Origin of the sequence: Paraglaciecola mesophila KMM 241 (genome assembly GCF_000315015.1) — a bacterium.
Lineage (GTDB): Bacteria > Pseudomonadota > Gammaproteobacteria > Enterobacterales > Alteromonadaceae > Paraglaciecola > Paraglaciecola mesophila.
In genome coordinates this window covers 1-115,343 of record NZ_BAEP01000007.1, presented here as the reverse complement: position 1 = coordinate 115,343, position 115,343 = coordinate 1, and the positions used below count along the sequence as shown (strand labels likewise).

At 44.7% G+C, this 115,343-nt stretch carries 97 protein-coding genes (1 of these 97 running past the window's edge); 32 read left to right on the top strand and 65 right to left on the bottom strand.

Annotated elements, in window-relative coordinates; all coding sequences use genetic code 11:
- The 6 genes from GMES_RS02875 to GMES_RS02850 form a co-directional block, all read right to left on the bottom strand.
- Positions 1-76: the 5' portion of an NAD(P)(+) transhydrogenase (Re/Si-specific) subunit beta gene (locus GMES_RS02875; protein WP_006991068.1), read on the bottom strand. Its footprint begins 1,310 nt before the window's first position; only the first 76 of its 1,386 coding nucleotides appear in the window; it begins with the start codon at positions 74-76; the stop codon falls past the left edge of the window.
- A 12-nt stretch (positions 77-88) separates the two neighbouring features.
- Positions 89-370, bottom strand: coding sequence for an NAD(P) transhydrogenase subunit alpha part 2 (locus GMES_RS02870; RefSeq protein ID WP_006991067.1), 282 nt, complete (start codon positions 368-370; stop codon positions 89-91).
- Positions 370-1,539 (bottom strand): NAD(P) transhydrogenase subunit alpha, encoded by a 1,170-nt coding sequence (locus GMES_RS02865; RefSeq protein WP_006991066.1) that lies wholly within the window; start codon positions 1,537-1,539, stop codon positions 370-372. Before GMES_RS02865 ends, GMES_RS02870 begins: the two co-directional genes overlap by 1 nt.
- 152 nt (positions 1,540-1,691) lie before the next feature.
- Positions 1,692-2,618 carry a sugar kinase gene (locus GMES_RS02860; RefSeq protein ID WP_006991065.1) on the bottom strand — a complete coding sequence of 309 codons (927 nt, stop codon included), beginning with the start codon at positions 2,616-2,618 and terminating at the stop codon, positions 1,692-1,694.
- Between the two features lie 65 nt (positions 2,619-2,683).
- Positions 2,684-3,982 carry an MFS transporter gene (locus GMES_RS02855; protein ID WP_039986378.1) on the bottom strand — a complete coding sequence of 433 codons (1,299 nt, stop codon included), beginning with the start codon at positions 3,980-3,982 and terminating at the stop codon, positions 2,684-2,686.
- 57 nt (positions 3,983-4,039) lie between these two features.
- Positions 4,040-6,304 (bottom strand): polysaccharide lyase 6 family protein, encoded by a 2,265-nt coding sequence (locus GMES_RS02850; protein ID WP_006991063.1) that lies wholly within the window; start codon positions 6,302-6,304, stop codon positions 4,040-4,042.
- A 522-nt stretch (positions 6,305-6,826) separates the two neighbouring features.
- Between GMES_RS02850 and GMES_RS02845 the strand changes: the two genes are divergently transcribed.
- A complete protein-coding gene (locus tag GMES_RS02845) occupies positions 6,827-7,564 on the top strand; it encodes a FadR/GntR family transcriptional regulator (protein ID WP_011576385.1) in 738 nt (245 codons plus the stop codon).
- Positions 7,565-7,664: 100 nt separating this feature from the next.
- On the opposite strand, the gene GMES_RS02840 is transcribed toward GMES_RS02845, so the two are convergent.
- The 5 genes from GMES_RS02840 to GMES_RS02820 all read right to left on the bottom strand — a co-directional run bounded on the left by GMES_RS02840 (position 7,665) and on the right by GMES_RS02820 (position 14,663).
- Positions 7,665-8,411 carry an SDR family NAD(P)-dependent oxidoreductase gene (locus GMES_RS02840; protein ID WP_006991060.1) on the bottom strand — a complete coding sequence of 249 codons (747 nt, stop codon included), beginning with the start codon at positions 8,409-8,411 and terminating at the stop codon, positions 7,665-7,667.
- Positions 8,412-8,783: 372 nt separating this feature from the next.
- Positions 8,784-9,971, bottom strand: a complete 1,188-nt coding sequence (locus GMES_RS02835; protein WP_006991059.1) for an FAD-dependent monooxygenase — start codon at positions 9,969-9,971, stop codon at positions 8,784-8,786.
- A gap of 197 nt (positions 9,972-10,168) precedes the next feature.
- A complete protein-coding gene (gene ovoA / locus GMES_RS02830) occupies positions 10,169-12,337 on the bottom strand; it encodes a 5-histidylcysteine sulfoxide synthase (RefSeq protein WP_006991058.1) in 2,169 nt (722 codons plus the stop codon).
- A 17-nt stretch (positions 12,338-12,354) separates the two neighbouring features.
- On the bottom strand, positions 12,355-13,482 hold the full coding sequence (locus tag GMES_RS02825) for a hypothetical protein (RefSeq protein ID WP_006991057.1): 1,128 nt from the start codon (positions 13,480-13,482) through the stop codon (positions 12,355-12,357).
- 191 nt (positions 13,483-13,673) lie between these two features.
- Positions 13,674-14,663, bottom strand: a complete 990-nt coding sequence (locus GMES_RS02820) for a zinc transporter ZntB (protein WP_006991055.1) — start codon at positions 14,661-14,663, stop codon at positions 13,674-13,676.
- A 253-nt stretch (positions 14,664-14,916) separates the two neighbouring features.
- On the opposite strand from GMES_RS02820, the gene rimK reads away from it, so the two are divergent.
- From rimK to GMES_RS02805, 3 genes are all read left to right on the top strand, one after another.
- Entirely contained in the window at positions 14,917-15,822 is a 906-nt protein-coding gene (gene rimK / locus GMES_RS02815; protein WP_006991054.1) for a 30S ribosomal protein S6--L-glutamate ligase, read from the top strand.
- Positions 15,823-15,893: 71 nt separating this feature from the next.
- On the top strand, positions 15,894-16,343 hold the full coding sequence (locus tag GMES_RS02810) for an ATP-dependent zinc protease family protein (protein ID WP_006991053.1): 450 nt from the start codon (positions 15,894-15,896) through the stop codon (positions 16,341-16,343).
- 258 nt (positions 16,344-16,601) lie between these two features.
- Positions 16,602-17,144, top strand: coding sequence for an acyloxyacyl hydrolase (locus tag GMES_RS02805; RefSeq protein ID WP_039986360.1), 543 nt, complete (start codon positions 16,602-16,604; stop codon positions 17,142-17,144).
- A 68-nt stretch (positions 17,145-17,212) separates the two neighbouring features.
- Here the strand turns inward: GMES_RS02805 and GMES_RS02800 are convergent, their stop codons facing one another.
- The gene (locus GMES_RS02800) at positions 17,213-18,115 is read right to left on the bottom strand and encodes a GGDEF domain-containing response regulator (RefSeq protein WP_006991050.1); all 903 of its coding nucleotides are present in this window, start codon (positions 18,113-18,115) and stop codon (positions 17,213-17,215) included.
- 620 nt (positions 18,116-18,735) lie between these two features.
- Here GMES_RS02800 and GMES_RS02795 point away from each other — a divergent pair.
- Positions 18,736-19,329 (top strand): TetR/AcrR family transcriptional regulator, encoded by a 594-nt coding sequence (locus tag GMES_RS02795; protein ID WP_006991048.1) that lies wholly within the window; start codon positions 18,736-18,738, stop codon positions 19,327-19,329.
- 303 nt (positions 19,330-19,632) lie between these two features.
- Positions 19,633-20,466 carry a mechanosensitive ion channel family protein gene (locus GMES_RS02790; protein WP_006991047.1) on the top strand — a complete coding sequence of 278 codons (834 nt, stop codon included), beginning with the start codon at positions 19,633-19,635 and terminating at the stop codon, positions 20,464-20,466.
- A gap of 202 nt (positions 20,467-20,668) precedes the next feature.
- Here GMES_RS02790 and GMES_RS02785 read toward each other — a convergent pair whose 3' ends face one another.
- Positions 20,669-21,814 carry an iron-containing alcohol dehydrogenase gene (locus GMES_RS02785; protein WP_006991046.1) on the bottom strand — a complete coding sequence of 382 codons (1,146 nt, stop codon included), beginning with the start codon at positions 21,812-21,814 and terminating at the stop codon, positions 20,669-20,671.
- Between the two features lie 189 nt (positions 21,815-22,003).
- Between GMES_RS02785 and GMES_RS02780 the strand changes: the two genes are divergently transcribed.
- On the top strand, positions 22,004-22,894 hold the full coding sequence (locus GMES_RS02780; protein ID WP_006991045.1) for an AraC family transcriptional regulator: 891 nt from the start codon (positions 22,004-22,006) through the stop codon (positions 22,892-22,894).
- Here the strand turns inward: GMES_RS02780 and GMES_RS02775 are convergent.
- From GMES_RS02775 to GMES_RS02715, 13 genes are all read right to left on the bottom strand, one after another.
- Positions 22,880-24,637: an ArnT family glycosyltransferase gene (locus GMES_RS02775; protein ID WP_006991044.1), complete on the bottom strand. Its 1,758-nt coding sequence runs from the start codon at positions 24,635-24,637 to the stop codon at positions 22,880-22,882. The genes GMES_RS02780 and GMES_RS02775 overlap by 15 nt on opposite strands.
- Before the next feature lie 24 nt (positions 24,638-24,661).
- A complete protein-coding gene (locus GMES_RS02770; RefSeq protein ID WP_006991043.1) occupies positions 24,662-25,381 on the bottom strand; it encodes a TVP38/TMEM64 family protein in 720 nt (239 codons plus the stop codon).
- A gap of 3 nt (positions 25,382-25,384) precedes the next feature.
- A complete protein-coding gene (locus GMES_RS02765; RefSeq protein WP_006991042.1) occupies positions 25,385-26,101 on the bottom strand; it encodes a glycosyltransferase family 2 protein in 717 nt (238 codons plus the stop codon).
- A 170-nt stretch (positions 26,102-26,271) separates the two neighbouring features.
- Positions 26,272-27,219 carry a response regulator gene (locus tag GMES_RS02760; RefSeq protein WP_039986358.1) on the bottom strand — a complete coding sequence of 316 codons (948 nt, stop codon included), beginning with the start codon at positions 27,217-27,219 and terminating at the stop codon, positions 26,272-26,274.
- Positions 27,220-27,456: 237 nt separating this feature from the next.
- Positions 27,457-29,745, bottom strand: coding sequence for a xanthine dehydrogenase family protein molybdopterin-binding subunit (locus GMES_RS02755; protein ID WP_006991040.1), 2,289 nt, complete (start codon positions 29,743-29,745; stop codon positions 27,457-27,459).
- 1 nt (position 29,746) lies between these two features.
- Positions 29,747-30,244 carry a (2Fe-2S)-binding protein gene (locus GMES_RS02750; RefSeq protein ID WP_006991039.1) on the bottom strand — a complete coding sequence of 166 codons (498 nt, stop codon included), beginning with the start codon at positions 30,242-30,244 and terminating at the stop codon, positions 29,747-29,749.
- Positions 30,245-30,446: 202 nt separating this feature from the next.
- A complete protein-coding gene (yghU, locus tag GMES_RS02745) occupies positions 30,447-31,295 on the bottom strand; it encodes a glutathione-dependent disulfide-bond oxidoreductase (protein WP_006991038.1) in 849 nt (282 codons plus the stop codon).
- Positions 31,296-31,482: 187 nt separating this feature from the next.
- On the bottom strand, positions 31,483-32,259 hold the full coding sequence (locus GMES_RS02740) for a SapC family protein (RefSeq protein WP_006991037.1): 777 nt from the start codon (positions 32,257-32,259) through the stop codon (positions 31,483-31,485).
- Positions 32,260-32,561: 302 nt separating this feature from the next.
- A complete protein-coding gene (locus GMES_RS02735) occupies positions 32,562-34,202 on the bottom strand; it encodes a glycerol-3-phosphate dehydrogenase/oxidase (RefSeq protein WP_006991036.1) in 1,641 nt (546 codons plus the stop codon).
- A gap of 32 nt (positions 34,203-34,234) precedes the next feature.
- Positions 34,235-35,695 (bottom strand): SLC5 family protein, encoded by a 1,461-nt coding sequence (locus GMES_RS02730; protein ID WP_039986356.1) that lies wholly within the window; start codon positions 35,693-35,695, stop codon positions 34,235-34,237.
- Positions 35,696-35,807: 112 nt separating this feature from the next.
- Positions 35,808-36,572, bottom strand: a complete 765-nt coding sequence (locus tag GMES_RS02725; protein WP_006991033.1) for a SapC family protein — start codon at positions 36,570-36,572, stop codon at positions 35,808-35,810.
- A gap of 2 nt (positions 36,573-36,574) precedes the next feature.
- Positions 36,575-38,101, bottom strand: coding sequence for a tryptophan halogenase family protein (locus tag GMES_RS02720; RefSeq protein WP_006991032.1), 1,527 nt, complete (start codon positions 38,099-38,101; stop codon positions 36,575-36,577).
- A gap of 273 nt (positions 38,102-38,374) precedes the next feature.
- Positions 38,375-41,134, bottom strand: coding sequence for a TonB-dependent receptor (locus GMES_RS02715; RefSeq protein WP_006991029.1), 2,760 nt, complete (start codon positions 41,132-41,134; stop codon positions 38,375-38,377).
- Positions 41,135-41,669: 535 nt separating this feature from the next.
- On the opposite strand from GMES_RS02715, the gene GMES_RS02710 reads away from it, so the two are divergent.
- Both GMES_RS02710 and GMES_RS02705 read left to right on the top strand, forming a co-directional pair.
- Positions 41,670-43,826, top strand: coding sequence for an alpha-galactosidase (locus tag GMES_RS02710; protein WP_006991028.1), 2,157 nt, complete (start codon positions 41,670-41,672; stop codon positions 43,824-43,826).
- Positions 43,827-44,070: 244 nt separating this feature from the next.
- A complete protein-coding gene (locus tag GMES_RS02705; RefSeq protein WP_006991027.1) occupies positions 44,071-45,270 on the top strand; it encodes a dipeptidase in 1,200 nt (399 codons plus the stop codon).
- Between the two features lie 102 nt (positions 45,271-45,372).
- Here the strand turns inward: GMES_RS02705 and GMES_RS02700 are convergent, their stop codons facing one another.
- The 4 genes from GMES_RS02700 to rsmI all read right to left on the bottom strand — a co-directional run bounded on the left by GMES_RS02700 (position 45,373) and on the right by rsmI (position 48,921).
- Entirely contained in the window at positions 45,373-46,623 is a 1,251-nt protein-coding gene (locus GMES_RS02700; protein ID WP_085949600.1) for an alpha/beta hydrolase family protein, read from the bottom strand.
- 157 nt (positions 46,624-46,780) lie between these two features.
- Positions 46,781-47,434, bottom strand: a complete 654-nt coding sequence (locus GMES_RS02695) for a 2OG-Fe(II) oxygenase (protein ID WP_006991025.1) — start codon at positions 47,432-47,434, stop codon at positions 46,781-46,783.
- Between the two features lie 76 nt (positions 47,435-47,510).
- Positions 47,511-48,008, bottom strand: coding sequence for a hypothetical protein (locus GMES_RS02690; protein ID WP_006991024.1), 498 nt, complete (start codon positions 48,006-48,008; stop codon positions 47,511-47,513).
- Between the two features lie 73 nt (positions 48,009-48,081).
- Complete coding sequence (rsmI, locus tag GMES_RS02685; RefSeq protein WP_006991023.1) at positions 48,082-48,921, bottom strand: 16S rRNA (cytidine(1402)-2'-O)-methyltransferase; 840 nt, start codon at positions 48,919-48,921, stop codon at positions 48,082-48,084.
- A gap of 152 nt (positions 48,922-49,073) precedes the next feature.
- On the opposite strand from rsmI, the gene GMES_RS02680 reads away from it, so the two are divergent.
- Genes GMES_RS02680 through dolP form a run of 4 tightly spaced genes read left to right on the top strand, consistent with a single transcriptional unit; the run spans position 49,074 to position 52,611 of the window.
- Positions 49,074-51,050, top strand: a complete 1,977-nt coding sequence (locus GMES_RS02680; protein WP_039986353.1) for a penicillin-binding protein activator — start codon at positions 49,074-49,076, stop codon at positions 51,048-51,050.
- Positions 51,037-51,411 carry a YraN family protein gene (locus tag GMES_RS02675; RefSeq protein ID WP_006991021.1) on the top strand — a complete coding sequence of 125 codons (375 nt, stop codon included), beginning with the start codon at positions 51,037-51,039 and terminating at the stop codon, positions 51,409-51,411. The genes GMES_RS02680 and GMES_RS02675 overlap by 14 nt, the downstream gene beginning before the upstream one ends.
- 23 nt (positions 51,412-51,434) lie before the next feature.
- Positions 51,435-52,028, top strand: coding sequence for a phosphoheptose isomerase (locus tag GMES_RS02670; RefSeq protein WP_006991020.1), 594 nt, complete (start codon positions 51,435-51,437; stop codon positions 52,026-52,028).
- Positions 52,029-52,032: 4 nt separating this feature from the next.
- The gene (gene dolP, locus GMES_RS02665) at positions 52,033-52,611 is read left to right on the top strand and encodes a division/outer membrane stress-associated lipid-binding lipoprotein (RefSeq protein WP_006991019.1); all 579 of its coding nucleotides are present in this window, start codon (positions 52,033-52,035) and stop codon (positions 52,609-52,611) included.
- A gap of 206 nt (positions 52,612-52,817) precedes the next feature.
- Here dolP and GMES_RS02660 read toward each other — a convergent pair whose 3' ends face one another.
- The 21 genes from GMES_RS02660 to GMES_RS02560 form a co-directional block, all read right to left on the bottom strand.
- Positions 52,818-53,243 (bottom strand): ClpXP protease specificity-enhancing factor, encoded by a 426-nt coding sequence (locus tag GMES_RS02660; RefSeq protein WP_006991018.1) that lies wholly within the window; start codon positions 53,241-53,243, stop codon positions 52,818-52,820.
- 14 nt (positions 53,244-53,257) lie between these two features.
- Positions 53,258-53,890: a stringent starvation protein SspA gene (gene sspA, locus GMES_RS02655; protein ID WP_006991017.1), complete on the bottom strand. Its 633-nt coding sequence runs from the start codon at positions 53,888-53,890 to the stop codon at positions 53,258-53,260.
- A 193-nt stretch (positions 53,891-54,083) separates the two neighbouring features.
- Positions 54,084-54,818, bottom strand: coding sequence for a cytochrome c1 (locus tag GMES_RS02650; RefSeq protein ID WP_006991016.1), 735 nt, complete (start codon positions 54,816-54,818; stop codon positions 54,084-54,086).
- Complete coding sequence (locus GMES_RS02645) at positions 54,815-56,083, bottom strand: cytochrome b (RefSeq protein ID WP_006991015.1); 1,269 nt, start codon at positions 56,081-56,083, stop codon at positions 54,815-54,817. Before GMES_RS02645 ends, GMES_RS02650 begins: the two co-directional genes overlap by 4 nt.
- Position 56,084: 1 nt before the next feature.
- A complete protein-coding gene (petA, locus tag GMES_RS02640; protein ID WP_006991014.1) occupies positions 56,085-56,717 on the bottom strand; it encodes a ubiquinol-cytochrome c reductase iron-sulfur subunit in 633 nt (210 codons plus the stop codon).
- A gap of 256 nt (positions 56,718-56,973) precedes the next feature.
- The gene (gene rpsI, locus GMES_RS02635; RefSeq protein WP_006991013.1) at positions 56,974-57,366 is read right to left on the bottom strand and encodes a 30S ribosomal protein S9; all 393 of its coding nucleotides are present in this window, start codon (positions 57,364-57,366) and stop codon (positions 56,974-56,976) included.
- A gap of 12 nt (positions 57,367-57,378) precedes the next feature.
- Positions 57,379-57,807, bottom strand: a complete 429-nt coding sequence (gene rplM, locus GMES_RS02630; protein ID WP_006991012.1) for a 50S ribosomal protein L13 — start codon at positions 57,805-57,807, stop codon at positions 57,379-57,381.
- A 375-nt stretch (positions 57,808-58,182) separates the two neighbouring features.
- Complete coding sequence (locus GMES_RS02625) at positions 58,183-58,770, bottom strand: CBS domain-containing protein (protein ID WP_006991011.1); 588 nt, start codon at positions 58,768-58,770, stop codon at positions 58,183-58,185.
- A 107-nt stretch (positions 58,771-58,877) separates the two neighbouring features.
- A complete protein-coding gene (locus GMES_RS02620; RefSeq protein ID WP_006991010.1) occupies positions 58,878-59,180 on the bottom strand; it encodes a hypothetical protein in 303 nt (100 codons plus the stop codon).
- Positions 59,181-59,347: 167 nt separating this feature from the next.
- Positions 59,348-60,202 (bottom strand): nucleoside triphosphate pyrophosphohydrolase, encoded by an 855-nt coding sequence (gene mazG, locus GMES_RS02615; RefSeq protein ID WP_006991009.1) that lies wholly within the window; start codon positions 60,200-60,202, stop codon positions 59,348-59,350.
- The gene (gene relA, locus GMES_RS02610) at positions 60,202-62,364 is read right to left on the bottom strand and encodes a GTP diphosphokinase (RefSeq protein ID WP_006991008.1); all 2,163 of its coding nucleotides are present in this window, start codon (positions 62,362-62,364) and stop codon (positions 60,202-60,204) included. The genes mazG and relA overlap by 1 nt, the downstream gene beginning before the upstream one ends.
- Before the next feature lie 275 nt (positions 62,365-62,639).
- Positions 62,640-63,020: a holo-ACP synthase gene (gene acpS, locus GMES_RS02605; RefSeq protein ID WP_006991007.1), complete on the bottom strand. Its 381-nt coding sequence runs from the start codon at positions 63,018-63,020 to the stop codon at positions 62,640-62,642.
- 14 nt (positions 63,021-63,034) lie between these two features.
- A complete protein-coding gene (gene pdxJ, locus GMES_RS02600) occupies positions 63,035-63,772 on the bottom strand; it encodes a pyridoxine 5'-phosphate synthase (protein WP_006991006.1) in 738 nt (245 codons plus the stop codon).
- Positions 63,769-64,491: a DNA repair protein RecO gene (gene recO / locus GMES_RS02595; protein WP_006991005.1), complete on the bottom strand. Its 723-nt coding sequence runs from the start codon at positions 64,489-64,491 to the stop codon at positions 63,769-63,771. The genes pdxJ and recO overlap by 4 nt, the downstream gene beginning before the upstream one ends.
- A gap of 57 nt (positions 64,492-64,548) precedes the next feature.
- The gene (locus tag GMES_RS02590) at positions 64,549-64,830 is read right to left on the bottom strand and encodes a hypothetical protein (RefSeq protein WP_006991004.1); all 282 of its coding nucleotides are present in this window, start codon (positions 64,828-64,830) and stop codon (positions 64,549-64,551) included.
- Positions 64,831-64,929: 99 nt separating this feature from the next.
- Entirely contained in the window at positions 64,930-66,648 is a 1,719-nt protein-coding gene (gene recJ / locus GMES_RS02585) for a single-stranded-DNA-specific exonuclease RecJ (RefSeq protein ID WP_006991003.1), read from the bottom strand.
- Positions 66,649-66,728: 80 nt separating this feature from the next.
- Positions 66,729-67,457: a bifunctional protein-disulfide isomerase/oxidoreductase DsbC gene (gene dsbC / locus GMES_RS02580; protein ID WP_006991002.1), complete on the bottom strand. Its 729-nt coding sequence runs from the start codon at positions 67,455-67,457 to the stop codon at positions 66,729-66,731.
- Positions 67,458-67,602: 145 nt separating this feature from the next.
- The gene (gene xerD, locus GMES_RS02575; RefSeq protein WP_006991001.1) at positions 67,603-68,508 is read right to left on the bottom strand and encodes a site-specific tyrosine recombinase XerD; all 906 of its coding nucleotides are present in this window, start codon (positions 68,506-68,508) and stop codon (positions 67,603-67,605) included.
- Positions 68,498-68,806, bottom strand: a complete 309-nt coding sequence (locus tag GMES_RS02570) for a putative signal transducing protein (protein ID WP_006991000.1) — start codon at positions 68,804-68,806, stop codon at positions 68,498-68,500. The genes xerD and GMES_RS02570 overlap by 11 nt, the downstream gene beginning before the upstream one ends.
- 35 nt (positions 68,807-68,841) lie before the next feature.
- On the bottom strand, positions 68,842-69,954 hold the full coding sequence (locus tag GMES_RS02565; protein WP_006990999.1) for a PilT/PilU family type 4a pilus ATPase: 1,113 nt from the start codon (positions 69,952-69,954) through the stop codon (positions 68,842-68,844).
- 32 nt (positions 69,955-69,986) lie between these two features.
- Positions 69,987-71,030, bottom strand: a complete 1,044-nt coding sequence (locus GMES_RS02560) for a type IV pilus twitching motility protein PilT (RefSeq protein ID WP_006990998.1) — start codon at positions 71,028-71,030, stop codon at positions 69,987-69,989.
- A gap of 28 nt (positions 71,031-71,058) precedes the next feature.
- Here GMES_RS02560 and GMES_RS02555 point away from each other — a divergent pair, with 28 nt between their 5' ends.
- The 6 genes from GMES_RS02555 to GMES_RS02530 all read left to right on the top strand — a co-directional run bounded on the left by GMES_RS02555 (position 71,059) and on the right by GMES_RS02530 (position 77,817).
- Positions 71,059-71,742: a YggS family pyridoxal phosphate-dependent enzyme gene (locus GMES_RS02555; RefSeq protein WP_006990997.1), complete on the top strand. Its 684-nt coding sequence runs from the start codon at positions 71,059-71,061 to the stop codon at positions 71,740-71,742.
- Positions 71,743-71,871: 129 nt separating this feature from the next.
- Positions 71,872-72,693, top strand: a complete 822-nt coding sequence (gene proC / locus GMES_RS02550; protein WP_006990996.1) for a pyrroline-5-carboxylate reductase — start codon at positions 71,872-71,874, stop codon at positions 72,691-72,693.
- A gap of 25 nt (positions 72,694-72,718) precedes the next feature.
- On the top strand, positions 72,719-73,261 hold the full coding sequence (locus tag GMES_RS02545) for a YggT family protein (protein WP_006990995.1): 543 nt from the start codon (positions 72,719-72,721) through the stop codon (positions 73,259-73,261).
- Positions 73,242-73,691: a DUF4426 domain-containing protein gene (locus GMES_RS02540; RefSeq protein WP_039986346.1), complete on the top strand. Its 450-nt coding sequence runs from the start codon at positions 73,242-73,244 to the stop codon at positions 73,689-73,691. Before GMES_RS02545 ends, GMES_RS02540 begins: the two co-directional genes overlap by 20 nt.
- An 86-nt stretch (positions 73,692-73,777) precedes the next feature.
- Positions 73,778-75,085, top strand: coding sequence for an ABC transporter substrate-binding protein (locus GMES_RS02535; protein ID WP_006990993.1), 1,308 nt, complete (start codon positions 73,778-73,780; stop codon positions 75,083-75,085).
- A gap of 20 nt (positions 75,086-75,105) precedes the next feature.
- Complete coding sequence (locus GMES_RS02530; RefSeq protein ID WP_033184759.1) at positions 75,106-77,817, top strand: ATP-binding protein; 2,712 nt, start codon at positions 75,106-75,108, stop codon at positions 77,815-77,817.
- A gap of 51 nt (positions 77,818-77,868) precedes the next feature.
- Here the strand turns inward: GMES_RS02530 and GMES_RS02525 are convergent, their stop codons facing one another.
- Positions 77,869-79,041: a XylR family transcriptional regulator gene (locus GMES_RS02525; RefSeq protein ID WP_006990991.1), complete on the bottom strand. Its 1,173-nt coding sequence runs from the start codon at positions 79,039-79,041 to the stop codon at positions 77,869-77,871.
- A 182-nt stretch (positions 79,042-79,223) separates the two neighbouring features.
- Here GMES_RS02525 and xylB point away from each other — a divergent pair, with 182 nt between their 5' ends.
- Both xylB and xylA read left to right on the top strand, forming a co-directional pair.
- Positions 79,224-80,702: a xylulokinase gene (xylB, locus tag GMES_RS02520; RefSeq protein ID WP_006990990.1), complete on the top strand. Its 1,479-nt coding sequence runs from the start codon at positions 79,224-79,226 to the stop codon at positions 80,700-80,702.
- Between the two features lie 153 nt (positions 80,703-80,855).
- Positions 80,856-82,175, top strand: coding sequence for a xylose isomerase (xylA, locus tag GMES_RS02515; RefSeq protein WP_006990989.1), 1,320 nt, complete (start codon positions 80,856-80,858; stop codon positions 82,173-82,175).
- A gap of 561 nt (positions 82,176-82,736) precedes the next feature.
- Here the strand turns inward: xylA and GMES_RS02510 are convergent.
- The 3 genes from GMES_RS02510 to GMES_RS02500 form a co-directional block, all read right to left on the bottom strand.
- Entirely contained in the window at positions 82,737-84,137 is a 1,401-nt protein-coding gene (locus GMES_RS02510) for a sugar porter family MFS transporter (RefSeq protein ID WP_006990987.1), read from the bottom strand.
- 127 nt (positions 84,138-84,264) lie between these two features.
- Positions 84,265-85,416, bottom strand: coding sequence for a glycoside hydrolase family 43 protein (locus GMES_RS02505; RefSeq protein WP_006990986.1), 1,152 nt, complete (start codon positions 85,414-85,416; stop codon positions 84,265-84,267).
- Between the two features lie 134 nt (positions 85,417-85,550).
- Entirely contained in the window at positions 85,551-86,255 is a 705-nt protein-coding gene (locus GMES_RS02500; protein ID WP_006990985.1) for an NUDIX hydrolase, read from the bottom strand.
- 273 nt (positions 86,256-86,528) lie between these two features.
- On the opposite strand from GMES_RS02500, the gene GMES_RS02495 reads away from it, so the two are divergent.
- Positions 86,529-88,946 (top strand): glycoside hydrolase family 3 N-terminal domain-containing protein, encoded by a 2,418-nt coding sequence (locus GMES_RS02495; RefSeq protein WP_006990984.1) that lies wholly within the window; start codon positions 86,529-86,531, stop codon positions 88,944-88,946.
- Between the two features lie 65 nt (positions 88,947-89,011).
- Here the strand turns inward: GMES_RS02495 and GMES_RS02490 are convergent, their stop codons facing one another.
- The 3 genes from GMES_RS02490 to GMES_RS02480 are packed head-to-tail and all read right to left on the bottom strand — an operon-like array spanning position 89,012 to position 92,740.
- Positions 89,012-90,010: a LacI family DNA-binding transcriptional regulator gene (locus GMES_RS02490; protein WP_006990983.1), complete on the bottom strand. Its 999-nt coding sequence runs from the start codon at positions 90,008-90,010 to the stop codon at positions 89,012-89,014.
- A gap of 41 nt (positions 90,011-90,051) precedes the next feature.
- Positions 90,052-91,377, bottom strand: coding sequence for a glycoside-pentoside-hexuronide (GPH):cation symporter (locus GMES_RS02485; protein ID WP_006990982.1), 1,326 nt, complete (start codon positions 91,375-91,377; stop codon positions 90,052-90,054).
- Positions 91,378-91,393: 16 nt separating this feature from the next.
- Positions 91,394-92,740, bottom strand: coding sequence for a GH1 family beta-glucosidase (locus GMES_RS02480; protein ID WP_039986341.1), 1,347 nt, complete (start codon positions 92,738-92,740; stop codon positions 91,394-91,396).
- Between the two features lie 204 nt (positions 92,741-92,944).
- Here GMES_RS02480 and GMES_RS02475 point away from each other — a divergent pair, with 204 nt between their 5' ends.
- The 7 genes from GMES_RS02475 to GMES_RS02445 all read left to right on the top strand — a co-directional run bounded on the left by GMES_RS02475 (position 92,945) and on the right by GMES_RS02445 (position 104,290).
- Positions 92,945-94,207 (top strand): sugar MFS transporter, encoded by a 1,263-nt coding sequence (locus tag GMES_RS02475; protein WP_006990980.1) that lies wholly within the window; start codon positions 92,945-92,947, stop codon positions 94,205-94,207.
- A gap of 21 nt (positions 94,208-94,228) precedes the next feature.
- Entirely contained in the window at positions 94,229-96,799 is a 2,571-nt protein-coding gene (locus GMES_RS02470) for a glycoside hydrolase family 3 protein (RefSeq protein WP_006990979.1), read from the top strand.
- Between the two features lie 354 nt (positions 96,800-97,153).
- Positions 97,154-100,138, top strand: a complete 2,985-nt coding sequence (locus tag GMES_RS02465; RefSeq protein ID WP_006990978.1) for a TonB-dependent receptor — start codon at positions 97,154-97,156, stop codon at positions 100,136-100,138.
- Positions 100,139-100,262: 124 nt separating this feature from the next.
- On the top strand, positions 100,263-100,994 hold the full coding sequence (locus GMES_RS02460) for a SapC family protein (protein ID WP_006990977.1): 732 nt from the start codon (positions 100,263-100,265) through the stop codon (positions 100,992-100,994).
- Between the two features lie 44 nt (positions 100,995-101,038).
- On the top strand, positions 101,039-102,052 hold the full coding sequence (locus GMES_RS02455; RefSeq protein ID WP_006990976.1) for a cupin-like domain-containing protein: 1,014 nt from the start codon (positions 101,039-101,041) through the stop codon (positions 102,050-102,052).
- Between the two features lie 34 nt (positions 102,053-102,086).
- Entirely contained in the window at positions 102,087-103,580 is a 1,494-nt protein-coding gene (locus GMES_RS02450) for a tryptophan halogenase family protein (protein WP_006990975.1), read from the top strand.
- A complete protein-coding gene (locus GMES_RS02445) occupies positions 103,580-104,290 on the top strand; it encodes a DUF6445 family protein (protein WP_006990974.1) in 711 nt (236 codons plus the stop codon). Before GMES_RS02450 ends, GMES_RS02445 begins: the two co-directional genes overlap by 1 nt.
- A gap of 13 nt (positions 104,291-104,303) precedes the next feature.
- Here GMES_RS02445 and GMES_RS02440 read toward each other — a convergent pair whose 3' ends face one another.
- Positions 104,304-105,026, bottom strand: coding sequence for an endonuclease/exonuclease/phosphatase family protein (locus GMES_RS02440; protein WP_006990973.1), 723 nt, complete (start codon positions 105,024-105,026; stop codon positions 104,304-104,306).
- Between the two features lie 5 nt (positions 105,027-105,031).
- The gene (locus tag GMES_RS02435; RefSeq protein ID WP_006990972.1) at positions 105,032-107,194 is read right to left on the bottom strand and encodes a VTT domain-containing protein; all 2,163 of its coding nucleotides are present in this window, start codon (positions 107,192-107,194) and stop codon (positions 105,032-105,034) included.
- Between the two features lie 382 nt (positions 107,195-107,576).
- Here GMES_RS02435 and GMES_RS02430 point away from each other — a divergent pair, with 382 nt between their 5' ends.
- Positions 107,577-107,783: a cold-shock protein gene (locus GMES_RS02430; RefSeq protein ID WP_006990971.1), complete on the top strand. Its 207-nt coding sequence runs from the start codon at positions 107,577-107,579 to the stop codon at positions 107,781-107,783.
- A gap of 94 nt (positions 107,784-107,877) precedes the next feature.
- On the opposite strand, the gene tpx is transcribed toward GMES_RS02430, so the two are convergent.
- The 5 genes from tpx to rplU all read right to left on the bottom strand — a co-directional run bounded on the left by tpx (position 107,878) and on the right by rplU (position 111,279).
- Positions 107,878-108,372, bottom strand: a complete 495-nt coding sequence (gene tpx / locus GMES_RS02425; protein ID WP_006990970.1) for a thiol peroxidase — start codon at positions 108,370-108,372, stop codon at positions 107,878-107,880.
- A gap of 330 nt (positions 108,373-108,702) precedes the next feature.
- Complete coding sequence (gene folA, locus GMES_RS02420; protein WP_006990968.1) at positions 108,703-109,218, bottom strand: type 3 dihydrofolate reductase; 516 nt, start codon at positions 109,216-109,218, stop codon at positions 108,703-108,705.
- Between the two features lie 133 nt (positions 109,219-109,351).
- Positions 109,352-110,521 (bottom strand): Obg family GTPase CgtA, encoded by a 1,170-nt coding sequence (gene cgtA / locus GMES_RS02415; RefSeq protein ID WP_006990967.1) that lies wholly within the window; start codon positions 110,519-110,521, stop codon positions 109,352-109,354.
- Between the two features lie 173 nt (positions 110,522-110,694).
- Entirely contained in the window at positions 110,695-110,952 is a 258-nt protein-coding gene (rpmA, locus tag GMES_RS02410) for a 50S ribosomal protein L27 (protein ID WP_006990966.1), read from the bottom strand.
- Between the two features lie 15 nt (positions 110,953-110,967).
- The gene (gene rplU, locus GMES_RS02405; RefSeq protein ID WP_006990965.1) at positions 110,968-111,279 is read right to left on the bottom strand and encodes a 50S ribosomal protein L21; all 312 of its coding nucleotides are present in this window, start codon (positions 111,277-111,279) and stop codon (positions 110,968-110,970) included.
- A 239-nt stretch (positions 111,280-111,518) separates the two neighbouring features.
- Here rplU and ispB point away from each other — a divergent pair, with 239 nt between their 5' ends.
- Positions 111,519-112,490, top strand: coding sequence for an octaprenyl diphosphate synthase (gene ispB / locus GMES_RS02400; protein WP_006990964.1), 972 nt, complete (start codon positions 111,519-111,521; stop codon positions 112,488-112,490).
- A 320-nt stretch (positions 112,491-112,810) separates the two neighbouring features.
- Positions 112,811-115,343: TonB-dependent receptor domain-containing protein (locus tag GMES_RS02395; RefSeq protein ID WP_039986337.1), on the top strand; the 2,533-nt coding region annotated here is incomplete at its 3' end.

Below are 115,343 nucleotides of genomic sequence, written 5' to 3'. Positions count from 1 at the left end.
GTTTTAAGCCGAATATGAATAAGGCTGCAGAAATTACATAAGTGAAATTTATCACTAAATCTATATTTGATGTCATATCTTGTTCCACCTACTGCTTTTTCTTGAACATGGCTAACATTCTATCGGTGACCAAGTAGCCACCCACAACGTTAATCGTCGCCAAAAATACGGCAAACGCACCCAAGTACATGGCATATTCACCCAAGGTTTCATCTCCAGCTAAGGCCAGAGCACCCACCACTGTGATCCCAGAAATCGCATTCGCCCCAGACATCAAGGGCGTATGCAAAGTAGCAGGCACTTTTTGAATTAGTTCGAAGCCGACGAAAATCGACAGCAATAAAATAAATAGCAAATAAATGGCTTCCATTACGCTACCCCGTCTTTTGTAGTTTGTTTTTGAGATGCATAAAAATCACTGATCATGGTGTTCACCACCTTGCCTTGATAGGTGATAATACAACCCGATTGCACTTCATCTTCGATATCCAAAGCGAAGCGGTTATCGTCTTTCGACCAAAACTCGCTGATCAAGTTATATAAGTTAGCGGCATACATCTGAGTTGCGTGTTTTGCTACGCCATTTGCCCATGCGCCTGTACCGATAACATTCACACCATGAATACTAACTGTTTCCCCTGATACGCTGCCTTGAACGTTGCCGCCAGTCTCAGCAGCCATATCAACAATCACACTGCCTGGGCGCATAGACGCTATTGTTTCATGGTTAATCAGCACTGGAGGCTTACGTCCGAACAGTTGTGCAGTGGTGATCACAATATCTGAATCAGAAATACATTTGGCTTGCTCACGTTGTTGAATTTGCATTTGCTCAGGTGTCAGTGCTTGGGCATAACCTTGTCCGGTTTCCCCTGTTTCGCCTAAATCAATGTCCAAAAACTTAGCGCCTAACGAACGTACTTGCTCTGCTACCACGGTACGCGTATCGAATGCAGTTACACTTGCCCCTAAGCGTTTCGCGGTCGCGATTGCTTGTAACCCAGCGACACCAGCGCCAATAATAAATACCTTAGCTGGCTTTAATGTACCCGCGGGCGTCATCATCATGGGCAGTACAGTAGGTAAAGTATTTACGGCTTGCATAACCATCACATAGCCCGCCAAACTGGCCTGGGAGCTTAGCGCATCCATCTTTTGACAACGGCTAATACGCGGGATCATTTCCATGCTGATACTGGTTACACCCTTTTGGCATAAGGTATCCACGAATGTGGGTTCATTGAAAGGGTCCAAGTAACTCACCACAAGTGCGTCTTGCTTTAACAACGAGACTTCGTCAGCACTGAGCTTGTGCAAACTCAGAACAATGTCGCCTTTGTTCAACAACTCACCGCGGTTGGCAGCAACACTCGCCCCCGCCTCTACATATTCATTATCAGTAACGTTAATATGCTGACCTAAGCCAGATTCGATCAGCACATCAGCACCCAGTAATTTGTATGCCTTTACGTTAACAGGTAAAAGCGCACAGCGTTTTTCACCTGCTTTCATTTCAGCCGGAAATGCAATAATAGGCATAGGCCCTCCAAGTTTTGTTACAATTTGACTCACAACAGTGCACAAACTATGCACTGCTCGAGTGCAAGTTAATAATTCAGTTTAGTTATATAGAATATGTAAAAATCGTTATAAAAACGTAGACTTACATTAATTGCAGTGATGAATGTCAACTATTGTTGATTAAGACGCTCAATAAATTCTGACTCAGGAGTGATGGCGCCAGGGTACTGAATAACGATTGCCGCTGCCTTAGATGCTAGGCTCACAGCATGCTCTATCTCTTTACCTGCCAATCTGGCTCCAAGATAAACACCGTTAAATGAGTCGCCCGCAGAGGTGGTGTCAACAACATGCTCTACTGGTGCGATGGGGAGGTGGATAAGATTACTACCTAACTGACAGTAAACGCTGTTAGCACCATTTTTTATGACTAATTCGTGAATGTCATAAGGCTGGCAAAACTCTAGAATTTCACTGAGTTGCGTTAAATCATACAACTGAGCGAAGTCATCAATCCCAGGTAAAAGGATATCTGTCAGTTGATAAGCGTAATGAAATTGCTGTTGCGCTTCTTCTGGCGAGGCCCACAGTCTTGGGCGGTAATTAGGATCAAAAGCTAATTTGACCCCATTCTCTTTTAATTTTTTAAGCATTGCCCAAAATGCAGGTCGATCATCCGGGTGTATCACTGCCAATGAAATGCCTGAGAAAAATACCAAATCACTGTCCAGCATGGAATCGACCATCTCACTGTCAACGTAGCGCATAAGTTGGCGAGCGGCTGAGTTTTCTCGCCAATAAAGGAATGAGCGCTCGCCGTGTTCGTCGGTTTGAACCATGTAAACTCCAGGGTTCTGTTCACTTTTGCGTGACAAGTACTGGGTGTTCAAAGATGCCTTTTCACAGTGCTGGAGTAATTTGTCACTGACCACATCTTGGCCAATTGCGCTCATGAAGCATACATTTTGCTTCGGAAAACCACGCTTCTGATACACCGCAGTATTATATGCATCCCCTGCAAATGACTGATGCATAACACCATCTTTACCTTCGCGCAGTTCCAACATGCACTCGCCTATCAACACAACTTTTTGCATAACACACCCTGGGTATAAGTGATTAAAGAAGCCCTACGAACTTCGATCAATATTGTTTAAATGAGCTATTTTTGGCTTTTTAAAGGCTCTACTTTCGGGATTAATACCCAAATCGCCAGCATCGCAATTACAGCCAGAGAAGCACCGATAACGAAGGCCGGAGTGTAGTTGCCGTCGGCCGTTAAAATCGGCACTAAAGCAGTTAACCCCAAAGCACCTAATTTTGCTGCCATACCTGAAAAGCCAGATAAGGTACCCACCGCTTTTTTACCATAAAGATCACTGGGTAGCGTTTGCACGTTACCTATCGCTGTTTGAAAACCAAACAAGATAACAGCCATGATGATAACCGCAGTCGTTGGGCCGCCGGGGTTAGCCATAGCTAATAAAGCGGGCAACATGATCAGGCAACCTAAGGTAATGGTGAGCTTGCGGGTTTTGTCCACATTCCAGCCCGCTTTAATTCGATTTTGCGCCAATAAACCACCAAACCACGCGCCAATCATAGCGCCTACATAAGGCACCCAGCCGTATATACCAATGGCTTTTACATCCATCTGGTACACTTCGTTCAAGTAAATAGGGATCCAAAAAACAAACAACCACCAGATGGGATCAATCGCAGCAGAGGCAATAATCACGCCCCAGCTTTGCTTGCGCGACAGCAACTCCTTTGTGGTTGGGTTGTACTCGTCTTCTTCGCTAGTGGTATCAGACTCAACTGTGCGCTGACCACTTAAAATGTATGCTCGCTCATCTTCTGTGATCCATGGATGTGATTTCGGCGGAGCCTTTACTAGAATAATCCACGGAACGAGCCACAATAAACCCACCAAACCGATCACAACAAACACCATCTGCCAATTGAAAAACACGGTCAAATAGGCAATAAGGGGGATCGCAATGATGCCGCCAATAGCGGCGCCTGAATTAAAAATCCCTTGGGCAAGCGCACGTTCTTTGCTTGGAAACCAATCAGCATTACTTTTAGCTGCACCTGGCCAGTTCCCTGCTTCTGCAACACCAAGAATGGCGCGAAATATACTGAAACTTAGTACGCCCTGAGCAAAGGCATGAGCGGCAGTTGCCAAAGACCACACGCCAATAGACAAAACGAAGCCTAATCGAGTACCCACCCAATCAAATATTTTACCAAATATCGCTTGGCCAAAGGCATAAGATAAAATGAATACAATCGAAATATTTGCGTATATCTGTTTACGTTCTAAATCTGATTTTTCTGGAAAGAGATCTTGTACGATATCAGGCCAAAGCACGCTTAATGCAGAACGATCTATGTAGTTAATCACGGTTGCTAGGGCAACCAGAGACACTACCCACCAACGTAAATTTTTCATTTTCATATTTTTATACTCTTGTTTGTCTAACGTCATTATTAGACCAAAAAACGCATTTAGTGATTAAAGGACTGTATTGCCGCTTATTGTTGTCGTTACACCGCTAAGTGGAAATAGGTCTTTGATGATGGGTTCTGACGTCCCTTCAAATACGTTATCGGTTATCCAAGTTTTCGGCTCTCCAACGGTAAGTTCAAAGATCACAGGAGCTGAATTAATAAACTTATTCGCCGTTACCTTATTCACCTGAGTACCGTGCAATATCAAACTCGCTTCACTCTTATTACGCTTGCCTTTGCCAATTTCACTGAATGTGTTGTTGTTTAGCACAACATGAGGGCCAAAGGTGCTTTCATCTGTTCCACCTCGATAGACCTTGGCTATCGCCCCTTCAAGGTTCATTACCGTGGAATCCTCAATAGTGAGATATTCAACATTGTAAATACCCAGATCATCCGTCTCTTTGTTCAAGCGAAATAAGTCACCGGTAATATGAGAAAAATGGCTATTAGTTACTTGAATGTAGTCTGCAAAACTGCGATTACCTACATCAAAAAAGTGATAGGAGTGGTTAATATTAAGGTTTTCGAAAGTACTATTTTTTATTACCACGCGGTAGTTGCGTTGCATAGGTAAACGGGTGGTGCGAATAAGCGTGTTCCCTGCCGCATCAGGGGCATTCTTAGCATCAACCTGCACGCCATCCAATGTTAAGTTACCCATATTATTGATTTCAATAAGCGTAGAGCGTTGAGGGTAAATCACAGCGGTGTCTTTATCTTCCGCTTGGATGGAAAGGGTTTTGTCTAACTTTAGTATTTTCGAAACCCAGTACTCACCAGCTTGCAGAACTAAAACGTCACCAGACTCGGCAGAAGCGACCGCCTCAAACAAGGTATTGTCCCCTGGCGTCACAGAAATAGTTTTTCCCGACCCGAAGGCGACGTCTGGCTCCACTTTAGGATACCAACTCACGCCGACGTCATTTTTGGTAACTGGTTTGATATCAATGCTCACACCAAACTTACGCTGTGCTTCATCCGCCGGATACAATAGTCCATTATCCGCGCGCTTCAGGGTAATCTCGGCCTGCTCGAATCCTTTATCAAGGGTCGCTTTTGCATCTTGATTAAGCAAATTACCTTTAAACTTAATGCCACTGATATCATCAAACACGGTTATTCCGTCAGTGCCCTGAACATTCATGATCAAGTTGTTTCTCACTAATGAGTTAACTGGCGTTGCAGAACGCTCTTTGTCACTGCCTGCAGCAAATTGAATATGCTCCACATCAACTAAAGTGTTGTTTTCGATCAGGGCATTGTCTACTTGATGGTAGCGATTAATTTTTGAATTCGGTACGCCATTCATCACTGTTAAGCCACTGCCAAAGCGATAACCAGTTAAGCCTTCAAGGTAGTTATTTCGAATAATTTGATCACGATTGATCACCCGTATGCCACCCGTATGATCAACCCCATTACCAAAGAACACGTTATTTTCAACAATATTACCGTTACCGTGGCGTAAGGTTAACGTGCCTCGAGATTCGAAAAATACGTTGTTGCGGATACTGTTTTTGCCCGACTTATTTGAGATGATTTCCACTTCGCCGTTACAGCGGTCAAAGTAATTATTTTCGATGGTAGTGAAAGAATTCGTTAATGAATGATGACTCGTACCAATACGCAATGTTTCACCGCCGTTAGAGCCCAAAATAGGGCGCGGTCCGAAGTAATTATGGTCAATACGATGATAATTTTGCTGGCTAGACTCGCTAGTCAAACGCACTGCCATCGTCACACCTTTATTGCGCTTACCCACTAAGTGATTATGGTCAAACCGATTATGCCTGCCATATACCATCACCCAGCTGTCTTGTTCGAATTTTTCAGGATTACTGAAATTATCAATAACGACTTGGGTTACGCGACTGTGGTTAGCTAGCTTGTCTTTATTCCGGCGAAATGCAATGACTTCCCCCGTGGGGGTATAACCATCTTTAAAGACTAGCCCACTAACAACGAGATGCTCACCAGCTAAACGCAAGTTTGACTGCCCAGTAAGAAATACTTTACCGGGCGTTTCACCACGTAGGGTTATGGGATGCTCTTTGTTGCCTTTGGCTTCGAGTAAAATTTCAAAGTTTTGCCATGTACCATTAGCCAAAATGATAGCGTCACCAGGTTGAGCGCTTTTTAGCGCGTCTTCATAGGCTTCAGGCGTTTTGACCAATGTGTCTGCTGCCAAGGCGTTTTGACACGCGATGAATACAAACGACAGCAGAGCTGGACGAGCCAAAGAAATAAAGTGAAAATTCGCGCGCATAAATGAGTGCCCAATCCTGTTATGAAAATTAACAAACAATCTGATGCTAACCATCTTGATTGCTACATGTCTGCCGCATTAGCACAAATAGTAAGTGCGCTTTACATGTGCGGATGCAAAGCGCACTTTAAAGATGACAGCAGGGTCGAAAAAAATCGCCAAAGTACACAATAAGTGTAGGGTACAGAGGGTTTGTGTAAGTTGGCGATCTAACCCGTTACTTGTTGCATACGCCTTTTTATTCTTTCGCTCGTGCATCACTTTAATATGCTCTTGCGATATTATCCGTATACCACACCTCCAATGTAACCAATAGTCGAATTAAATGTCAAACTAATATTAACCAATTTAACAAATATGTTATTACCAATAAATTTGATATTGGTAATAATGATAGTTAAGTATTTGCTACATAGTTGTTAAAATATGCTATACCTATTTCTAAAGCGCTTGCATAATCTGCAAATGTGGTAGAATGCCGGTAAGTAGTAGATAGATAAGAAACAGAGCGGGATGTCTAAAATGAAGAGTCGTCGATTATTCTGGAATATAGTCGAAAAAATAGAACAGCTTATTGAGTCCGGTTTATACCAGCCAGGAAGCCGCTTACCCCCAGAACGCGAGTTAGCAGAAACGTTTGACGTCAGCCGTCCTACCATTCGAGAAGCGATTATTGCTTTGGAAGTAAGGGAACGAGTTGAGGTAAAAACAGGCTCTGGTGTTTACGTGTTGGCCAGCAAACATGCTCCAAAACCGTTGAATAACATTAGTGCCTTTGAGCTCACTCAGGCCCGAGCGTTGGTTGAAGGCGAAGCTGCCGCGCTTGCGGCCACAACCATCACTGATGATGAATTACGTGATTTGAAAAGCACGCTCGACGCAATGGAAAAAGAAGAAAACCCAGAACATGCTGATCGCGATTTTCATATGATTATTTCTCGTGCAACGCGTAATAACGCGATATTGCTTGCCGTTGAGAACTTATGGCAAGTACGCGATACCAATGCCGAGGTCAAAGCAGCCTATAAAGGTGTTTGTAGCCAAAGTAGTTCAAAACGGTTACACGAGCATACTGTCATATATCAAGCCCTTAAGAAGCGTGACAACCAAGCCGCTCGCGCTGCTATGCACCAGCACTTTAACCGGTTGATAAACGCACTATTCGAAGCTAAAGAAGCGCAAGCGTTAGAAGAAGTACGCCGTCAAACGATTGAAACCAGAGGCTTATATTCACTGTCGCACGTCATTAAACAAGCATAGGCGTACGTTAGTTTTTAAGTACTCTCGTACCTCGATGAAGAATTCTAGCCAATAAAAAAGCCAACATATGTTGGCTTTTTTTACATAAACGATAACTCGATTATGAGAACAACATACCACCGTTGATATCAACGTTAGTACCCGTCATATACGATGCTTCGTCAGATGCCAAGAAGGCAACCAATTTAGCCACTTCTTCAGAGTTACCTTCACGTTGCAACGCTGTAGAGCCAGCCACTTTCTCACGCACTGCGTCAGGGGTGAAAGTATCGTGGAAGCCAGTGCTGATCATGCCTGGGCAAACGCCATTAACACGAATGTCTGGACCAAGCTCTTTCGCTAGACCACGTGTAAATGTCATTACTGCGCCTTTCGAAGTAGCATAAATCGCTGCACCACCGCCGCCGCCATCACGACCCGCTTGAGATGCTAATGTCACTATGCTGCTGCCTTTAGGCATATGAGGTATACATGCGTGAGTCATCATGAAAAGTGATGTTAGGTTTAAGTCCATCACTTTATGGAAGTGGCTAAGACTCATGTCTGCTACTTTAACACGCTCAACCAAACCACCTGAAACATGCACTAGGCAATCTACTTTGCCAAATTTATCAACTGTGCTTTGTACACACGCATCAACATCTTGTTGTTGTGTTAAGTCGGCTTTGATTGCAACCGCACGAACACCAAGTTTTTCAATTTCTTCAACTGCACTCTGTGCGGTAGCTTCGCTGGCAAGATAAGTGATCACCACATCTGCACCACGGCCGGCCAATTCTAATGCACAAGCGCGGCCAATATCACGCCCACCACCTGCCACTATGGCTACTTTGCCTTTCATTGTCATAATATTCTCCACTGGGTTTTCAAATTAGTATATACATAAACTTTCAATCAGTTCCCCAAGGAGCACCGCACAGCCCGCCTAAGTACATTACCAATCCAAGTCTACAAGGCTAAACTAACTAATTAACACACTCATTGTCAACCAATTAATTAACTTTGGCTTTACCAATTGTTGTTTTTTTAGTTTTTTTGTTAAAAAGTTTACTCGAAGCTATTTTCTCAGTACTAAGAAGTAGTGCTGCTAAATGCGGCCGTCCGAGAGTATAAATACGTTCTGCGGTCATAAGCGAGGCAAGAAAAAATCAGCGCATGATTAATGCACTCCCCCTTAAGCTTGCTTGACCAATTAACTTTATCGCTAATTCGATTGACGCTATTGGTTAAAGCGATAAATAAATGACATAGGGAATGAAGCAAGGTCTGCAGACATCATGTTTAAAAGCTTCAAAGCCTGTAGTTTCATTTTATTACTCAGGCCTTGCATGTGATATAAACCAGCGTTGTTGGCGGCCATTTTTTGTACTTTAGTCACTCGTGCGAGACGCTGAGATTGGTAATTCAAAAGAGCATGGTTCATCCGTGGTTCACTTAATAGCGCTTTAGCTAAACAAGCACCATCTTCAATCGCCATCGCTGCACCTTGTGCCACAAATGGTAACATGGGATGACAGGCATCGCCTAAAAGGGCTACCTGCCCGTCTACCCAAGTTTCTAATGGTGCGCTGCCGAATAAGCCCCATAAGAAACAGTCATCCATTTTACCCAGTAGTTGCTGCACATCAGGATGCCAGTCACAGAACAAGGCACGTAAGGCTGTTATGTCGCCATCAACGTTCCAGCGTTCATCGTCCCACTGTTCACGCTCTTGCACTGCGATTACGTTAATTTCGTCGCCACCTCGAACGTAGTAGCTCACTACGTGCGCCCCTGGGCCAACCCATAAGTTTGCCTCAGGGTTCACCAGTCCCTTGGGTACGTTCTGACTTTTTATAGTGCCGCGCCATGCCACCTGCCCAGTAAATTGGATTTCGGATTGGGGCAACATGCACTTTTTTATTGAAGAGCGAATACCATCAGCTCCAATTAATACATCGCAGTGCAATTCACCACCATCGGCCAATTCAGCTTTTACTTGCTGTGCATTACTTGTATTAACATGCTTGTAAGATTTTACGCGTGCATTTAAGGTTATTTTTACCCCGCGCTCTAAAGCGCTTTGGTAGAGAATTTTGTGTAGGTCAGCGCGATGAATATGTACATAAGGGGCACCATATTTTTGCTCAATCGCAGAACCTAATGGCATCTGTAAATACGTTTTTGCTGTTTGATAATGACGCATCGTGGCATTTTGCGGCAAAAAACCAAGTGCTATTATCTTATCCTGCACACCTAATGCCGTTAACGCGTGCATGGCATTTGGGCTTAGCTGTATACCCGCCCCTACTTCTTTTAAAGCGTCACTTTGCTCAAAAATATCTACGTCAAAACCTTGAAGGTTGAGCGCAAGTGCTGCGCTTAAACCACCAATACCGCCACCAGCGATAATCACTTTTTTAGGCATAAAGCATGTTCACCATTTTACCGCACTATTTATCGCATTATTTATCGCACGACTTATCGAACTACTTATCGAACTACTTATCGCATTATAATTTTACGGATAGCTTCGCGGCGCATAACCTGTGAGCGGAGTGTATCAGTATCAAAAGCAAAAAACGCCGTAGAATACAGCGTTTACCTTAGTGATTTACACTGCGCTTAGTGTTTTTTCCACAACGTTAAATGATTTCGCTGTCGCTGGCTGCTTCTACTATCTAACTGGACATCACTAATAACCTCAGACTCGGTAAGCAATTCACTGTGCACTGCTAATAAGTGCTTTAAATGTGTCTCGCTGGTTTGATTTTCACCGTTAGCTTTAAAGCCACCTAGCCATTTCTGCTTAGGGGTCAGCGCCTCTGACCATTGGTAGGCGCTACAGAGCAGTAAAATTCCACCTTGTTTCAGGCGGCCTAACATTTGATTAATAAATAATTGCGGATCGTAAAGTACATCAAGTACGCGATGAGCAACAATCAGATCGTAATCATCAAAATGCGCCTTCAAGTTATGCCCATCTCCTTGGGTGAAGTGCAGATTGTCATAGCACCCGTTCAGATTGACGTCTCGCAAACCTACTTCTATAAATTGCTGCAGTTCACCCTCATTAGGCAATGCATAACGCAGCTGACCACGGTTTTTTAGTTGTAAAGCCTGCTGAATATGACGCGCGGTAAAATCTATACCGTCCACCTGCTTGAATATATGGCTCAACTCGAAACTCAAGCGCCCGGTGCCACAGCCAATATCTAACGCTTTAGTATTGTTGCATGTTGCGCTGCTCAACATCGTTTGGCAGTGATATAACACCTGCTGAATATCGTGCCCTTTATTACCACTGTTAACGCCATATTGATGATGCAGCATTCGACTGATATCGACTTGGCTTTCGTAGGGATTCACCTCGGTAATGGGAATATCTTCCTTATTTGACTCAACATATCTAAACCCAGCGTGTTGAAAGAAGTGCCGTCTAAAGGCATAGCGCGAATCTCTTGTCGCCTCATTGCCGGTAGAAATCCAAGAGCCGCCCTTAATTAAGTTATGTTGGCCGTCAAATGTTGGTGTCGAAAAGTCATCATAAAGAGGGTGCACCGCAAAACCATCAAAACCGTCTATGGGGCTTTCGGTCCATTGCCATACATTCCCTATCACATCAAAAAAATCGCCTTGAGGGTACAAGTCCACAGGACATGAGGACGCGAAATGCTCAAGATTAATATTACCTGGCGCGGTGTCCCAATAGGGTAAATCGCTCTTTAAGGTGTCTCTTAGGACTTGCCACTCAGCTTCGGTTGGCAGGCGCACAAAGCCTTGTGATGATTTTGCTTTCCAATTACAAAACGCTTTGGCCTCAAGGTAATTCACTTCAACCGGCCAGCTAGCGGGTAACGGGATTTCTTGGATGAGATTACGCTGGTAATAAACACCAGCATTAAGCAACCAGAAACGCGGCATAGTCGCTTGGGTATATTTCAACCAAGCCTTGCCCTCATCTGTCCACAACTCGGGCGTTTGATAACCACCGGCATCAATAAATTGCAAAAATTCTTGATTAGATACTAAGGTTTGACTTGCCTTGAAAGCGCCCACTGAAACATCTGAAATTCCATATTCGTTATCCCAGCCATAGGTGTTATTACTGCTCGGTTTACCCAGTCGAATGTCTTGAGGGGAAACATTGACCAACAGATTTTGTTGGTTTTTCGGTTTAACAAATTCGACATCAGAGCAAGCCGGCCATTGACCATTATCAGACAGGTATTGTGTGTCGAGCATACGCATGATGACCGAAGAGGTTTCTATATGAATGCCTTCATGCTCACACCCCATCAGAATAATCCATGCTGGGGAATCTTGGGTGATAGGCAATGTCAGCGGCATGTCATCGATAAACCGGCTGACCATAGCTTTCACTTTATGACGGTAGTCACGTACAGCGCTGACTGTCGGCCACTGGTAATTATCAGGGGATAAATCGTCCCACGACATTTCATCCACACCCACCGCACAAGTAGACTCAATATGCTTATCGACTCGCTCGCCGATAAAATTCCCCAACATCAGCTTGTTAACGTAAAAAACGGCCGTATGACCAAAGTAAAATATGAGCGGATGGCGCAGAGGCTCCGGCCTTAAATAAAATGCTGAGTCGTCATTAATCAAGTCAAACAATGACTCATAAAGCGCCCAATTTTGTAGGAAATAACGTTTCAATTCACTGCGCTTGGCAGCAACATTGGTTCCGCTGAGCAAGGGAGGCTTGTTCAGCCTAGGCATCTGCTCTACTTCTGGTTCAGCGATTGTGTTTAGTTGTTGTGCATGCATATGATTAACTTCTTTAATTACGTGATCAATTCTGGCGTATAGCGCCGCAAAAACTGTGTTTGTAGCCAGGTGCCTACTGATTCAAATTGCCCCAAAAAGGCCTGTTGACAATAATAATCGATTTGCTGAGGGAACCAGTTCTGCTGAGAAAATAGCGCCAATGCTCCTGATTCCACCGACCCATCGTTCTTTTGACTATCATGCAAGGAAGGTGGAAATGCTCGACTAGTAAAGGCCGGGGGCAAGTCATCTTTACTGTGCCAACTCTGAATGGCTTGTAATACATTTAATAGGATAAAGATCATATTCAGATATGGATCATAAGCAGGGCTTGTGGCCCCGACTCGATGCTCTACTCGCGCCGTCTTTTGCCAATTATGGCTATAACTCAGTACCTGGTTATTGGCTCCATAGAATAACGGCTCTTGCCCCATAGGTTGGTTGTGCTTGCCCACTTCTTTATACAAGGCAATACTGCCCTGATGACCGCCAGATAACATAAACGGTGAACTCAATTCAGCATCAAGGCCGTAATCGCTGCGCAGGGAAAGACGCTTGAAGGCATCCTCTTCAGGTAGAAATAACAAACAGCAGTGAAAACTATTGGTCAGTAAATAGTGTTGTATCCACTCGCCTAAATTTGAGTGCGGTATAAGGTTTCGACCAGTATTATCCGCCACACTTACATTCATTTGAATCGCATTAGGTATATGAACAGAGCGAGTGTCAGTTGAAAATATTGCGCCGGAACCTAGCACATATCGCCCTTTGTCAGCTGCCCAAGCGACGGGCTTTAGCAAGACATTACTGGCGCCAAAGCGGCGCATAATAGTCGGTAGCAATTGCATTGCACTGGCTAAATCTTGCGCCTCTTTTAGGGGTGATTGACCGTTAAACAAGGAAACGTATTCCCATTGCTGATGCCAAAATTCTGTTTTTAGGGCCCCGTTGATGCCCAAATCCAGCAACGACTGGTTTACTCTCGCAAAGTCTAAAGAATGCTTCGCTGACGCGGTTTCATAGACTCCTTCTAGCTCCACATGCACCAGAGGCGTTAGCCCTAAGTCGGCAAAGCGTTGCAACAATTGACGAAGCACTTGCTGGCTGATTTGCTGACTATGAGATGATACTACTACCTTTTGCACCGCGGCCCTTTCACTTTAGCTAATACCATTTTCACAACGGTAATGATGAAAACTATGACTGGTCATTACGGTTAAGGACCGAAAAAGTTTGTCGTTAATTGCATTTTATTATCCAGCCCTAGCTTTGGCGGATTGTTTTTACTGTGTACGATGATATTTGTGTTGCTGGCGGTGTTAATAAGTAACAACTATCAGAACCACTTTTTCCACACCATAAAGCCTCCTAATACGGCAACAAGCCCCAACATAGAGAAGGTTAAAACATTGAACGCGTGCGGGTTATCAATACCGGGCAATCCGCCCACGTTCATGCCAAAAACGCCGGTCAGAAATGACAGAGGCAAGAAAATAGCCGTTACTAGAGACAAAACGTACATCACCATGCCTTGGCGATCTGCAATTCGGTTACGTACTTCGTCTTGCAATACGATTGCACGTTCACGGGCGAGATCTAAATCCTCTACATAGCGCGTGGTTCTATCGCTAAGCTCTCTCAACCTAAATGCTTGCTCGGGGGTCAAAAACTGGTTGCTGCGGTACAGTGTATCGAGGGCGTCTCGTTGCGGTGCCAGGTAACGGCGTATTGAGGCGGCTTGTCGGCGCACAGTGGACAAACGTTGACGTGCTTTGCTATCCATAGATTCTGATGTTTCAAAATCGACTAGCTCTTCATCTAAAATATCCACCATTTCGCTTATATGGAAGACCACTCGCTCAATCACTTCTAGCAGCAAATCACCAGCGCTGGATATCTTACTACCTTGGTCAATATCATTTTTAACGTCTTGTACTGAATATAATTTTCTATCTTTACGCCTGGCTGACACAATGCCCTTTTCGGTTAGCCATAAGCGCAACGAAACCATGTCTTCTGGATCTGCATCAGGGTTAGTATTAATACCGCGTAAATAAACGACTAAGCCACCATCAATACTTAAGGTTTTAGGCCGTGTCTCTAGGGCGATCAGCGAGTCAGCAACGTTTTTTGACAACCCTAGGTCATACATTGTTTGCTCTGCGTCAATCGAGTCCGACTGCAAATGCACCCACGTAAAGCCCGGTTCATTCTCTGTAGCTTTCAGTCCTAATAAATCAACAGGGCTGGCCGAGCCGTCCGTAAAATAATACGCCCATAAAAAGCTATCGTGTTGATTTAAAGACTGTTCTTGCTGATGTTGCATGGTGTTACTCCCACCGTACGATAAGTGTGGCGAATATAAAGCACCTTTTTGTGTATGCAAACCTGTTTTTTGCGCTCTCAGGGTTTAAAAAATCTTAAAAGGTGTACACTACACATATTCAGTCGTCACTTCATATACGACTTCCAGTAATGACTTCAAATCCAATGAATAGACACGCTTAACAACGTGTTTGATTGCATTCTTTGTCCGGGTTTAGGCTCAGTTTACATTCATTGATTTTTCAGAGATCCACATGAAAATAGCTATTTTATCGCGTAACCAAAATCTTTATTCCACCAGACGCCTCAAAGAAGCAGGCGAAAGCTTAGGTCATGAAGTCGATATTATCGACACACTGCATTGCTACATGGACATCAGCAGCAACCGCCCGGCCGTTCGCTTTAAAGGTGAAGCCTTACCCTATTACGACGCTATTATTCCGCGCATCGGTGCATCTGTGACGTTTTATGGCACAGCCGTGGTTCGTCAATTTGAAATGATGGGTACCTTTAGTATTAACGAGTCTGTGGCCATTAGCCGTTCTCGCGACAAATTGCGCTCGATGCAGTTATTGTCGCGCAAGGGCATTGGTATGCCTCGTACAGGCTTTGCTCGCCAGCCTGACCGTATCGATGACTTGATAAAAAATGTCGGGGGCGCTCCGGTTGTTATTAAATTATTAGAAGGTACTCAAGGCATAGGTGTAGTACTAGCTGATACACAGAAAGCTGCTGAATCTATCATTGAAGCTTTCATGGGATTAAACGCGAATATTTTAGTTCAGGAATATATCAAAGAGGCTGGCGGTGCGGATATTCGTTGCTTAGTCGTAGGCGGTAAAGTGGTTGCCGCCATGAAACGCCAAGCTGCTGCAGGTGAGTTCCGCTCAAACTTACACCGCGGAGGTTCCGCCAGCTTAGTGCGGCTTTCGCCACAAGAACGCAAAACAGCTATTGATGCGGCGAAGACCATGGGCCTAAACATGTGCGGTGTGGATATTCTGCGTTCAAACCATGGCCCTGTGGTAATGGAAGTCAACTCGTCCCCCGGATTGGAGGGGATTGAGACAGCGACAGGCAAAGATGTTGCTAGCATGATCATCGAATTTATTGTAAAAAATGCCAAACCTAATAATACCAAGACCCGCGGCAAAGGTTAGACGCTACGATTCAACCTAGGCGCGCTTTGTGTAAAACCTGCTTGCGCGCCCATCCTTGAAGAGATACAACGATGCATAGATATTTAAATAAGCCTATAGTCGGCACCCTGGAATTGTGTGACTTACCAGAACTGACGATCCAATCGTTAAACGTTAGAGTTGATACTGGCGCTACGACCTCATCGCTACACGTAGACAATATTGAAGAGTTCGAACGTGGTGGTAATACTTGGGTCAGCTTCGACATTCATCCGAATATCCACAATGTGGCTGAAATTGTTCGCCGCGAAGCAAAAGTAGAAGCCATCAAGCGTGTGAAAAGCTCAACCGCCACCCTTGAAAAGCGTTACACCATTAAAACTGAAATCCAAATGGCCGATTTGACATGGGACATTCAATTGACACTTACAGACCGCTCTGAAATGACCTATTTGATGTTATTAGGTCGAGAAGCAATGGCAGGGAAATTTCTGGTTGACCCTTCACTTGAATATGAGCTCAGCGCGGGATCAGTCAATTGAATGGCTTTTTTTAGCCAGATTGAACATCATTAATATCGTTTGGTTGGTGCTATTTTCCATGAAAATAACGCCAACTAATAAGAAGAATTTACTTTCTTCGATTTGAAATTTTACAAAATAGCATTATTCCCCGCCTTGCTACACTACCCAGAATATGAACTAACTCATTGATTTTTAAACTCTATTTAAACGAACATTTGAGATGGCATTCATTCTGCTCCCTGAAGCGTAAATTATTAATCAATTTATAGGGGCAGAATGCGCAGGTCACTCGTGTTCGGGTTAACAATTTTCTTGGTCGTACTCTCAGGTACTGTTCATGCTAGAGAGCAAGGGTACGCAATTGACTTTTTAAATGGTGAAGGGAGCACGCAAGGGATCCGATTGGCTTACCGGCCTTTTACCCATCAGGTAGCCGAAATACCTTGGCTGGGTAAGGTAGATTTATATTGGGAAGTCAGCGCCAATTTCTGGGAATACGGAGAGCAAAATAGCCACCAGACTAATTATGCGGTTTCTCTGTCACCGGTTATATCAAAGCAATTTGCTACGTTATGGGACCAATACCCAGTGAAATGGGAAGCAGGTATCGGCGTGAGCCTAGTAAAAGATAGAAAATTTGCCGGTAAAGATATTGGCTCTCACTACCAATTTGAAGACAGATTGGGAGTAAAAGTTGAATTTGGTCAGAACAATACATCATCCTTGGCGTTACGATACATGCATTATTCCAATGGTGGCCTGGGAAGTAATAATCCTGGAATGGACTTTTTGAACATTGCATACGCAAAATCATTTTGATGAGTTAACAACAAGGTTAACTCACGTGATAGAAGTTAAAAAGTTGAGAAGATTGCGACAAGCGCACTCTATTTAGAAATGAATTGATCCCGGCCGCTTGTTTTAGCAACATACAAACGCCTATCTGCCGTGTCGATCAATTCTTGCAAGGTCTTTTTGCTACCGTCACTAGCCGCTATACCTATACTTCCTGTCACCACACCAAAGGGTGAGCCTTTGTGTTTAATCCCCAGCTCGCGCACATTAGCTAGCAGCTTTGTAGCCACCAGAATTGCACCCGCTATATCGGTTTCAGGTAGCACAACAGCGAATTCTTCCCCACCGAATCGGGCAACGAAGTCCCCAGGGCGCTCTACAGATTGCTTTAATACCTTGGCCACCAAGCGCAAACAATCATCACCGGCTAAATGACCATAGTGATCATTGTAAGATTTGAAAAAGTCGATATCGAACATCAACAGAGCGAAGAAACTTCCACTACGTTGGCTCAACTTTTGTTGACGCAACAGGTACTCATCGAAATAACGCCTATTACTGACTTGAGTTAAACCGTCTTGGTAGGCCATACGACGGAGCTCATCCGTTAACTCTTTTAACGCGAGGTGCGACTTAATACGATGATTTAAGGTATTGGCGTTTACCGGCTTGGTTAAAAAATCAACGCCGCCTGCTTCCCAACATTTGTCTTCAGCATCTGAATCACCATGTCCCGTCACGAATACGATGGGGATATCATGTGTTTCACTTTTTTCTTTCAACGTTTTACATGCTTCTACGCCGTTGATGTCAGGCATGTCCATATCCATTAACACCAGATCGGGTGCGTGCGTCATGCAAAACGCGATCGCTTCTCGTCCTGAGGTAACCGCAAATAGGTTGTAAGTATCATTTAATGCGTTGGATAGGACATGAATATTTATCGGCTCATCGTCGACTATCAATATTCGCGCTTTTTCAGCGTTTTTAGGCATTTTACTCACTATGAAAATATACGTATGAAGAAAAGTATTTTAATATCTGAACGATTGTAGTAAACCCACTACAGGAGGTGATTGCAAGCTTTACTGATTGATTTCAAAGCCAATTCACGACGCACTATATACTAAAGTCTGATTGACTTTAAAGGGTGTCCCCATAATTAATCAGAAAAATCTCGATTAAAAGTATAATCGCTTATAACAACAGCACTTCGCAGTTGAATAATCCAGTTACTCTAGACGTTTACGCACAACACACTGCCGTTCAAGGCGTCAATTAACAGCAGCGATTGGGTGGTAAAATGGACTCGATAGCATTGCTGAGCTTATTGAAAATGCGTGATTTACAAGGTTTCAAAATCCAAGTTACGCTTAGTTTAGCACAGACAGGATTTGACACTGATAACTCGCAAAGGTATTCTCACGCTACTTGAACATTCGTTCAAAAAAATCTATAACTTGCTCTATACGCCTGCTCACCTTGAATCAGTTTATTCGCATCAGCGGTATTACATGTCCTATATACGACATTCGATGCAGGACATGCCACACGTACTTTGTATGACTGATGGGTATTAGTTGGTATAAAAGGCAAACCAGAACGGGAGGCAAGCATGGCTAATGTTTCAAAATTCGATCGGGCAGACGTGCTTGAAAAAGCCACTCAGTTATTCTGGGAGAGGGGCTATATAGGCACCTCGACTCGTGAATTACAAAGTGCGCTTGATATGCGGCCCGGTAGTATTTATGCAGCATTTGGTAGCAAAGCCGATTTATTCGCTACAGTACTCAACCATTACGCGCAAGCACTAACAGAACAACTGAACACGCAAGTGATGAACAATGCTAACGCTCTACAAGCGTTCCAGCAACTGCTCCACGACCTGGTGTTATGCCCCAATAACACTAGACCTAGCGAAATGTGCATGCTGGCTAAAACACTGGCAGAGCTCGATGAAAGCCATAGTGAAATACTGAGTTTGGTACGTACTCTACTCAATCAAGTCGAGGCCAGGTTTGCAGATGTATTTACCAAGGCAAAAGAGCAAGGTAACTTGCCAGCAGGCACCGATGTCGTCGCGGCAGCCAAAACACTGCAGATAAGCATTATCGGTTGGCGTTCTTATCTCAAAGCAACAAGAGACACCCAAGTTGTGGAGCAGCAAATTGAGCAGCTTTTTCAGCAGCTCACCCACCCGATACACTGACATTGTACTTTACCTTAGGCACTGAGTGACTCAAGCTCAGTGCAAGGATTTGCGTTCGTTTAGCGCTATCTTCTCTCACTTTGTCTTTATTTTTTTGTGCCTTAACGTCATTTTCACCCTACTTTACACTGCTACAGTCCACTATTGTCTAATAGCACTTACGGCGCATCCTTCGTAAAGTTTTACTCTGGCCAAAATAGTAATGATTACTATCGGCGAAAAGAGTAGTGCGCAAAGTGCGCTGCAAAATACAATGCGAACACAAGTTGTCGTTCGCTGAAAATAGATAACAAGGGATGTACCATGGACTCGTTCGAAAAACAGTTGCAAACTTTCTACGATAAAGCGATCACGCTTGGCACCGAGTACGGCGGCCAACTTATATTAGCCATTGTTGTCTTAGTGGTTGGCCTGTGGATAATAGGTAAAGTCAGTAATGCCGTTAGGCGCCACGCAGTTAAAGGGCTACCAGATGAAACACTTGCCCAATTCTTAACTAATATTTTTGAGGTCGTTCTCAAAGTACTTCTTGTCATTAGCGTGGCATCAATGGTGGGTATCGAAACCACTTCATTTGTGGCTATATTGGGCGCCGCAGGTTTAGCTGTTGGCTTTGCGTTGCAAGGCAGCCTCTCTAACTTCGCAGGGGGCGTGATGATCCTTATCTTCCGTCCATTTAAAGTAGCGGATTATGTTGGTGCACAAGACGTAGAAGGGGTTATTTTAGATATAGGCATTTTTGTCACCACATTTGAAACGTTTGATAAGCGCATTATCATTGTGCCAAATGGTCCTTTAGCTAATGGCAATATTACTAATTACACCGCAAGCAGCGTAAGAGCCGTGGAAATATCTATCGGTATCTCTTATTCAGATGATATCGCCAAAGGTAAAGAAGCGATGGAACAAGCCATCATGAATGACCCCCGCGTTCTCAAAGAAGAAGGCAATGTGGTCGCTGTGGTTGACTTAGGATCAAGTTCGGTTGATTTCTTAGTGCGTGCATTCGTTAAAACGGATGACTACTGGTCACTGTTTTTTGATATACGCCCGATGCTTAAAACTGCTGTAGAAGAGGTGGGCTTAACCATTCCATTCCCTCAACGAGATGTTCATATCATTCAAGAAAACAGCTAACAGGCATTATTAAACAAAGAGTTAAATTGAGTGCTGAACAAAAAAAGTACCTAAAAAAAGGTTACACATTTGTGTAACCCTTTTTGTTTCGCCGCATAAAAAGGCCGCTAACGCCCTAGAAATAAGGCGCAGCGACAACACACAAAACTATTTTGAAGGCGATATTGAAAATAACATTGAAACTGATGTTACTAATCGAAAACTAGGCCACAGCTTGTTCCAGTATTGCGCGGCTTTCAGTCAGCGTAATTGCTTGGTTTTCACCTAACGCTTTCATGCCGTGAGCTTCAAGTTGTGACACCACAGCATCTACTGCCTGTGCTTTGTCACCACCGTGCTCGGTCAATTGAGTAGCCACTTTCAAGCTATGATAGAAGGCTTCGATAGCTGAAATGGTACGCTCAGCTAAATCTTCTGATTCGCTTAAGCCGAACACATTTCTGCCCATTTGCTCTAATTTCGCTTTTTTCGCTACCAATTGGTTACGCAATAAGGATGGCTGAACAATGGCCAATGAACGTGCGTGATCCACACCATACAAAGCGGTCAACTCATGTCCAATCATGTGAGTGGCCCAATCTTGAGCGACGCCAGAGCCAATTAAACCGTTCAATGCTTGATTAGCTGACCACATTAAATTGGCACGCCATGCATCGTCTTGCTTATCAAAATTATCACCCAAGGTTTTCAGGGCTTTAAGCAATGCTTCAGCGTAGCCATCTTGTACCAGCGCTCCAGCATTGAAGGTCAGGTATTGCTCACAAGTATGAACCCAAGCATCAACTAAACCGTTAACTAACTGGCGCTGAGGTAAAGTTTTCATTACGTCTGGGTCCATCACCGCGAATTTTGGTTGAACTGCAGGCGCCATAAACGCAAGCTTTTCCTGGGTGGCTGCTTTACTGACAACCGAGCCTGAGTTTGACTCTGACCCAGTAGCAGGCAAAGTTAGCACTGCACCTAAGGGTAACGCTGCGGTGACTTTATGCTTACCTTGAAGAATATCCCAACCTTCGCCGTCATAAATTGCAGCCGCTGCGATGTATTTAACACCGTCGATAACAGAGCCACCACCTACACCGAGTACGAAATCAACTTTCTGCTCTTTAGCGATTGCAACGGCTTTATCAAGCACTTCAATTGTCGGGTTAGCACCCACGCCTGAAAACTCTAGCCAGTCGTGATCCCCAAGAGCTGCAACGACCTGATCGTAAACGCCGTTGGTTTTAATTGAACCCCCACCATAAACCACCAGCACTTTTTGCGCTTTAGGGATAAGTGCACCCAAAGACGCAATTTGCCCTTGGCCAAATTGAATTTGTGTTGGGTTTACATAACTAAATTTCATCGTATTTTCCTCATATTTGTAATCAATTTCGCTAACGCTCTCAGCCTGCTCTGATGACTCTCTCACCGGTTAGTTAATGTATAATATAGACACACATACCAGTAAAAAAGCGTAAATAACGCCAAAAGCTTGCCTAAAGCTATCAAACACTATAATTTAAACCCTTAGGCTAGTTTAAAGAGAAAAAATATGAGCACTTTGGTCGATGGGATCCACCTTTTCGCAGATAAAGCCGGATTACTCAACCTTGAAGGGCACGTTGAAACAGCATTGCCTGGGGTGCGTTTCTTTCGCGCGAGTAAGGGGAGTCCGAGGCAGCCACTGGTTTATCAGTCTGGCATTATTATAGTGGTGCAAGGTAGAAAGGTGATCCACTTTCCTGATCACCACATTCAATATGGTGCGGGGGACTACCTAGTACTCGGGGTGCCAATGCCACTGGAATGTGAGGCCTTTGTGGACAATGGCTTGCCTATCATGGGGTTATCCATAGATGTTAAGCCCGCATTATTGCATCAACTTGTTAATCATATGCAGCAGCACCAGCGATATACTCAAAGCGAGCCATGTAGCCAAATAAGTTGCGCACAAGCGGCTAAAGTAGACGCACCCTTAGAGAACATTATTCAGCGCTTACTGGTGATACTGTCAAATCCTGTTGAAACTGATATTTTTGGAGCGGATGTGATCAAGGAATTGGTATACAGAGTGTTATGTGGCTCCCAAGGAAAAACCCTATTTGGTTTGGCTCAGCATGATGGCCACTACGCAAGAGTAGCAAGGGCGCTAGCGTCGTTACACGCTAATTACGCCAGTCCTATAACGGTAGAAACCTTAGCTGATGAAGTCAACATGAGTGTATCGGCCTTTCATCGGGCGTTTAAGCAAGTCACGTTTGAATCACCTTTGCAATATTTAAAGAAAGTGCGTCTAGTCAAAGCAAAGGATCTGATCACAGCCAATGGCAGTCGCGCTAGCGAAGCGGCATTTCAAGTGGGTTACACCAGCGCGTCTCAATTTAGCCGCGAATTCAAACGCCATTTTAATCAGTCACCAAGTGAAGTATCAATGAGTGCCTAATGCAGCTGTATGATATTCAGTGACCCTAATGCTCGGCTCTGGACACGCCGCTTGCCTAGCAGAACTATCAAGTAACAGCCAATTTACTCGGTGGGCTAAGCCAACAGGGTACCCCTGCGCCATATCAAAACAATCAGTGGGTGTCTGAGCATCAAGCAAAATGAGCCCATTTGGATGAGATTTTTGCCAGCGCCAAGCTGCCTGCATCTGAAGTTCAGTTGGCGTGTGATAGCCAAAATGAGTCACTTTATAGGGTGAAAAAAGAATAAACTGCTCGGAGAAATTCACTAACGCCAGAAGTCTGCCTTTAGGTACGAATGATTCCATTTCCGCAAAGACATTTTTGGGCGTTTTAACGTCATTCAAGAGCGTATATCCCCATGTGGAATACCCAACCCACAGCACAGGTATAAACAGCAACCAACTGCACGATAAACTCAGCCGATACTTTCTTACAATTAGCAGAACAGCGCATACCAGCAAACCTACTATGCCCATGGTGAGCAAAAAAAACCAAGGCTCAATGCCATATTTAATGCTTAACTCGCTGGTAAACGTTGCATCAAAAAGTCCTGCAAAACCAAACGTAAACAGCGCCAGTGACAGTAGCAATACAACCGAATAAACAAGGCCATTTAGTATTTTACTGCGCATAATCTGTGGTAAATATGGCGCGGTGATTATCGCGAGCATAGGCAATGCAGGCAAGATGTATACGCCACGTTTACCTGGGCTTATACTGAAAAAAATCAATAACAATACGACCCAACCCAGTATCAAAGCAATGCGCCAGTCACCCCCTTTTATCGCCCTCACCCAAGGTGTGATAAGCCATGGAATAAAGAGGCATAGAGGCAACCAAAAAACTGGGATGACATTGGTTAGGTAATACCAGAATGGCTTTAAGTGGTGCCAAGAATCCGCGTAGCGGGTAACCGTTTGCTTGAATAGAATATTGTCTCGATACGCATCGAAAAGCGGGTTATGCTGAACATCTACCCAATAAAGCATGGGTAAAAACCATAGGGCAATGGCCCCTAGCATCACCACAGGCCCTAGCAGCCAATGCCAACTCCACCCCCGTATGGTGCCTAATATATATGTTTGCTGACTAAACCGAAGCGCGGTAAATGGTATAAGCATGAGTAGTGGTAGAAACCCGACCCCTTTAGTGACAATCCCCAAGCCCATAAAGAACCACGCTAGAAAATACCAAAACCAGCTACCGTAAAGCAGCAAGAAACGTAATAAGCCATAACACCCCATGGTAATAAAACAGCAAACCAAAGCGTCAATTTGAGCCGTTTTCGCTTGTAGGGTGAATTGCAACGTAGCAAGCAACAACAAACCTGCATACCAACCAATTTGCTCAGACCACAGCCTACGACCAATATCGTAGGTCAGTAGAACCGTCACTATCCCAGCAATCGCACTGGGTATCAGGAAAGCCATTTTCACAGAGCCTAACAGCGCGTAAAATAGGGCGATACACCACATGAATATCGGTGGTTTGTCTGGGTAAAGCTCACCGCCACGCATAGGGAAAAACCACTGACCTGAGTCGACCATTTCTTTTGCTATTAACGCAAAGCGCGGCTCATCTGCGGGCCAAGGGTCTCGCAAACCCAAGCCGACTAGGATCAAAGAGCAGGAAATGGTCAGTAACCAGATAAGATTAAAAATATGGTCCTGACCTGAAGTGAAATTGTGCCAGCTAAAAAGCCTAGGGAAAGCACTTATCATACGGTGAATATCTCAGCAAATAGCTTAAGCACGAACCGATTCACTGACCGCTGAAGCCGCTGTTGATTGAATAAGTTTTGAGTGCTTGTATTGCTTATACAAACGCACACTTAACGCAGTTGATATGCAAAACAGCAGCACGCTCAAGCCGATTTTCCAAATAGACAACACCACTATGCCTTTGCCCATCAAGGCGAAAATAGCCATTTGTGGAATATAACCTATTGCCGAGCCGGTTAGAAAGTGACGCGCTTTTACGTCAGTCACACCAGCGAGTATATTCGTTAATAGATTATTGCCCGCGGGCAACAGCCTAATGACGATGGTTTTGGTCATTGGTTTATCTTTTAAGAAATCGTTTACGCGTAAAATCCGCTGAGCATAACGGCGTTTAATAAACGGTCTAAATAAAAAGCGAGAAATAAAAAAACACAGTATACAGCCGATTAATGCGCCCGCGACGGATAGCAATGTGCCTTGCATAAAGCCAAAGGCGTAGCCGCCTAAAAAAGCCATCACTTGACGGGGGCAACCAATCGCCATTGCACCAGCGCTGAACATCATGAAATATCCCACACCTAATACACCATTGTTACGAATGGTTGAGTCAACCCATTGTCGATTAAAGGTATCGAACAGAGGCAAGGTGCTGATTAGGCTTCCCAAAATTGCGCAAACTAATAGAAAGAGTAATCCCTTTTGAAGCCCTTTTGAGGCAAACAGTGAGCATATTTTTTGGTACATTTATTAATCCAAATATTCCGCTACTTTGACCCTACGTTGCAGCCACAATACACCAAAGATATCGACTACCCCAACGCGAAGGCGACCCAGCATATTGTACTTCGATTCACCTGCTTGACGGTCTCTATGATTCACTTCAATCACAATCACTTGTCCATGTATGCGTTTCACCAAGGCAGGAATATAACGGTGCATATGATCAAAGTAAGGTAGTTTCATAAAGGTGTGCTTGGGTATGATTTTTAAGCCGCAGCCGGTATCAGGCGTGCCATCCCCTAATAGGCGAGCACGCACACCATTAGCTACTTTAGATTGGAAACGCTTCCATGGAGTGTCTTTGCGTCTGCGGCGATATCCCGCCACACAATAATCAGAGCCTTGAACAAGACCACGTGCAGCGCTTAGCAACTTTGGAATGTCCGCAGGGTCATTCTGGCCATCTGCATCCATGGTCACGATGAGTTCACCGCTGGCGGCTTTTACCCCACTCATAATGGCTGTACTTTGTCCCACACTGACTTTGTGTCTAACAGGTTGAATACAGTCAAAACCTGCATCAATGATTTTATACAATTCATTTATCGTGCGATCGTCACTTCCATCATCTACATAGACAATTTCGAATTCAGCTACACCGTTTAGAACATCGATAATTTCATGGATAAGTGGCGCAACATTTTGCGCCTCATTTTTTGCAGGAATAACAACAGACAACTCCATTTCACACTACCAAATATAAGCTGCCAAAGGTAGAGATAGCGTCAGATCAAACGTTATCTCACCGATGGCAGTTCGGGCATGCCCAAATTAATCAATAACTCAGTGTATTGATTAATTCTTAAGGAATTATTAACGTCATGAAATGCTTATGATTAGAAACCACGAAAATATTAAGCAGCCACTTTTAAATAACGCTGGATTGTTTCGCTACCATTGTTGGCATGAATAGGTTTGAAAATAAAACCTGAAATACCTAGAGCTTGGCATGATTTCACTAATAATTGATCGGTAACAGAGGAAAGCATCACGATTGGCACATCTGAACCCAAGCGGCGGATTTCAGCTAAGGCTTTATCCCCATTGAGTTTATCCATCACTACATCCATGAAAATGAAGTCGGGTGGATTACTTTTTACCATTTCAACCGCCCCCTTACCATCATCTGCCTCGACGACATTGGTGTAGCCCAACTTATTTAAGAAGCGTGAAAGCGCTTTTCGGATCATGGCGCTGTCGTCCACCAGCAAAATGCGACTGTCTTTCGCTAAGTCAACATTATGGGGGTTTTCAATTCCGACACTTTCTTCACGTTTAATACCGCCCTCGCGATAATCGACACTTCGTACCAACAAATTAAAATAGTAGCGCCCCACTCCCTCAATAGAAATAGGTACGGTAACCACTTGTTCGACACCTTCAAGGTACTTGTCCATCTGACTTAAGTCTTCAACAAAATAAGGGCTGGAAAATCCATACTCTAAGCTATAACGGCTATGTAAATCTGTAGAACGGCCGACTATGGTATTCCCCCATTCAGCCAAAGCGTTACGAAGATCATCGGTCATTTCTTGATGGTCATATTTCTCGTCGAACATACTCTGGCAAACCGAGTTTCCAATAGAGATAGCCGTTTCAGGATAATGATGCATCATGATCACCCCGTCTAAGTTCCCCGTTACCTCAGAACAGACGGCGTATCCCTTGAAACGAAAATCTTCTACGCTATCCATGAAAGCTTCGCCTGCAGTCCCTGTCAGGTTGGTCATAGCCTTTAGGCTAGCGAGAGATTCATTAATGAAAGGATAAAGGATTACTTTATAGATAGTGTCAACTGACATAGAACTTCTCTTATTATTGTTATTTTTGATTGAGTGCACAGCAAACTACTAAAGCTGGGGTGATTTTGCAAGAATGTTAAATGCTTGAAAGGTTATTGTTAAGCCAAGGCGAAGGGATGTTTTTGAGACAAAGCAGGGTGGGGGCCGTCTATCAGACTGACGGTGTATTTTGTAGGGAGAGTTAAAACGGCGCGCACCGGCTGATGCACGCCATATTTAGGTTTAAAGAGATGTAACTTAGCTTGGCATCGCAGCTAACACCGCTTCAGGGCGTATGGGCAAATCTCTCACCCGAGCACCCACAGCATTAAATATCGCATTTGCAATCGCTGGTGCAACGGCAATTAGCCCAGGTTCACCTAAGCCCGTTGGAAACTCGGTGTTCTGCACGAAACTAATATCCAGTTCAGGTAGGTTATTCATTCTAAGCGGTGAATAGGTATTGAGGTTAGTGTCTTTCACTTGGCCGTTTTCAAAAGCGGTACCTTCGAACAGCGCTAAGCTCAATCCCCACAACATAGAGCCTTGGGTCTGTGCCAATGCCCCATCAGGGTGAACAACTGTGCCGCAATCAAGTATGCCAGTTAATTTATGCACTTTGACTGTACCTGATTCGACATCAACCTCTACATGAGCAACACACGCTCCCCACGTAGGCATATCACGCTCTTGCCCTGAGGATATTGCAATCCCCATTCCTTGATTTTTAGGCAAGGTCTGCCCCCAATTCGCCTTGCTACGAATATCTGTTAATACTTTGGCTAAACGCTTTGCTCCACCAACAGATACAGGTGCTTCTCCGGCATTTTTGCCGCTGGCGTCCAGCATAGATAAGCGAAAATCGATGGGATCCTCATTTTGCTTATGAGCTAATTCGTCCATGAATGACTCTACCGCCCAACCTGTCCAGCCAGGGCCTACCGCGCGCAGCCAGCCTGGCACAAAGGTTTTCTGTGCCAACGGATTATTGATCGCTCGCACGCGGTGATTTTGCAGGGTATACCAGTGATCAGCACCTGCAATTGAAAATGGGTCAAATTTACCTTTTTTATCCACGCCTTCAGGCATAAACCCAGGCGCCATGGCAAGCGTAGGCCAGCCGGCGGCTGCGCCGTGCTCAATCCCTAGCAGTTTGTCGTCGGCATCCCAGTAAGCATTCATTTGTTGCACAGACGGTGAACGCACGCAGTCAAAACGTGTATCGTCTTCACGGGTGAAAACCAACTTAACTGGTTTACCAAGCGCTTTTGCGGTAAGCGCTGCCGGAACCATATAGTCCCCAGCAAGGCGACGACCAAATCCACCACCAAGGTAATATTGATGAATAATAACTTTGTCATCACTCATACCAACAGCTTTGGCGACAACGGGTAAAAATAGCGATTGCCATTGGTTACCACAATGCACATGGCAAATACCGTCTTTAAACTCTACGGCGGCGTTGACCGGCTCCATAGTGAAATGCAGCACAGAGGACGTTTTATATACTGACTCAAGGGATGTTTTCGCATTTTTTGCGGCGCTAGCAATGTCCCCTTTATCAACCACCAGCGTGCCTGAGGTTTTGTCTCTAGCCAATGTTTCACCTTGGCTGATGATGTCCTGCTCATTGACGTTCGCAGTCTCTCCGAGATCATATTCAATTTTAATCGCATTGCCCGCTTTAACAGCACCGAAATAGGTATCTGCTAGTACTGTCACCCAGCCCTGAACCGTATCGCTTGGGTCTTGGAGTATTTCATATCCTTGATATCCTTTTACCGATTTAGCCAAACTGTCATCAACACTCTTTACCTTACTGCCGTGACGGGTCGGTGGAATGACCGGACGCGCGTAAACCATGCCTTCAAGCTCAATATCGATACCGTATTGTGCTGTGCCATTGGTTTTCGCTGGGATATCCAGTGCCTGGCTGGATTTCGCAATTAACTGACGGCTAGCAGGGCTCTTAGGCTGAAATTCTGCAAGCTCATCAGCACTAAAAGTACGCTCAATATTGCCATTTTTGACTACGTCTGCGAAGCTTATTGACTTGTCACCCGCCACGATTTGACTATTTTTGGTTGTACAGTCTTGCGGTTTAACACCTAATAATCTTGCCCCCGCTTCGATGAGGACTGTGCGCCCTGCTGCACCTGCTTGAGACATGGGAACATAAGTTTGAAATACCGACCAAGAGCCCCCTGTGACCATGTATCCCCATTTGGGATCCGTATCCACATGCTTAATTTCAACATTGTTCCAATCTGCCCCTAGCTCATCAGCGACGATACGCGCTATTGCTGTGCCTACATGTTGGCCCATTTCAGCCCTGGCAATATTCACCAGAATTTGGCCGTCAGTGTTTATTTCAAACCACACTGTAGGATTAAATGATTTCGCTGCTAATTGCTTCGAAGCTCCCCCAGTGACAACTTCAAGGGCATTGATACTGGGTGCAAAGGCCATTAGTAAGCCGCTGCCGACTGAGCCAATCAAAAAGCTACGACGGCTATGCTCAACCTTATCTTTACGTAATCGGGTCATGTTAGCTTACTCCCTGCACTTCACGTTTAGGGTTGTATATCTGCACCACGGAATCTGATTGTGCCGCAACGTCTTGGATGGCTTCTTTGATGCGGGCGTAGGTCATGCAACGGCATAAATTACCACTCATATAAGCCTCTATTTCTTCTTCACTGGGGTCAGCATTAGTCGCGAGTAAACCCGCTGCTTGCATTATTTGCCCAGATTGACAGTAACCACACTGAGGCACTTGATGCTCTACCCACGCTTTTTGCAGTGGGTGCTGGTTTTCCAAGCCTTCGATGGTACGTATTTCAGCATTAGCAATTGCACTAATGGGCAGTGAGCAAGAACGAACGGGTGAACCATTAAAATGTACAGTGCATGCTCCGCACATCGCGATCCCGCAACCAAACTTGGTGCCTTTTAAGCCGAACTCGTCTCGTATAACCCAAAGCAAAGGCGTATCAGCCTCGGCATCAGATTTGATTTTTTTTCCATTCAGTGAAAATTCAATCATGATGAATACCTGTTTGATTAATATTAATGTGTTGGTCCTACTACCCGGCTTATATTGTTTACGTCGATCTAAGCGCTTAGATCACGTATAAAACGGGTAGCTAAAGTGTAGTTCAAGGTTTGATGTCTTAAGCAATTTCCCTCAAAATGTAAAAAAGCCACTAGTGAGTGGCTTTCCAAAATCCGTTAGCGCCCAAATTAATTTATATCTTTCCTTCAAAATCTGCGGGTGAGTGGCGCTCAGGCACTTGTTCATCAGGCTCGCCCCACGTGCGATTCACCATCAATCCGCGCTTAACCGCTGGACGTGCAGCGATATCGTTTGCCCAACGAACGACATGAGTATATTCCTGGGTTTGTAGAAACTCAGCCGCTTGGTAAACCACATTACGCACAAGCGCACCATACCAAGGCCAAATTGCCATATCAGCGATTGTGTAATCATCACCCGCAATATATTTATTGTTGGCTAGTTGCTTATCGAGCACATCTAGTTGACGTTTTACTTCCATCGCATAGCGGTCAATGGGGTATTGATATTTTTCTGGGGCGTAGGCATAAAAGTGTCCAAAGCCCCCTCCTAAAAATGGCGCACTGCCCATCTGCCAAAATAGCCAATTCATACATTCGGTGCGTCCCGCTGGGTCTTTGGGTATAAACGCCTCGAATTTTTCCGCTAAATAAACCAGAATAGAGCCAGACTCGAATATTCTGGTCTCAGGAGTCGTAGTGGTATCAATTAACGCAGGGATCTTAGAGTTCGGATTGATGTCCACAAACCCGCTACCGAATTGGTCACCATCACCAATATTGATCGGATAGGCATCATATTCAGCCGCACTAATTCCCGCTTCAAGTAACTCTTCAAACATAACACTGACTTTTACGCCGTTAGGCGTAGCCATCGAATGCAGTTGAAAGGGATGCTTACCTCGGGGTAGCGTCTTATCAAAACGAGCGCCTGCAGTAGGTCGATTAATATTGGCAAATTTCCCGCCATTCTCGGCGTCAAAAGACCAAATTTTCGGAGGGGTATAAGTAGGGTCAGACATAATTTAAATTTCCTCGGCTGTTTTGATAAGTCTTAATATGTAATTGGGACTGACAGTTTAAAACCAAGCGTTAGCATAATTCATTTATGTACCAAGAGGGACAAAAACATGTAACCACTTATATTATTGGCTGATTTTAGACATAAAAAAACCCGCATGAAGCGGGTTTCGAAATAGTGTATTAGCACTAAGCGTTTGCAGGTTGCTCTGCCGCTTGATCTTTAGTGATGGCATCGCCAACACGTAACTGTAGATTCTGAATAGGTTTATCAGTGTTATTTGACAAATGCACCAAACGATTCAGTTGGCCAAGTGACATAAGTACCGCGTAAGCTGCACCTAAGAAACCACTTTTATGCAAGTCAACCACTTGCTCTTCAGTAAGATCTTGTAGACGTTTTTCGCTGACACTGAACATGCCGGTGATGTTGCGTTTCTCGCCATTGGTGTAGTTAACCAATAATTCGATCGGATCAAGCAAATCTAACTCAACCAATTTTTTAATGAAGCGCTGTGTTGCCATTTCGCTATTTGCTAACTCAGAAAGCAATTGCTGGCGGTTTTCTAAAAACGGGCTCGGCTCGCCTTCAGGGGTAAAAACAGGCTCACCGTCGTCTGTGATAAGTGCGCTTTTTTCGTCAAAGAATACACCTAACTTCTCGCCATCAGGACGCACGTCAAACGGGTAACGCTGAATATTCATAGGCAAGCAATGTACTTGCCATTTGCCTTCATGAACGAAAAGGTTCGAGCCTTTTTCAGTGCCTAACATAGCCACAGAATGGAAGTTTTCAGAATTTGGATCTTTTACAAAGACAACCGGCATTACGCTAGCTAGCTGAGCGTATTCACGGATTGACGCTGCTGCAATATGGGCTTCTTTTGCGTAGCCGAAATCATGCTGAAGGTTAATCTTTAAATTTTTATGTTTCTCTTTATCAAGAGGGATGTAGCTGATTGTCATAGAGGATATCTCTTACTTTAATGTTCAAAACTGGTTGCTTTTAGTAGCCAATTAGCAAACCGACTGATTCGGTAAATTCTGCTATACAGGTACAAAAAAATGGCTCAAGGCCATTATATATGCAGTCCCTAATGCTAATTTCACAACAGCAAGTATCTTTTATTTATTGAGTGATGTCACGAATGTAAATGAAATATAGCTAATTTGTCCATTCACTTGTGAAAGGCGCTATAAAAGCAGCCAACATGCTCTTTATTTTGCTGAAACAAGGCGCCACAGATGATGAGGCGCCTCGAGTAAGCTTAAGCTATCACATCTTCGGCGGGACTAACATCTTTACGTACGCTGGTAATATATTCCTGCAATTTAGCCTCCGCTTCATTACCGAATAATATTTCACAGGCTTCACGTAAACCCGGCGCAGCAAGAATATCTTCTTGACGTACCACCAAGGAAATTTTAGAACGACGGCGCAGAAAATCTTCCAGCTTAGTGACCATTTCACGCTGGGCAGCATGCTCTATTTCTACTCGTAAATACTCTGAATTTTCAATCAGTAACTCTGCCTTATTAGGATTCTCACGAATCGCTTCAAGCATGTTGATAGCATTACGCCCGTAACGACGCCAAAAGCGCGACGTAAGCGGCTCAGAAGAAGTCGTAGGTGTTAACGCATCAAAGTTCATCAGCTTGGCACGGTGGAAGAACTCATCACGCACCGTATCATCAGGCTCGCCATACCATTTAAAATCAGCATAGGGCAAATCGATACCAAATTCTTTGACTATACCTGCGACTTCATCGCCCACATTGATACAATCTGTGAGCTTGCCACCGAAAATAGACATGTATTTATGCTGGGCGTTTTGATCAATCGCATGTTTGCGTGATAGTTGTACCCAATCAGCCTTGCCGCCCGTGCCTTTAATCGCTAGAGGACGCACTCCACAACGCTCGGCAATAACATCGTCTTTGGTTAACGGCTTATCAAGCGCAAGAAGCTTATTAACGTTGTCGAGTACGAATTGACGATCCGCCTCTGTCACATGCGCATAAGGGTTTTCTACTTGGGTATCGGTCGTGCCAATACATGTTTTTGGCCCCATTGGAATAACGAAGAATAAGCGCCCATCATCGGCAAAGAAGGTCAGTACCTTGTTGCTGTCAGTTACTTTATCCACGATTAAGTGAATACCTTTTGAGAACACATGATGATGATCCGTTTTCTCTTCATTCAAATCATTTAACGGGTCAACGAACGGCCCTGCTGCGTTGATCAAGACCTTAGACGTTATCTCAAACTCTTCGCCAGTGATGCCATCTTTTGCTTTTGTTACCCACGTATCATCTTTGCGGGTTGAGCCAAGAGACTCAACATAGTTTGCCGCGATACATCCGTAACTCATACTCGAGCGAATGAAATTGAAAACAAAACGCGCATCATTATCTTGCAGATAGGCGTCAGAGTATTCAAAGCCCCCCGTGACATTCTGAGTATTGATCACGTTTTCTAGCGACTTGATTTTACCGCCCGTCAGGTAGTTAGGCATTTTAGTAAACAGTCGCCCCATTACCCAATACAGTAAGGTACCCATGTAAATGAAGGCAGGCGGAAAACGAAACCCTTTTTGAATACTGGTCAAGAAACGGATTTCTTTTACCGTAGACGGGTAACTACGCATTAAATGGTTACGACTTTTACATAACTTGTTGACCAAACCATATTCGTAACTTTCAAGATATTTAATGCCACCCCAGGCTAAATTTGAAGAGTTAGAACTGGTAAAGCCCGCGAAATCACCTTTGTCAATCAACGCGACCTTCACACCTTTAGCAGCTAACGCCGCCGCGGCCACGGCGCCATTAATGCCGCCGCCAATGATCAATGTGTCAAACGTCCCTTTCGGCAATTTACGGATGTTACTCTTTCTCAGGTTGTTCATGTCTCTTCCGATAATTAAATGTAGTTTAAACGTTATTCTGCTGCTTCGAGGCCGTCGTTACTGCCCCAAGCTAATTTTGCTCGTTGTCCTAATACAAAACGATTAATGAACAATGCGAAGCTGATGCATGACACTAAAGTGATTGGCATAAGATGGATGTAATGCAACGTTGTATACACAGGCGAGAAATCGAAAGTCAATGATCCGTATAGCAATACGCCGAAAATCACAGCTGCAATGCCCGCTCTTGCATCGACATCTTTGAACACCAGTCCCACCACGAATATTGACAATATTGGCATACTTAATAAACCATTTAACTGTTGCAACAAGTTAATAATACTGTCGGCTTGCTGATAAATCGGTACCAATACCAGCGACAATATTGTCAACATAGCCGTTACCCAACCGCTTAAGCGCACTACGTTAGGGTTATCGTTAACGTATGCCTCATGGATATCACATACGTATAAAGCCGTCGCTGAGTTCAATAAACTGTTGTAAGTTGAAAGTACAGCCGCTGCCATTGCCGCTGCAAACACGCCAGTTAGCCACAGTGGCATCACGTCTCCTACAATTCTGCCATAAGCAGCATCACCAATATCGCCGTACAATTTGAATGACACAATACCAGGTAGAACGATAATTGCAGGAACGATGAGGATTCGAATTGCGGCTGCTGCGAACACACCTTTTTGCGCTTCTTTTACATTTGGTGCAGCCATAGCACGCTGGGTAATCGTTTGATTAGTGCCCCAGTAATACATTTGAATAAATATCATGCCAGTAAGCAGTGTTGGCCAAGGTAAAGGCGAGTCAGGACCGCCCACTAAGGTCAAGCGCTCAGCAGGAATACCTGTAAAGTCGAAGTCGATAGCAGCAAGGGACAAGAAAACCACCAACACGGCCATGCTCAATAGCAATACGCCGGAATAAGTGTCTGATACCGCCACCGCGCGTAAACCGCCGAAAATAGCATACACCGCACCAAGCGCAGCAAAAGCAATAGCGATATACATGAGTGGAATGTCCACGTTGAACATGGTTTGCATGAACAACGAGCCGGAATAAATGACCGCTGGCATGTATATCAAAGCGTTACCCAAGAAAAACAACATACCGATAACCGCGCGTATATGCTTGTTTTTATAGCGCTTTTCCAACAATTCTGTGGTCGTCGTACAATTGTATTTGTAGTAAATTGGAATAAACACTTTAGCCAGAATAATCAAACCAATAACCGCCGCAAATTCCCACCATGCAAGCAAAGCCATTTGGTTGCCGTTCATGCCAACAAGTTGGTCGGTACTTAAGTTAGTTAACGTGATAGAGCCCGCAACGAACATCCACGTTAATCCTCCACCCGCTAAGAAGTACTCTTTGTTTTGGCTTTGCTGGTTATGTCCATGTCCACGGCACTTTAAATACGTTAGCAAGCCAATAATGCCTGTAACCAGTGCGAATACCGCCGCTTGAACCATATTTTCTGACATCTGATATTTCCTCTGCAATCATGCTGTGCGCACTTTGATTGCTATTTATGTGCTTAATAATTCAGTTATATACCACCCAGAAATGTGGCAAAGTCTGAACAAGTTTAAAGGGTTAAGATGCCACTCTGTCTTTTGCTACTTCAATTTTAAGTTGAGTGATCTTATTTTGAGTATTACGTTCGTTGTGCTTTCTAAGTAATAGATTTAACTGATAAATCGACAGCAACATGGCATGAATAGCAATTAAGTAGCCACTATCATTTAGCGCAGTCATTTTCTCAGCAGGTAGACTCTGTAATTTGTCCTCATCAATGGTGCACAAACCTGCGATATTCTGTGTATTGCCATCTTCAAAAACTAATTGCAGATCAATGGTTTTAACAAGACCCAACGCTTCGACTTCTTGAGTAAAGCGATAGGTGTCTATGTCTTGTTTGATACTTGCTTCTAATAAATTTTTCGCTTTAGTGAGATACAAGGATGCTCTGCCCGCACTATCGAATATGGCTTCACCCGTTTCTGTAGAGAAAGCTTCACTGTTCTCCAATATGCCGATGGTGTAGCTATTTTCCACCTTGGGAGATTGCATCAAATAAAACGGAAACGTTTGCAAACTGATGGGTTGATAAATCGCGTTCCAATGCCCTTCCTCAACAAACAAATTTTGCATCGGCTCAAAACTGCTAAGCGCTGATAACACCCAACTGCCATCTTGCTGATTACGTGAGAAAAACAGTGGGAAATTAGTTGCAGCTTTGCCTACTTCAGGCACCCGAAGACGCATTATTTGCTGGCTAGCGGCAAATTGCGCCAGGCTATTTTCTTTAAGCTTTAAATCCTTGTGTACGGTATTACTTAATTCGACAAGTGTACTCATGGTTATCTCATACTCTGGGTGCTTAACCACCGCTCTATGTATTCTCTATGTGGAGGAAGCGTTTGCAACAACTGCTGAGTAAGCTGCTGATTACGATGAATAATTTTTTGCGCGTTCGCTTGCTCATTATAAAGATGGGGTTGACGACTAAAATCTGGCTTGAAGCCCATGCCGTACAATACATATTGATAACTGGCAGCGGGGAATAACTCTATAGCGGCGTCAAAGTCGGCCGTTATAGGCCCTCGAAACTTCCAAAGAGCTAAATCTTCTTGCAATGACTCTGGTATAGAATCGGGATCGGTATGCGCCTGCCAATAAGGTTCAGGGCGCTTAGTTAGCATGTAGTGCAATTTAAGAAAGTCGATAATTCGCGACCAACGATAGGCCATTTGTTGATTAAATCGCTTTTCGATTATTGGCGTCAAACTGGTATCAGGTGGGATATTATCCGCAATAAAACGAGCGGATATTTCAACTAACATAATGGCCGTGGCCTCTAACGGTTCAACGAAACCCGCTGCCATACCAACCGCTACGCAGTTTTTCTTCCACACTTGCGCTCGATGACCAGATTTAAAACCAATTTTACGTACTGGAATATCGTCAGATCCGGAGCCTAGATAACGGCGTAAATTCGCTTCGGCTTCATCATCAGATAAATACTGACTAGAGTAAACATGGCCCACGCCGCGTCTATGGGTTAGGCCGATGTCCCAGATCCAACCTGCATTTTGCCCCGTTGCTATCGTGTGCGTGGCAATCGGGCTAGTAGCATCATCATAAGGCATGTGCAAAGCAATGGCTGAATCGTTAAAGAGCACTTTATCAGCACAGATGAAAGGGACTTCTAACGCTTGGCCTAAGAGTAAAGAAGCAAAGCCGGTGCAATCAACGAATAAATCGCCGTCGATTTGCTCATCGCTTTTGAGGGTAATAGAGGCAATAGCACCATCGTCGCTCAAATTTACTTTATCAACTGTGCCGATGATTTGAGTCACGTTGAGGTTGTTTTTACAGTGTTCTTTGAGTACTTCAGCAAACTCACCCGCATCAAGGTGATACGCGTAATTACATTGACCTTTGTATTCGGCCTCAGCCATTGAACGCGGCGCTAGTCCGGCTTCGCAGATGTGATGTTGAAAGTTAGACTCTACGGCGTAGTTTTCAATTTTTTCCACATAAGGCGCTAAATCTATACGCCCATAGCCAAGAGGAACAGTAAAGGGGTGATAATAAAAATCGCCGTTGCCGTGCACCCAATCAACAAATTTACCACCTTGCTTAAATCCCGCGTGACAACGAGCAAAAACCTCGCTTTCTTTTAGACCTATTTGCTGCAAGGTGTTCTTCATGGTGGGCCAAGTGCCCTCGCCTACTCCAATGGTGGGTATATCAGAAGATTCAACCAATACGATCTGTAAACCGTTGTTATCATCTGTTTTATGCTGCGCGGCTACGATAGCAGCTGTTAACCAGCCTGCCGTGCCGCCACCAACGATGACAATTTTCTTAACAGCCTTTGACATGAATGAGTTATTCCGCGTAGTAACGAGTGTGGAGCATTGCGTGTTTCACTCCAGCATTGTTTTCAATCTAAGTAAGGGTTTAACACTAAAATCGCCAGTAAATAACTTACCTGATAAAGCCTGACATCCTTTACGGGGTAAACTATTTAACGTGTTATTTTATAGGAAAAATGGCCCGCTTTATACTGGCGAGCCATGATGTTGTCATCAGATACGCGCAACATGTAATCACATGCTGCGCTTATTTGTAACAAGCTTATATTTATAACAATCTTAGAACTTGGCGCGTACACCCACTGCATAGCGAGCACCGTTATCTTCAACCGAGTAAACTTGGTTGTCGAAACGGCCAGTTTGCACTAGCTCTTCTTCCGTTACGTTAATACCTTCAACGAATACTGTGAAGTTCTCGTTGATGTCATAACTTGCACTCACATCCCATTGACCGAAGGTTTGAGTATTAACAGGCTCGCCGTTAAAACCATTGTCAACGTTACGTAAGAATGCTTCACGGTTGTTAAATGCTATACGTGCTTGCCAGTTGTCTTGCTCATAGAACACAACTAAGTTTTGTGAGTCGCCTAAACCTTCCAAGAAGTCAGTATCAGCGTTAACCACAGTGGCGTTTGCCATGACACCAAAGCCATTTTCGAATACGTGAGTTACTGCAACTTCGTAGCCTGTTACTTTGGTTGTTTCTGTATTTTGCGGACGACTAACGGTATACACTTCACTTGCACCGTTCAATTCTTCAGTGTTTGCAACAACATCATAGTCAGGGCGAGTTGAGTCTAGGGCTAGACCTACTGCACATAAATTATCGCCAGAGTCGTTATTACATCTGAAGCCATCAGCAGCTGTGCGGTCAGAGAAAGTAAATGTCTCTTCGCCAGTCAAGCTCACGATGAAGTCTTCCACTTCTTTACTGAACACAGCAAAGGTGAAGTAACTTGCGTCAGCGTAATACCATTCGAATGATAAATCCCAGTTCTCAGAGGTAAACGGCTTAAGCGACGGGTTACCACCACTTGCAGTTAAGTTCTGACGACGAGGCTCATTGAATGTAGTAGCAGGTGACAATTGAGACATAGTTGGGCGCGTCATTGAATCATAAACAGAGAAACGTAAAACCATTTCGTCTGTTAAGTCTAACTTCACGTTAACGCTAGGTAATAGATTTGAGTAGCTGTCGCCTTGCTGAATGTCGGTAGCAGGACCAAATTCGTTCGCAAACAAGGTTAAATCCGAGGTTGGAACAACATCTTTAATAAAGCTCTGCACTGCAGCAACTTGAATGTCTGTTTCAGCGTAACGTGCGCCTACGTTGACTGCCAATGGCATATCACCGATGTCATACATAAACGTGAAGTCCAAGTACAAGCTAGTCACATCTTCGTTGATGGTATAACGGTTATTCTGCAGCGTGGTTACTATTGGATTACCCGATGCGGCAAGGAAATCTATATACGCATCACCGTCATAGGTATAGAAGGTTTCAGGGTAACCAGGGAAAAAGTTTTTAGCGGTAAAAGGTTCGAAACCGATAGTATCGATAGGCGCTTCAGTACCGTAACCACAGAATGCACATTGATTACCATAAATCTGGAACGCTGATTTTTCACGCTCTTGACGGTAAATACCAAATTGCGCTTTTTGGAAAACGTCTGAATCCGCTAGGTAAACAAAGTCAGCTTTAAATTCGTTGATTTCATCTTCGTCAGTAAATGCCTGGCCTTTTTCGTTGTAGTGTAAACGCGCACGACTCGCATCAGGTAGCGAATCACCACCAAACCCTTCATGAGACACTATCGGGACGCTGCTTGTACCATCGAATGCGTAGTTGTTGATAATACCCACAACGTTGAAACGGTCTTTACCGGCACGATCGTTTTCGGCAGATGAAGTAGATACATCGAATGTGCCTTTAAGTTGAGGAGTAATGTCCCACTCAACGTTTAAGCCAAAACCATCGCTCTGTGAATCACGTGAGTTACGTGTATAAGATACGAAGTCAGACGCTGGGTCACCGCTGCCGCCGTGTAGACCAATTTGCTGATCAAACGTCAGCAAAGTACCCGTTGCTTGATCGATAGTTGCGCTGCCTACGCGGTCAGGTTCAAACCAAGCCGCTAAATCGGTAACTTGTGAATCTACTTCGAACTTAGACACAAAACCATCAAGGGTAATGTTCACTTCATCTGATGGTGCGAATTGGAAAACTAAACTGGCATTAGTACGCGTACGCTCTTGCTGGTCAACGGCCTGATCCCAATTACGAGGTATATAGGCATTGGTTAACAACACACCGTCATTACGATTAGAAATTGTTTGGCCAGGGCGCCAGCCGGCAGTGCCAACTGTGTTAATTTGGATATCACGCTCTTGACGAGAAACGGCTAATAACACACCCATTTTGTCGTCGTTAAATGTATTACTAACTAGGAAAGAGGCTGAGGGAGAAGTTTCTTCTGAAAGGGTTTCGTACATACCTTTTACAGAACCAATAAGTTGGAAACCTTCGTAATCAAACGGGCGCGCAGTTGAAACATTGATTGTTGCACCAATGCCACCTTCTTGAAGATCTGCACGTGTACTTTTATAAACGTCAGCGCCAGTGATTTGATCTGCCGCAAGAACGTCAAAGTTAAACTCACGACCACCACTGTCAGTGGCTAGTTGACGTCCATTTACCAGTACCGTGTTAAATTGTGGACCGAAACCACGAACTGTAACAGCTTGGCCTTCACCACCACTACGGTCAATTGAAACACCCGTGATCCGCTGCAAAGATTCAGCAACGTTCAAATCTGGGAATTTACCCAAATCTTCAGCTGCAATGCCATCAGAAACAATAAGTGCTTCTTTTTTGTCAGACATGGCGCGTTTTAAACTGCTTACAATCCCGCGCACTTGAATCACTTCAAGGTTGCTGTCGTCGCTTGCTTCTTGTGCTGTTGCTTGCATAGATAAACCAGCAACAGTAGGTACTAATAGGGCGGTTTTTACTGCCGACCAAATGTATGATTTTTTCATGGGATGTGCCCCGTTTGTGTCCTGTTAATATGATGTGTTCTTTTTTTGGCGCTTTGCAAGTTTACCGTTCCACTCAAACTACTCGCATAACTATAGGATCATGCCACTCAGCTCACCTATTGATATGTATGTTAAATAGTATTAATACAATTTGTCAACATATGCGCAACATGACTAAGGTCTAAATCGCTATTTGTACTACGCTATAAAGGTAGCTCAAAATTAAAGAAAAACTTGTTATTTTTCATCTAGTTGCTTATGTAAAAAGACTAGTTTTTAGGCTTAATCAAAAACAACCTTTAATAGCATAGTCGTTTATTATCAGTGTGCTTTTGACTTTGGTTAAATAAAGGTAAAATTTACAAAGTCCGTAATTTCAGTGGGCTTTAGCGCTATTATTGGCCATCGAAAAGTCAGCCTTTACTGCACAATATGTTACCAGAAGTTAAATAATACTATTTATATGCTTTAAAAACCGAGTAAAATGTCTTATTCGCTTTAATATGAACAAAATCACTTAATTTGAGGACCCTATATGACGCAACATGCCGCACAATTCATTGCCCTGCATGGGCAAAAGAGCAGCCTAATTTTAGACGTCGGGTACGAAACGCCACAGATCATTTATTGGCGCGCTAAACTGTCAGAACAATCTACCGGCGAGATGATGCGCGCACTCCGCTTACGTCAAGAAGCACCGGTTTCTCCAATTGTTGAACTTGACCTATGCGTAACCCCGACGTCTGGACAAGGCTTTACCGGGTTACCTGGGCTAAGTTTGCATGGCGATAGCGACCAGTGGGCTGCAAATCCTAAGTTAAAGACTGTGACTCAGAGTAATGAGCACAGCGTCACCCTAACCAGTCTTGATTCTGCTCGCGGTGTTGAAGTTGTTGTCACGATAAAGCTAGACCAAGACACAGATGTACTCACGTTTGATACAGCGTTAAATAACATCACTGAGCAAACCATTACGCTTGATTGGTGCGCAGCGGCCACTATTCCGACCCCAGCTGACTTTGATCAAATTATCGGCTTTGAAGGCCACTGGGCGGGTGAGTTTCAGCAGCACTCACTGGATAAATTCTTTGGTTCTTATGTGCGCGAAAATCGCCGAGGTAAAACCTCACACGACAGCTACCCAGCTTTATTGTTGCACCCTAAAACGACCAATCAAGCCCAAGGTGAGGCCTATGGTTTCCATTTAGGCTGGAGCGGCAATCATAAAATCGTCGCTGAAAAAATGGCTGATGGCCGCTCTTATGTGCAAATGGGCGAGTTGTTATTTCCAGGCGAAATAGTGTTGAGTAAAAACCAGAGCTACCAAACACCGACTTTGTTTGCTAGCTACACTGACCAAGGCTTGTCTGTGCTGTCTCAGCAGTTTCATCAGTACGTACGAACCCACATTATTCGACAAAGCGTGCACGATAAGCCTCGCCCAGTGCACTACAACACCTGGGAAGGCATATACTTCAACCACGACGTAGATACGCTGAAAGACCTAGCCGAAAGAGCTGCTGAAATGGGCGCTGAACGCTTCGTGTTAGACGACGGTTGGTTTATTGGCCGCAACGATGACAAGGCAGGGTTAGGCGATTGGTACGTAGACAAAAAGTTTTACCCAGAGGGATTAACCCCGGTCATTGATCACGTTAAAGCCCAAGGCTTAGAATTTGGTTTGTGGTTCGAACCAGAAATGGTCAACCCGGACAGTGACCTATACCGCCAGCACCCTGAGTGGGTATTGGGCAATGAAATCAGTAAGCAAATAGATTGCCGTAATCAGCTTGTTTTGGACTTATCTAGACCTGAAGTATTTGATTATTTGTTCGAGCGTTTAGACTCTTTGCTATCTGAATACGATATTAGCTACGTAAAATGGGACATGAACCGCGATTTGAACCATCAAGGCAACCATAGCGGTAAGCCAGGCGGTCATAATCAAATACATGCTGTGTATCGCTTACTGGATAAAATTCGTGAAACACACCCGCAAGTGGAAGTTGAAAGCTGTGCATCTGGTGGCGGTCGTGCTGACTATGGCGTACTGGCGCGCACTGACCGCGTATGGACTTCAGATTCTAACGACGCACTTGAGCGTCTCAAAATTCAAAACGGTTTCTCGTATTTCTTGCCTTCAGAGCTTATGGGCTCACACGTAGGCCCAAGAGAGTGTCACATTACCCATCGCACCGTTTCAATGGAAATGCGTGCTTCAGTGACCTTGTTCGGTCACATGGGCATGGAGATGGATTTACGTGAGCTAACCGACGCCGAAAAAGTCGAGCTCAAAGCCATGACCGACTTATACAAGCAACATCGGGCGTTAGTGCACAGCGGCGATTTGTTCCGCTTAGAACTTCCAGCGTATATGAATGGGCTAGGTATTGTTGCCAAAGATAAGTCGCAGGCATTGTTCTCATACAGTTTAGTGGCATGCAGCTCGGCCACCCTACCAGATCAATATAAGTTTGCAGGTTTAGAGAAAAACAGCCAGTACAAGCTCGATATCATTTGGCCGATAAAGAACACTGACAAATGGCCTAAGGCTGTCTTGTTCGGTTTTGCTAATCACCTTAGTGCTGTTGACGGTCAAGTCTTTAGCGGTGAATTACTGATGCAATTGGGTATGCAAATGCCCTTGCTTACGCCGCAAAGCAGCTTGTTGTTCCATCTTACAAAAGTGTAACGCGCTAGATTTGTGCCGCGCTTGCTGATTTGGCTAGCGCGGCTTTTTATTTCTGACTCTTCAGCTCACAATCTTTTAATTCCCACGTTTTTAAATTTAACTTAGTTTAATTGCCGCGCCCTTTACTTCACCCCAACTTCCTTTATACCATCGCTAAATACGCTGTAATTAACTGGCGTGTACGGCAGAATCGCCAATCAGCAGCGAGACTCACATCTTATAAAAATATAATCCAAGGAACGACATGAAGACCTTACATAAAACTGCATTATTTATTGCCTGCACACTGGCTATTTCAAGCTCGGTGAGCGCAGCTTATCAGGCATCTGAAGAGGCAACTCAGCTCACTCAAGACACTATTCTTATTGATTCGCATATTGATGTTCCCTATCGCGTCAGTGAAAAATGGGTAGATGTTACACAGGCCACCGATGGCGGTGATTTTGACTATCCAAGAGCAAAAGAAGGCGGTTTAAACGCGCCTTTCATGTCTATTTACGTGCCCGCCAGCCTAGATGATTCTGACGAGTCCACTGCCCTTGCCCATAAACTGATTGATTATGTTGAAGCGATTGTTGGCCGTGCACCGGATAAATTCGCGATTGCGAAAAGCGTTGCGGATGTAAGGGAACAATTTGAACAAGGTTTGATTTCACTGCCTATGGGCATGGAAAATGGCTCTCCTATTCAAGGCAATTTGGATAACCTTAAAACATTTCATGAGCGCGGTATTCGCTATATCACCCTCGCTCATTCCCAAAGCAACCATATTGCTGACTCCTCTTACGATATCCGTCGTAAATGGAAGGGTTTAAGCCCTTTCGGTAAAACCTTGGTCGAAGAAATGAATAACATAGGCGTAATGGTAGATATTTCTCACGTATCAGATAAAGCATTCTATCAAGCTATCGAAGTGAGCAAGGTGCCCGTTATCGCATCTCATTCTTCATTGCGTAAGTTCACACCGGGTTTTGAGCGCAACATGGACGATGACATGATCAAAGCCTTAGGTGATAACGGCGGCGTTATCCAAATTAACTTCGGTTCTACTTTTGTCAGTAAAATTTCACAAAACTGGCGTAATCAGATGACTGCAAAGCGTAAAGCACTTGTGGAAAAAGAAGGTAAAGACAGCCCATTAGTCGCTGCGTTCGATGAAGAGTATATTGCTAAAAATCCGTTCCCGTTCGCCAACGTGGATACCGTGCTAGATCACATTGACCACGTAGTTGACCTTATCGGCATTGACCATGTGGGTATTGGTTCAGATTATGACGGTGTAGGCGACTCATTACCAGAAGGCTTGAAAGACGTATCCACCTATCCCAATTTGGTACAAGGTTTAATGGATCGTGATTACTCACAAACGGATATCAAGAAAATACTAAGTGGTAATTTCTTACGCGTTTGGAAAGCCGTTGAAGACTACGCCGCGGAGCATTAACTTTTAGTCAATCACTAAAAAGCCCGTTTATAACCAGATAAACGGGCTTTTTATGCGGTGGCTTTTATTCAATGCAAAATTGACTGATTACATGCCGTAACGCTACTTGGCGTTTGCGCCGCGGTAAAAGCGAATGCCCGTCGCCCAGCGGTCAGCAAAGCCTGGCCATGCCTCACTCAGTTTACCGTCGCTATCTTTAACCTGAGTGGCATTATCGCGGGTCGGTAAATAAGCGCATTTACTCTGGTCACTTTTCACGAAACAATCTAAAAACGCCAAACTCATATGCATATTCACACGATTAAGCTGCTCGTTATCCCAACTAGGCTCGATATAGTGGCCTAAATCAGCGTCAGTTTCGTATGCCACTTTAGGTGCTGGATGAGGTGCAATGTTATGCCGGGCATTTTCATACACCATCAGATACTTGTTATCGCTGCCGGTTTGCTCAAAAAGTTTTTTAACACCGTTTTCATAACCGGAGACATCGTCTTGATCCCCTGATACATAAAGACTTGGAACCGTAATATTCGCCATCGATTTCGCATCATGTACTGAGGTTTCGCCGCCCCAAGGCGCGTAAGCGATCATGGCTTTCCAACGTGGATCTACTGACTCTCTACCCGCGTTACAACTATTAAATACCGGCACTAGCTGCTTGGCCGCCTCTTCAGGGAACCCTAGACGTTGTAAACCCGCTTGATTGAAGTCGTAGCAGGCACCAATAGTGCTAATTGCGCCAAAGCCGCCCATTGAATAGCCAATCACAGCAGCATCTTTGGTGTCAGCAATCTTCGCGATGTTTGAACTGTCTTGGCTAAAATAATCGAGCACAAATTGTTGGTCCCGGGCACGGTTTATTAAGGTACTAGGGAAACCAGAGAAGCCTGAATTCACAAAATCTACATCCCCGGTTGTCGAGTCTGTATGGTCAATTCCCACAACGACATAACCATGGCTTGCTAGATGCTCACCAAGATAAAACATGATCGTCCGGTAGCCTGTATAACCATGGGACAGCACAACCAGGGGGAATTGACCTGATGCTTGAGGAGAGGCGTCTCGGTGAGCCTTGCCCACTAAGTTAAAAGGCTTGTGCAAGCGGGTGACGTTTTCATAAGTAGCAGTTGGGGTATTAGCCGCTTGAGCATCAGCTGGATACCATACCTCTAAGGTCAGTGGGCGGTCTTTTTGCGATGTAAAGGTCTGGGTATCAAGTTGCTTTTCGTGGGTCACCTTAAGCGTTTGCACGCCAACCGTGTACTGCCCAGCAACAGCCAGTTCCGGTGTAATAGATGGTTGTAATGTGTATAGCTGCTCATCTGCTCGAGCGATTAAACTTGCCGTTATCATGGTCAATGCTGTGAGGGCAGCGGTAGAATTAAATCTCTTCATCTTTTTCTCTTCTTTATGTCTCTTTTTCGAATTGTGGTTACGCGCAGTATATTAATTGAGAAATTTATATTATTTGTAATATTTAAAGCAACACTGATTATGCATGCAAATGTTTTTAGCGCGGAGGATCGATTTGCCCACCGATACTGTTGTTGGTGCGAAACCATCCCGCAATACTGTAACGATCCCTTTTAGCCGCGCGGACTTCGTGGGGAAATTGTTCACTCAAAAAAATAACACACTGGTTAAAAATAGGCTCTACTATTAAAAAAGGTGATACTTGCTCATCATGAAACATAAGTAATTCCCCTTCATCCGCTTTAACCCAATCAGCGTTTAAATACACAACACTGCTAAGCAGTCGATTGCTATTTCCTTTAAAGGCATCCACGTGGCGTTTATAAAAATCACCTTGGCCGTAATGCGCGTAATGGCTCTCGTAATCGAAAAGTCCCATAAACAGACGGCGATTTATCTCTATCCTCAGATTTTCCATTAATTTCAAAAATAAGCGTTGAGATTCACTTTGACCGTTGATCCACGCAATACTGTCACTGCGCACACTAGTATTCACTTGTTGAAGTTGCTCACGGCCAATGGAGGCTTGCTTAAAGTTAAGACGAACATCGCTACTCGCTTCGAGATATAGAGCATTTATCACCAGCTCAGGCAAAAAGTCAGATACAACACAGTAACCTGTAATGGTTAGTTGCTCACAAATATACGCGATCACTTGCTCATCTAAGCAACCGGCTTCATGTGTTTGCATGTAATATTGAGTCCTAATGGATGGCAGAAAGGCCGAGGGTTATGCTCTTGCAAGCGCGCCAGGATTGGCAGATAAATTAACTGTTACGTGTGGCTAAGTAGGTTTGTAAAATAATGGAAGCATCAAAACTTGCACGGTGACGTTGCTCTCCCGTTTTGGATAAGATGCGGGATTTTGCCACATGCCAATTATCCATCTGATGTTCATTTAATATCATTTCAAGCTGACTTAATTCGAAGGTCATACTCATGCCTGCACTTTCGTATAAGCGCGATAACCACGGACTATCTACAACCCACCCATCGGAATAAGCAGTGCGCCCATTCAATAAATGATTAAGTTCGATACAGACTTGATGCACAGGCGCACCTTTTTCAAGCAACATACTCCGAGTGATGCCATGCAGCCGTTGTGCTTCTTCGCTCCAATGTTGCCAGTCATTTTGTGGACGAATAAGCCGGCAGAAGCGTGTGTTAGCGTCCAGTGCAACGCCCACTTCAATGGGATAACTGCCAGCACCGAAACCACTAGCCTCAATGTCGAGGATGATAGGTGAAATCACACTACTTCGCACTAAATTTAGACTCCCCCTGTGATACCTAACAACGCCACGTAAGCGCTAAGAGTTAGGCACATTAACATTATGCCTAACTGCCAAACTCTAAACCAATTTGATATAGCGTATTCTTTTTAAGACCGTATTGCTGGGCAACAATAGCGGCTGCTTTCTTAGGCGGCAATTCAGCCATCAATAACTTAAGCAACTTCAATGCCTCTTCTGGAATGTCGTTTACGTCAGATTTATGCCCCGCAATCATCAATACAAACTCACCTCGTTGATGATTCGAATCCGCGTGCAACCACTCGAGCGCTTCTCCTGCCGTACCTGAATAAAAGGTCTCAAAGGTCTTACTCAGCTCTTTTGCTACCACCACCTTGCGTTCAGCCCCTAGCACGTCAACAACAGCTTGCACTGTATCAGCAATTCTGCGTGGAGATTCATAAAACACGCACGTAGCTGTCTCACGCTCTATTGACTCAAGCACTTGGGTTTTCGCTTGTTGTTTGGCCGGCAAAAAGCCTTCAAAACGAAACCTGTCAGTAGCGAGTCCCGCGCCACTTAATGCTGTAACTGCCGCGCATGCCCCAGGTAAAGGGATCACATCAACACTATTGGCCCTGCATTGATTCACAAACCCATATCCTGGATCGCTGATCAGCGGTGTGCCCGCATCGGAGATAAGCGCAATATTCAAACCTTGTTGCAACTTTTCAATGAGCTGTGTCGCCCGCTGTGCTTCATTGTGATCATGCAATGAGATTAAGCGTGTAGAGATGTCAAAGTGCTGCATGAGTTTTTGGCTATGGCGCGTATCTTCTGCAGCAATCAAATCCACCTCATTTAAGGTACGGATTGCGCGCAGAGTAATATCTTCTAAATTACCGATAGGAGTAGGAACAATGAAGAGCTTTCCAAAATTTGCCACTTTGTATGCCTTTTAAATATGCCGTTGGACATTGATGTCGCTATTTTACCTTGTAACTTCCCGTTTCTCTAAGCCCTGAGTAGGTAGATATTTGTCAGCGTTGGTATAAACTAACGGGCGAATTATCAAGATGTTAAGTGAGTGCACGTTAAATGAAATTAATCAGGTCGGTAGTGGTTGTTAGCCTAGTCGTTTTTATGGCCTCCTGTGCAGATACGCCGAACAAAAAAAACTCGGTAAAACGACCAGATATCAAGGTAGTGCAACCAGACCGAGAGCTTAACAGTCAATATTACCTAAACCAAGCGCAACGTCAGTTTGCACAGACGGGTGACACCACCGAGCGCAATAGGTTGATATTGCAAGCCGCGTCTGTGTTGCAGCAAGAAGATAACTGCAATGCCAGTATCAAGTTGCTTAATATCCTTACGCCTGAACTTATTCACCCTGACCTTCAATCTGAAGCTCAATTGCTGTTGGCTCAGTGTTATATGCAGTTGCCTACCCCTGCAGTATCCCAAGCACAAAAGCTTGTGAATAAATTGCTTAAAAGCAAACATGAGTCAGCTCAGCTCAGTGCATTACAGGCCGTTATTGACGAACAGCAACATGCTTGGTTAGCTGTCAGCAAGAATTTATTGGCAGCTGGCAACCTCAATCAAGAAAATAGCCTTAGATTATGGCGTGCGATTGGCAACCTAACCAACAAGCAAGAAAAGCAAGCCGTGGTAGATGAACCAAGGCTAAAGTCATGGATTGAACTTAAAACGATTATTCAACAGCTAGGCACGCAGCCTCAAAGTTTAAAACTTCAGGTAAACCGGTGGCAAAGTAAGCATCCATCTCACCCCTTATCTGAGGTACTTCCTGAGGCGTTAGTCAACGCCATGGAGCAAGACACTATAGCACCCAAGCGAGTGGCGGTGTTGTTACCGCTAACAGGGAGACTTTCTAGCCAAGGGAACGCAATTAAAGACGGAATTATTGCAGCATATTTAGCTCATTTGAACAGCGCGTCATCGTTAAACAGCCAAGCTTCGGCCCCACACATTGAATTACAGTTTTTTGATTCAGCTTTGAAAACACCCGAGGAGTTGAGTGAACAGGTCACTGACTACGATACGATTATTGGGCCGCTACTAAAAGAGAAGATTGCTCAATTAATAGCATTTTTACCAGCCAATAAATCAGTATTAGCGTTAAATCGTATTGACTCTATTATCGAAAATAAAACGCTGGATACTGCAGTAGTGGATAACACCATTGTGGATCAAGCAGTGCCGGCAGAAAACATGACACTGCCAAATTTTGATGTGGCTCTTGAAACACTTTCCACAGCATCGCCAGAAGTTTTTTACTTTTCACTAGCCCCTGAAGATGAAGCCATTCAACTGGCCAAGCACATCCATGACCTGGGCCTGCGCCATCCCATAGTATTAGCGGCTGACACGAGTACCACCCAGCGCATGTCTGAGGCTTTCATTCAACAATGGCAACAGAATGACCAACAACAAGACTACGTTATCCCGGCAAAAGGCACCTTCACCGACAGTAAAAATATGCGCAAGTTGGTGTCTGAGTTATTAGATGTAGCCCAAAGCCGCCAGCGCGTGAAACAAATAGAGTTACTTACCACCAGTGAAGTATACGCAGTAGAGCGCAATCGCCGAGATGTAGATGCGATTATTCTGTTTGCTAACCCGGAACAGACTGAATTACTTAACCCTATTATTGAGTCGAGCTTGAGTCCTTTCGCCGCTCGCGAAATTTCCGTGTTCGCCTCATCAAGAAGTTACACCTTGGAATTAAACAAAAACAGTATTCGAGATTTACGCAATTTAACCTTTATTGATATGCCATGGATGATGCCCAATAACCCTTGGCAAGACTTAGCAAACGATACCCAGGCCTTATGGCCTCAAACCCAAGATAGTTTATTACGCCTGTTTGCCCTTGGTTACGATGCCTATAACCTAGTACCTAAGCTACGCCATTTGAAACTCCTGCCGATCACTTCGGTGAAAGGCTTGAGTGGCGAGTTGAGTATCAGTGCGGATGGGGAAGTTCACCGCGTACTGCCCTGGGCGAAAGTAGCGCAAGACCGGGTCATCCCCATTGCCATGGACTAACCCGCTGCGCTCTTTAACTAAGGGCGCGCAAGGCGAAGCCAAGGCATTAGCTTATTTAAAGCAACAAGGGCTTAAATTAGTGACGCAAAATTACCGCTGCCGAAGCGGCGAAATCGATATCATCATGCGCGACAATCAAGAACTAGTCTTCGTTGAAGTCAAATATCGTAGCGGACAGCAGTTTGGGAGTGCAGTGGAGTTTTTTCACCCCCATAAACGGCGTAAATTTGAGTCTGCCATACAGCATTACATGCTAGACAATCAGCTGAATCCTTCGTTAATCGCCCATAGAATTGATATAGTCGGCATAGATGTATTAGGTAACAACAATGATAAAATCAGTTGGTTAAAGTATGTATAACAACAACGCGCACTGGAGCATGAATGTTAGAGAGTGTTAAAGCCAATTTTACCGAGAGCATTCAAACTATGATTGCTTCGTTAGAAGAATTACCCGAGCCCATTGCACTTGCAACGCAAATGATGGTCAATGCACTTATCAACGGAAATAAAATACTGTCTTGCGGTAACGGTGGTTCGGCAGCCCATGCCCAAAGCTTTGCGTCTCAAATGCTTAATCGGTATGAGCGAGAGAGACCAAGTTTACCCGCCATTGCTTTGAGCACAGACACCTCAACTATGACCTCTATTGCCAATGACTACAGCTATGACGAAGCGTTTTCTAAACAGGTGCGCGCCCTTGGGCAAACAGGCGATATACTACTTGCCATATCACCTAACGGTGCCTCTAGAAGCGTTATTAGCGCGATGGAGGCCGCTTTGAGTCGTGATATGACGATTGTTGCGTTAACTGGGCTGGATGGCGGTGAAATGGCAGGGTTACTCGGGCCGAATGACGTGGAAATCCGTGTTCCATCAAGTCGCGCCGTGCGTATTCACGAAGTACATTTATTGGTTATACATAACTTATGCGAAGGGGTAGACGATTGCCTTTTCCCAGAAACTTCACAGGAATAATGACGTGTTAAATTATCATCCTAAATTACTTATAGGTGCATTGTTAGCCCTTAGCCTTTTGCAAGGTTGCGCTGCATTAGTGGTAGGCGCTGGTGTCGGTGCGGCCTCTGCCGCCCACGATCGTCGTTCATTGGGCACTCAACTTGACGATAAAACCGTTTCAAGTCGTATCTCTATCGCCTTGTCTGACAATAAAGCCATTGACGAGCAAGCGAATATCCATGTTCACGTTTTTAACGGTTCGGTTTTGTTAGTTGGTCAAGCACCGAATGAAGCATTAATCAATCAAGCCCAAGTGGCGGCGACATCTGTTAAAAACATAGAAAAATTGCACAATCAAGTTCGACTCGGCTCGCCAGTTTCAGCCAGCACCACTACCCATGACGTATGGCTTACCTCTAAAATTAAGGCCAACCTAGTCGCGGACAAACGCATAGATGGCTTCCACATTCATGTGGCGGTCGAAAACTCTGAGGTTTTCCTAATGGGCTTGGTTAGTACTAAAGAAGCAGAAGTAGCAGCCACAGTGGCGCGTAATATTGACGGCGTGAAACAAGTGATCAAAGCATTTGAGTATCTGTAGCAGTACATAACGGCTAAATCAAAAGCGCTGCCTGATACCTCGTAGGGTGCTTGATTTAGTCTTTTAAGTATCGCTGAGAGGTTGATTGTTCGCTGAAAAAGGTATTAGGCTCCAACCTGTTCAAGCAGGAGCACTTACATGCTAGCAGTAGAACAATAGACATAAAAAAAGGTGCCTCTAGGCACCTTTTTTAAATGTGTAACACCTTACTTAACAATAGTTAAATTGGGCTTGCCCTTTTTACTTGGGGCTGGCGCTTTATCTGGTGTATCTGATGATTGAACAGGTGTTGGCGTTAAGTCGCTGCCATCCCCCTCAAAATCATCTTCAGGTGTAAATACCGTACCTGCACCATTTTCTTTAGCGTAAATTGCTAAAACCGCCTTGCATGGAACAACGATATTACGTGGCACACCGCCGAAGCGAGCATCAAAGGTAATTTCGTCGTTGCCTAGCAACAACTTGCCACAAGAGGCGGGGGAAACATTAAGTACTATCTGACCATCACGAACATGTTCTTGCGGCACTAAGGTACCTGAAACATGTGCATCAACCACGATATAAGGTGTCAAATTGTTATCCACAATCCATTCGTAGAATGCACGGAGTAAATAAGGCTGATTTGATGTCATATTGTCATTTCCCACTAAAGAGGGTTATGAATTTCGCGTTCTTGGTCCGTCAAAGATGCTTTGAACGAACTTCTTTCGAAAATGCGATTCATATAAGTGCGTACATCTTTCGCGCCATTGCCGGTCAATTCGATTCCAAGAGACGGCAAACGCCACAATAACGGAGCAAGGTAGCAATCTACAAGACTGAATTCTTCGCTCATAAAGAACGGCGTCTCTGCAAACAATGGTGCCAAGCTCAACAACGCTTCACGCAACTCATTACGCGCAGCTGCTACATCCCCTTTACCCGCTAGAATTTGCTCAGCAAGCACATACCAATCATTCTGAATACGGTGCATGGTCAAGCGGCTTTGCCCACGAGATACAGGATATACAGGCATCAATGGAGGGTGAGGAAAACGCTCGTCCAAATATTCCATGATGATATGAGAATTATAAAGCACCAATTCTCTGTCAACCAAGGTTGGAACCGTGCCATAAGGATTTAAATCAATTAAATCTTCAGACAGGTTGTTTTTCTCGATATAGCTGATTTCTACTCCAACACCTTTTTCAGCAAGTACGATACGCACTTGATGACTATAGATATCAATGGTGTCTGAGAACAACGTCATGATAGAACGTTTATTTGTGGCTACAGCCATTAAGCTTCCTCCTAAATTCGAATATCCAGCTGTTTATACTTTCAATAAAGCCTGCTGAAATATCCAATATCACTGTTTTTACACCCTGGTTAAGGCCGTATTAACAGCAAAACGGTAAATTAATCTACCAGTGATAAGAAAGGGGCACGGGGCCCCTTAAAATTTTGCGGATTATACATTAACTTTTGTAGAATTAATGCACATCTCTCCAATAATCTTTCTTCAATAGGTAAATAAGTACGAAGAACACCAACAAGAATATTATGACCCAGCGTCCGATACTCTCAGACTCTAGGCGTGAAGGCTCACCGGTGTACACTAGGTAGTTCACTAAGTCCAAAACTGCACTGTCATATTCTTCTGGGCTTAACTCGCCAGTACCATCAGATTTGATACCTACGTAGCGTTCGACCATTTCACCATCGACCATATGCTCTTCAGTCGTCTTGCGAGGTACACCTTGCAACTCTTGCAATACATGTGGCATACCCACTTCAGGGAACACTAAGTTATTCACACCAAACGGACGGCTCTCATCAACGTAGAACGTACGTAAATAGGTATACAACCAATCAGCACCACGTACACGAGCTACCAGGGTTAAATCTGGAGGCGGCGCACCAAACCATTTAGCAGCAGCATCAGCAGGCATACCATTTTTAATATACTCGCCGGGCTTTTCACCAGTGAACTGTAAGTTTTCCTGACCAAGCTCAACAGGGATACCTAAATCTTCGAACGCACGTTGATAGCGTTGGTACTGCATTTGGTGACAACCTAAACAGTAGTTCTGAAAGATCTTAGCGCCGTTTTGCAATGATGCCTTGTCTGTTAAATCGTAGTCAGCTGTGTCTAAGTGAGCACCGCCGCCCGCTGCGAATACTGCATTTGGCAATAAAAATGCTAAAACGAGTATTAACTTCTTCATCCTGTAATCCTCGCTGGAACTGGCTTAGTTCTCTCGTTTTTACTGTATATCCACAGTAAGAAGAAAAAGCCGAAATACATTATGGTCAAAATTTGCGAAGCAATAATTTTCCACGCTTCTTGAGGTGTGCCACCTAGGTATCCTAGGAAGATAAACACGCCAGCAAATACGATCAGGTTCCAACGGTGCAGGCCACAGCGGTAACGCCAAGACTTAACACGTCCACGGTCAATCCAAGGCAATAGCGCCAAGGCAACAATGGCTGCGAACATACAAATTACACCACCCAATTTATGCGGTACGGCTTTCAAAATTGCATAGAAAGGCGTGAAGTACCAAACAGGGAAAATGTGCTCAGGTGTTTTAAGCGGATTAGCAATTTCAAAGTTAGGGTGCTCTAAGAAATAGCCGCCCATTCCTGGGTTAAAGAACATGATGTAGCAAAAAGCGATTAAGAACAGGCTGAAAGCCACTAAGTCTTTAAGCACAATATGCGGGAAGAAAGGTACAATATCATCAATAATGTCGTACTTATCTGTGTAGTACTCATGTATTTTGAACTTGGTTTTTTCGGCTTCTGTTAGTGAGCCTTTCTTACGTTTAACGTCGGTTCCATCAGGGTTGTTCGACCCCACTTCATGCAGTGCAACTATATGCAAAAACACAAGAATAACGATAACCAGCGGTAATGCAATGACGTGCAAAGCAAAGAATCGGTTCAGCGTTGCTCCCGAGATAACATAGTCACCTTGGATCCAAATCACTAGGTCTGGGCCGATAACAGGAATGGCACTGAACAAGGATACGATAACCTGCGCACCCCAGTAAGACATTTGCCCCCAAGGTAATACATACCCCATGAACGCTTCTGCCATTAAGGCCAAGTAGATGAACATACCGAACAACCACAGTAACTCACGTGGCTTCTGGTAAGAACCATAAATCATGCCGCGGAACATATGCAAATACACCACAATAAAGAACGCAGAAGCGCCGGTACTGTGCATATAACGTAAGATCCAACCATATTCTACATCACGCATGATGTATTCAACTGATGCGAACGCTCGCTCGGCTGAAGGCTCAAAACTCATGGTTAACCAAACACCAGTCACGATTTGGTTAACGAGTACGATGGTAGCTAGAAAGCCAAACACGTACCAAAAGTTCATGTTACGCGGTGCAGGATATTGAATCGCATGCATGTTTGCCACACGCATGATTGGCAAGCGGTATTCAATCCAATCCATTAAATTTTTAAACATATTATGCAGCCCCTTCTTCGGAACCAATCAAAATGGTGTTGTCATCCAGGTACATATACGGCGGAACAACCAAGTTAAGTGGTGCAGGAACGTTATTGAATACTCGACCAGCCATATCAAATTTAGAACCATGACACGGGCAATGGAAGCCTTCAGGAACACCTTCAACATACTCTTCGAATGCGCCATCTTTTAAATGTTGAGGGGAACAACCTAGGTGAGTACAAATCCCCACCAATACGGAGTATTCCGCTTTAATTGAACGATATGAATTACGAGCGAACTCAGGTTGTTGATCCTCTTCAGAATTTGGATCTTTCAATAAATCATCAATTTTGGTCAACGATTCAAGCAATTCTGGTGTGCGTCTGGTGATCCAAACTGGCTTACTACGCCAAATAACGCGAATAAGCTGTCCAGGCTCGATTTTACTTATATCTGCTTCTACATCAGCACCGGCTGCTCGCGCTTTCACACTGGGGTTCCATGAACCGATGAAAGGTATAGCAGCACCTGCGACACCGACACCACCCACAACGGACGTAGCGACAGTCAAAAAACGACGTCGATTGTTGTCTTGCGGTTGGTTTTCGGTAACAGACGAATCATTCGCATCTAATGATACATTGCTCATCCAATAATCTCCGAGGGTTGAATTTGCTCACACTTCTTTGCAAAAAGGCTTTAGATACCTTACGAACTAAAAGAAGTTATAGTTTTGTCATTAACCGAAAATGATAAAAGAAAACCCACAATAAATACAAGGAATTCGTTAATAAAACGAAGAAATACCGAGACTTAAGAGGGAAATTTGTACAAGACGGCGTTTTAGCTAAAATTAGGCCAAAAAAAACCCGGCGAATAGCCGGGTTTCGAATTCGTAAAAACGATTAACGTTTTGAGAATTGTGGACGCTTACGCGCTTTGTGTAGACCCACTTTCTTACGCTCAACTTTACGTGCATCACGGGTTACGAAACCAGCTTTACGTAGAGAAGGACGAAGTGTCTCATCAAATTCCATCAATGCACGAGTAATACCGTGACGAATGGCGCCCGCTTGGCCGCTAATTCCGCCGCCAGCAACTGTGACGTATAGATCGAATTTTTCAGTCATCTCAACCAATTCTAGTGGTTGACGAACAATCATTCGTGCCGTTTCACGACCGAAGAATTCATCTAGAGGACGTTTGTTAACAACGATGTTACCACTACCTGCACGAAGGAAAACACGAGCGGTAGAGCTTTTGCGGCGACCAGTGCCGTAGTATTGAGTATCTGCCATTTTCTATGCTCCTTAAATGTCTAAGACTTGAGGCTGTTGAGCAGCGTGTTTATGCTCAGGACCAGCGAAGACTTTCATTTTGCGGAACATATCGCGTCCAAGAGGACCTTTTGGCAACATACCTTTAACCGCTTTTTCAATGATCATCTCTGGTTTGAAGGCTTGTAACTTCTCGAAGTTAGTCTCTTTAAGACCGCCTGGGTAACCAGTGTGAGAGTAGTACATTTTACCTTTGGCTTTGTTGCCGGTAACTACTACTTTCTCTGCGTTGATCACAACAATGTAATCCCCTGTGTCCACATGAGGTGTGTACTCAGGCTTATGCTTTCCGCGCAAACGGCTAGCAATTTCAGTCGCTAAACGACCTAGTGTTTTGTCTGCGGCGTCTACCACATACCATTCACGTTTTACCGTTTCTGGCTTTGCAACAAAAGTTTTCATCTAATATTACCCAAAAAATATATGTCTAAATGTTACGTTGTTTCTGCTATTTCAAACCGGAGTTTGCAACCTCAGAAACCGCTAAAATCAATACACTGACCCCTTCGAGTCGTACGATTCTTCCACTTTCCCAAAGTGGGTGTAACTGGGCAGGGCGCGAATTATACAGATGTTTTTACGAAACGCGAGCAGAAAATGCGCATTTTTGGCTGGGTACAGTAAGAAAAATTATCACAATTTGTCACTAACAGTTGGCAATACGAGGAATTTACCACGCAACAAATTCCTCGTATTCCTATTATACCAACTCAATTAAATAATTAGCCACTCAGCGAAAATTTAAATGGGATTGGTATTATAAAAAAGCCTTGGTTCTTAGCCGTAGGCCTTGAACAATGGCGCTTCACTATAGACTTCATTAAAGATATCAAAAAAGGTTGGACTAACACTCAAATTCATCGCAATGCCTAAGCCTTTTGCTAAGTCACTGGCTGATACGATGCCACGGATCTGATGTGCTTCGCTGTCAACCACTAAACAATGTTGTAGGCCGTTGGCTTTGAGCATTTCGACCAAATCACCGACACTAGAGCGTTTTAACTCCCGCAATAAAATCACTTTTAGGTCTGCTTTGGTACGCATAAAATGACGAACGCATAAATCGGGGCGCTCAATACCAGAGGCAATGCGCTTTATTTTTTCTTGATCGTTCAAGTCGTCAAGGCTAATTACGCCGATAAACTTATTAGCGCTATCGAGCACAATTTTCAAGCGTACTTTTTCTTCGATCATACGCTGTTCTACTTCAGAGATAGGCGTATCAGCTTGAATGACAATTGGTTTTGTTTTTTTGAAATCAGTAAACACTGACGTGGCGGGGGAATCAAGGGAAACCCCTTGAAACGTTTCAGGCCATGCTAATTCATCTAATTGATTTAATTCGTAAAGGGCGATGTTTTTCATGATTTTCTTCCTCCCCCGTCATTAGGCAACCTAATGCTGAGGTGTTAATTCAATTAATTTATGTAAGCGCATTGCTAAGTACAATGCGTGAACTGGATATAGATAAATTAAAGAATGGAAGGAGGGGCGCGAATACTAGTTGAACCAACAGTTTGCCCATTAGACGCCTGTGCCGCCACGGAATAGCGTGCTTGCTTGGCTTTTATGCGCAACGTTGGATGTTTGAATCCGATATGGAAATGTTCTTCACGGTCATCCGCTTCTTGGGATAACTGCAAAGATTGTGAGTCTAATACGTCTGACAACAACGCACTGCGTTCGATATTTACGTTGCCGCTGCTCGCCACCCGTCCCTCAACACTGAGTAACGAGAACAACAAAGGAAATAGCAGGACAAGTAACTTATTCATAATCTAACGCGGTTAATTAAACGCAACACCTCTTGAAAATGGGAATTTCATAATACTAAATTTCAAATCTACACCGAGTATGTAAAAAGTGAAATCAAAGTTTGTAACAAGGAGCAACATAGATTGTCTGTAAGCAGATCAAACGTCGATCTAAACAAGGCAACAGATTATTTAGAAAGTGCTTTCGCCTGTTGCCAAAATACTTCTAGCTCATCCAGTGATGTGTCACGGATTGTTTGCCCTTGCTGCTGCGCTATGAGCTCTACTTGCCGAAAGCGCTGCTCAAACTTATTAGACGCCCTTCGTAGGGCCGTTTGCGCATCCACCTTAACGTGACGTGCTAGATTCACCACCGAAAAAAGAACGTCTCCTATTTCATCTTCAATCGCTGATTGATCGGGCGTGGGAGCATTCACTTCAGCCATCACCTCATTAATTTCTTCTTGAAGTTTGTCCAGAACCGGCGCCAGCTCAGGCCAATCAAAACCAAATTTCGCGCATTTTTGCTGCAGCTTTTGGGCGCGAAGTAACGGTGACATACTCGCAGGCACATTGGCTAAAATACTTTTATCTTCCGTTTTACCCGCGGCGATACGTTCTTGAGCTTTAATGCTCTCCCACTGGCCTTTTTTCGCTAGCGTAACTTGGCCGTTTTCATCGGCGAATATGTGCGGATGCCGACGGCGTAACTTAGCGGAGATTCCTCGTGCAATATCATCAAAGGCAAACGCGTGTTGCTCTTGCCCCATCTGAGCGTAAAACACCACTTGAAAGAGCAAATCCCCCAGTTCGTCGCGAATATCGGCCATATCACCTTTATCAATGGCATCGGCAACTTCGTATGCTTCTTCAATCGTGTAAGGCGCTATACTGGCAAACGTCTGTTGCTTATCCCAATCGCAACCATTAGTCGGGTCACGTAGGGTTCGCATAATGCTTAACAGTTCGCTTAACGCGCTTTCATTCGCATTGTTGCCCTTGTCTTGTCGTTTGTTTATCTCTGGCACTGACTCGGATTTCATTAGTTATCTGTACGCTGAACCATTGACACACCTTTTATCCCTTCAATACGACTTATCACTCGTGACAACCCCTGCAGGTCTTTAAGCTCCAACCTTAACGAAATACGTGCGAGGCCGAATTTCACGTCACTTGCACTATTGACCCCTAGTAATCCCACTTTTTCGTTGGCCAGCACAGTCGTGATATCCCGTAATAAACCGTCTCTGTCACTGCAAAATACCTGAATATAAGTTTGGAAAGAGGCATTGATATTACTTGCCCAGTCCACATCAATTTCTCGTTCAGGATGTTGTTCTAACAAATGACTGAGTTGTTCACAGTCTTCTCTGTGCACGCTGACACCACGGCCCTGCGTAATATAACCTTGAATGGTTTCACCAGGTAGCGGTTGGCAACACCCAGCAATTTGCGTCATCAAATTACCTACGCCTTCCACCACAACGGTATCTTTCTTAAATTTATTCGATTGCGGCTTTTTAGGTTTTATCCTTGGGTCGATATCCGCTGGTGGGGCATGCAATTGCTGCAGATAATGCACCACTTGCATTAGGCGAATGTCGCCAGCACCTATTGCGGCATATAAGTCATCTGCGGTATGCATATTATATCGCGCACATGCCTGGGCAATGTCTTTACTATCAATACCGGCTTTTTGTAACTCTCGCTCAAATATCTCTTTACCCGCGGCAAGGTTTTTGTCTTTGTCTTGTTTTTTGAAATAGGTATGAATTTTTGCACGAGCACGAGACGAATGAACGTACCCAAGTCCAGGGTGCATCCAGTCGCGACTAGGGTTGAGCTGCTTACCAGTCAAAATATCGACTTGGTCCCCCGTACGTAATTCGTAGGTAAATGGCACAATTCGCCCACCTACTTTTGCCCCAATACATCTGTGACCCACATTACTGTGAATGTAATATGCGAAATCTAATGGGGTTGAGCCAAGTGGTAAATCGACAACATCGCCTTTGGGTGTAAAGACATAAACGCGATCGTCAAATACCTGACTGCGTAATTCCTCGACCAAGTCGCCAGATTCTGCTACTTCTTCTTGCCATAACAGTATTTTACGCAACCAGTTGATACGCTCTTCATAACCTGAGCGGCTGCTACTGGTACCTTCTTTGTAGCGCCAATGGGCGGCTACACCTAGCTCTGCGTCTTGATGCATTTGCGCGGTACGAATTTGGATCTCAATGGTCTTATCTTCTTTACCTAAGGCGACCGTATGAATCGATTGATAACCATTGGGCTTTGGCGTTGCGATATAATCGTCAAATTCCCGTGGTATATGCTGCCAATTTGAGTGCACTACACCCAACGCACCGTAACAATCCTGCAACCGATCGGCGATAACTCGCACGGCACGAATGTCGAACAGTTGTTCAAAGCTAAGGTGCTTTTTCTGCATCTTTTTCCAGATGCTGTATATATGCTTAGGTCGACCGTACACTTTCGCTTTGATGTGCTGTGCATCTAACGCGGTCTGTAATTCTTCTACGAAATCTTCAATGTATTGCTGGCGATCTGTGCGTCGCTCATCCAATAAATTAGCTATTTGCATGTACGTTTCTGGGCGCAGATAACGAAACGAGAGATCTTCAAGCTCCCATTTCAACTGCCCTATCCCCAAACGGTTAGCCAGTGGGGCATAAATATTAGAGCATTCACGAGCTACTAAAACACGAGTCTCTTCGTCCTCATTTTTGACTTGTTGTAAGGCACAAATTCGCTCAGCCAATTTAATGACGACGGCTCTCACATCTTCGACCATGGCTAGCAGCATACGCCGCACGTTATCTATTTGCTCTTCATCGTTTTTGCGAGCGCTGTTGGCTCTGGTGTGTAAAGACTTGATGGCGTCCATGCGCCTAACGCCAGTAATGAGCTTTTGAATGCCCGTACCAAAGCGCTCTTCAATTTGCTCTTCTGTTAATTCGTGGGTTTGGCAATATGGGTAGACAAGCGATGCTTGAAGCGTCTCATCATCCATGTGCAATTCATGCAGAATTTCCACCATTTCTTGACCCACGAGCAAGATCTCTGGAGTGTCCGACACTTCCCGTAATTTATGCTTACACACATCAGAAAGGGACAGCGAATCTAACCATTCATCGAAAGGGGGCCGTTTGGACTCGTGAACTTTGCGGATAGCAACCATAACGTATCCTTGTATTCAGTAACGTTAACACCCACGCGCTTGCCTAGGCTGAAAAATGATAAATATATACAGTAAATGCGCCAACTTTGCCGAACAGGAAAAGTCCTATAATAACCGCGGCGAACGTGTCGTATTCGCTGCATTACTGCCGGTGCGCAGTTGAAAATTGCCGACAATGAAGCCTAATACTAGCAAAAATATGCTCTCATTAATGTAATTCCTGCATTTTTGGTGCGCTCTATTTATACTCGCGCACCAAAACATAGCATTAAGTCTTAGGGGGACTCTAAAATGACAGTAGCAATTGCGTAATGCTGCTCATCTGAAATCGAGATATGACTTGAGGTAATATTACGCTGCTCACATAGTTGGGCATACTTTGCATAGAACTTCAGAAAAGGTTGCCCGGAGGGTAAATTGTGCACCTCAACATCTTGAAAGCTAATGCCGTTACCTATGCCAACTCCCAATGCCTTGACCGCGGCTTCTTTCGCGGCAAAACGCTTAGCCAAATAGCGGGCTGGAAACGAGTGCTCGTCGAATATTGCCAGCTCAGTAGCGGTCAATACGCGCTGTGCTAAACGATTAGAGCGCGTCAATTGTTTCTCGATACGCCCGATTTCAATGATGTCTGTACCTAACCCCATCACCGCCATTGCGACTCCCCCATCTAGTGTCCGCTGCGTGCTTCTAACATTAAACTGCGCATGTCTGACACGGCTTTATCTAATCCATCAAATGCAGCGCGAGCGATAATAGCGTGGCCAATGTTCAATTCGATAATCTGCGTTATAGCTGCAATGGGTTTAACGTTATGATAATGCAAACCATGCCCTGCATTGACCTTAAGTCCTTTGGCGTCAGCATATTCGATGCCTGCCACTAATTTTGCTAGTTCGGCTTCTTGCTCGGCTTCATTTTTAGCTTCAGCATATTGGCCAGTGTGAATTTCGATATACGGCGCATTACACGCTAGCGCAGCATCAATTTGGGCAAAATCAGCATCAATAAATAATGAAACCAAAATGCCTGCATCACCAAGTTGCTTACATGCGTTTGCTATTTTCTGTTGATTACCCACTACGTCCAATCCGCCTTCGGTGGTCAGCTCTTCGCGCTTTTCAGGGACTAAACAACAGAATTCGGGTTGAGTGTTAAGGGCAATTTCAACCATTTCATCGGTCACGGCCATTTCTAAATTTAATCGGGTATTGATCGTTTGGCGCAGCAGGGCGACGTCTCGGTCCATGATATGTCGTCTGTCTTCGCGTAAGTGTACCGTGATACCATCTGCCCCTGAGCGCTCAGCGATGTCAGCAGCGTGAACAGGATCGGGATAACTCGTGCCTCGAGCGTTACGTAATGTGGCAATATGGTCGATGTTGACCCCTAAAAGAATGTCTCTCAAAGCTCTCTCCCTTTCGATTTAAAATGGGTTTGTTTAAATAACTCTCTGCTCATTAGCGGTTTATTGCCTAACAACTCCCCGAGCGTGGTTCGAGTGATACGCTTAGCGGCTAATAAGCTGTCTTTGTCCCAGTTTTCGCTGGCCACATTTAATAAACTTTGGCCTGAATAGCATCCAGACAAACGTATATCACCTTGATAAACGCAACCGAGCTCAGGAACAATTCGGTAGTATCCATTATCAGCAAGAGGCTGGCCTGTATCAGCATCATGGGTAAGGTCAATTCCGTAACCTAGTGCATCAAGCAGGCCTAGCTCAAAGCTACGCAAAACGGGTTCAAAGTTTGTTTGGACTACCAGAGCATGCATACTTTGTTTATACAGTACGAAAATCTCGGGGTGCGGGATCTCATCCGCCAGTACACGATTCAAAACTTCGTTCAAATACAGGGCGCAATACAAAGCTTGCCCGGCCAAGCGTATCATTGCGCCGGTTGGTTCTACCTGTTGTAAGTTTTTTAATTCAGAACGCCCTGACACGGCAATCAATAGCGGCTGAAACGGTTGAAGAAGGCTCTTTTTGTCGCTTTTGCTGCCGCGAACACCTTTCACGACAGCGGACACCTTGCCGTTTTCCAAGGTAAAAATGTTAACCAGAAAGCTTGTTTCGCGATATGCACGTCGATGCAATACATAGCCATTGAGTTGTTCAGCTGCCACAAGATGCTCTTCAATTGCAGGAGAAAATAACCGGATATTACCGGATATTAAATAGTATTAAGAAACCTTGATCCTAACGACTTTCATAGCTTCAAAAGGAAATCCGGCGACATCTTCAGTGATGGGATAGTAGGTTAAATTGACCCGCGCACCTTCAAGATTTTTATATTGTTTTTTACGGCGAAAGCGAAACGGAACGTCGTAGCCTTTAATCATCAAGGTATTTACAAACCATTGATCTTCATTACGTTGCACGTGAGATTCTACGCTCATATCTTCAGAATGGGTCAACTCATCATGCTTACTAAGCAGCTTATCGATTTCCGATTTTTTTGCCATCATTGCGCCCTGTTTGCCTAAGAATAGATATAATAGCACCACAGCGAAGACAAAACGATATCCAGTCTGCACATGGTTAACATCCCTATTTCGGGGTAATTAAAGTGGATTTAATCCCTCGACTAAAAACTGCAAAGAGGTACGACCGCGAAATTCGTTAATATCTAATTTGTAGGCCAACTCCACGTGTTTGCATTGCTCGTTAGGCCATATTTGGGTATCAACGTTAAACGCAATTGCATCGATTAATTTCCCAGTCGGCATACGCAGCATCATTTTTAAATGCTTTTGGCCGACGATGCGCTGTTCAACTAATTCAAACTCACCATCAAAAAGTGGCTCAGGGAAACCTTGCCCCCAAGGTCCGGCGTCTTTCAGTAATTGGCTGAATTCCAAGGTCAACGAGCTTGCTGGTATTTCACCGTCTGAAATAAGCTCGCCTGCCAGCGGTTTACCTGCTAAATGTTCTTCAGCCAGTTGGGTAAAGCGCAATTTAAATTCGTCTAATTTACCCACTTCGATGCTCAAGCCAGCCGCCATAGCGTGGCCACCAAATTTGATGATAACACCAGGGTAGCGAGTGCTGAGTTCTTCTAATAAATCACGAATATGCACTCCAGGAATAGAGCGCGCTGAGCCCTTAAGTATTTCATCATCTTGATGAGCAAAAGCAATGGTGGGTCTAAAGTACTTTTCTTTGATACGCCCAGCCAAAATACCAATAACGCCTTGATGAAAATCAGCCTGGTACAATACCAAGCCATGGGGCATGTCTTGCTCTGATAATTGTAAATTTTCGAGGGCCGTTACCGCTTCTTGCTGCATGGATTGTTCAATTTCACGACGTTCACGGTTTAAACTGTCTAGCTCAACGGCAATTTGCTTTGCTTTGTAATCGGAATCCGTCAGTAAACACTCAATCCCCATGGACATGTCGTCTAATCTTCCAGCAGCATTTAACCTTGGCCCGATAACAAACCCCAAATCGGAAGCTACCATTTTACGTTTATCTCGCCCTGCGACATCTACCAAGGCTTGAATACCCGGGCGGCACTTATCACTGCGAATACGCAATAACCCCTGATGCACCAAGATGCGGTTGTTTTCATCCAACGGCACCACATCGGCTACGGTACCCAACGCCACAATATCCAGTAAGTCTGCTAAATTTGGCACCGCAAGATTGTTCTGTGTGAACCAATCAATTTGGCGCATATGTGCTCTTAGCGCGAGCATCAAATAAAATGCAACGCCCACCCCAGCCAAGTTCTTGGACATAAACGAGCAGTTTGGTTGATTCGGGTTAACAATGGCATCTGCAACAGGTAACGATTCTGCCGCTAAGTGATGGTCCGTTATCACCACGGTTATGCCTAGTTCTTTGGCGCGCTCAACCCCAGCAAAACACGCTATGCCGTTATCCACTGTCATGATCACCTGAGCACCTTGCTCGTGGGCCACATCAACAATTTGCGGACTCAGCCCGTAACCAAAGTTAAAGCGATTTGGCACTAGGTAGTCATGGTTTTTACTGCCCATCATGCCCAGCGCCAGCATGCTCAGCGCCGTACTCGTCGCTCCATCTGCATCGAAATCCCCTACAATGATTATCCGTCTACCCTTGGCTAATGCATCAGCCAATATACGCACAGCTGTATCAACGCCTGACATGTCTTTGTAATGCAATAGCGCTTTAGCGCTTCGCTCAAGTTGTTGCTCAGAAGTAATGCCGCGAGAGGCGTATATTTGCTTTAAGGTAGGGTTGATGGAGTCTGGTAAATGCTCATCAGAAACAGGGGAACGGCGACGTATTTGCACAAACTTACTCTAGGTTGATAACAATAAATAGGGGTAAACGATAAGGCAGAAAGCAGGAGCATGCACTCCTGCTTAACATATTATGAGGCGTCTTGAATAGCTTGTAGTAATTGCATCGGTGGTTGGTAACCAGGCACTACACTGCCATTAGGTAAAATAATATTGGGTGTACCATTTACGCCTACACTCTGACCAAAATTATACTGCTCAGCGACTTGATTTGAACAACTTGCTTTCGCCACGTTTTCACCACCTTTCGCTTCATTCAAGGCTTTTTGCGGATTAGCTGAACACCAAACTGACACCATATCCTGATACGGCTTACTATTTAAGCCTGCGCGAGGAAAAGCTAAATAACGAACGGTAATACCTAAATCATTGTATTCATCCATTTGATTATGCAACTTACGGCAATAACCACAGGTAATATCAGTAAACACATTCACCACGTACTTTTCTTTATCTGCTTTGTATTCAATCACAGAGTTTTTAAAGTGCTCAACCCCATCAACTCGCATTTTAGTCAATGTTGTTTCAGTCTCGTTGCGCATACCTTCATCTAGATTGAATATACGGGCTTGAAGGAAGTACTTGCCATCTTCACTGGTGTAAAACAAGCCTTTATCAGTTTGTACTTGTAATAGGCCAGGAACTGGCGCATCACCAATGGACGTGACTTGCATGCCCAATGACATTTGGATTTTTTGCTTAACACTATCAAGATTTTGACTGCTACCTGATGCAGCGCTAACACTAAGGCTGACCGATAAAAAGGCAAATGCAGCGACGAATAAAGCACGATATTTCATATAAATTCCAACTTGAACGGCTAAAGATAAGACCCCAGTAGGGAAAAATAATTTCATTTTTATAGGCGAACATAGTAACTGCTAATGGCCTTGATACCAAGAGCACGACACAATTACTCACACTATTGACGGCAATGTAAGAGCGCTATCCTCTGGGGTGATGTGCTGAAACCAATTCTTGTAAACGAGCAGTGGCCACGTGGGTATAAATTTGCGTGGTGGATAAATCACTGTGACCTAACAACATTTGCACAACGCGTAGATCTGCACCGTGATTCAACAAATGGGTAGCAAAAGCATGGCGTAAGGTATGCGGTGATAAATCACTGGTAATGTTGGCTTGCGAGGCGTGAAACTTGATGCGGTGCCAGAATGTCTGTCGCGTCATGATCGTGCCGCGGTTGCTGGGAAACAACACGTCGCTTTCATTTCGCAGCAGTGCTCCTCTCGCCTCTTTCATGTATGTTGTGAGCCAATCTAGTGCTTCTTCCCCTAGCGGCACTAGGCGCTCCTTATTACCTTTGCCGGTCACTCTGACCACACCTTGTGAAATACTCAATTGACCGACGCGCAATGTGACTAACTCAGTGACCCGTAAGCCGGTAGCGTATAAAACCTCAAGCATGGCTTTGTCGCGCAATTGTACAGGGTCATCCGTTTGTGGTGCATTGAGTAAATCATCCACTTGCTGTTCTGAAAGCGTTTTAGGCAGTGGTTTACTCAGTTTAGGGTTTTGCATACGACTGACGGGATCATCTTCACGTAACCCGTGTGCCAACATGTAGCCTGAAAAACGCCGTAAACTACTTAAACAACGTGCACTGCTGCGCTCAGACAAACCACTGTCAAAACGCTTCGCCATGTACTGATTAATATCCTCGGTTTGAATATCAAGCAAATTAACGGTAGAGGATTGCGCCTCTAAGAAATCGCTAAATTTAGTCAGGTCACTGCGATAGGCATCTAGGGTGTTTTCACTCAACCCTTTTTCTAACCAAATCGTATCTAAGAATTGTTCAATTACCTCGTGGTTATCAAGCTTACTGGTCAACGTGCGTTTCCTGCCCACATTGCCAGCAGACCTCAAAATTTCCACCATTGGTTTCGCCACAACCAGAACACACCCATTCGATGGCAGTGTGCTCCTGCATTTGTTCGATAAGAGTCTCTGCTCGCGCCTGCCAGCTAGCATCGTTTAGCCACACTTCTGGCTGACAATCTAAGGGAGATAACTCTCCCATAGCACCGCTGGCGAATTCGTTTTTGATAAAGCATGGGATCTTATGCTCATCAAGAAGCTGTTTGACTTGCCACACCATAAAGCGGTCGTTATTTGTGTAAATTCTCATCATGTCTCAAAAACTGCGTGAGTAGAGTAAATAGCTTAATCCATATCGATAGATACATTTGACAATGAACCTAATGCGTTACCTTGATCAGAATCAAGTTTAATCATCAGGCGCAAGTCATTGGGTGAATCGGCATGGTGTATTGCTTGTTCCAAGCTGATTTTTTGTTCTTGGTACAAGGCATAAAGTGCCATATCAAAACTTTGCATGCCCATTTCTTTGCCTTTGCGCATGGCCTCTTTTAAGCCGCCAATTTCGTTTCGCTGTATCAAGTCAGTCACCAGAGGGGAATTTAACAAAATTTCAATGGCGGCAACGCGTCCTTTGCCGTCAACCGTTGGTACCAATTGCTGTGCAATGACCGCACGCATATTCAAGCTCAAATCAAAACGCAGTTTTTCATGTTGCTCTGGCGGCGCTAAATGCATGATACGCTCTATGGCTTGATTGGCGTTATTCGCATGCAGCGTAGCCACACATAGATGCCCAGTATCGGCAAATGACATCGCATATTCCATAGTTTCCATGGAGCGGATTTCACCAATCAAGATAACATCTGGCGCTTGGCGCAAGGAGCTCTTTAATGCGTCATCAAAAGATTGGGTATCAATACCCACTTCTCTTTGGGTTACAACACAGTTTTGATGTTCGTGAACAAATTCAATTGGGTCTTCAATGGTGAGAATATGTCCTCTTGAATTCTGATTGCGATGGCCAATTAAGGCTGCCAAGGACGTAGATTTACCGGTACCCGTGGCGCCAACAAACAACACCAAACCGCGTTTACTCATTATAATATCTTTGAGTACAGCAGGCAGGCCTAAATCATCTGCTTTAGGAATGTCGGTCACTATTCGCCTAATTACCATGCCCGGCATATCGCGTTGCCAAAATGCGCTGCAACGGAATCGCCCAATCCCCTCTCTGGCAATCGCAAAATTACACTCTTTGGTTTGCACAAATTGCTCTTTTTGCGCATCGGTCATAGCATCTTGCACTAAGCCCCAAGCACCATCTTCATCCAATTTACCGCCGCCTATTGGCGTGAGTTGACCGTTAATTTTTGCGCTGATTGGCATGCCTACCGTGATAAACAAATCAGACGCATCTAAATCAGTCATTTCTTGCAAGTAAGGGGTTAAGTCCATCGTTATCTCTGGTAAGTGCGTTGTTGCATGCGTTAAAAATTCATGCCCGGCTTTTTATCAATCGATAATGAAGCGGCATCTTCATTGGTAATCAAACCTTGAGCGACCATTTTTTGTAAGCACTGATCCATAGTTTGCATGCCATGAGCTTGGCTGGTTTGCATAACAGAGTACATTTGCGGCACTTTATCTTCACGAATAAGATTACGTATAGCAGGTATGCCAAGCATGATTTCATGGGCAGCCACACGTCCACCACCTACTTTTTTCAATAAGGTTTGTGAAATAACCGCCCTTAATGATTCTGACAACATAGAGCGCACCATGGATTTCTCTTCCGCGGGAAACACGTCAATCAGTCTGTCGATGGTTTTTGGTGCTGAGTTGGTATGCAGCGTGCCAAACACTAAATGGCCTGTTTCAGCGGCTGATATCGCTAACCGAATGGTCTCAAGGTCGCGCAACTCACCCACAAGAATCACATCTGGGTCTTCACGTAACGCCGAGCGCAGTGCATTACTGAAACTGTGTGTATCACGATGTACTTCTCGCTGATTCATCACGCACAGCTTATTTTCGTGTACAAACTCAATGGGATCCTCAATGGTCAGGATATGCTCCCGCTTATGGCGGTTTATGTGATCAACCATGGCAGCGAGCGTAGTACTTTTACCCGAACCAGTCGCCCCAGTGACCAATACAATTCCTGTTGGCTGATTAATAATATCTTTAAATATCTGCGGCGCGCCTAAATCATCTAGGCTTAAAATTTTGCTTGGAATAGTTCTAAGTACCGCGGCAGCACCTCGGTTTTGCACGAATGCGTTAACCCGAAAACGCGATAAGTCTTTTACCTCAAATGAGAAGTCAGTCTCTAAATTTTCTTCATACTCTTTGCGCTGATTATCATTCATGATTTCGTATATCAGGGCATGCACTTGCTTGTGATCTAAAGCTGGAACATTTAACCGGCGCATTTCTCCGTCAACGCGAATAATCGGCGGCAGGCCTGCTGACAAGTGTAAATCTGACGCGTTATTTTTAACACTAAAGGCTAAAAGTTCGGTAATATCCAAAGCCTATTCTCCGTTAACAAGTTGCAATATGGGAACAATAGCAGAACGACTTAAAATCGCACTGAAAACAATCACTCAGAGTGTTTGTGACGCTAATCGTCCAGCAAATTCAGTCAAATTACTAGCCGTAACCAAAACCAAACCCGTATCAGATATCGTGCAAGCGTATGAAGCGGGACACCGTTTATTTGGTGAAAATTATGTACAAGAAGGTGTCGACAAGATCCAGCAACTCAGCGAATTCAGCGATATTGAATGGCATTTTATCGGCCCTTTGCAATCAAACAAGACTCGCCCTGTGGCTGAAAACTTTCACTGGGTGCATAGCATAGACCGCTTAAAAATCGCCCAACGATTAAACGATCAACGCAGTGCTCATAAAACACTAAACGTGTGTATTCAAGTTAATGTTGATAATGAGAGCAGTAAGGCGGGGGCGGCAATTGATGAAGTCAGTGCGTTGGCTGAGCAGATAAGCGCAATGCCCAATTTGACATTACGCGGACTCATGACTATTCCCAAGGCCCAGCAAAATGAGGATATGCAGCGCAAAAGTCTGTTAGTTATGAAGGAGCTATTCCTGCAACTACAGACAAAATATCCGCAAATTGATACCCTGAGCATGGGAATGTCAAACGATATGCAACTTGCTATCGAATGCGGTTCAACCATGGTTAGGATCGGCAGCGCTATTTTCGGTTCCCGTCAGTAAAATCGAGCTTGAATACAGTTACTTTGGTTCATAGCAAATTCCATAGGATGCATGAATAGAGAGTATGCATGTAGAATTTAACAAAAGGTGTCGATTTTCATTCTTCGAAAACCACAACATAGGATAATTATGCAACATAGACATATCGCCTTTATCGGCGCAGGAAACATGAGCAGAAGCATCATCAGTGGCATGTGTAACAGTGGCTACCCAGCTGATAAGATCACCGCCAGTAATCCATCTATGCCTAAATTAAGCGCCCTAAAAAGTGATTTTTCTATTCAAATAACGCAGCAGAACGAGCAAGCGGTTCAAGATGCAGATGTGATTGTACTTGCCGTTAAGCCGCAACTGATGGAACAGATGTGTTCAACCTTAAAAGACAACGTCTCGTTAAACGGCAAATTGTTTATCTCTATCGCTGCGGGCATTGAAACCTCGCGCTTAAGTGAAATGCTTGGCGAGCAGACAAATATTGTTCGCACTATGCCAAATACCCCAAGCTCCTTAGGCAAAGGTATGACCGGTTTATTTGCACCAGCCCATGTTAGCCAAGCAGACAAAGAGTACGCTGGCGACCTGATGGCTCAAGTGGGTGAAGTTGCATGGGTTGAAAAAGAATCAATGATCAATGGTGTCATTGCAGCTGCAGGCAGCAGCCCAGCTTATTTTTATGCCTTCTTAGAGGCGATGCAAAAAGAAGCTGAAAGCCAGGGTTTTGATCATCAAACCGCGCGATTACTTGTTCAACAAGCTATGCTGGGGGCTGCAGAAATGGTTTGTCACAACCCGCAGCTTGAAATCAGTGAATTGCGCGCCCAAGTTACATCAAAAGGTGGCACTACCGCCAAAGCCGTTGAGCATTTTCAAAACAACGGTATAGACACATTAGTGTCTGGCGCAATGCAAGCGGCAGTCACTCGAGCCGAAGAAATGGCTAAATTATTTTAATTAGTTTTTAGGAAGATACATATCTATGAGCGCGATGCAGTTTTTAGTCAATACCCTGTTTGAATTGTATTTAATGGTAGTGCTGCTGCGCTTTTGGTTGCAATTAGCGAGGGCCGATTTTTACAATCCTTTTAGTCAATTTGTGGTCAAAGCCACCCACCCAATTGTGGGGCCGCTGCGCAGAGTGTTACCGTCTATCGGTAGAATCGATACCGCTACCTTGGTATTGGCATTACTGGTGGCAGGGCTGAAAATAGTGGCACTTAACCTGATAATAGGAAACACCAATATCAATCCTTTGGGCTTGGTGATCGGCTCTTTCTATCTAGTGGTCAAAGAAGCGCTGTCGTTAATGATGTGGGTATTGATTATTCGCGCCATCATGAGCTGGGTAAGCCAAGGCTATAACCCCATGGATATGGTGTTGGGTCAATTGACAGAACCACTACTCGCGCCAATTAGACGCCGCCTGCCTAGTTTAGGTGGTTTAGACTTGTCTGTAATGGTGGTGATTTTGGTGATTATCTTTTTGCAAAAGCTACTAGGTGATGTTTTTGGCTATTTCTAAACGTGCGTTATTAGCTGGCAGTATGATGCTGCTGGCAAACTTGTTTTTCTCAGGAGCGGCACTTGCTGAGCAAAAAGAGACACTGGGCAATTGGGACGTACATTATATTGCCTTTAACAGCACCTTCATTACGCCCGAGATCGCTAAGCATTACTCCATAATTCGCAGTAAATACAATGGCGTCATTAACATTTCAGTGCTTGATAAAGCCGACCAAACAGCACAGTCCGCGGTGCTGACAGGAACTGCACGTAATTTACTCGGTGTGAGTAAGAAACTCACGTTTAAAGAAGTGAGTGAAGGCGAAGCTATTTACTACCTTGCTGTGTTGCCTTTTAGCGATCAAGAAACGTTTCGTATTTCAGTTGAGATAAATGATGGCTTAGAGCAGCAAGTCCTTAACTTTCAACATAAATTTTACGTAGAATAGGAAAAAATTAGACCAAAGTTATCGTCAAATAATATTGCGTCACCGTCCGTTCTCACATACTGTTTAGTCTCCAATTGGAGGCTAACATGCATAAACAGTGTAAAACGGAATCACTCGTGAACGCTTCATCTGTCGATAAATCCAAACGAACCACGTTAGAAACGATTGGCAAAGGTGTGCTGCTCGGTACTTCTATCATCAAAGCCCCTTACGTATTTGCCCGCCAGAAACACACTTTGCGCGTATTAGGCACGCACGTGACACTGCAAGAACCACTCAGAAAACGTGCGATGAGTGACTTGGGTATAGATATCCGATTTGAACCCAAAGGCAGCCCAAGTGTTCTGCAACGCGGATTACTCTCCCCTGAGAGTTTTGATATTTATGAACAATGGTCCAATAGTATTCGACCGCTGTGGCGAAATCATTCGATCCAAGCAATTGAAACCAAGCGCATTACCCATTGGGATGAAATCAATTCGCTATGTAAAACGGGTAGAGTCGCACCAAAAGCAAAATATGGCGCTGGTGACGCACCTTTTAAAATTGTAAACGTACAAGGAGATGGTTCGCTGGGCAGTGAGCAAACTGGCCAAGTGAGTTTCTTGCCCTATGTACATAATGTGGACTCATTTGGCTATAACACCAACGAAATCGAACAAGGCATAGCCTACAAAACAGAAAGTTGGGGCTGGCTGCTTGATAAAAAACACAGTGGAAAAGTGGGAATCATCAACGATCCCACCATAGGCTTGTTTGACTTAGTGTTAGCGGCCGATGCAAGTGGCGCAATGAAGTTTACGGATATAGGCAATATATCTGTCGATGAATTAGATCGCTTGTTTGATATTTTGATTGATTTGAAACATCAGAAATTTTTTGGCGGCTTTTGGAACTCAGTGCCAGAGTCTATTGATTTCATGGAAGCGGGACGGGTCCATATAGAAAGCATGTTCTCTCCTGCGGTTTCTGCGCTAAACGGTAAGAACGTTCCTGTCACATTCGCCGCACCTAAAGAGGGGTATCGTGGCTGGCATGGGGTGATGTGCTTATCTTCTCGTGCCCAAGGGCGCGCAAAAGATGTAGCATACGAATATATGAATTGGTGGCTTTCTGGCTGGCCCGGTGCATTCATTGCCCGCCAAGGGTATTATATCTCCAATGCTCAACGCTCGGCTGATTACCTCGAGCAAAGCGAATGGGACTATTGGTATAATGGTAAGCCAGCGAGCCAGCCACTCAAAGGACCCGATGGAAATATATCGGTCAATCGAGGACAAGTACGATCAGGTGGTAGTTACACAGACCGTTTCAGTAATGTGGCAGTTTGGAATACGGCTATGCCGACCTACGACTATACGTTACAAAAATGGTATGAATTTATAAGCTCATGAAATGGCTGAGAAAATAACACGTGTTTAGAACCCTTAAAGCCCAGATACTGCTTGTTTCGGTAATATTAATTCTGCTACTGGTATCACAAGTGTTTGTTACCCGTAGCAATCACAGCTCGTTCGTCAACAGTTTAGATTTGACTCATCAGGCGGTCATAAAAGTAAGCTTAGTACGAGAACTAGAGCGTGATGTATTAGATTTACAACGTAATGTGTTGATTTATAAAGATTCAGCCAGTAAATCTGCGATTACCCGTTTCAATTCATTAATTCAAAGCTCAATCGATAACCTGGCAACACTCGAATCGCTTACCAGCAAAGAAGAACAAGCCGACATCTACCACGGCTTTATTTCTAGGATGCGCAATCATATAGCGGAATACAAAGATAATTTCTCAAACGTTATCGCTGGGCGCAGTAAGCGTGACAAGTTATTTGAGAAAGACTTAACGGTCGATATCGGTGATATTTTAACGTCTTTATCTCAAGGAGATAGTTCATCCTCCATCAGTATATCCAGCGCAAAATATCACATCACTCGGGCGGAAAACGTCACCTATCAATATCTGCTTAACCCAGATTACCAATTAGTAGAAAGCTTCAGAGGTGAGTTGAGTCAAGCGAAGGAGAGTTTATTATTAAGTGCGTTACCGGACGCAACGACATCTGCCTTAATCACAAAGCTAGATAAAGTAGACGGCGAGTTTTTACAGCTAACCAATGTCACAAGCGGGTATTTGTTTTTGGTTAATGTAGTCATGGCAGGCTCAGCTAACGAATTTTTATTTATGGCCAGAGAGCTCAATCGCCTTGTAACCTCAAAATTGGGCGACACCAATGAACAAGTAAAAAGTAACATTGAAAAGAATCAAATAAGCAGTGATTTATTTTCTATTATCGGAATTTTCCTTGCCTGTATTACGGCTTACTTTTTAGCGTCTCGGATCATGATCCCCATCAACACCATTACGGAGGTATTTAAAAAGCTTGCCAAAGGTGAAGACGTTGATGCCATTCCCGGGATCACTAGGCATAACGAAATCGGCCAATTAGCCAACGCAGCTGATGTATTTCACGAGAAAAATAAGCAGACATCCGCCTTACTTGCTCAGGCTCAGCGCCTTAACAGCGAGCAAGAAATGCTAAATGCGGAATTAGTTGAGTCGAAACACAAAGCTGAACAAGCCACTGTATCTAAAAGCATGTTCTTGGCGAATATGAGTCACGAAATTCGTACCCCTATGAACGGCATAATTGGTTTGTTAGATGTGGTGATGAAAAGTGAGTTAACTCCCACCCAGCGCCAGCATTTAAATAAAGTAGTGTACTCAAGCCAGATTTTAATGAGCCTGATTAACGATATTTTAGACTTCTCGAAAGTGGAAGCGGGCAAACTCGATATTGAACAAGTGGAGTTTTCGCTTAATTCTGTGTTTGCTAACTTGTTGACGAATATTTCTGCTCGGGCACAAGAGAAAAACCTCAATGTGCGATTTATATGCGATCCCAATATTCCTCCAACTTTAATTGGCGACCCGTTGCGCATCAGCCAAGTATTACTGAACTTAACCAGTAATGCCGTCAAGTTCACTCGTAACGGCTCAATTACCATATCTATAACCCATGATATTTTACCCAACAGTGACAAGCTATTACTCAAGGCCCGCGTAAAGGATACAGGCATTGGCATGTCTAAAGAACAGCTAGAAAAAGTCTTTGAGTCATTCACCCAGGCCGATGGCTCCACCAGCCGTGATTTCGGTGGTACAGGTTTGGGCTTAACGATAGTGAAGCAGCTGGTGCATCTTATGGGGGGCAACGTCACCGCACAATCAGAGCTCAATGTGGGCAGTATATTTGAGGTGACATTCACTGTGATAGTCCAGTCTAATGAGCAGCATATTTTTCATATTGCGCCTCAGCCTCAGCGCAAGATGTATTATTTCAGTAAGACACCCAAAGGCTTAATTGAACAGCAATATTTCAATAATGTCGACATGGATTATCATCACTTCCCACATATGCAGCTTGAGAAAATGCTGCCTGAAATAACAGAGAATGACATCGTTATCATAGACGTGGCTGACTTAGGTGAGCACAAAGCCATAGGGCCGTCGATACAGAAACTGAAAGACGTTAGTAGAAATGTTGGCTTTATTACTGATACTCAACCGAGTAATTTGCCACAGAAGCTGATAAATATTTGGAGCTTCCCTTGTTTGACCCACCCTTTTACACCTGGCCATTTGGTCTCGTTTATTCACTCACTGCTGAATGAAGAGCAATTTGTATCTGATATCCCTAGTCCGCAGTTCAATGAACAAGTGGAGTACGACGGTCATATTTTGCTGGTAGAAGACAATAGCATCAATCAGGTTGTCACCGGAGAAATGCTACGCGTGCTGGGGATTACGTTTGATATTGCTGAAAATGGCCAGCAAGCGGTCACTAAAGTGATTAATTCCGCGCATTATGACGTGGTGTTAATGGACATACAAATGCCGGTCATGGACGGCTACCAGGCCACCATTGAGATACGTCAACAAGGTCTTCTCGACCTGATCATATGTGGATTATCCGCGAACGCAATGAAAGAAGATTTTGTACAAGCTAAAGAAGTGGGCATGAATGAGTATCTGACGAAGCCGTTGAAGTTAGTTGCCCTTGAAGACATGCTCCGTAAGTATTTACCAGCCAAAATAAAGATAAAAGCACAAACAGAAACCGAATAGAAGGTGCGAAAAATAGCCTGCTTATGCCACCAAAAGCAGGCCAACAGGTGATTATTCCTTTGAGTGCTCCTCTCTGTATTCCCTAGGTGTTTTGCCATAATGCTTTTTAAACACCGCATACATATATTGCAATGAAGGGTAACCGCATAATGTGGCTATTTCCGTTGTAGACGCACTACCTTCCACCAACATATCACAGGCTTTTTCGAGTTTTTCATTGTGAATTTCTGTGTGGATACTATGGCCTCTTTCATCCTTGAAGCGCTGTTCAAGATTCGAACGCGACACACCAACATAATCCAGTACTTGTTCAACTTTTATGCCTCTAGAGGCATTTTGTCTTATAAAGTGCATGGCTTGAATAACATAGGGGTCTTTTAGCGCCTTAAAGTCGGTGGATTGACGCTCAGAAACGCCTGCCGGTGGTACCAATACCCGTTTGTTCTTCAGGTTGCTGTTTTCTAATCGTCTATGCAGTAATTTTGCGGCTTGAAATCCCATTTCAAAGCACCCTTGGGTGACTGAACTCAGGCTAATGCGGCTCAAATAACGTGCGATATCGTCATCATCAATACCTACAATAGATATATTGTCCGGCACCAATTTCCCTATCTGTTCACAGGCCTGGAGTAAATGCCTCGCGCGCGCATCGGTTACGCTGATAATACCCACCGGATTTGGCAAGCCTTGGATCCAGTCAGATAATCGATTCATAGTGTATTGCCAAGTTTCTGGTCGTGTTGGGTGCCCTCGGTAAATTGAACACTCATATCCGTCTGCTTGGCACAATTTAATGATCGCCTGCTCACGCTCTACCGCCCAGCGGTGACCTTTATCACTGGGCAAGCCATAAAATGCAAAACGCTCTAAACCTTTCTTTTTTAAATGTTCGTACGCGGCTTGCACTACGGCGAAATTGTCTGTGGCCACGTAAGGCACGTCAGGGTAGTCCTCATCTTTAGAATAAGAGCCACCAACCCCAACGACCGGAATTTTACTGTTTACGAGCATTTTTTGAATCGAGGGGTCGTCAAAATCAGCAATAATGCCGTCCCCGCCCCAATCTTCAATGTGCTCTAAGCGGATTAAAAAATCTTCTTCTAAGTACACATCCCAATCAACTTTTGAGGATTGTAGATAGTGCCCAATCCCTTCAATTACTTGGCGGTCGTACACTTTGTTAGCGTTAAATAGCAAACTAATACTGTGCTTCGCTTGAAACATATATCACCTAGTCTCTCTTAATGTCCGAGTCTATAGTGCATTAGCCCATATCACGGCACTACTACATTACTCGTTAAGGCGGTTACGAAATTTCGTTATCAAATTTCGTTATTACCTGCATTGCAGTTTAATTTAATCGTTCTGCTAGTATCTGACAAACTCATTATTAAGCAGGTACTCCCATGTTTTTAGGTGTTGATTTAGGAACCTCTGGTATCAAGTTGGTATTAACCGACGACAGCGGTGCAATAGTAGATAGCGCGTCCTGCGCATTTGAAGTCTCAAGGCCCAAGCCCTTGTGGTCGGAGCAAAACCCACAAGACTGGTGGGACGGATTCTGCGCGGCCATGGACAAGCTTCACGCGCAGCACGACCTGTCTGGTATACAAGCGATTGGTTTTGCAGGTCAAATGCACGGCGCAACCTTACTTGATGAACACCAACAGGTGCTTCGCCCTGCGATACTGTGGAATGATGGGCGCTGTGAAGCTCAGTGCGAAGAAATTGAACAGCGGGTTCCCAATGCACGTGAGATTACGGGCAATATTATTATGCCTGGCTTTACTGCACCCAAGTTGTTATGGGTGAAACAGCATGAGCCAGAACTGTTCGCAAAAATCGATAAAGTGCTACTGCCTAAAGATTATTTACGCCTACTGCTCAGTGGTGATTTTGCCTCGGATATGTCAGATGCGGCGGGCACCATGTGGTTAGATGTAGATAAACGATGCTGGCATGCTGACATGCTCAAAGTGTGTGGTTTAAACGAATCTCATATGCCAACTTTGTTTGAAGGCAATGCAATTACCGGCACCTTATCTGATGACGTGGCTAAACGCTGGAACATGAAATGCATACCCTTGGTTGCTGGTGCTGGCGATAATGCAGCAGGCGCCATTGGTGTCGGCATTGTTAAACCGGGTCAGGCGATGCTGTCACTTGGTACTTCTGGTGTTTACTTTGCGGTAAGTGAAGGCTTTCGCAGTAATCCTGAGTCAGCGGTCCACAGTTTCTGTCACGCCTTACCCCATACCTGGCATTTGATGTCTGTTATGTTAAGTGCCGCCAGTTGTTTGCAGTGGTACGCCGAGCAGGTCGCTAAAAAAGAAGTATTAGTGCTGCTAACCGAACTTGAACAAGCCACTAAAAATAAAACCACTGACACACAAGACCGCCCCCAAAACGGACCGTTGTTTTTGCCTTACTTAAGCGGTGAGCGCACGCCCCATAATAATCCCAATGCGACTGGGGCCTTTTTCGGGTTAACCCACTCAAGCTCACAAGTTGCTATGACCCACAGCGTTTTAGAGGGTGTGACATTTGGCCTCGCCGATGGCGTCGATGCATTGCATGCGTCAGGGGTACAGGTGGATGAAATTACCTTAATTGGTGGTGGCGCCAAAAGCGCCTATTGGCGACAACTTATTGCTGATGTATTGCAGCGCCCAGTCACCTATCGCCAAGGCGGCGATGTAGGCCCTGGTTTAGGTGCCGCTCGCTTAGCACAATTAGCTATGCAACCAGAGAAGCCAATCGAACAGATTTGCCCGCAACCCACGCTTGATTCAGTGTATCAACCTAACCCTGAAAAGGCACAGTCTTATGCACAACGCCGGGCTAAATTCTCGGCTTTGTACCAGGCAACCCAAGAATTTTTTTAGCCCATTGAGTAACGGAAAAACCGCGCTCGATGACATTTTAAAAACCAACAAAACACAAAAGTTAATCTAAAAAACGTAATTGTGACGCACCTCATCAGTTGTGATGATGAGGTGTATCAATGAGACGTCAACAGCATTAATCAGGAGAACCTCATGGCTGAATATTTTAAAGACATCCCGAAAGTAAAGTTTGAAGGTACCAGTTCAGATAACCCATTAGCATTTCGCCATTACAACCCAGAAGAGCTGGTGTTGGGTAAAAGCATGAAAGAGCATTTACGCCTAGCAGCATGTTACTGGCACAACTTCTGTTGGGACGGCGCAGATGTATTCGGCGCAGGCACGTTTAACCGCCCTTGGCTGCAAGCAGGTGATGCTATGCAGCGCGCAAAAGAAAAAGCTGACGTTGCATTTGAGTTTTTCTCAAAGCTGAATATTCCTTATTACTGTTTCCATGATGTGGATGTTTCCCCTGAAGGCAACTCAATCAAAGAGTACATTAACAACTTTGCTCAAATGACTGACGTACTTGAAGCCAAACAAGAAGAAACGGGTCTTAAGTTGTTATGGGGCACTGCAAACTTGTTCAGTAACCCTCGTTACGCTAGCGGAGCAGCATCTAGCCCTAACCCTGAAGTATTCACTTACGGTGCGACTCAGGTTATGCACGCTATGAACGCGACTAAGCGTTTGGGCGGTGAAAACTATGTACTTTGGGGTGGTCGTGAAGGTTACGAAACCTTGCTAAACACCGACCTACGCCAAGAGCGTGAGCAATTAGGTCGTTTCATGAACATGGTTGTTGAGCATAAGCATAAAATTGGCTTTAAAGGATTACTGCTAATCGAACCTAAGCCACAAGAGCCCACTAAGCATCAGTACGATTACGACACAGCAACCGTTTATGGCTTCTTGAAGCAATACGGTTTAGAAAACGAATTTAAAGTGAACATTGAAGCTAACCACGCCACTTTGGCCGGTCACTCGTTCCAGCATGAAGTGGCTACGGCTATATCACTTGGCTTGTTTGGTAGCATCGATGCCAACCGAGGCGACCCTCAACTAGGTTGGGATACTGACCAGTTCCCGAATAGCGTTGAAGAATTGTCATTGGTTATTTATGAAATTCTTAAAGCGGGTGGTTTCACATCTGGTGGCTTTAACTTTGACACTAAGTTACGTCGTCAAAGCTCAGATCCTCAAGATATGTTCATCGCCCACATCGGCGGCATGGATCACCTCGCAATGGGCTTGAAAAAAGCCGCGCTGATGATTGAAAATGATTTCCTTGGTCAAGCTGTCAGCAAACGTTATGCAGGCTGGAATGGCGAGCTAGGCAAAGGTATTCAAGGGGGCGATTTCAACCTTGAGTCACTCGCTAACCTCTGCGTAGACAAGAACCTACAACCTAAGCATGTTAGTGGCCAGCAAGAGTTACTAGAGAACAAGGTTAATAACGTTTTATACGGCTAAAAACCTAATGACTGGTAGCTGAATCAAAGTCGTCCCCACTCTCTCGCCTTTGATTCGCTCCTGAGCAATGTCCTGTTTATACGCTCACCCCTAATAGCCTAACCTACGTTAGGCTATTTTTTTGCCTGCTATAAAATCTATTACGCATCAGCACACAGAAGCGAACTCCCCGCCCCACGCGCTATAAATTTAAGTAGCTAGTGCAAAGCAGCGCTCATTTGACCAGAGTTCGTTAGGTACAAAGTACTACTGCCAAGTGCGTTTAGAGAAGCCTTAAGCTAATAGAGAGGCCTAAAGCCAACAGATAACCCTAAAGAAGCTCATAAAGAGACATCCAATAAGCCTATACATGGCCATTTATACCCCGATTATAAAGTCGAGAATTGTTGCGCGTGAGTCAGCGAATAGCTGATGGCAAAAGCGCTGTGTTGAAAGCGTTGTACTGCGCGATGGAGCGGGCGGGTTTGATTAAGCGATGGGGTGAAATAACCTGGCACACATAGTTCACATAAAAGAAAGCCGCTGAAGTCAGCGGCTTAATTGAGCGTAAATCAGTAAGGCTTAGCCTTGCATTTCTTCTAGCTCTTTGCCTCGCGTTTCTTGTACTAACTTGTACACGAAGACAATGGATATTAAGGCGCCAAGTGCATATATGCTGTATGCGCCAGCGAGTCCAATTGAGGCCAAGAATATGGGGAAGCTGAAGGTCACTATAAAGTTAGCACTCCACTGTGCAAAGCCTGCCACGGCCAACCCTGAACCACGGATTTGATTAGGGAACATTTCCCCTAACATCACCCACATGACAGGGCCCCAAGACAGATTGAAGAAAAACACATAAGCATTTGCCGCAATAAGTGCGATTACGCCTTGATCTCCCAAGCTCAAGTTGCCATTAGCATCAAGGCCAGAGTTAGCAAAAATGTACACCATGGTGCCGAGGGCAAATGTCATGCCCACAGAACCAATTAACAAGAAGGGTTTGCGTCCCACTTTGTCAATCAGGAACATAGTCACAAATACGGCGGCGATACTGACTGCACCGCTTATCACGTTGATCATTAGCGCATCGGACTCTGAGAACCCAGCCGCTTGCCATAAAACAGCGCCATAATAGAACACCACGTTAATACCAACTAACTGCTGAAATACCGCTAGACCAATACCGACCCACATAATTGGGCGTATTTTACCGCTTACTTTGTCAATCAAGTCCGTCAGCTTTGGCTTAGATTCTTGCGTTTCACGAGACGCTTCAATTTCTTGTAATTTGGTTTGCCCTTGGGTATCACCATACAAGGCATTTAATACCCGTTTGGCTTTTTCAGTGTTTTTACTCATCACCAAATAACGTGGGCTCTCTGGAATAAACATTAACGCCACAAGAAAAAGTGTTGCAGGAATAAGCTCAATCCAGAACATCCAGCGCCATGCTTGATAGCCCATCCAAAACTCGGCCGTTGATGAGCCAGCGATATTCGCAAGGAAGTAATTACTCACAAAAGCAGAAAATAAACCGAAGATAATGGCCACTTGTTGCACTGAAGACAACGTGCCACGAAAACGCGCTGGCGCAATCTCACTGATATAGGCAGGAGCCATGACCGACGCAGCACCTACGGCTAAACCACCAAGAATACGGTAAACCACAAATTCCATCGATGATGTTGAAACACCCGAGCCCCAGGCGCTGATGATAAAGAAAACCGCAGCCGTAATGAGCAAAGGGCGACGCCCAAATCTATCCGCTAAGCGCCCGGCACTAAATGCGCCAACAGCGCAACCTAACAACATGCTTGATACATTGAAACCCGTACCTGCATTGTCGGATTTAAACGCACCTTGCAATCCATCAACCGTGCCATTGATGACGCCGCTGTCGAAGCCAAATAGGAACCCCCCTATTGTTGCAACGCAACTGACAAGAATGATCATCAGTGTATTTTCGTTATTTTGAGACAAAACCTATTCCTCTTTCATATCCCTGGTGGATAACATCCGATTAAAGCTGTATTTATTGGTTATTTATAAGCTTGAATTGGGCGTTATTAAGTAAAAAGCCTGAACACAGGTTCAGGCAAAAATGTCGTTATCGGTAATAAGCCTGATAAGGGACTATCGTACCGTCCTCGTTATATTTCAGCTCTGCCATCTTCACGCTACGTAAGTGGGTTTGCCCTTTTGATAGCGTGCTATCGTGATAGAACAGATACCACTTGCCTTGAAATTCAGCGATAGAATGATGATTCGTCCAACCGATAACAGGGTCAAGTACCACGCCCTTAAAGGTATACGGCCCCATTAAGTTCTTACTCATGGCATAAACAATTTTGTGCGTATCGCCAGTAGAGTAAGACAGATAGTAATTTCTTTGATACTTATGTACCCAAGCGGCCTCAAAGAAACGGCGGTCTAAATCCCCTTGCTTAATGGGCTCGCCGCTTTCATCTAAAATCATGATGTCCTGTGGCTCACCATCCATAGACAACATATCACCTGTTAGCTTCACGGCCTTGGGCATCAAGGCTGGCGCATCATCTGCAGGGTAGTCATCTTGTGGACTGTACTCATCTTTTGTCCAGCGCTGTAATTGCCCGCCCCAAATACCACCAAAAAACAAATAGTGCTGCTGGTCATCATCCTCAAATACGGCGGGATCCATGCTAAAGCTGCCGGTCATTGGCTCGGCCTCGGGCGTAAACGGCCCAACAGGTGAATCACTTGTAGCTACACCGATACGAAAAATATCTTGTTGGTCTTTTAACGGAAAATAGAGGTAATATTGGCCGTTTTTGCTGGCAGCATCAGGCGCCCACATTTGACGACCAGCCCAAGGCACATCATCAACGGACAGCGCTAAACCATGTTCAGTCACTTCCCCGCCGACTTCGTTCATGGATAAAACGTGATAATCACGCATAGCGAAATGATCGCCGTTGTCGTTTTGAGGAATGCCCGCTTCATAGTCGTGTGACGGATAAATATAAAGCTTATCGTCAAACACGTGAGCAGACGGGTCTGCAGTATATATATTGGTTACCAGAGGCAAAGATTTAGAGCCATATTCATCTAAGCCTTTTTGGCCTACTTGCTTCACTTCTTGTTGTTGCGCTGCGTCTGCGTTCGACTTAGCTGGGACTTGCAAGGTATCTCTTGCTTCTTCTTTATGACTAACTTGTTCTGTACAAGCTGACAACATGACGGCACCTAAGGCCAATAGAGGTAAATAACGTGTTTGCACTTTTATGTCCTACTATAAATTAGTTATAGTCATGTTAACCATATGTGACAAACCCTGTCTACCACACAACATTCAAATTCCTTTTTATGACAAAAATAGTAAAGCCTGAATGAAAAAGCGCAATCTGGCTCTGTTCAGAATTCAAAGTTAAAGCCGTGCTCACATAGCTTTTGATAAACCACCATATCAAATCGATATAGGCTCGCAGCACGATGCATTACGCCCTTTTGTTTTTCTTCACAGTCAATCAAGAGATTCATCTTCAGAATTTTTCGTCTGAAATTCGGCTTATCGAGTTTTACGTCTAATATCGCCTCATACACTTCTTGTAACTGTAATAACGTGAATTTTTCCGGCAATAAGTTAAAACCGATAGGTTCATGGCGAATTTTGTTTTTAAGATGGGATAAAACAGCTTTAACGATGCTGCTATGATCGTAAATCAAGGTCGGTAATTTATGTACATCGCGCCATTCAACGTGTGAGGCTGTTCCGCCAGGCATCATCTTATATAGATCAGGACGCACCAAAGCATAGTAAGCAATGGTGACAACGCGCTCTGCTGGGTACCGTTGCACTTCACCAAATGCACGAAATTGCTCTAGGTACATGTCGTCGACACCCGTGATCATTTTCAGAATTCGCTTTGCCGCGTTGTCGATGGGTTCATCATAGGAAACCCAACCGCCTAATAATCCCCACTGACCTTGGGCTAATCCTGCATTATACTTTGCGGTTAACACCATCAATCGACCGTTTTCAATTCCCAATACCACATTATCTACTGACAAGGCTTCGATCATATGTGGCTTGGATGAGTCATTGCTTTTTTTATCCAATCGCTTTCCCCCAAGCTCTAAAATTTTCCAGTAAACACATCAAAATGCATATTAAACAAAACCACCTTATTAACAATCCGTAAACAAACAGGCCTTAGCTCACTTTTTCATCAAAAATGCGATTTTACTAAAATATAATAATTGATTTACAAATTGTCACAATGACCATTATGATTTCATCTCGTTACACTAGTCAATAGCATGGGATATTACGGCAGTAAAAATGTGCCAATGTCGTCCCCCATTACTTTCAGCGCCAAATAGGGATTTAAGATGAGAATGTGTTCGATCAAAAGCGTGCTTGCTATGGGCTTAGCCTCCTTAGCATTTAATAGCCTTGCGGCCAGTGTTTACCAAGACGCCAGTTTGCCCACCGAACAAAGGGTGAGTGACTTATTGAATCAAATGACCTTGCAAGAAAAAGTCGCGCAACTACAAACCGTGTGGCACGAAGGTCGTGAACTAAAAGGGCCAAATGGCGCCCTTAAGACCAGCAAGGCCGAGAAAATACTGCCACTGGGTATAGGCCACATTGCGCGTCCCAGTGAAGATTTATCGCCTGAAGATACCGTCAAATACACCAATGCCATTCAGAAATGGTTAATCGATAACACGCGTTTATCCATTCCGGCCATTTTTCATGAAGAAGCGTTACATGGCCATGCCGCCAGTGAAGCCACGAGTTTCCCACAAGCAATTGCTATGGCTAGCACCTGGGACCCACAATTAATCTACGATATCTATCAAGCCAGTGCACAAGAAGTGCGCGCCCGTGGCGGCAATCAAGCCCTAACCCCAATTCTTGATGTTGCTCGTGACCCTCGCTGGGGTCGAATAGAGGAAACCATGGGCGAAGACCCATATTTAATCGGTGAGCTGGGTGTTTCCGCTGTAAAAGGCTTTCAAGGTGATGAGCAAAATATTCCTGAAAATCGTGTTATGGCAACGCTTAAACACCTTGCCGGACACGGTCAACCGACAGGCGGTTTAAATATCGCCCCCGCTCCAATTGGCGAACGCGCCCTTCGCGAAGTATTTTTATTTCCCTTTGAAGCCGCCGTAACATTGGCCCACGTAGGTAGTGTGATGGCGTCCTATAATGAAATAGATGGTATTCCCTCTCACGCAAATAAAATGTTGTTAACCGATATTCTGCGCGATGAATGGGGCTTTGATGGCCTTCTAGTCAGTGACTACTATGCGATCAACGAGCTTATCACCCGTCATGGATTAGCCGGAACCAAAGAGAATGCCGCTATCATGGCACTCAATGCCGGTGTCGATGTGGAAATGCCAGACCGAGAAGTGTTCCCTTTGCTTGAAAAACTGGTGAATGACAAAAAAGTTTCTATTCAAAAAATTGATACAGCGGTAACACGTATTCTTCGAGAGAAGTTTAAATTAGGCTTGTTCGAAAACCCTTATACAGATGAAAACGCAGTCAACGCCATTGTTGGCAGTCAAGCACACCGTGACTTAGCGCAAACCACTGCTGAGAAAGCCATGGTGCTGTTAAAGAATGACGGGGTACTTCCGTTAGACAAAACCAAGGTAAAAAGCGTGGCGGTCATTGGTCCCCATGCTGATGAAACCTTGTTAGGTGGCTATAGCGATATTCCGCGTCAAACGGTGACCATTTTGGATGGTTTGCGTAACAAGTTAGGTAAAAATGCCAAGGTTGAGTTTTCTCGTGGTGCACTTATCACACAAGACATTGAAGACCCATTACCCGCATCAGTAAAAGCGCAAAGCTACTCTAAAGAGCGCTGGAACAAGGAGAGCATGAAGCTTGCTGATTTAAGCAACGCCCAGGCTCTTATTGACGATGCAGTTGCACTGGCCAAGCGCAGCGATGTTGCTGTGGTCGTGGTGGGCTCAAACGAAGGCAGCTCCCGAGAAGCGTGGGCAGAAAATCACTTAGGGGATCGCGATTCATTGCATTTACTGGGTAAACAACACGCACTGGTTGAAGCCGTATTAGCCACGGGCACACCGACTGTGCTTATTCTTTCAAATGGTCGCCCGCTGACACTCGGTAACCTGTATCAAGACGCCCCCGCTATTATCGAAGCTTGGTACCTTGGACAAGAAACCGGCACCGCATTGGCAAATGTGCTCTTTGGTGATGTAAACCCTAGCGGTAAGTTGCCCTTAACCCTGCCAAAAACGATTGGTCAGCTACCTGTGTTTTACAACCACAAGCCATCTGCTAAGCGTGGTTATATTTTTGGTGACACCGCGCCTGCATTTGCCTTTGGTCATGGGCTAAGCTACACCACTTTTGACTATGGTGATTTGTCCATAGATGCCGCAAATGCCGAAGCAAACGGCACTGTAAGTGTAAGCTTTACGCTGACCAACAGCGGTGATGTTGACGGCGAAGAAGTAGCTCAGCTGTACATTCGCGATGTATTTTCCAGTGTAACTCGCCCTGTGAAGGAACTAAAAGGCTTCAAACGAGTAGCGCTCAAAGCAGGTGAGAGCAAGAAGGTCACGTTCGAACTACCGATCAATCTACTGGCGTTTTACGATGCACAGATGCGTTTTGTGGTAGAGCCAGGTGAAATAAAGCTGATGATAGGCAGTGCTTCAGACGATGTACGTTTAGAAGACGCGTTTGAAATCACTGGCGAAGTAAGTGAAATACAACAAGCGCAAAAAGCTTATCTGACCAATGTGAGTGTGCAATAGGGGCAGATTAAAAAGGCATAAATCTAAACAAAAAAACGGCCGATTCAGGCCGTTTTTTTTAATACTTAGAGTGATATAACAGAATCACGCCAAACCAGCTCAGGCTCAAACACGTGGCTAATTTCAGGTTGGTTAGCTTGATAAATATTCTTTAAGATCCAGCTGGCGGCCATTTTCCCCATATCTTGCACAGGGTAATTTACAGTAGACAACTTCGGGTACATGTACTGGGCTAACAATACGTTATCGAACCCCATGACCGATATATCGTTAGGCACGGCCATGCCTCTGTCCCGCGCTGCTTGCATGGCACCAGCGGCCATCTCATCATTCGCGCACACCACGGCACTAAACGGGATATTTTTATCCAGTAGTGCCAGCATACATTCATTGCCCCCTTCTTCTTGAAAGTTACCTTCACTCAGTAACGCGTCGTTACAGGTAATACCAAATTCAGAAAGCGCTTCTTGATGACCAAAATAACGGTCACTGGCATCCATTTTCCATAACGGGCCGGAAATATAGGCAATGTCACGGTGACCATTTTCTAGCAAAGCTTTGGTGGCTAAGTAGCCCCCACGACGATTATTGAGACTGATACAGTTATCAGCGATTTGCGGGATGTAACGGTTAATCAGAATAAAAGCGTGTTGGGTTTTGGCTAGCTCGATGAGGTATTCGTCACTGACTGCTTCTACGTGCAAAATAAGTGCGTCGCAGTTACGGTCTATCAAAAACTCGATACCGTCTTTTTCACTGTCTGCATCACTGTGCCCAGCAGCAATAATAACGTGCTTGCCAGCCGTGCGAAGTTGCTTTTCTATGCCGCTCATCATGGCGCCGTAAATAGGACCATGTAACTCAGAGACTAGGATCCCGACACTATTAGAACAATTCGACGCTAAAGAGCGAGCAATGGAGCTTGGGCGATAGTTTAACGTCTCCATGGCTTTGGTGACTTTTTCACGGGTCTTTTCGCTGACCCGCGTCCCCCCATTCATCACCCTAGACACCGTCGCTAAAGACACCCCCGCGAGCTCTGACACTTGATAAATTGTCGCCATAACCTATTGTTTTCACCTTAAATATACCTTGCTCGAAAATATCAAACAGCCTCTTTGACTATGCTCCGTTGAATTTCCGCCACTCTATTATCGTCAAGTTTATAACGACTCATGACCCAAGATACAATGATAAAAGCCACTGCAGGGAAAATAGTAAAAGACAATAGTATGCCGTGAACCGCTTCAGCGCTTTGGGTGGTATCCGCTTCATAACCGTAATATGCCAACAACCAACCCACTATTGCACCACCTACAGCAAGGCCAAGCTTGATGAAAAATACCACCGAAGAGTACGTCATACCTGTGATACGAATACCCGTTTTGAACTGACCGTAATCCACAGTATCCGCGATTTTAGCCCATAATAAAGGCGTGCCCATTTGCAAAAATACATTACCAATAAAGTAAACCACAAAAGCTAGAACTAACTGATCTGATTGGATCCAATAACTCCCTACACAAATTACCGCTGCGATAAACAATACCCCAGTGTACACCTTGATTTTGCACATACGTTTGACCACGCTAGGGGCAACCGCGCAACCAATAATGTTGCCAGTCATGCCTAAAGTAATAAATGCCGTGATTAAGTCTTCCCGTAACAAAAAGTACTTAACATAGTAAATGGCTAAGGTGTTACGCATTACCATGCCAATCAACACAAAAAGCGCCACGCTGGATAAAATTCGCCACTGGTCGTTCTTCCACAACGACGCCATGTCTTGCTTGAAAGTAGAATCTTGTTTCGGCGCAGCAACACGCTCTTTGGTACCAGCAAAACAGACTAAAAACATCAGCACGCCAACAGCACTCATTGCCGCAATTGTTAGCTGATATCCTTTGGCTTTATCCCCCGCCCCAAACCATTCCACTAAAGGAAGCGTGCAGGCCGTTACAATTAAGCCCCCAAGCATGCCAAAAACGAATCGGTAAGACTGCACGGAGACGCGCTCTTTGGGGTCCCCCGTGATCACGCCGCCCAGTGCAGAGTAAGGAATGTTGATTGCGGTGTAGGCAATCATTAGCAATGCGTATGTGGCAAAGGCATAGACCACCTTGCCCTGCTCACCGAAGTCAGGTGTGGTGAACGCCATGACACTTATCACCCCAAAGGGCAACGCTAACCACAGTAAATAAGGGCGAAATTTACCGTATTTTGTTTCCGTGCGATCCGTCATAGCTCCCATTAATGGGTCAGTCACCGCATCGAAAATACGCACCACTAAAAACAGAGTGCCTACCACAGCCGGCGAGATCCCAAAAATATCGGTATAGAAAAAAGACAGAAACAGCATCACTGTCTGAAAAACAATGTTACTGGCGGTATCCCCTAGTCCGTAAGCAATTTTCTCTTTAACGCTAACCATGCTGACTCCTTTGCGACTATGCGCTCTTCGCTAAATGGCGACTACTGATAAAATCTCGATAAGCCAATCCGCTAGCCTTGATGGTGCGCTGTTGTGTTTCATAATCTACGTAGACAATTCCGAAACGTTTCTCATACCCTTCAGCCCATTCAAAGTTGTCCATTAAACTCCAAGCAAAATAGCCACGAATGTCGACGCCTTGCTCAGCTGCATCGCTCACAGCTTGCAAATGACCTTGGAAATACTCAATGCGATCAGTATCTTGTACTTGGCCATCAGCATAGGTGTCTGCCATGGCGGCGCCATTCTCAGTGATGTACACAGGTGGGAGCGTATATTGTTTATTTAGCTGCAACAGGATGTCAGTCAAACCCTGTGGATACACTTCCCAGCCCATCTCGGTAAAAGGCAGTGATTCATCAACCCATTTGTGCCTATCGTTGTTGCCAACGCCTTCATAAACCTCGCGGGTATAATAGTTAAGCCCAATGTAATCTAGCGGTTGACAGATAATCCCCATATCGCCTTCTTTGATTGGCGGTAATTCTTCTTTAGGTAATGTGTTGATTGATTCAGGGTAACGTCCTTCAAGCACGGGCATGGCATACCAATGGTTCAGGTTTTGGTCTGCCGCCCACGCTGCATCCTTATCTTTTTCGCTGTCGGTTTTCGGGTAACACGGGCTTACATTCAAAACGATGCCATTTAGGGTGTTTGGGCTGTTTTTAGCAAGTACTTGCATACCTAATCCATGCGCGAGCAACAGGTGATGGGCAGCTTGCTTGCCGTAGGCTTTGCTTTTTAAACCCGGTGCATGAATGCCCAGTTCATACCCTAAATACGCGCTACAAAAGGGTTCATTCAAGGTGGAGTATGAAAAAACTCTATCCCCGAATGCCTGAGTGATTAAATCCACATAATCACGAAAGTGATAAGCAGTCTCACGATTCAGCCACCCGCCTTTGTCTTCTAGGTGTTGAGGCAAGTCCCAATGATAAAGTGTGACATAAGGCTTAATATTTTTCTGATTTAGGGCATCCAGTAATTGAATATAAAACGCCACGCCTTGTGGGTCTAACTCACCGCTTTGTGTCATCACTCGCGGCCAAGAAATTGAAAAACGATATGCATCCACTTCAAGAGACTCAATTAGCGCTAAATCCTGCTGCCAACGATTGAAATGATCACATGCCACTAGCCCATCCGAACTGTCTTTTATTTTGTCCGGCATGGCACAAAAGGTGTCCCAAATACACGGTCTGCGCGAATCGGCAGCACCCTCAATTTGAAAGGCTGCGGTAGCGACACCATAGGTAAAGTCGGGTTGGCTGAGTGGAGAAGATTCTGCGAGAGATATTTTCATAATTAACTTAATCGTGGCCTAGGGTAAATATAAGATTAGAAGAATGCAGATTGCGCATCTGATGTTACCAAAACCTTTATTTGATTTGACGCAAAGATAAAAAACCAAATGAAAGCGCTTACATTTATGTTATTACTTTGTTACGCTTAGGTCAACAAAACAAGCTCAACTTGCTAAATTGACCTTAACCTGACAGGTAAAAACATGATAAACCCATCCACCGCAGTGCCAGCTCCGTCAGTAAACGGCGCGGCAACGCCCAACTATCATTTTGCGTTAACCTCCTTAACCTCGTTGTTTTTTATGTGGGGTTTTATCACTGCAATGAACGACGTACTTATACCTCACTTAAAGGGTGTGTTTTCACTCAGTTACACTCAAGCTATGTTAATTCAATTCTGTTTTTTCGGTGCTTATTTCCTGGTGTCTGTGCCTGCTGGCTGGTTAGTTAAACGCATTGGTTTTCAACGAGGTATTAGCGCTGGCTTGCTTGTGGCTTGCATAGGATGTTTGCTATTTGTGCCCGCAGCTACCAGTCATGCCTACTGGATATTCCTCAGCGCTTTATTTGTGCTGGCCTCTGGGATTACTATTTTACAGGTGGCGGCGAACCCTATAGTAACCTTACTAGGTAAACCAGAAACAGCATCAAGCCGACTCACCTTGACGCAAGCCTTTAACTCTTTGGGTACGACCTTGGCCCCTATCATTGGAGGAATATTGATTTTCTCAGTGATCGATGAAAATAACATGACGGCAGACAGCGTTATTCTGCCCTATGTGGTGTTAGCCGCGGTGCTGTTTTTGCTTGCCATCATATTTTTGAAAATTAGCCTACCCGACACCAGTCCTGCTGAGACAGTCAATACGGCTAGCAGTCAAAACATGACGAAAGGCAGTCCACTGCAACATCGTCACCTTGCATTGGGTGCGGTGTGTATTTTTATTTACGTGGGTGCAGAGGTATCTATCGGTAGTTTCATTGTTAATTTCTTAGGCGAGCAACACGTTGCAGGTTTAGCCGAATCAACTGCAGCGACTTACCTAAGTTATTACTGGGGCGGTGCCATGGTTGGCCGCTTTATTGGTGCCGCTGTGATGCAAAAAATTCCAGCTGGCAAGTTACTCGCATTCAACAGTGTTTGCGCCATGGGTCTTATCGCTTTGGCTATATCATCAAGTGGAGCGCTGGCTATGTGGGCAATATTAATGGTGGGTTTATTCAACTCCATCATGTTTCCAACGATTTTCAGCTTGGCCTTAGCGGGCCTTGGCGATTTAACTAGTCGTGGCTCAGGCGTTTTATGTTTAGCCATTGTCGGAGGTGCGATTGTGCCGGTACTACAAGGCATATTAGCTGACAGTATTGGCCTGCAATTGTCTTTTGTGTTGCCACTGGTTTGCTACTTGTATATCGCTTTTTATGGCGTGCAAGGTTCAAAACCAACTTCATCAACATCAGTCTAACTTTTTAACGAGATTTCCATTATGAACCTAAAATTTAATCACGCGCTGATGTTGGGAGCCACCTCCCTGAGCATGCTGTTAGCCGGCTGTAGCCAATCCACCTCAGATACCGAGGCGAAAACAACAACAAAAATAGCTGACAGCTCAGTCAGTGCAAACGCCATCGAAATTTGGCCCACTTTAGACATAGCGATTAAACGTGACGAGAAAATTGAACAGCGTGTCGCGGATATTCTCAGCACCATGACACTAGCGCAAAAAGTGGCGCAAACGATTCAACCTGAAATCCGTGACATTACCCTAGAAGACATGCGTACCTACGGGTTTGGCTCTTATCTTAATGGCGGCGGCGCATTCCCCAATGGTGACAAACACGCTAAACCCAGTGACTGGGTTGGCTTAGCAGAGAAAATGTATCAAGCATCTATTGATGACAGTATAGATGGCTCAACCATACCCACCATGTGGGGCACAGACGCAGTACATGGCCACAACAATGTTATTGGCGCAACACTCTTCCCCCACAACATAGGTTTGGGCGCGACTCATAACCCTGAACTCATTGAAGACATTGCCAAAGCCACCGCTGAAGAAGTACTCGCCACAGGCATCGATTGGATTTTCGCGCCCACGGTCGCCACGGTACGTGACGACCGCTGGGGCAGAACATACGAAGGCTATTCTGAAGATCCAGAAATCGTCAGAGACTACTCGGCCTCTATCGTAAAAGGCTTGCAAGGCAGCGCAAACAAAAACTTCCTTGGCGATCGTCAAGTTATCTCTACCGTTAAACATTTTATAGGCGATGGCGGTACGGTGGGTGGTGACGATCAAGGCAACAACATCGCTGATGAACAAACCCTGTTCGATATTCACGCCCAAGGCTACGTGGGTGGTTTAACCGCTGGCGCGCAAACCGTAATGGCATCGTTTAATAGCTGGAATGGCGATAAGGTTCACGGTAATCGTTACCTACTGACCTCTGTTCTAAAAGAACGCATGGGCTTTGATGGCTTCGTGGTGGGTGACTGGAACGGTCATGGCCAAATTCCTGGTTGCAGTAACGAGAGTTGCCCTCAGGCAATGAATGCCGGCCTTGACGTATACATGGTGCCAACAGGCGCATGGAAACCATTACTGGAAAACACCATCGCTCAGGTAAAATCAGGGGAGATCAGCCAAGCTCGTCTCGACGATGCTGTCACTCGCATTTTACGGGTTAAGCTTCGCGCTGGCTTGTTCGATAAACCTGCTCCAGCGGAACGGGTTTTATCAGGCAATAAAGACATCATCGGCTCACCTGAACATCGAGCCGTTGCCCGTCAAGCTGTGCGTGAGTCACTTGTGTTACTGAAGAACCACCAGCAACTTTTACCTCTTTCTCCTAATGCCAATGTGCTGGTAGCAGGTGGCGGTGCGGACAATATCGGTCAACAATCAGGCGGCTGGAGCATTACATGGCAAGGCACCGGCAACACCAACCAAGATTTCCCAGGTGGTACCTCAATTTATCAAGGCATTGAGCAAGCTGTTACTCAAGCAAATGGTAACGCCGAGCTTGCAGTTGATGGTAAATTCACTCAGCAACCTGATGTGGCGATAGTGGTATTTGGCGAACAGCCTTATGCAGAAGGCAATGGCGACCTAGACAACCTAGAGTTTCAACGTGGCAATAAAACAGATTTAGCCTTACTTAAATCACTGAAAGACCAAGGTATACCTGTAGTTTCGGTGTTTTTAACGGGTCGTCCTTTGTGGGTTAATCCTGAATTGAATGCCTCTGATGCGTTCGTGGTTGCTTGGTTGCCTGGTACAGAAGGCGCTGGTGTCGCAGATGTATTATTCACTTCAGCGAACGGCGACATCCAGCATGACTTCAAAGGTCAGCTGTCTTTCTCATGGCCGAATAGCCCCACTCAAACCAACATCAATCGTTTCGATAAAGACGATACGCCATTATTACCCTACGGATTCGGCTTGCATTATGGTGAAAAAAGCACCTTGGATATGGCACTTTCTGAGCAAGTTGCAAACGAGAATGCCCAAGCTTTAACACCTCTTGCGATATACGATAGAAGTGTTCAAGCCCCATGGAAAATGGCGCTAGTGACCACAGAAAAAAGTGCAACGGTCGCCAGTAGCATGCTGGAAAATGGTGGACTTAAATTCAGAACCATCGATCGTCGCGTTCAAGAAGATGCATTCAAAATAGACTGGTTACAGCCAAATGCCGGTCAGGTGCGCATCTATCATGACTTTCTACAAGATCTGCGTAGCTACACTGAAGCAAGCAGTGTAATGCAGTTTGATTACACATTAAATTCGGCCATCAGCGCCCCTGTTTGGTTACAAATTAACTGCGGTGAAACATGCGCTAGTGACATAGATTTAAGCGCACACCTAAAACAGACACAAACGTGGCAAACCCTGAGCGTTGATTTAGCGTGTTTTGCGCAAAGTGCAACAGACTTTTCCAAGATTGGAATCCCCTTTGCGCTCAGCTCAGAAGGCCCGTTGAGTCTTTCCCTATCTGACATTCGCATTGTGCCGAATGCTGCGAATAAGGCTGATATCAGCTGCCCTGCTGAATAACGGGTTAGCGACATGTAGTCATTATCTCCGCCTATGCCTTTCGCTTCGGATCTCACACCTTACTTTGTTAAGGGTGAGATTCGTTACTGGCATGTTACGGGAAATATTCCACTTAAAAATCTAAATAGTAATTATTAATCAGAAGCTTATATTGATTATTGAGTAACAGTATCTATAAACACCTGTGATGACTTCAGGCATTTTTGAATAGATATCACGTTTGATGTTAATTATTTGTTGATCTGGATTAACAAATAACTTAACCTAAATGAAAGCGCTTACATAAGTGCATTTTTTAAAATCAAGAATGAAAGCGCTTACAACCAACTCGTTCATCGACAACCGGGAACACACATGAAAGCTAAAACATTTTATAAAACACGACTCGCGACCAGCATATCAGTGCTGTTGGGTGCATCTATGCTAGCACCTGCTGTTGCTCAAGAAGCGAGCGAAAACGACGTCGAAGTGATTAACGTCACGGGTATACGTGGCAGCATGATCAAGTCTTTAGACGTTAAACGCTCATCAACAGGTATTGTTGATGCGATCAACGCCGAAGATATTGGTAAGTTCCCGGACAGTAACCTAGCGGAGTCGTTACAACGTATCTCTGGTGTGGCGATCGACCGTAACAATGGCGAAGGTAGCCAGGTAACGGTGCGCGGCTTTGGCCCGACCCGTAACCTAGTGACATTAAATGGTCGCCAACTGCCGACCACCACAGGTGAGCGTTCATTTGATTTCGCTAACTTAGCGGCAGAAAGTGTAAGCGGCGTTGAGGTATACAAAACCTCTCAAGCACATGTGCCCACTGGTGGTATCGGTGCAACGATTAACATCACCACGCTGCGCCCACTCAATAACCCAGGTATGCATGCCACCATCAGTGCTCAGGCACTTGACGACACCTCGACGCAAAGTGGCTCTGTTACGCCAGAATTATCTGGCTTGTATTCAAATACATCTGACGATGGCAAATTTGGCGTCGCTATTTCAGCCAGCTATTCTGAGCGTGAAAGTGGCAGCCAAAAAGCCAGTGTTGGAACAGGCTGGCGTAGCTTCCCTGGTATTGCTGATAATGACTGGTCAGGCAGCAATGCGGCATGGGGCGGCGTAGCGAAAGACGATACCCAAACAAATCGCCCGGGTGATGATGATATTTACTCAGTACCACAAACGACTATTTATCAGTTTGAAGAACAGCAACGTACAAGAACTAACGCGCAGTTAGTTTTACAATACAGTCCTGTTGAAGAATTTACTGCTACCGTTGATTACACGTACGTAAACCGTGACGTTGATACCCAGTGGAACAACGTATCTGCTTGGTATGGTTTCGGCGCATCTGAAAACGTATGGTCTGACGGCCCTATCGCGTCACCTCTTTTATACTCAGAAACCTATGCCACGCCAACTGACCTTTCAATGGGTGCGTCTGACGCTGGCACGCGAGACAGAACAGATTCAATCGGTGTCAATCTAGATTGGCAAGTCAACGACAGCCTAAGCCTAGAGTTGGACTACCACAACTCAGAAGCTAAAAACACGCCAAACAACCCACTTGGTTCTAGCAACCAGTTGGCCATGGCTGGCTTTGTACGTACTTCTGCAGCAACAGATTTTACCGGTGATTACCCAGTATTAGCAGTAGGCGGCGGCAACGCGATACAACCGTCTGACATGATTGTCACCGGCAGCGTATTTACCAATGAGCGCAACACAGCTGAAATCGAACAAACCCAACTTCGCGGTGAATATGTGTTCGATAACGGCGGCAGTATCGATTTCGGTGTGTCGTTAACCGACGCCAGCAATCATAGCCAAGAAGTTAACGTTCAACGTAATAACTGGGGCGGTGAAGGGACTGCAGGCCAATTTGACGATGCGTTATTTCCTCGTGAAACTATTCACGACAAGTTTGATGACGTAGACGGCGGCAACTTTAACGACTTCGGCCCTGAAAACTACGATATTTTAAACACCTACTTTGCCTTTGACTTTGAAGGTATTCGTTCAGCTGCTGAAGCGTTGTTCACCCCGACTTCATTTGCAGATGGCACCTTGGTTGGCGATTGCGGCTCGTTATTCTGCCCATCTAGTAACTATGCAGCAGCGACGGACCAGTTAACCGAAGAAGAAATGACCGCTGTCTATCTTCAATATAACTACCAAGGTGAAATTGGCGATATGCCATACGATGTTCACGTTGGTCTGCGTTACGAAGAAACGGATATTACCGCCACCTCTGCTGTGCCAGAATACAACGGCTCACGCTGGGAAGGCACAACAGAAGTCACCCTTCTGGCCAGCGGCATTCAAGAATTTCAAACCCGAACAGGCAGTTATACGCATACCCTACCTAGCATTAACTTCAATATTGAAGTGGTAGAAGATGTCATGCTGCGTGCGGCATACAGCGAAACCATTGGTCGCCCAAGTTATGGTGACATGATTGGCGGGCAAACGTTGAACCAAGGCGCACGTATTACTGGCGGCACAGGTAATACCGGTGACCCAGGCTTGAAGCCACTTGAGTCAAATAACATCGATTTATCCGCCGAGTGGTATTACGCAGAAGGCAGCTATGCATCAGTGGGTTACTTCACCAAAGACGTGACTAACTTTATTTCTACTGCACCGATTTCAACTACGTTTGACATCGTCAATCCTGCGGATGGCCCGTATCAAACTGAAGCACTAGCAGCAGTAGGCAACGACGGCTTAGCCCAGCGTGAATACATCTTTGCCACTTACGGTGCAACTGATCCTAATGTGTTCAAAGATGACAGTGGCAACATTATCATTGTTGGCAACCCAGACACTGACGCAGCAATGAATTTCGATATATTCACCCCAGTGAATGATTCAGAAGAGCGTACCTTTGATGGCTGGGAATTTACGCTGCAACACCTAATTGGTGACACAGGTTTCGGTTTGTTCACTAACTACACATTAGTGAATACCGAGAATGAATATGATAATTTCATTATTGGTGACCAAGTAGCCGAGCAAGGGATCAGTGATACCGCTAACTTTGTGGCCTTCTACGAAGCGAATGGTTTCTCAGCGCGGATTGCATACAACTGGCGTGATAAGTTCTATGTATCTGGCTTTCAAGGGGATGTGGGTCCAGCACCTGTTTACACTGAAGAGTATAGCCAAATCGATTTCAATATCGGTTATGACGTACCTCAAATAAAAGGGTTAAACGTCTTTATTCAAGGTATCAATATTACCAATGAATACAGCCGTAACTCTGGGCGTACTCAGATTGACGTGCTAGATGTTACCCAAACCGGTGCTCGGTACAGCGTGGGTGCACGTTATACCTTCTAATCGTTAGACATTTGCCCGGTATATTGTCTTACATAAAAGGTATATAACGTACACAACGAATAAAGGCCGCTTGGATGCATCTTGCTAAAAGCGGCCTCTGTGTTTTCAATAATCGAGGTTTAACATGGCCAATAACGTATTACTAAACAGTATTGAGCATCAAAATATAAAGGTTATCACTGAACGTTCAGCCGATTATGGTGACAGTGTGTGGTACGCCCTTACCTTTCCCAGTGAATTCAAAAGTTTGCAAACTTACTACCCTATCTTTTTTAATAAAGATGCAAGCACAGGAGCGTTTTTCCCAGTAGCCTTGTTTGGTTTTGAACAACAGGAAAACCTCTTTCTACAAGATGGCAAGTGGGATGCGGCTTATATTCCATTAACAGTTGCTCGTCAGCCGTTTCTTATAGGTAATCAAACCTTTGTAGAAGAAGGACAAGAGAAAACTCAGCGCGTATTGCATATCGACTTAGACAACCCAAGGGTCAACACTGAGCACGGAGAAGCCTTGTTTTTAGAATACGGTGGTAACACTCCTTATTTAGATAGTGTTGCCAATATGCTTGAGGTCATTCACCACGGTGTAAACGACTCCAAGGATTTTATCGATGCATTATTAGCTCACGATCTCCTTGAGTCCTTCACCCTTGAAGTGGGATTAAATGACGGCTCTAGTCATCAAATGATAGGCTTTTACACCATTAACGAAGATAAGCTAAGCGAACTCTGTGCAGACGCCCTAAGTAAGCTGCATGCAAAAGGTTACTTGCAGGCGATTTATATGCAAATTGCATCTCATGGCAATATACGCCATCTATTGAATCGCAAAAATGCCAAACAAAACGCAACTTAAGGCGCTAAACACATCAGTATATTAGCGAACATGGGTCAGTTTGTATGAGTCAACAAGCAAGCATTAAAGAGATCGCCAATTGCCATCCGGGCGATATTCCTGATTTTGTTTTTAGCTCGAGCGAACCTCTCGTACTGCGCGACTTTGCAGCCGATTGGCCGGTGGTAAAAGAAGCCCAAAAATCCAGTAAACACGCCGCCGATTACTTGCGAGGGTTATATCGAGGCAACCCCGTATTTGCCTGTTATGGCCCACCGGAGAATAACGGCCGCGTATTTTACAATGAACAAATGAATGGCTTTAACTTTCAGGGCTCAAAAGTCGATTTAAACTTAGTGCTGGACAAGTTATTCGAACAAGCAGCCCAGCAAAATCCGCCAACCTTGTATGTTAGCTCCACTGAAATAAACAGTGTGTTACCGCAGTTCAACCGCTTAAATAATGCAGGCTTAGACTCGCTTAATCCGCTGACTAGCATCTGGTTAGGCAACCAAACCAGGATCGCTGCCCATTATGATTTTCCCCATAATCTAGCGTGCTGCATTGCAGGACGCAGACGCTTTACGTTATTCCCGCCAGAGCAGGTGGCAAATCTGTACGTTGGCCCAATGGAGTTATCCCCAGGCGGGCAAGACATCAGCTTAGTGGATATAGACAACCCTAATTTTGATACCTATCCCAAATTTAAGCAGGCTCTTGATGCATCCCTCACAACGGAACTCGCCCCTGGAGATGCATTATTTATCCCCAGTATGTGGTGGCACCATGTGGCAGGGCTTGAAGATTTTAACGCCCTTATCACCCATTGGTGGCGAGACACCCCAGCCTATTTGGGGCGCCCTGAAGCCGCCCTAGAATTAGCCATATTGAGTTTACGCAGCCTGCCAGATGCACAACGAAAAGCGTGGCAGAGCTTGTTCGAGCATTACGTGTTCGAGCCTGACTTACAAAAAGATGCCCATATACCAGCAGATGCCAAAGGAATGCTGACCCTGCCGCTAGACTTGCCCAATGCTAAAAAAATCCGCGCAGGTTTGCTGAATAAATTAAAAGTATAAACTGAGCGATGCGTCGCACAAACAGGATAAACAAATGGATAAACAACCGATTAAACGTGTCGTCATCTCTGGCGGTGGCACTGCAGGCTGGATGGCCGCGGCCGCCTTTTCTAAGTTATTGGGCAAGAATTTAACAGTTTCCCTGATTGAGTCTGACGACATCCCTACTGTGGGGGTCGGTGAAGCGACTATACCTACTCTGCATATTTTTCATCGCTTACTTGGCATAAACGAACAAGAGTTTATGGCGGCCACCAATGCCACGTTCAAATTGGGAATAAAATTTGAAAACTGGAAAGCCCAAGGCGAAGACTACATTCACTCATTTGGTTTTCTAGGCCAAGGGTGTTGGGCCGCAGGTTTTCAACATTTTTGGCTTAAGGGCAAACAAAAAGGCTTGGTCACGCAAATTGGCGATTATGTGCCAGAGCATCTAGCCTGCCGTGAGGGCCGATTTGCAGTCTTAGCCAATCAAGAACAGAACCACGCGTATCATTTAGATGCAGGATTATACGCACAGTTTCTACGAAAAATGGCCGAGCAGCATGGCTGTAAGCGTATCGAAGGTAACATTCAAGCGGTTAACCTAAATGAAGAGTCAGGCGATATAAGTTCGCTGTCGCTCGCCTCTGGTGAGTTAGTAGAAGGTGATTTATTTATCGACTGTACGGGTTTTCGCGCCCTTTTGATTGAGCAGGCCTTGCACACTGGCTTTGAAGATTGGAGCCATTGGTTACCGTGCGACAGCGCAGTAGCAGTACAAACAACCGCCAAGCCAAATCCTGTACCTTATACACGCTCAATCGCTCGAGATGCTGGTTGGCAATGGCGCATACCGCTACAGAATCGCACAGGCAATGGATTAGTGTTTTGCAGTAAATACATGAGCGATGAGCAAGCCAAAGCGGCGTTATTAGCCAATGTTGAAGGGGAAACCCTGAATGAGCCTAGGGTTATAAAATATAAAACCGGTACGCGGCGTAAACATTGGAACAAAAACTGTATTGCAGTGGGCTTATCTTCAGGCTTTATTGAACCGTTGGAATCCACCGGTATTCATCTTTTTCAGCGCGCCATTGTACGCTTGATGCTTATGTTTCCCTCAAACGGAATAGAACAAGCAGATGTGGATGAATTTAACACCCAAAGCCGCGCCGATGTGGAAGATATTAAAGACTTTATTATTTTGCATTACCATCAAACAGAGCGCACAGACACGCCGTTTTGGCGATACTGTAAAAGCATGCCCATCCCAGACACCTTAACTCACCGCATGGAGTTGTTTGCAGGCACCGGGAAAGTCTTTAAAAAAGCCGAAGAGTTATTTGGTGAAACATCATGGATACAAGTTATGCTCGGCCAAGGTATTATGCCCAAACAATATCACCCCATAGTAGACATGATGAGCGACGACGAATTACAACGCTTTTTGGAGAACATTAAAAATAATGTGAAGCGCAAAGTGTCGAACTGGCCTGACGTTAACGACTTTATCCGTCACTATTGCCAAACTAAAATAGCCAACTAATGTCACTCCCCTTAGGGATCAATCCGAACAAAGTGTTAAGCATCAAGCTCGTGGGCGCAGAGCAAACCCCCGTCATCGTTATTGATGATGTATTGCTAAGACCAGAATTGATCGAAACTGATGCGTGTAGCAACAATGGCTTTACTCGCGACGAGAAGGGCTTCTACCCTGGCGCTCGCAGCAGTATGCCAAAAGATTACATCATTGAAATTTTACGAGCTACTTATCAACAGATAGCGCAGGTGTATAAGGTTCCAACGGCGTTGCAACTCAAACCCCAAGCTGGTTATTACTCGTTAGTCACCAAAGCTGAAAGCGCGCTGTCTACCTTACAGCGCATTCCGCACTTTGATGCGGTACAGCCTCATTATTTTGCTTTGCTGCTTTACGTTAACCCAAGAGCTCATGGGGGGACCGGCTTTTTCAGAGATAACACAACACAGTTCGAACGCATAACTAGGGAAAAAGAGCAGTACTACCTCGACTCTGCAGCGCACTACATTAACCATGTAGCATCACCCCAAGCCGGCTATATTTGTGATTCTACGCAACAATTTACTCTAACCGAGCACGTTGATTATCGCCCTAATCGCTTGGTCATTTACCCAGGTAACTTATTGCACTCAGGTTTGATTAACCCACAAACTGACATTAGCCTCGACCCAAAGAATGGGCGATTAACCGCTAATATCTTTATTAATTTTAAGTAACGCGCAGCTGCCTTTATGCTATGTCTAGCAAAATTGGATAGTGATCTGAAAACTGGCGCGTCTCTGGCGTTTTAAGCACGCTTGCGCTGATACTACTGATGTTAGCGCTATGCTCTGCTGTGCGCTTTAAGTCAAATGATGTCCACATTCGATCCAATCTAAACAGTGGCCAAGCAACTGGGAAGGTGGCTCGTACGGGATTCTCATTCAGCACTTGGTGAATATCTTTGAACGCCTTAGTCATAAATTGCCATTCGTTAAAGTCTCCCCCTAATACAATGGGTATTTGCGAGCCCGCCATCTTTTCCCGTAAATATTCAGCTAGTAAGGCAAACTGCTTGCGTCTCTCTTGTTTTTTCAGCCCTTTGTGGGTATTTATGACTCTGAGGGGGCCTAAACTAGTGTCTAGTACCACCTCTTGAATATTGCGCGGTTGAAACCCGCTTTGACTCACATCTAAGGTTCTTTTAGATAACACCGGATAACGGCTCAGGACAGCATTACCATACCAACCACTTGCTTCTTGCAATGCGGGGGACGCGATAAGCTGTGCAAAATGCCCTGAGCATAACTGTTCAACATCATCCTCGATGCTGCGCTCGGGCGACCGGGTGTCCATTTCTTGAATTAAGGCAACATCCACATTCTGACTCGCCAAAAACTGCCCAATACGTGCGTAGCATTGCACCTTATCAACCCCAACGCCGCTATGAATATTGTAAGTCACAATTCGCATAAATTTTAACTCGCGTCTGCTTTCTTCAATTGATACATGCGCGCTAACTTTTGACATACGTAAATCATAAGCGCCCAAAAGGCGATGCCTGCTACCAAATAACCTATGGTTTCAGGAGAAGGATTTGTAAAAATTTTACCCAATGAATCCCCTACCAAACCTTTCGCAATCATAGGAGGAAACATGCCTAGGAATGTGCCTGCTAAAAATTGCACCAGCCCAATAGATGAAATACCTGCAACCAGATTTACCAAGCTAAATGGCGCGATAGGAATCAGCCTGATAACAGCCACACCCACTACACCGCTGTCTTTAAATTTATCATCTACGGCTTGCACTTTAGCACCGCCCATCTTGCGCAGCCCTTTGATACCCATAAGATGGCCCAAACCAAACAGTGTTGCAGAGCTGAGCAAGGCACCGAGCATGCCATAAACTGGGCCCCATATTGGCCCGTAAACTGCCGCCACCGCTAAAGACAAGACAGTCACGGGGAAGAAAACCAACCCAGCAATAATATAGATGACACAAATGGTAGGAATGACCCACATCGTACCTCTCGTGTCCTGTAAAAACTGCTCTAAGTTGTCAGCTGTTAGCCAAGGGATGGAGTGGCCAGCCCAAAAAATCAACCCGCCTAGAACGAGTATCAGCAAAGCAATCATCATGAACACAATGGTTTTCTGTTTTGGGTTGCCTACTCCAACCACTTTGCCATTAGACATTTGTATTGGCGCAATCAATGGTTTTTCGGGATCTGATAACGAGCTAAAAACGGGTTGCCACGCTTTGTTGGTGAATTGATCATCGCGCACTTCAGCGAGTTGATACCCATGGGGTGCTTGGTCAGTTATAAGGTTATTCAATGGGTCTGGCGATTTAAATACCTGCTCCACTTGCTCAATAGTACGGCCCGTATGCTCGGCAAGTAAGTCATGACGAACACGTATAATATCTTGCTGGTTCTGGCTTGTATCACCAGCAAATACTAAATCAACTTCAGTATCAAGACTCATAGAGCGATTACTAATATTGGATGAGCCAATCACTAAATAGCGATCATCAATACTCATGACCTTTGAATGCACACGCTTTTGGATACTTTCACCTGCTTCATTAGTCAGCGTTGAGTACGTCACTTTAACGCGATTATCATCCACCCCGTTTTCTAAAATACGTTTGAAATCAATCCTGCTCGCCCAATAAGCTTCACTCTCGAACTTACCTTTTGGCTCATAGGAACTAACGATAATCACTTGTAATTCTGGGCATGCCTTTAAACGAGCATTAAGTGCCTCCGCTATTTCTTGGCGCGTGGTGAACTGATTTTCAATGAAGATGAAGCGTTCGGCTTGCGCGATAAGGTCGAGCAACATGCGTCTCACTTCTTGTACAGGTTCAACCCCATCCATAAACGGGATCGTGCGCGCCACAGCGCAGGGTAAATCCGCCATGGTAGGTGGGAAATTGTTCGGCCATGACGGAGGTACTCCGCTGCCTGTGCTTTTAACAGGCGAGAAGGGGATCGCTTTTTGCTCGTTTATCCTGTCCCAGCGCCACCTAACAAGCTGAGCGAAGCTTTCAACAATAGGCCCACTTGTGAGCACTTGCACGTCATGTAGTGGTCCATGGGGACCGTCAGGTCCCACTCGCTCAGGCTGATCAATAAGATGCTCTCGGGTGTCCCAGCGATTAGTCGATACATCCATACCTCCAGAAAACGCAATTTCATCATCAATAACGACTATCTTCTGGTGCTGGCTTCCCCCCATAGGGATGGTGCTGTCCAGAGTGGTTTTAACGTTGTCTGGGGTTTTGTTGTCCCACACTTCTTTGGCCCACATCTCTCGTTGGCTAAAAAACGCGAGGGATGAATCCCAGCGCAGTAAATAAATTTTGATGTTTTCGTTTTGCTCCGCCTTCCATTTTAATAGCTCACTTATCACTGAGGGGGCGCTGGCGTTTTTTTCCTCGTCGCCGCGCAATAAGCGAATACGGCTATCAATGTCCCACCCAACAATGAAAATGCTGCGCTTAGCATTGCAAATCGCTTTGTGTAGAGCCCGATAGTAGTTAGCTCCATCAATTAAAGGGGTAGCATGAGTTGCTTGACTTGTTTGCCAGCAATTTTCATTTTCTTTAAATAAAGATGAAGCGTTATTAGACATAATGTTCCCTTTTAGTTTAATTCGCTCTAAATACCTGTGCGTACTCAAGCGAAATTGGACGGAGGTTTATAAGATTTACACATAGCGTGTGTACAAATTTTCACAGTCTAAAGAAGGCGACGTTAAGTAAGCTAGTGCACGTGCTGCCTAAGGTTGAGACTAGTTTTCACTGTCGTTTTAGACGCCTTCACCTCGTAAATTAATGGCTTACTAGGACAGTGAGCAAAATACACGCCAGCTGATGAAAACCATAGGGTTTGAAAAATTGACGAGCAAAAATATGAACTAAACGTGGAATTGAGCGGATTTACTGAAAAATAACCTATACAATGGTTAACGCAGGTTTTCTGCAAACAATATTTTAAACAAAGTAGAGTAGATTATGAGTCAAGGTACAGTTAAGTGGTTTAATGCGGATAAAGGTTTCGGTTTCATTACTCCAGAAGACGGTGGAAAAGATTTATTTGTTCATCACTCAGAAATTAAAAGCGGTGGTGGATATGCAACTTTGAACGACGGCCAAGCGGTTGAGTTTGAAGTTGGTCAGAGCCCTAAAGGCCCATGTGCGAACAACGTAGTTCCTGTTTAATTACAGACTTACGCTAGTAATCGCCTAAGACGAGCCGCATAGCGGCTCGTTTCATTTTAGGCGTATAAAAGTTCTAACCTGCCATTATCAATAACTATAGCGCAGCAATCGCCGCATCATAGTCAGGCTCATCAGCCGTTTCAGTTACTTGCTCGGTATAAATAACCTTACCGTTTTCATCAAGTACCACCACGCTACGTGACAACAAACCTGTTAACGGTCCATCAACGAATTCAACACCATAATCGGTACCAAAATTACTCCTGAAACTTGAACCTGTAGCAACGTTTTCAATCCCTTCAGCACCGCAGAAACGCGCAGCCGCAAAAGGTAAATCCGCAGAGACACATAACACTTTGGTGTTTTCTAACTTGCTCACTTGCTCATTGAATTTACGAACAGACATGGCACAAGTTGGGGTATCGACTGAGGGGAAGATATTCAGAACTAAACGTGAGCCCTTATAATCAGCTAGGGTCGTTTCAGATAGATCTGTTTTCACTAAACGAAAATCAGCCGCACTTTCACCAACACTTGGTAAAGCGCCGACGGTATTAAATGGGTTGCCTTTTAAAGTCACTGTGCTCATATGTTCTCCAACTTTGATTGATAGTTTGTGTTCTGAGGATACTAAAATGGGGGACGAAAGAAAGAAAACAATAGCGAGGTCTTATAATTACTTTTACCTCGCTGAATAAAGAGCTAGGGCAAAATGTCAGGGAAAATATCAGGAGCATGCTTTGCGCCACTCATCCCGATTGCCATACGGGCAGGCTAGCGCTGAGCGTTAATGCCTTTAACCATGCCGCAGCCCACTTTTGACGCTAAGGCCTAGCATCATTTTCAGTCAAACATATGGCTATGTGTATACGTTAGCGTTTCTGGGCGCTCAGTTTGCGGTGCTCGGCAAACAAATAGGCTACCTTGCTAAGGTAACGAAGCGATAGGGATGCGGGTTTTTCTCATCAGGGTCGTTAGATTCACTTTCAATCTCTTGCCATGCACCATCCGAGTAGTTTGGAAAGTAAGTGTCCCCCGGGGTATCTAAGTCAATAAAGGTCAAATATAAACGATTAGCGTGGGGCAAAAAATGCTGATAGACCGTTCCCCCGCCAATGACCATCACTTCTTGCTCGAGCTCTGGCATTCCTTCGTTTTGCATATGTGAGGTGGCTACAGCAATGGCTTGCTCACAGCTATGTACAATGCTCGCATCTACCAGCTGATAGTTCTGATCGCTTGTGATAACAATATTAAGGCGACCGGGTAAAGCCCTGCCAATTGATTCGTAGGTTTTTCGTCCCATCACAATTGGCTTGCCTAAGGTGACACGTTTAAAGTGTTTTAGGTCCGCAGGCATATGCCAAGGCATTTGATTATTAAGACCAATGACTCGTTGGTTTGCCATTGCAGCAACCATAGCTATCTTTGCCATGCTAGAACACCTTACTTTGAACTACATTACTTGCTAACCACACGGCAAACCTAGGTTAGCTGAGCGCCGTTTGGCAGAGCACTTCCTCGCTGGGCACTCTCTAAAGAGCACTCCCAGCTAACCCTTATGTGGCTTACTTTTGGTAAATCACTTCGAAATCGTCGTCACCGTCGAAGTCATCATCATCGTCGTCATCAAAATCATCGTCGTCTTCGTAATTTTCCACTGTCTCTTTATGGTAAGTATCCCATTTAAAGCCAACTTCTTCATCGTCAGATTCTTCGATAGCGTCTTCCGGCAAGCTTTCAATAAAGTCCATTACCTTGATGCATAACTCTTTGGTGTTCTTGCCCTGCACTGCGGAAATACTGTGGTATTCACCTTCCCAGTTCATAGCATCCGCGATTTTTTTACACAGGTCTTGCGCTTCGTCTTCAAACATCAAGTCGACTTTATTGAACACCAACCAACGTGGTTTGCCGGCCAATTTGGGACTGTATTTTTCTAACTCAGTCACTATCGCTTTGGCGTTATCCACTGGGTCTGACCCATCAGCAGGCATCAAGTCAATAAGGTGTAACAACACTCGGCAGCGCTCAAGATGTTTAAGGAATTGGATCCCTAAACCTGCTCCTTCTGACGCACCTTCGATCAAACCAGGAATATCGGCAATCACGAAACTACTCATGGCATCTAAACGCACAACACCTAAATTAGGCACGAGTGTGGTAAACGGATAATCCGCTACTTTTGGCTTGGCGGCAGAAACGCTACGGATAAACGTAGACTTACCAGCATTTGGCATGCCCAGCAAACCTACATCAGCCAATAACATAAGCTCTAGTTTAAGCATACGTACATCGCCCGGTGTACCTAATGTTTTTTGCCGTGGGGCGCGGTTAGTACTGGTTTTAAAGCGTGCATTGCCTAAACCGTGATAACCGCCTTGCGCTGCTTTTAGGCGCTGACCATGTTTGGTCAAATCACCCAATAGCTCACCTGTTTCGGTATCCGTTGCGCGAGTACCTACAGGCACTTTGACTTCCAAGTCTGCTCCTTTGCGACCAGTACAATCAGCGCTTTGACCATTCTTACCGCGTTCAGCACGATGAAATCTCTCAAAGCGATAGTCGATAAGTGTGTTTAGGTTTTCATCCGCAACTAAGTAGACGCTTCCACCGTCACCACCATCGCCGCCATCCGGGCCGCCATCAGGAACATATTTCTCTCGGCGAAAACTAACCGTACCGGCTCCGCCATCACCCGCTTCTACGCGGATCTCAGCTTCATCTACAAATTTCATCGTTAACTCAACTTTCAGGTAAAGAGTATAAAGAGTTTATACTACTTCGCAGTTGCTGCGGCGTCACACCGCAACTGTGCTTATTTGTCTTATTCAAGCAAAATGATAAATAAGACGTCTCAAACAAAAAACCCCGCACAAGCGGGGTCTTTAAAACTATGTAAGATTGCTAATTATTCAGCAACGATACTTACAAATTTACGGTTTTTAGGACCTTTAACTTCGAATTGAACTTTACCGTCTGATAAAGCAAACAAAGTGTGATCTTTGCCGATACCCATATTGTTACCAGCGTGGAAACGAGTACCACGTTGACGAACAATAATGTTACCAGCTAAAACTGACTCGCCGCCGTAACGTTTAACACCTAAACGTTTACTTTCTGAGTCGCGACCGTTATTAGTACTACCACCAGCCTTTTTATGTGCCATTAGTTCGAACTCCTATTAAGCGCTTATACCAGTGATTTTCACTTCCGTGAACCACTGACGGTGACCCATTTGGGTACGTGAATGCTTGCGTCGACGAAACTTAACAATCTTAACTTTCTCGCCACGACCATGTGTTACTACTTCAGCAGTAACTTTTCCGCCACTTACAAAAGGCGTACCGATCTTAACGTCTTCACCATTGCTCACCATCAAGATATCACCGAATTCTACCGACTCACCTGGAGCCACTTCGATCTTCTCAAGACGAACGGTTTGGCCTTCAGCCACACGGTGTTGTTTGCCACCACTTTGGAAAACCGCGTACATAATTAACTCCGCTCTGCGCCTAATCTTAGCGCTATATATTCAAAAACAGGGCGCGAATTGTACGTGAACCGTCCAGTCGTCGCAAGTACCAAATTGAATTTATTTGTTCAAATATGCAGCAACACATATTTTACGCGACTTTGCGGGCAATTGTTACATAATGTCCGCTGGATACCCTGTGTAATTTCTGTAAAATCGCACGCTAATTAATACCTTATCGTCAGAGTTGAATTTTAAGTATGGATTTAGACCACATCCTTTTACTCGCTGAGCCAGATATGCTCGCGGTCAATCAACTGATCCAAAAGCAGGTGAATTCAGATGTCTCGCTGATCAATCAACTTGGCTTTTATATTGTTAATAGCGGCGGCAAACGACTTCGCCCGCTACTAACGGTCTTAGCTGCAAGAGCTTTGAATATTCAGACCGAGCAGCATCACACACTAGCCGCGATTATTGAGTTTATTCATACTGCGACATTACTACATGACGATGTAGTTGATGAATCAACCATGCGTAGGGGCCGCGAAACCGCCAATGAAGTGTTTGGTAATCAAGCCAGCGTGTTAGTCGGTGACTTCCTTTATACCCGTTCATTCCAAATGATGGTGACCCTAGACAGTATGCGCGTCATGCAAATATTGTCTGATGCGACCAATGTAATTGCTGAAGGTGAAGTGTTGCAGCTCATGAACTGTAATGACCCTGACACCACAGAAGAAAGTTACATGGAGGTTATCTATAGTAAAACGGCCCGTTTGTTCGAGGCTGCCACCTTGTTAGCTGGGGTACTGACTAAGCAAAGTGAAGCGATTGAAAACGCCATGCAAGACTATGGTAAGTATTTGGGCACCGCATTTCAGCTTGTTGATGACATCATGGACTACGCTTCTGACAGTGAAGAGATGGGCAAAAACATGGGTGATGATCTAGCAGAAGGTAAACCTACCCTCCCGCTTCTATACGCAATGTGGCATGGCAATGAACAGCAAACCGCCATAATCCGCGAGGCTATCGAAACAGGGAACGGCATGGATAACCTGGCACCGATTTTAGAGACGATGGAGCAAACAGGGGCATTAACTTACACCAAACAACAAGCCTTAAAGGCCTCCCAACAAGCCATTGACGCTTTATCCCCGATAGAAGAATCAGTCTACAAAGAAGCACTAATTGGCTTAGCCCATATTTCTGTTGAACGCGTAGCATAGAATTCACTGCTGCAAGTTAGATAGGCATTATATGCGTTATCGATGCCTTATCTATCGTATAAGATTTAAGTAGTCCCAAATAAATTTTATATTTCCTATGTAAAATTCGACCTCATCCTAAGCAGAAAATAGTTGAATATGTTGATTAACGACAATAACGTACAAAATTCAACCTACTGTCCAGTAAAATGTACAGCCTGCCTTTTTAGAATATTGTAACCGTATGTGGTTTGTTTTATATTCGCTTACAGTTCAACTCACTATTGAACTATAAGAAGCCACGAAAAGCGGCCTAAATAATAATATCTAAGGGATCATACATGTTCACTAAAACCGAATTGGCGAAGTCAATTAGACTCGCTGTATCAGTCGGTGCGCTATCTGCTGCATCGTTTTCAACAATGACCACAGCACAAGAAACACCCGCAACAGAATCCGAAGCGCTTGAAAAAATTTCAGTAACTGGATCTCGTATTGCCCGTGCTGAACTTTCATCGCCAGCCCCCGTCATTTCATTAAGCTCAGAAGAAATTTCACGCTTTGGAACACCAGATCTAGGCAGCATACTAGCCGAAATCCCCGCTATTGCAGCAGGCTCAAGCTTGATTGGTAATAATAATAGTAACGAAGATGCGGGTTTGAGTGCGCCAGATTTACGTTCATTAGGTCGTGACCGTACCCTAACTCTCGTTAACGGTATCCGTCATGTAGCGGGTGCACCGGGGTCATCGGCTATAGATACTGGCGCAATTCCATCTGCTTTGATCGATAAAGTTGAGATCATTACTGGTGGTGCGTCCGCTATTTACGGTTCAGACGCCGTATCAGGTGTTATTAACATTATACTGAAGGACGACTTCGACGGGTTCGAGTTTAATGCTGGTGTTGCAGATAGCACAGAAGGGGTTGGTACCAAGAGTCATAACTTCAATGTATTAGTCGGCTCTACGTCCGACGATGGCAAAGGAAACGTCACGTTTTTTGCCGGCAAGTCAGATATTCGCGAAGTATTACTAACTGACCTTCAGCAACACGATTACGCTGGTACCGTTATCAACCCAGATGATGGTGGCGAAGATGACGGCATTGCCGATAGATTCCGCGTTCCTTTCGTAGGTTCAGAGATGATCAACGACTTTGGTGTTATCAACCCATTTGGCGGCGGTCCTCGCATCACGTTTTCACCAGATGGTGTAGGTATGGATCAAGTAGAGCGTATTGAAACCAACAGCTTTGCTTTTGGTAACTTTGCCGAAGCCTACGATACGATTTTCTTCCCTGATAACTATGAAAATTACTCTCCGTCACAAGAAACACTCACTTTAGCATCTACATTCCGTTATGACTTTAACGACAATGTACGTATGTACGGTGACGTGAAGTACGTTGATAAAGATATTCGTCAACAATTTCAACCCGCTTTCAATTTCGGAGGCTTAAGCATTAATGTTGCTGATAACCCTTTCTTAGATTCCGCAACTAGACAGCGCCTTATTGACGGAGGTCAAGACACTACTGTTCCATTCTCTCGCTTCTTTGGTGATTTAGGTAACCGTTCTGCGGCAAACGACCGTGAATTGTTCCGTGTCGTTGTTGGTTTTGAAGGTGGATTCGAACTTGGCGAAACACTTTTCGACTACGACGTGTTTTACACCCATGGTGAAACCAAAAATACGCGTCGTACGCTAAACGATGTTATCGAAGCTAATGTAGATGCAGCACTCGATGCGGTTATCGACCCTGAAACTGGCTTAGCGGCATGTCGTAGCCAAGTACCTAGTGCACAAGGCGACGATTATGAAGATCCAGCTTCTGTCAATGGCGGAAATTGTGTCGCATTTAACCCATTCGGAACAGGAAACTTCAGCGCCGAAGCTGCAGACTTTATTTCTGGTGATGTTTTACGTGAAGACGAAATCACTCAAGACGTTTACGGTGCATCTTTATCATTCGATACAGGAGCATTTTTAGAACTTCCTGGTGGTGCCATCGGCGTGGCAGTTGGTTATGAATACCGCGAAGAAACATCAAGCACCATTACTGATGAATTCACTAAAGCAGGCTTCTACTCTTCTGCAGCGACCCCTGACTCATTTGGTGGTTTCGATGTTGAAGAGTACTTCATCGAAGTGAGTGCACCAATCATCACTGATGTATTCTTAATTGAAGAACTTACATTGGACGCGGCATATCGTACAGCTGATTACTCACATGCAGGAAACGCTGACGCGTGGCAAGTTGGCTTAGGCTGGGCACCTATCGAAGACTTGCGTTTCCGCGCAACAGTCAGTGAAGCAGTTCGTGCACCAAACGTAACAGAAGCATTTAGCCCTGTTTCACCTGGCTTCGCCCGCGTATCCGATCCGTGTGATGCAGATAACATCAACGAAGATCCAGATAGAGCAGCAAACTGTTTAGCATTGGGTATACCTGCTGGATTTGAAGCTAACGATAACGTGAGTGTCGATACACTTTCTGGTGGTAACACTGAGCTATTCTCTGAAACAGCTGAGTCACAAACCATTGGTTTTGTATGGACTCCAGCCTTCATCGAGAATTTCTCAATGACTGTCGATTACTACAACATCGAAATTTCTGACGCCATTAATTTGGTTGAAGCACAAGATGTTGCCGATAACTGTGTTGATGCAACGGGTGGGCCAGACGTTAACTTCTGTGGACAAATCGACCGTGACCCTACCACCAATGACATTGCATTGGTGCGTTCTGGTTATATTAACGCGGCAGGTTTCGACACAGACGGTATTGAAGCAAACATTCGTTATAGAACAGACTTAAGCCAGTTTGATTTACCTGGTGAAGTTAGAATCAATATCTCAGCCACTAAAGTTT

Bases quoted from the DNA above. Each gene is read 5' to 3' on its own strand.
- GMES_RS02870 (WP_006991067.1), bottom strand. From the start codon at position 370: ATGGAAGCCATTTATTTGCTATTTATTTTATTGCTGTCGATTTTCGTC.
- GMES_RS02865 (WP_006991066.1), bottom strand. From the start codon at position 1,539: ATGCCTATTATTGCATTTCCGGCTGAAATGAAAGCAGGTGAAAAACGC.
- GMES_RS02860 (WP_006991065.1), bottom strand. From the start codon at position 2,618: ATGCAAAAAGTTGTGTTGATAGGCGAGTGCATGTTGGAACTGCGCGAA.
- GMES_RS02855 (WP_039986378.1), bottom strand. From the start codon at position 3,982: ATGAAAATGAAAAATTTACGTTGGTGGGTAGTGTCTCTGGTTGCCCTA.
- GMES_RS02850 (WP_006991063.1), bottom strand. From the start codon at position 6,304: ATGCGCGCGAATTTTCACTTTATTTCTTTGGCTCGTCCAGCTCTGCTG.
- GMES_RS02845 (WP_011576385.1), top strand. From the start codon at position 6,827: ATGAAGAGTCGTCGATTATTCTGGAATATAGTCGAAAAAATAGAACAG.
- GMES_RS02840 (WP_006991060.1), bottom strand. From the start codon at position 8,411: ATGACAATGAAAGGCAAAGTAGCCATAGTGGCAGGTGGTGGGCGTGAT.
- GMES_RS02835 (WP_006991059.1), bottom strand. From the start codon at position 9,971: ATGCCTAAAAAAGTGATTATCGCTGGTGGCGGTATTGGTGGTTTAAGC.
- ovoA (WP_006991058.1), bottom strand. From the start codon at position 12,337: ATGCATGCACAACAACTAAACACAATCGCTGAACCAGAAGTAGAGCAG.
- GMES_RS02820 (WP_006991055.1), bottom strand. From the start codon at position 14,663: ATGCAACATCAGCAAGAACAGTCTTTAAATCAACACGATAGCTTTTTA.
- rimK (WP_006991054.1), top strand. From the start codon at position 14,917: ATGAAAATAGCTATTTTATCGCGTAACCAAAATCTTTATTCCACCAGA.
- GMES_RS02810 (WP_006991053.1), top strand. From the start codon at position 15,894: ATGCATAGATATTTAAATAAGCCTATAGTCGGCACCCTGGAATTGTGT.
- GMES_RS02805 (WP_039986360.1), top strand. From the start codon at position 16,602: ATGCGCAGGTCACTCGTGTTCGGGTTAACAATTTTCTTGGTCGTACTC.
- GMES_RS02800 (WP_006991050.1), bottom strand. From the start codon at position 18,115: ATGCCTAAAAACGCTGAAAAAGCGCGAATATTGATAGTCGACGATGAG.
- GMES_RS02795 (WP_006991048.1), top strand. From the start codon at position 18,736: ATGGCTAATGTTTCAAAATTCGATCGGGCAGACGTGCTTGAAAAAGCC.
- GMES_RS02790 (WP_006991047.1), top strand. From the start codon at position 19,633: ATGGACTCGTTCGAAAAACAGTTGCAAACTTTCTACGATAAAGCGATC.
- GMES_RS02785 (WP_006991046.1), bottom strand. From the start codon at position 21,814: ATGAAATTTAGTTATGTAAACCCAACACAAATTCAATTTGGCCAAGGG.
- GMES_RS02780 (WP_006991045.1), top strand. From the start codon at position 22,004: ATGAGCACTTTGGTCGATGGGATCCACCTTTTCGCAGATAAAGCCGGA.
- GMES_RS02775 (WP_006991044.1), bottom strand. From the start codon at position 24,637: ATGATAAGTGCTTTCCCTAGGCTTTTTAGCTGGCACAATTTCACTTCA.
- GMES_RS02770 (WP_006991043.1), bottom strand. From the start codon at position 25,381: ATGTACCAAAAAATATGCTCACTGTTTGCCTCAAAAGGGCTTCAAAAG.
- GMES_RS02765 (WP_006991042.1), bottom strand. From the start codon at position 26,101: ATGGAGTTGTCTGTTGTTATTCCTGCAAAAAATGAGGCGCAAAATGTT.
- GMES_RS02760 (WP_039986358.1), bottom strand. From the start codon at position 27,219: ATGTCAGTTGACACTATCTATAAAGTAATCCTTTATCCTTTCATTAAT.
- GMES_RS02755 (WP_006991040.1), bottom strand. From the start codon at position 29,745: ATGACCCGATTACGTAAAGATAAGGTTGAGCATAGCCGTCGTAGCTTT.
- GMES_RS02750 (WP_006991039.1), bottom strand. From the start codon at position 30,244: ATGATTGAATTTTCACTGAATGGAAAAAAAATCAAATCTGATGCCGAG.
- yghU (WP_006991038.1), bottom strand. From the start codon at position 31,295: ATGTCTGACCCTACTTATACCCCTCCGAAAATTTGGTCTTTTGACGCC.
- GMES_RS02740 (WP_006991037.1), bottom strand. From the start codon at position 32,259: ATGACAATCAGCTACATCCCTCTTGATAAAGAGAAACATAAAAATTTA.
- GMES_RS02735 (WP_006991036.1), bottom strand. From the start codon at position 34,202: ATGAACAACCTGAGAAAGAGTAACATCCGTAAATTGCCGAAAGGGACG.
- GMES_RS02730 (WP_039986356.1), bottom strand. From the start codon at position 35,695: ATGTCAGAAAATATGGTTCAAGCGGCGGTATTCGCACTGGTTACAGGC.
- GMES_RS02725 (WP_006991033.1), bottom strand. From the start codon at position 36,572: ATGAGTACACTTGTCGAATTAAGTAATACCGTACACAAGGATTTAAAG.
- GMES_RS02720 (WP_006991032.1), bottom strand. From the start codon at position 38,101: ATGTCAAAGGCTGTTAAGAAAATTGTCATCGTTGGTGGCGGCACGGCA.
- GMES_RS02715 (WP_006991029.1), bottom strand. From the start codon at position 41,134: ATGAAAAAATCATACATTTGGTCGGCAGTAAAAACCGCCCTATTAGTA.
- GMES_RS02710 (WP_006991028.1), top strand. From the start codon at position 41,670: ATGACGCAACATGCCGCACAATTCATTGCCCTGCATGGGCAAAAGAGC.
- GMES_RS02705 (WP_006991027.1), top strand. From the start codon at position 44,071: ATGAAGACCTTACATAAAACTGCATTATTTATTGCCTGCACACTGGCT.
- GMES_RS02700 (WP_085949600.1), bottom strand. From the start codon at position 46,623: ATGATAACGGCAAGTTTAATCGCTCGAGCAGATGAGCAGCTATACACA.
- GMES_RS02695 (WP_006991025.1), bottom strand. From the start codon at position 47,434: ATGCAAACACATGAAGCCGGTTGCTTAGATGAGCAAGTGATCGCGTAT.
- GMES_RS02680 (WP_039986353.1), top strand. From the start codon at position 49,074: ATGAAATTAATCAGGTCGGTAGTGGTTGTTAGCCTAGTCGTTTTTATG.
- GMES_RS02670 (WP_006991020.1), top strand. From the start codon at position 51,435: ATGTTAGAGAGTGTTAAAGCCAATTTTACCGAGAGCATTCAAACTATG.
- GMES_RS02660 (WP_006991018.1), bottom strand. From the start codon at position 53,243: ATGACATCAAATCAGCCTTATTTACTCCGTGCATTCTACGAATGGATT.
- sspA (WP_006991017.1), bottom strand. From the start codon at position 53,890: ATGGCTGTAGCCACAAATAAACGTTCTATCATGACGTTGTTCTCAGAC.
- GMES_RS02650 (WP_006991016.1), bottom strand. From the start codon at position 54,818: ATGAAGAAGTTAATACTCGTTTTAGCATTTTTATTGCCAAATGCAGTA.
- GMES_RS02645 (WP_006991015.1), bottom strand. From the start codon at position 56,083: ATGTTTAAAAATTTAATGGATTGGATTGAATACCGCTTGCCAATCATG.
- petA (WP_006991014.1), bottom strand. From the start codon at position 56,717: ATGAGCAATGTATCATTAGATGCGAATGATTCGTCTGTTACCGAAAAC.
- rpsI (WP_006991013.1), bottom strand. From the start codon at position 57,366: ATGGCAGATACTCAATACTACGGCACTGGTCGCCGCAAAAGCTCTACC.
- rplM (WP_006991012.1), bottom strand. From the start codon at position 57,807: ATGAAAACTTTTGTTGCAAAGCCAGAAACGGTAAAACGTGAATGGTAT.
- GMES_RS02625 (WP_006991011.1), bottom strand. From the start codon at position 58,770: ATGAAAAACATCGCCCTTTACGAATTAAATCAATTAGATGAATTAGCA.
- GMES_RS02620 (WP_006991010.1), bottom strand. From the start codon at position 59,180: ATGAATAAGTTACTTGTCCTGCTATTTCCTTTGTTGTTCTCGTTACTC.
- mazG (WP_006991009.1), bottom strand. From the start codon at position 60,202: ATGAAATCCGAGTCAGTGCCAGAGATAAACAAACGACAAGACAAGGGC.
- relA (WP_006991008.1), bottom strand. From the start codon at position 62,364: ATGGTTGCTATCCGCAAAGTTCACGAGTCCAAACGGCCCCCTTTCGAT.
- acpS (WP_006991007.1), bottom strand. From the start codon at position 63,020: ATGGCGGTGATGGGGTTAGGTACAGACATCATTGAAATCGGGCGTATC.
- GMES_RS02590 (WP_006991004.1), bottom strand. From the start codon at position 64,830: ATGGCAAAAAAATCGGAAATCGATAAGCTGCTTAGTAAGCATGATGAG.
- dsbC (WP_006991002.1), bottom strand. From the start codon at position 67,457: ATGAAATATCGTGCTTTATTCGTCGCTGCATTTGCCTTTTTATCGGTC.
- GMES_RS02570 (WP_006991000.1), bottom strand. From the start codon at position 68,806: ATGAGAATTTACACAAATAACGACCGCTTTATGGTGTGGCAAGTCAAA.
- GMES_RS02565 (WP_006990999.1), bottom strand. From the start codon at position 69,954: ATGGACTTAACCCCTTACTTGCAAGAAATGACTGATTTAGATGCGTCT.
- GMES_RS02555 (WP_006990997.1), top strand. From the start codon at position 71,059: ATGGGAACAATAGCAGAACGACTTAAAATCGCACTGAAAACAATCACT.
- proC (WP_006990996.1), top strand. From the start codon at position 71,872: ATGCAACATAGACATATCGCCTTTATCGGCGCAGGAAACATGAGCAGA.
- GMES_RS02545 (WP_006990995.1), top strand. From the start codon at position 72,719: ATGAGCGCGATGCAGTTTTTAGTCAATACCCTGTTTGAATTGTATTTA.
- GMES_RS02540 (WP_039986346.1), top strand. From the start codon at position 73,242: ATGTTTTTGGCTATTTCTAAACGTGCGTTATTAGCTGGCAGTATGATG.
- GMES_RS02535 (WP_006990993.1), top strand. From the start codon at position 73,778: ATGCATAAACAGTGTAAAACGGAATCACTCGTGAACGCTTCATCTGTC.
- GMES_RS02525 (WP_006990991.1), bottom strand. From the start codon at position 79,041: ATGTTTCAAGCGAAGCACAGTATTAGTTTGCTATTTAACGCTAACAAA.
- xylB (WP_006990990.1), top strand. From the start codon at position 79,224: ATGTTTTTAGGTGTTGATTTAGGAACCTCTGGTATCAAGTTGGTATTA.
- xylA (WP_006990989.1), top strand. From the start codon at position 80,856: ATGGCTGAATATTTTAAAGACATCCCGAAAGTAAAGTTTGAAGGTACC.
- GMES_RS02495 (WP_006990984.1), top strand. From the start codon at position 86,529: ATGAGAATGTGTTCGATCAAAAGCGTGCTTGCTATGGGCTTAGCCTCC.
- GMES_RS02490 (WP_006990983.1), bottom strand. From the start codon at position 90,010: ATGGCGACAATTTATCAAGTGTCAGAGCTCGCGGGGGTGTCTTTAGCG.
- GMES_RS02485 (WP_006990982.1), bottom strand. From the start codon at position 91,377: ATGGTTAGCGTTAAAGAGAAAATTGCTTACGGACTAGGGGATACCGCC.
- GMES_RS02480 (WP_039986341.1), bottom strand. From the start codon at position 92,740: ATGAAAATATCTCTCGCAGAATCTTCTCCACTCAGCCAACCCGACTTT.
- GMES_RS02475 (WP_006990980.1), top strand. From the start codon at position 92,945: ATGATAAACCCATCCACCGCAGTGCCAGCTCCGTCAGTAAACGGCGCG.
- GMES_RS02470 (WP_006990979.1), top strand. From the start codon at position 94,229: ATGAACCTAAAATTTAATCACGCGCTGATGTTGGGAGCCACCTCCCTG.
- GMES_RS02465 (WP_006990978.1), top strand. From the start codon at position 97,154: ATGAAAGCTAAAACATTTTATAAAACACGACTCGCGACCAGCATATCA.
- GMES_RS02460 (WP_006990977.1), top strand. From the start codon at position 100,263: ATGGCCAATAACGTATTACTAAACAGTATTGAGCATCAAAATATAAAG.
- GMES_RS02455 (WP_006990976.1), top strand. From the start codon at position 101,039: ATGAGTCAACAAGCAAGCATTAAAGAGATCGCCAATTGCCATCCGGGC.
- GMES_RS02450 (WP_006990975.1), top strand. From the start codon at position 102,087: ATGGATAAACAACCGATTAAACGTGTCGTCATCTCTGGCGGTGGCACT.
- GMES_RS02445 (WP_006990974.1), top strand. From the start codon at position 103,580: ATGTCACTCCCCTTAGGGATCAATCCGAACAAAGTGTTAAGCATCAAG.
- GMES_RS02440 (WP_006990973.1), bottom strand. From the start codon at position 105,026: ATGCGAATTGTGACTTACAATATTCATAGCGGCGTTGGGGTTGATAAG.
- GMES_RS02435 (WP_006990972.1), bottom strand. From the start codon at position 107,194: ATGTCTAATAACGCTTCATCTTTATTTAAAGAAAATGAAAATTGCTGG.
- GMES_RS02430 (WP_006990971.1), top strand. From the start codon at position 107,577: ATGAGTCAAGGTACAGTTAAGTGGTTTAATGCGGATAAAGGTTTCGGT.
- tpx (WP_006990970.1), bottom strand. From the start codon at position 108,372: ATGAGCACAGTGACTTTAAAAGGCAACCCATTTAATACCGTCGGCGCT.
- folA (WP_006990968.1), bottom strand. From the start codon at position 109,218: ATGGCAAAGATAGCTATGGTTGCTGCAATGGCAAACCAACGAGTCATT.
- cgtA (WP_006990967.1), bottom strand. From the start codon at position 110,521: ATGAAATTTGTAGATGAAGCTGAGATCCGCGTAGAAGCGGGTGATGGC.
- rpmA (WP_006990966.1), bottom strand. From the start codon at position 110,952: ATGGCACATAAAAAGGCTGGTGGTAGTACTAATAACGGTCGCGACTCA.
- rplU (WP_006990965.1), bottom strand. From the start codon at position 111,279: ATGTACGCGGTTTTCCAAAGTGGTGGCAAACAACACCGTGTGGCTGAA.
- ispB (WP_006990964.1), top strand. From the start codon at position 111,519: ATGGATTTAGACCACATCCTTTTACTCGCTGAGCCAGATATGCTCGCG.